The sequence below is a fragment of the Citrobacter sp. Cf125 genome (assembly GCF_030333935.1).
In the GTDB taxonomy this organism is placed as follows: Bacteria; Pseudomonadota; Gammaproteobacteria; order Enterobacterales; family Enterobacteriaceae; genus Citrobacter; species Citrobacter freundii.
In genome coordinates, this window is the sequence record NZ_JAOWEY010000022.1 from 287,814 (window position 1) to 403,156 (window position 115,343).

The 115,343-nt window shown below is 51.3% G+C and carries 106 protein-coding genes, 2 tRNA genes, 2 other RNA genes, 1 pseudogene and 1 other annotated feature (2 of these 112 cut by a window edge); of the genes and pseudogenes, 60 read left to right on the forward strand and 51 right to left on the reverse strand.

The features are described from left to right. The 5 genes from acnA to topA form a co-directional block, all read right to left on the reverse strand. Window positions 1–1,508, reverse strand: partial view of an aconitate hydratase AcnA gene (gene acnA, locus OGV89_RS05515; RefSeq protein ID WP_032935577.1) — the 5' portion only. Its footprint begins 1,168 nt before the window's first position; the window shows 1,508 of its 2,676 coding nt (coding positions 1–1,508); the start codon lies at window positions 1,506–1,508; the stop codon falls past the left edge of the window. Between the two features lie 308 nt (window positions 1,509–1,816). Next, window positions 1,817–1,987, reverse strand: coding sequence for a YciX family protein (locus OGV89_RS05520; RefSeq protein WP_286558271.1), 171 nt, complete (start codon window positions 1,985–1,987; stop codon window positions 1,817–1,819). A 2-nt stretch (window positions 1,988–1,989) separates the two neighbouring features. Beyond that, window positions 1,990–2,130, reverse strand: coding sequence for a YmiA family putative membrane protein (locus OGV89_RS05525; RefSeq protein WP_286558273.1), 141 nt, complete (start codon window positions 2,128–2,130; stop codon window positions 1,990–1,992). Between the two features lie 314 nt (window positions 2,131–2,444). Beyond that, the gene (cysB, locus tag OGV89_RS05530) at window positions 2,445–3,419 is read right to left on the reverse strand and encodes an HTH-type transcriptional regulator CysB (RefSeq protein WP_003020610.1); all 975 of its coding nucleotides are present in this window, start codon (window positions 3,417–3,419) and stop codon (window positions 2,445–2,447) included. Window positions 3,420–3,627: 208 nt separating this feature from the next. Then, window positions 3,628–6,225, reverse strand: a complete 2,598-nt coding sequence (gene topA, locus OGV89_RS05535) for a type I DNA topoisomerase (protein ID WP_003840713.1) — start codon at window positions 6,223–6,225, stop codon at window positions 3,628–3,630. 398 nt (window positions 6,226–6,623) lie between these two features. Here topA and OGV89_RS05540 point away from each other — a divergent pair, with 398 nt between their 5' ends. Beyond that, the gene (locus tag OGV89_RS05540; protein ID WP_003020616.1) at window positions 6,624–6,875 is read left to right on the forward strand and encodes a YciN family protein; all 252 of its coding nucleotides are present in this window, start codon (window positions 6,624–6,626) and stop codon (window positions 6,873–6,875) included. 110 nt (window positions 6,876–6,985) lie between these two features. On the opposite strand, the gene sohB is transcribed toward OGV89_RS05540, so the two are convergent. Next, window positions 6,986–8,032 (reverse strand): protease SohB, encoded by a 1,047-nt coding sequence (gene sohB, locus OGV89_RS05545; protein WP_003843986.1) that lies wholly within the window; start codon window positions 8,030–8,032, stop codon window positions 6,986–6,988. 221 nt (window positions 8,033–8,253) lie between these two features. Between sohB and OGV89_RS05550 the strand changes: the two genes are divergently transcribed. After that, window positions 8,254–9,015, forward strand: a complete 762-nt coding sequence (locus OGV89_RS05550) for a YciK family oxidoreductase (RefSeq protein ID WP_003843987.1) — start codon at window positions 8,254–8,256, stop codon at window positions 9,013–9,015. After that, window positions 9,012–9,602, forward strand: a complete 591-nt coding sequence (cobO, locus tag OGV89_RS05555; protein ID WP_003840707.1) for a cob(I)yrinic acid a,c-diamide adenosyltransferase — start codon at window positions 9,012–9,014, stop codon at window positions 9,600–9,602. The genes OGV89_RS05550 and cobO overlap by 4 nt, the downstream gene beginning before the upstream one ends. Window positions 9,603–9,685: 83 nt before the next feature. Here the strand turns inward: cobO and rluB are convergent, their stop codons facing one another. The 3 genes from rluB to rnm form a co-directional block, all read right to left on the reverse strand. Then, complete coding sequence (gene rluB, locus OGV89_RS05560; protein WP_003020625.1) at window positions 9,686–10,561, reverse strand: 23S rRNA pseudouridine(2605) synthase RluB; 876 nt, start codon at window positions 10,559–10,561, stop codon at window positions 9,686–9,688. 100 nt (window positions 10,562–10,661) lie between these two features. Next, window positions 10,662–11,282: an L-threonylcarbamoyladenylate synthase gene (locus tag OGV89_RS05565; protein WP_003020628.1), complete on the reverse strand. Its 621-nt coding sequence runs from the start codon at window positions 11,280–11,282 to the stop codon at window positions 10,662–10,664. Then, window positions 11,279–12,157, reverse strand: coding sequence for an RNase RNM (rnm, locus tag OGV89_RS05570; RefSeq protein ID WP_003843988.1), 879 nt, complete (start codon window positions 12,155–12,157; stop codon window positions 11,279–11,281). Before rnm ends, OGV89_RS05565 begins: the two co-directional genes overlap by 4 nt. 135 nt (window positions 12,158–12,292) lie before the next feature. On the opposite strand from rnm, the gene trpL reads away from it, so the two are divergent. The 6 genes from trpL to trpA all read left to right on the forward strand — a co-directional run bounded on the left by trpL (window position 12,293) and on the right by trpA (window position 18,961). Then, window positions 12,293–12,337 carry a trp operon leader peptide gene (gene trpL / locus OGV89_RS05575; RefSeq protein WP_191229385.1) on the forward strand — a complete coding sequence of 15 codons (45 nt, stop codon included), beginning with the start codon at window positions 12,293–12,295 and terminating at the stop codon, window positions 12,335–12,337. Continuing rightward, window positions 12,314–12,408: a sequence feature (Trp leader region), on the forward strand. It overlaps the preceding gene by 24 nt. A 23-nt stretch (window positions 12,409–12,431) precedes the next feature. After that, entirely contained in the window at window positions 12,432–13,994 is a 1,563-nt protein-coding gene (locus OGV89_RS05580; protein WP_003843990.1) for an anthranilate synthase component 1, read from the forward strand. Next, window positions 13,994–15,589, forward strand: a complete 1,596-nt coding sequence (trpD, locus tag OGV89_RS05585; protein ID WP_003020639.1) for a bifunctional anthranilate synthase glutamate amidotransferase component TrpG/anthranilate phosphoribosyltransferase TrpD — start codon at window positions 13,994–13,996, stop codon at window positions 15,587–15,589. The genes OGV89_RS05580 and trpD overlap by 1 nt, the downstream gene beginning before the upstream one ends. 3 nt (window positions 15,590–15,592) lie before the next feature. Next, complete coding sequence (gene trpCF, locus OGV89_RS05590; RefSeq protein ID WP_003843991.1) at window positions 15,593–16,951, forward strand: bifunctional indole-3-glycerol-phosphate synthase TrpC/phosphoribosylanthranilate isomerase TrpF; 1,359 nt, start codon at window positions 15,593–15,595, stop codon at window positions 16,949–16,951. 10 nt (window positions 16,952–16,961) lie between these two features. Beyond that, complete coding sequence (gene trpB / locus OGV89_RS05595; protein ID WP_003020645.1) at window positions 16,962–18,155, forward strand: tryptophan synthase subunit beta; 1,194 nt, start codon at window positions 16,962–16,964, stop codon at window positions 18,153–18,155. Further along, window positions 18,155–18,961, forward strand: coding sequence for a tryptophan synthase subunit alpha (gene trpA / locus OGV89_RS05600; RefSeq protein ID WP_003020647.1), 807 nt, complete (start codon window positions 18,155–18,157; stop codon window positions 18,959–18,961). The genes trpB and trpA overlap by 1 nt, the downstream gene beginning before the upstream one ends. Before the next feature lie 32 nt (window positions 18,962–18,993). On the opposite strand, the gene OGV89_RS05605 is transcribed toward trpA, so the two are convergent. Together OGV89_RS05605 and OGV89_RS05610 are read right to left on the reverse strand one after the other, a co-directional pair. Beyond that, window positions 18,994–20,466, reverse strand: coding sequence for a GGDEF domain-containing protein (locus OGV89_RS05605; protein ID WP_032935568.1), 1,473 nt, complete (start codon window positions 20,464–20,466; stop codon window positions 18,994–18,996). 186 nt (window positions 20,467–20,652) lie between these two features. Next, entirely contained in the window at window positions 20,653–20,928 is a 276-nt protein-coding gene (locus OGV89_RS05610) for a hypothetical protein (RefSeq protein ID WP_048232137.1), read from the reverse strand. A 260-nt stretch (window positions 20,929–21,188) separates the two neighbouring features. On the opposite strand from OGV89_RS05610, the gene OGV89_RS05615 reads away from it, so the two are divergent. Beyond that, window positions 21,189–21,626: a hypothetical protein gene (locus OGV89_RS05615; protein ID WP_231040640.1), complete on the forward strand. Its 438-nt coding sequence runs from the start codon at window positions 21,189–21,191 to the stop codon at window positions 21,624–21,626. Between the two features lie 72 nt (window positions 21,627–21,698). Here OGV89_RS05615 and OGV89_RS05620 read toward each other — a convergent pair whose 3' ends face one another. Beyond that, window positions 21,699–22,415 carry a YebC/PmpR family DNA-binding transcriptional regulator gene (locus OGV89_RS05620; protein ID WP_003020658.1) on the reverse strand — a complete coding sequence of 239 codons (717 nt, stop codon included), beginning with the start codon at window positions 22,413–22,415 and terminating at the stop codon, window positions 21,699–21,701. Between the two features lie 567 nt (window positions 22,416–22,982). Further along, window positions 22,983–23,621, reverse strand: coding sequence for an outer membrane protein OmpW (gene ompW / locus OGV89_RS05625; RefSeq protein ID WP_003833354.1), 639 nt, complete (start codon window positions 23,619–23,621; stop codon window positions 22,983–22,985). Between the two features lie 283 nt (window positions 23,622–23,904). On the opposite strand from ompW, the pseudogene OGV89_RS05630 reads away from it, so the two are divergent. The 4 genes and pseudogenes from OGV89_RS05630 to yciA form a co-directional block, all read left to right on the forward strand. Then, window positions 23,905–23,991 (forward strand): annotated as a pseudogene (locus OGV89_RS05630) (YkgJ family cysteine cluster protein); the annotation flags it as partial. A gap of 28 nt (window positions 23,992–24,019) precedes the next feature. After that, entirely contained in the window at window positions 24,020–24,763 is a 744-nt protein-coding gene (locus tag OGV89_RS05635) for a YciC family protein (RefSeq protein WP_003020663.1), read from the forward strand. Window positions 24,764–24,817: 54 nt separating this feature from the next. Continuing rightward, the gene (locus tag OGV89_RS05640) at window positions 24,818–25,357 is read left to right on the forward strand and encodes a septation protein A (RefSeq protein ID WP_003020667.1); all 540 of its coding nucleotides are present in this window, start codon (window positions 24,818–24,820) and stop codon (window positions 25,355–25,357) included. Between the two features lie 165 nt (window positions 25,358–25,522). Beyond that, window positions 25,523–25,924, forward strand: a complete 402-nt coding sequence (gene yciA / locus OGV89_RS05645; RefSeq protein WP_003020670.1) for an acyl-CoA thioester hydrolase YciA — start codon at window positions 25,523–25,525, stop codon at window positions 25,922–25,924. 64 nt (window positions 25,925–25,988) lie between these two features. Here yciA and tonB read toward each other — a convergent pair whose 3' ends face one another. Further along, a complete protein-coding gene (tonB, locus tag OGV89_RS05650) occupies window positions 25,989–26,717 on the reverse strand; it encodes a TonB system transport protein TonB (RefSeq protein ID WP_168150127.1) in 729 nt (242 codons plus the stop codon). A 215-nt stretch (window positions 26,718–26,932) separates the two neighbouring features. On the opposite strand from tonB, the gene OGV89_RS05655 reads away from it, so the two are divergent. Beyond that, window positions 26,933–27,229 carry a YciI family protein gene (locus OGV89_RS05655; RefSeq protein WP_003020675.1) on the forward strand — a complete coding sequence of 99 codons (297 nt, stop codon included), beginning with the start codon at window positions 26,933–26,935 and terminating at the stop codon, window positions 27,227–27,229. Window positions 27,230–27,279: 50 nt separating this feature from the next. Here OGV89_RS05655 and OGV89_RS05660 read toward each other — a convergent pair whose 3' ends face one another. After that, window positions 27,280–27,453, reverse strand: coding sequence for a YciY family protein (locus tag OGV89_RS05660; protein ID WP_003020684.1), 174 nt, complete (start codon window positions 27,451–27,453; stop codon window positions 27,280–27,282). A 142-nt stretch (window positions 27,454–27,595) separates the two neighbouring features. On the opposite strand from OGV89_RS05660, the gene cls reads away from it, so the two are divergent. Beyond that, complete coding sequence (cls, locus tag OGV89_RS05665) at window positions 27,596–29,056, forward strand: cardiolipin synthase (protein ID WP_003020687.1); 1,461 nt, start codon at window positions 27,596–27,598, stop codon at window positions 29,054–29,056. A 34-nt stretch (window positions 29,057–29,090) separates the two neighbouring features. Beyond that, window positions 29,091–29,420 (forward strand): HI1450 family dsDNA-mimic protein, encoded by a 330-nt coding sequence (locus tag OGV89_RS05670; protein ID WP_003020691.1) that lies wholly within the window; start codon window positions 29,091–29,093, stop codon window positions 29,418–29,420. Between the two features lie 37 nt (window positions 29,421–29,457). On the opposite strand, the gene OGV89_RS05675 is transcribed toward OGV89_RS05670, so the two are convergent. The 7 genes from OGV89_RS05675 to ychE all read right to left on the reverse strand — a co-directional run bounded on the left by OGV89_RS05675 (window position 29,458) and on the right by ychE (window position 37,382). Next, the gene (locus OGV89_RS05675) at window positions 29,458–30,294 is read right to left on the reverse strand and encodes an ion transporter (protein ID WP_003020693.1); all 837 of its coding nucleotides are present in this window, start codon (window positions 30,292–30,294) and stop codon (window positions 29,458–29,460) included. A 45-nt stretch (window positions 30,295–30,339) separates the two neighbouring features. Next, window positions 30,340–31,344 carry a murein tripeptide/oligopeptide ABC transporter ATP-binding protein OppF gene (gene oppF / locus OGV89_RS05680; protein ID WP_003020696.1) on the reverse strand — a complete coding sequence of 335 codons (1,005 nt, stop codon included), beginning with the start codon at window positions 31,342–31,344 and terminating at the stop codon, window positions 30,340–30,342. After that, window positions 31,341–32,354, reverse strand: coding sequence for a murein tripeptide/oligopeptide ABC transporter ATP-binding protein OppD (oppD, locus tag OGV89_RS05685; protein WP_003833364.1), 1,014 nt, complete (start codon window positions 32,352–32,354; stop codon window positions 31,341–31,343). Before oppD ends, oppF begins: the two co-directional genes overlap by 4 nt. An 11-nt stretch (window positions 32,355–32,365) precedes the next feature. Then, on the reverse strand, window positions 32,366–33,274 hold the full coding sequence (gene oppC, locus OGV89_RS05690) for an oligopeptide ABC transporter permease OppC (RefSeq protein ID WP_003020701.1): 909 nt from the start codon (window positions 33,272–33,274) through the stop codon (window positions 32,366–32,368). A 14-nt stretch (window positions 33,275–33,288) separates the two neighbouring features. Then, a complete protein-coding gene (gene oppB / locus OGV89_RS05695; protein WP_042308050.1) occupies window positions 33,289–34,209 on the reverse strand; it encodes an oligopeptide ABC transporter permease OppB in 921 nt (306 codons plus the stop codon). Window positions 34,210–34,331: 122 nt separating this feature from the next. Next, on the reverse strand, window positions 34,332–35,963 hold the full coding sequence (gene oppA / locus OGV89_RS05700; RefSeq protein ID WP_003844005.1) for an oligopeptide ABC transporter substrate-binding protein OppA: 1,632 nt from the start codon (window positions 35,961–35,963) through the stop codon (window positions 34,332–34,334). 771 nt (window positions 35,964–36,734) lie between these two features. Beyond that, the gene (gene ychE / locus OGV89_RS05705; protein ID WP_003020714.1) at window positions 36,735–37,382 is read right to left on the reverse strand and encodes an NAAT family transporter YchE; all 648 of its coding nucleotides are present in this window, start codon (window positions 37,380–37,382) and stop codon (window positions 36,735–36,737) included. A 487-nt stretch (window positions 37,383–37,869) separates the two neighbouring features. Here ychE and adhE point away from each other — a divergent pair, with 487 nt between their 5' ends. After that, a complete protein-coding gene (gene adhE, locus OGV89_RS05710) occupies window positions 37,870–40,548 on the forward strand; it encodes a bifunctional acetaldehyde-CoA/alcohol dehydrogenase (RefSeq protein ID WP_003020717.1) in 2,679 nt (892 codons plus the stop codon). Window positions 40,549–40,785: 237 nt separating this feature from the next. Here the strand turns inward: adhE and tdk are convergent, their stop codons facing one another. Then, on the reverse strand, window positions 40,786–41,403 hold the full coding sequence (gene tdk / locus OGV89_RS05715; protein WP_003020720.1) for a thymidine kinase: 618 nt from the start codon (window positions 41,401–41,403) through the stop codon (window positions 40,786–40,788). 610 nt (window positions 41,404–42,013) lie between these two features. Between tdk and hns the strand changes: the two genes are divergently transcribed. After that, a complete protein-coding gene (gene hns, locus OGV89_RS05720) occupies window positions 42,014–42,427 on the forward strand; it encodes a histone-like nucleoid-structuring protein H-NS (RefSeq protein ID WP_003020723.1) in 414 nt (137 codons plus the stop codon). Window positions 42,428–42,563: 136 nt separating this feature from the next. Here the strand turns inward: hns and galU are convergent, their stop codons facing one another. The 3 genes from galU to rssA all read right to left on the reverse strand — a co-directional run bounded on the left by galU (window position 42,564) and on the right by rssA (window position 45,692). Then, complete coding sequence (galU, locus tag OGV89_RS05725; protein ID WP_003020727.1) at window positions 42,564–43,472, reverse strand: UTP--glucose-1-phosphate uridylyltransferase GalU; 909 nt, start codon at window positions 43,470–43,472, stop codon at window positions 42,564–42,566. Window positions 43,473–43,676: 204 nt separating this feature from the next. After that, the gene (gene rssB, locus OGV89_RS05730) at window positions 43,677–44,690 is read right to left on the reverse strand and encodes a two-component system response regulator RssB (protein WP_003841305.1); all 1,014 of its coding nucleotides are present in this window, start codon (window positions 44,688–44,690) and stop codon (window positions 43,677–43,679) included. A 90-nt stretch (window positions 44,691–44,780) separates the two neighbouring features. Continuing rightward, window positions 44,781–45,692: a patatin-like phospholipase RssA gene (rssA, locus tag OGV89_RS05735; protein WP_003020732.1), complete on the reverse strand. Its 912-nt coding sequence runs from the start codon at window positions 45,690–45,692 to the stop codon at window positions 44,781–44,783. A gap of 111 nt (window positions 45,693–45,803) precedes the next feature. Here rssA and OGV89_RS05740 point away from each other — a divergent pair, with 111 nt between their 5' ends. The 6 genes from OGV89_RS05740 (at window position 45,804) to OGV89_RS05765 (ending at window position 47,867) form a co-directional block, all read left to right on the forward strand. After that, on the forward strand, window positions 45,804–46,259 hold the full coding sequence (locus OGV89_RS05740; protein WP_003020734.1) for a YchJ family protein: 456 nt from the start codon (window positions 45,804–45,806) through the stop codon (window positions 46,257–46,259). A gap of 55 nt (window positions 46,260–46,314) precedes the next feature. Continuing rightward, window positions 46,315–47,157, forward strand: a complete 843-nt coding sequence (purU, locus tag OGV89_RS05745; RefSeq protein ID WP_003020737.1) for a formyltetrahydrofolate deformylase — start codon at window positions 46,315–46,317, stop codon at window positions 47,155–47,157. Between the two features lie 156 nt (window positions 47,158–47,313). Beyond that, window positions 47,314–47,398 (forward strand) — tRNA-Tyr (locus OGV89_RS05750). 44 nt (window positions 47,399–47,442) lie between these two features. Then, window positions 47,443–47,574: non-coding RNA, RtT sRNA (locus tag OGV89_RS05755), on the forward strand. Window positions 47,575–47,606: 32 nt separating this feature from the next. Further along, a tRNA-Tyr gene (locus tag OGV89_RS05760) sits at window positions 47,607–47,691 on the forward strand. A gap of 44 nt (window positions 47,692–47,735) precedes the next feature. Beyond that, a non-coding RNA gene (locus OGV89_RS05765) (RtT sRNA) lies at window positions 47,736–47,867 on the forward strand. A 232-nt stretch (window positions 47,868–48,099) separates the two neighbouring features. On the opposite strand, the gene narI is transcribed toward OGV89_RS05765, so the two are convergent. The 5 genes from narI to OGV89_RS05790 all read right to left on the reverse strand — a co-directional run bounded on the left by narI (window position 48,100) and on the right by OGV89_RS05790 (window position 56,668). After that, window positions 48,100–48,777: a respiratory nitrate reductase subunit gamma gene (narI, locus tag OGV89_RS05770; RefSeq protein ID WP_003020743.1), complete on the reverse strand. Its 678-nt coding sequence runs from the start codon at window positions 48,775–48,777 to the stop codon at window positions 48,100–48,102. After that, a complete protein-coding gene (gene narJ / locus OGV89_RS05775; RefSeq protein ID WP_003020745.1) occupies window positions 48,777–49,487 on the reverse strand; it encodes a nitrate reductase molybdenum cofactor assembly chaperone in 711 nt (236 codons plus the stop codon). The genes narI and narJ overlap by 1 nt, the downstream gene beginning before the upstream one ends. Beyond that, complete coding sequence (gene narH / locus OGV89_RS05780; protein ID WP_044710948.1) at window positions 49,484–51,022, reverse strand: nitrate reductase subunit beta; 1,539 nt, start codon at window positions 51,020–51,022, stop codon at window positions 49,484–49,486. Before narH ends, narJ begins: the two co-directional genes overlap by 4 nt. Continuing rightward, on the reverse strand, window positions 51,019–54,762 hold the full coding sequence (locus tag OGV89_RS05785) for a nitrate reductase subunit alpha (RefSeq protein WP_003841311.1): 3,744 nt from the start codon (window positions 54,760–54,762) through the stop codon (window positions 51,019–51,021). The genes narH and OGV89_RS05785 overlap by 4 nt, the downstream gene beginning before the upstream one ends. Before the next feature lie 514 nt (window positions 54,763–55,276). Continuing rightward, window positions 55,277–56,668, reverse strand: coding sequence for a NarK family nitrate/nitrite MFS transporter (locus OGV89_RS05790; RefSeq protein ID WP_003020752.1), 1,392 nt, complete (start codon window positions 56,666–56,668; stop codon window positions 55,277–55,279). A gap of 340 nt (window positions 56,669–57,008) precedes the next feature. Here OGV89_RS05790 and narX point away from each other — a divergent pair, with 340 nt between their 5' ends. Together narX and narL are read left to right on the forward strand one after the other, a co-directional pair. After that, on the forward strand, window positions 57,009–58,805 hold the full coding sequence (narX, locus tag OGV89_RS05795) for a nitrate/nitrite two-component system sensor histidine kinase NarX (protein WP_003020754.1): 1,797 nt from the start codon (window positions 57,009–57,011) through the stop codon (window positions 58,803–58,805). After that, on the forward strand, window positions 58,798–59,448 hold the full coding sequence (gene narL, locus OGV89_RS05800) for a two-component system response regulator NarL (protein ID WP_003020756.1): 651 nt from the start codon (window positions 58,798–58,800) through the stop codon (window positions 59,446–59,448). The genes narX and narL overlap by 8 nt, the downstream gene beginning before the upstream one ends. Window positions 59,449–59,469: 21 nt before the next feature. On the opposite strand, the gene OGV89_RS05805 is transcribed toward narL, so the two are convergent. Beyond that, entirely contained in the window at window positions 59,470–60,855 is a 1,386-nt protein-coding gene (locus tag OGV89_RS05805) for a YchO/YchP family invasin (RefSeq protein ID WP_048998543.1), read from the reverse strand. Between the two features lie 175 nt (window positions 60,856–61,030). On the opposite strand from OGV89_RS05805, the gene OGV89_RS05810 reads away from it, so the two are divergent. Both OGV89_RS05810 and OGV89_RS05815 read left to right on the forward strand, forming a co-directional pair. Beyond that, a complete protein-coding gene (locus OGV89_RS05810; protein WP_003020761.1) occupies window positions 61,031–61,384 on the forward strand; it encodes a DsrE/DsrF/TusD sulfur relay family protein in 354 nt (117 codons plus the stop codon). 262 nt (window positions 61,385–61,646) lie between these two features. Further along, entirely contained in the window at window positions 61,647–61,892 is a 246-nt protein-coding gene (locus OGV89_RS05815) for a DUF1883 domain-containing protein (RefSeq protein WP_003020763.1), read from the forward strand. A gap of 54 nt (window positions 61,893–61,946) precedes the next feature. Here the strand turns inward: OGV89_RS05815 and OGV89_RS05820 are convergent, their stop codons facing one another. Next, the gene (locus OGV89_RS05820; RefSeq protein WP_032935458.1) at window positions 61,947–62,642 is read right to left on the reverse strand and encodes a gamma-glutamylcyclotransferase; all 696 of its coding nucleotides are present in this window, start codon (window positions 62,640–62,642) and stop codon (window positions 61,947–61,949) included. A 403-nt stretch (window positions 62,643–63,045) separates the two neighbouring features. Between OGV89_RS05820 and chaA the strand changes: the two genes are divergently transcribed. Beyond that, window positions 63,046–64,146 (forward strand): sodium-potassium/proton antiporter ChaA, encoded by a 1,101-nt coding sequence (chaA, locus tag OGV89_RS05825; RefSeq protein ID WP_003020769.1) that lies wholly within the window; start codon window positions 63,046–63,048, stop codon window positions 64,144–64,146. A 98-nt stretch (window positions 64,147–64,244) separates the two neighbouring features. On the opposite strand, the gene kdsA is transcribed toward chaA, so the two are convergent. The 6 genes from kdsA to hemA are packed head-to-tail and all read right to left on the reverse strand — an operon-like array spanning window position 64,245 to window position 69,549. Continuing rightward, the gene (gene kdsA, locus OGV89_RS05830) at window positions 64,245–65,099 is read right to left on the reverse strand and encodes a 3-deoxy-8-phosphooctulonate synthase (RefSeq protein ID WP_049016283.1); all 855 of its coding nucleotides are present in this window, start codon (window positions 65,097–65,099) and stop codon (window positions 64,245–64,247) included. 35 nt (window positions 65,100–65,134) lie between these two features. Beyond that, entirely contained in the window at window positions 65,135–65,944 is an 810-nt protein-coding gene (gene sirB1, locus OGV89_RS05835; protein ID WP_003020775.1) for an invasion regulator SirB1, read from the reverse strand. Between the two features lie 2 nt (window positions 65,945–65,946). Next, a complete protein-coding gene (sirB2, locus tag OGV89_RS05840) occupies window positions 65,947–66,339 on the reverse strand; it encodes an invasion regulator SirB2 (protein WP_181512428.1) in 393 nt (130 codons plus the stop codon). Beyond that, a complete protein-coding gene (prmC, locus tag OGV89_RS05845) occupies window positions 66,336–67,169 on the reverse strand; it encodes a peptide chain release factor N(5)-glutamine methyltransferase (protein WP_049016285.1) in 834 nt (277 codons plus the stop codon). The genes sirB2 and prmC overlap by 4 nt, the downstream gene beginning before the upstream one ends. Next, window positions 67,169–68,251, reverse strand: coding sequence for a peptide chain release factor 1 (gene prfA / locus OGV89_RS05850; protein WP_003020786.1), 1,083 nt, complete (start codon window positions 68,249–68,251; stop codon window positions 67,169–67,171). Before prfA ends, prmC begins: the two co-directional genes overlap by 1 nt. Before the next feature lie 41 nt (window positions 68,252–68,292). Then, a complete protein-coding gene (gene hemA, locus OGV89_RS05855; RefSeq protein ID WP_286558276.1) occupies window positions 68,293–69,549 on the reverse strand; it encodes a glutamyl-tRNA reductase in 1,257 nt (418 codons plus the stop codon). 211 nt (window positions 69,550–69,760) lie between these two features. On the opposite strand from hemA, the gene lolB reads away from it, so the two are divergent. The 4 genes from lolB to dauA all read left to right on the forward strand — a co-directional run bounded on the left by lolB (window position 69,761) and on the right by dauA (window position 74,253). After that, a complete protein-coding gene (lolB, locus tag OGV89_RS05860) occupies window positions 69,761–70,384 on the forward strand; it encodes a lipoprotein insertase outer membrane protein LolB (protein WP_286558279.1) in 624 nt (207 codons plus the stop codon). After that, the gene (gene ispE / locus OGV89_RS05865) at window positions 70,381–71,232 is read left to right on the forward strand and encodes a 4-(cytidine 5'-diphospho)-2-C-methyl-D-erythritol kinase (RefSeq protein WP_196088207.1); all 852 of its coding nucleotides are present in this window, start codon (window positions 70,381–70,383) and stop codon (window positions 71,230–71,232) included. Before lolB ends, ispE begins: the two co-directional genes overlap by 4 nt. A gap of 266 nt (window positions 71,233–71,498) precedes the next feature. After that, window positions 71,499–72,446: a ribose-phosphate diphosphokinase gene (gene prs / locus OGV89_RS05870; protein WP_001518537.1), complete on the forward strand. Its 948-nt coding sequence runs from the start codon at window positions 71,499–71,501 to the stop codon at window positions 72,444–72,446. Window positions 72,447–72,570: 124 nt separating this feature from the next. Further along, window positions 72,571–74,253 (forward strand): C4-dicarboxylic acid transporter DauA, encoded by a 1,683-nt coding sequence (gene dauA / locus OGV89_RS05875; protein WP_003020797.1) that lies wholly within the window; start codon window positions 72,571–72,573, stop codon window positions 74,251–74,253. A 120-nt stretch (window positions 74,254–74,373) separates the two neighbouring features. Here the strand turns inward: dauA and OGV89_RS05880 are convergent, their stop codons facing one another. Further along, on the reverse strand, window positions 74,374–75,837 hold the full coding sequence (locus tag OGV89_RS05880; protein ID WP_003841330.1) for a pyridoxal phosphate-dependent decarboxylase family protein: 1,464 nt from the start codon (window positions 75,835–75,837) through the stop codon (window positions 74,374–74,376). A 15-nt stretch (window positions 75,838–75,852) separates the two neighbouring features. Further along, window positions 75,853–77,238 (reverse strand): diaminobutyrate--2-oxoglutarate transaminase, encoded by a 1,386-nt coding sequence (locus tag OGV89_RS05885; RefSeq protein WP_032935444.1) that lies wholly within the window; start codon window positions 77,236–77,238, stop codon window positions 75,853–75,855. Window positions 77,239–77,846: 608 nt separating this feature from the next. On the opposite strand from OGV89_RS05885, the gene lysC reads away from it, so the two are divergent. After that, on the forward strand, window positions 77,847–79,208 hold the full coding sequence (lysC, locus tag OGV89_RS05890) for a lysine-sensitive aspartokinase 3 (protein WP_286558284.1): 1,362 nt from the start codon (window positions 77,847–77,849) through the stop codon (window positions 79,206–79,208). Window positions 79,209–79,322: 114 nt separating this feature from the next. Here the strand turns inward: lysC and ychH are convergent, their stop codons facing one another. After that, window positions 79,323–79,604 carry a stress-induced protein YchH gene (ychH, locus tag OGV89_RS05895; protein WP_003020810.1) on the reverse strand — a complete coding sequence of 94 codons (282 nt, stop codon included), beginning with the start codon at window positions 79,602–79,604 and terminating at the stop codon, window positions 79,323–79,325. A 274-nt stretch (window positions 79,605–79,878) separates the two neighbouring features. Between ychH and pth the strand changes: the two genes are divergently transcribed. Beyond that, on the forward strand, window positions 79,879–80,463 hold the full coding sequence (gene pth / locus OGV89_RS05900) for an aminoacyl-tRNA hydrolase (protein WP_003020814.1): 585 nt from the start codon (window positions 79,879–79,881) through the stop codon (window positions 80,461–80,463). Window positions 80,464–80,578: 115 nt separating this feature from the next. Further along, the gene (ychF, locus tag OGV89_RS05905; RefSeq protein ID WP_003020818.1) at window positions 80,579–81,673 is read left to right on the forward strand and encodes a redox-regulated ATPase YchF; all 1,095 of its coding nucleotides are present in this window, start codon (window positions 80,579–80,581) and stop codon (window positions 81,671–81,673) included. Between the two features lie 200 nt (window positions 81,674–81,873). Here ychF and OGV89_RS05910 read toward each other — a convergent pair whose 3' ends face one another. Then, the gene (locus OGV89_RS05910) at window positions 81,874–82,869 is read right to left on the reverse strand and encodes a LacI family DNA-binding transcriptional regulator (protein ID WP_003020837.1); all 996 of its coding nucleotides are present in this window, start codon (window positions 82,867–82,869) and stop codon (window positions 81,874–81,876) included. Window positions 82,870–83,042: 173 nt separating this feature from the next. Between OGV89_RS05910 and OGV89_RS05915 the strand changes: the two genes are divergently transcribed. The 3 genes from OGV89_RS05915 to OGV89_RS05925 all read left to right on the forward strand — a co-directional run bounded on the left by OGV89_RS05915 (window position 83,043) and on the right by OGV89_RS05925 (window position 86,782). Beyond that, the gene (locus OGV89_RS05915; protein WP_106108099.1) at window positions 83,043–84,479 is read left to right on the forward strand and encodes a glycoside hydrolase family 32 protein; all 1,437 of its coding nucleotides are present in this window, start codon (window positions 83,043–83,045) and stop codon (window positions 84,477–84,479) included. 30 nt (window positions 84,480–84,509) lie between these two features. Continuing rightward, window positions 84,510–85,457 carry a PfkB family carbohydrate kinase gene (locus tag OGV89_RS05920; protein ID WP_286558286.1) on the forward strand — a complete coding sequence of 316 codons (948 nt, stop codon included), beginning with the start codon at window positions 84,510–84,512 and terminating at the stop codon, window positions 85,455–85,457. A gap of 65 nt (window positions 85,458–85,522) precedes the next feature. After that, window positions 85,523–86,782 carry an MFS transporter gene (locus OGV89_RS05925; protein ID WP_096878370.1) on the forward strand — a complete coding sequence of 420 codons (1,260 nt, stop codon included), beginning with the start codon at window positions 85,523–85,525 and terminating at the stop codon, window positions 86,780–86,782. Window positions 86,783–86,860: 78 nt separating this feature from the next. Here the strand turns inward: OGV89_RS05925 and OGV89_RS05930 are convergent, their stop codons facing one another. From OGV89_RS05930 to ycgZ, 4 genes are all read right to left on the reverse strand, one after another. Beyond that, window positions 86,861–87,412 (reverse strand): LuxR C-terminal-related transcriptional regulator, encoded by a 552-nt coding sequence (locus OGV89_RS05930; protein ID WP_003841344.1) that lies wholly within the window; start codon window positions 87,410–87,412, stop codon window positions 86,861–86,863. A gap of 132 nt (window positions 87,413–87,544) precedes the next feature. Continuing rightward, a complete protein-coding gene (locus OGV89_RS05935) occupies window positions 87,545–87,811 on the reverse strand; it encodes a biofilm development regulator YmgB/AriR family protein (protein WP_003020849.1) in 267 nt (88 codons plus the stop codon). A 34-nt stretch (window positions 87,812–87,845) separates the two neighbouring features. Next, window positions 87,846–88,118 (reverse strand): hypothetical protein, encoded by a 273-nt coding sequence (locus tag OGV89_RS05940; RefSeq protein WP_003844030.1) that lies wholly within the window; start codon window positions 88,116–88,118, stop codon window positions 87,846–87,848. A 41-nt stretch (window positions 88,119–88,159) separates the two neighbouring features. Next, the gene (gene ycgZ, locus OGV89_RS05945; protein ID WP_003020856.1) at window positions 88,160–88,396 is read right to left on the reverse strand and encodes a regulatory protein YcgZ; all 237 of its coding nucleotides are present in this window, start codon (window positions 88,394–88,396) and stop codon (window positions 88,160–88,162) included. A 317-nt stretch (window positions 88,397–88,713) separates the two neighbouring features. Between ycgZ and OGV89_RS05950 the strand changes: the two genes are divergently transcribed. From OGV89_RS05950 to OGV89_RS06030, 17 genes are all read left to right on the forward strand, one after another. After that, complete coding sequence (locus OGV89_RS05950) at window positions 88,714–89,943, forward strand: diguanylate phosphodiesterase (RefSeq protein ID WP_003020858.1); 1,230 nt, start codon at window positions 88,714–88,716, stop codon at window positions 89,941–89,943. A 203-nt stretch (window positions 89,944–90,146) separates the two neighbouring features. Next, window positions 90,147–90,878, forward strand: coding sequence for a MerR family transcriptional regulator (locus OGV89_RS05955; protein ID WP_003020862.1), 732 nt, complete (start codon window positions 90,147–90,149; stop codon window positions 90,876–90,878). A gap of 309 nt (window positions 90,879–91,187) precedes the next feature. Further along, a complete protein-coding gene (locus tag OGV89_RS05960; RefSeq protein WP_003020867.1) occupies window positions 91,188–91,718 on the forward strand; it encodes a Csu type fimbrial protein in 531 nt (176 codons plus the stop codon). Window positions 91,719–91,732: 14 nt separating this feature from the next. Further along, a complete protein-coding gene (locus OGV89_RS05965) occupies window positions 91,733–92,455 on the forward strand; it encodes a fimbrial biogenesis chaperone (protein WP_003020869.1) in 723 nt (240 codons plus the stop codon). Window positions 92,456–92,510: 55 nt separating this feature from the next. Beyond that, a complete protein-coding gene (locus OGV89_RS05970; RefSeq protein ID WP_286558288.1) occupies window positions 92,511–94,796 on the forward strand; it encodes a fimbria/pilus outer membrane usher protein in 2,286 nt (761 codons plus the stop codon). A gap of 13 nt (window positions 94,797–94,809) precedes the next feature. Continuing rightward, entirely contained in the window at window positions 94,810–95,778 is a 969-nt protein-coding gene (locus OGV89_RS05975; protein ID WP_137348156.1) for a Csu type fimbrial protein, read from the forward strand. A gap of 321 nt (window positions 95,779–96,099) precedes the next feature. Beyond that, a complete protein-coding gene (locus tag OGV89_RS05980) occupies window positions 96,100–97,374 on the forward strand; it encodes a Glu/Leu/Phe/Val family dehydrogenase (protein WP_003020877.1) in 1,275 nt (424 codons plus the stop codon). Window positions 97,375–97,699: 325 nt separating this feature from the next. Further along, window positions 97,700–98,770 (forward strand): dihydroxyacetone kinase subunit DhaK, encoded by a 1,071-nt coding sequence (gene dhaK, locus OGV89_RS05985; RefSeq protein ID WP_003020880.1) that lies wholly within the window; start codon window positions 97,700–97,702, stop codon window positions 98,768–98,770. Window positions 98,771–98,781: 11 nt separating this feature from the next. Further along, a complete protein-coding gene (dhaL, locus tag OGV89_RS05990; protein WP_003020881.1) occupies window positions 98,782–99,414 on the forward strand; it encodes a dihydroxyacetone kinase subunit DhaL in 633 nt (210 codons plus the stop codon). A 10-nt stretch (window positions 99,415–99,424) separates the two neighbouring features. Further along, complete coding sequence (dhaM, locus tag OGV89_RS05995; protein ID WP_048217891.1) at window positions 99,425–100,855, forward strand: dihydroxyacetone kinase phosphoryl donor subunit DhaM; 1,431 nt, start codon at window positions 99,425–99,427, stop codon at window positions 100,853–100,855. Between the two features lie 170 nt (window positions 100,856–101,025). After that, window positions 101,026–102,738 carry an alpha,alpha-trehalase gene (locus tag OGV89_RS06000; protein ID WP_270612739.1) on the forward strand — a complete coding sequence of 571 codons (1,713 nt, stop codon included), beginning with the start codon at window positions 101,026–101,028 and terminating at the stop codon, window positions 102,736–102,738. Window positions 102,739–102,945: 207 nt separating this feature from the next. Next, complete coding sequence (locus OGV89_RS06005; protein WP_134215443.1) at window positions 102,946–103,968, forward strand: ABC transporter substrate-binding protein; 1,023 nt, start codon at window positions 102,946–102,948, stop codon at window positions 103,966–103,968. Between the two features lie 26 nt (window positions 103,969–103,994). Continuing rightward, on the forward strand, window positions 103,995–104,954 hold the full coding sequence (locus OGV89_RS06010) for a FecCD family ABC transporter permease (RefSeq protein WP_502874036.1): 960 nt from the start codon (window positions 103,995–103,997) through the stop codon (window positions 104,952–104,954). Further along, the gene (locus OGV89_RS06015) at window positions 104,951–105,712 is read left to right on the forward strand and encodes an ABC transporter ATP-binding protein (protein ID WP_060854779.1); all 762 of its coding nucleotides are present in this window, start codon (window positions 104,951–104,953) and stop codon (window positions 105,710–105,712) included. Before OGV89_RS06010 ends, OGV89_RS06015 begins: the two co-directional genes overlap by 4 nt. A gap of 9 nt (window positions 105,713–105,721) precedes the next feature. Next, on the forward strand, window positions 105,722–106,534 hold the full coding sequence (locus OGV89_RS06020) for a class I SAM-dependent methyltransferase (RefSeq protein ID WP_032949452.1): 813 nt from the start codon (window positions 105,722–105,724) through the stop codon (window positions 106,532–106,534). After that, window positions 106,531–107,388: a ModD protein gene (gene modD, locus OGV89_RS06025; RefSeq protein ID WP_115489456.1), complete on the forward strand. Its 858-nt coding sequence runs from the start codon at window positions 106,531–106,533 to the stop codon at window positions 107,386–107,388. Before OGV89_RS06020 ends, modD begins: the two co-directional genes overlap by 4 nt. A gap of 23 nt (window positions 107,389–107,411) precedes the next feature. Next, window positions 107,412–109,382 carry a TonB-dependent receptor plug domain-containing protein gene (locus OGV89_RS06030; protein ID WP_200003083.1) on the forward strand — a complete coding sequence of 657 codons (1,971 nt, stop codon included), beginning with the start codon at window positions 107,412–107,414 and terminating at the stop codon, window positions 109,380–109,382. A gap of 41 nt (window positions 109,383–109,423) precedes the next feature. Here the strand turns inward: OGV89_RS06030 and OGV89_RS06035 are convergent, their stop codons facing one another. Further along, on the reverse strand, window positions 109,424–109,678 hold the full coding sequence (locus tag OGV89_RS06035; protein WP_003020908.1) for a GlsB/YeaQ/YmgE family stress response membrane protein: 255 nt from the start codon (window positions 109,676–109,678) through the stop codon (window positions 109,424–109,426). Between the two features lie 201 nt (window positions 109,679–109,879). On the opposite strand from OGV89_RS06035, the gene ycgR reads away from it, so the two are divergent. After that, window positions 109,880–110,614: a flagellar brake protein YcgR gene (gene ycgR, locus OGV89_RS06040; RefSeq protein WP_003020911.1), complete on the forward strand. Its 735-nt coding sequence runs from the start codon at window positions 109,880–109,882 to the stop codon at window positions 110,612–110,614. Between the two features lie 11 nt (window positions 110,615–110,625). On the opposite strand, the gene emtA is transcribed toward ycgR, so the two are convergent. Beyond that, window positions 110,626–111,237: a membrane-bound lytic murein transglycosylase EmtA gene (gene emtA / locus OGV89_RS06045; RefSeq protein ID WP_003020914.1), complete on the reverse strand. Its 612-nt coding sequence runs from the start codon at window positions 111,235–111,237 to the stop codon at window positions 110,626–110,628. Between the two features lie 98 nt (window positions 111,238–111,335). On the opposite strand from emtA, the gene ldcA reads away from it, so the two are divergent. Together ldcA and OGV89_RS06055 are read left to right on the forward strand one after the other, a co-directional pair. After that, window positions 111,336–112,250 (forward strand): muramoyltetrapeptide carboxypeptidase, encoded by a 915-nt coding sequence (ldcA, locus tag OGV89_RS06050; RefSeq protein ID WP_286558301.1) that lies wholly within the window; start codon window positions 111,336–111,338, stop codon window positions 112,248–112,250. A gap of 97 nt (window positions 112,251–112,347) precedes the next feature. Next, on the forward strand, window positions 112,348–114,081 hold the full coding sequence (locus OGV89_RS06055; protein ID WP_049016299.1) for a potassium/proton antiporter: 1,734 nt from the start codon (window positions 112,348–112,350) through the stop codon (window positions 114,079–114,081). 51 nt (window positions 114,082–114,132) lie between these two features. On the opposite strand, the gene dadX is transcribed toward OGV89_RS06055, so the two are convergent. After that, complete coding sequence (dadX, locus tag OGV89_RS06060) at window positions 114,133–115,203, reverse strand: catabolic alanine racemase DadX (protein ID WP_003020922.1); 1,071 nt, start codon at window positions 115,201–115,203, stop codon at window positions 114,133–114,135. Between the two features lie 12 nt (window positions 115,204–115,215). Next, window positions 115,216–115,343: the 3' end of a D-amino acid dehydrogenase gene (locus tag OGV89_RS06065; RefSeq protein WP_003841565.1), read on the reverse strand. The gene runs 1,171 nt beyond the window's last position; the window shows 128 of its 1,299 coding nt (coding positions 1,172–1,299); its start codon lies off the right edge, out of view; the stop codon is at window positions 115,216–115,218.

Sequence of the window (115,343 nt, forward strand, 5' to 3'; positions counted from 1 at the left end):
GTGGTACAGCCATAACCTACAAGGTTAAATCCCAGCTCATCAAGGTACGGCGTGAACCCAGCCTGCGCCAGATAATCAGACACCACCTTCGAACCTGGCGCCAGCGAGGCTTTCACCCAAGGCTGACGTTTCAGACCAAGTGTCACTGCTTTTTTCGCCAGCAGTCCCGCCGCCATTAATACGCTTGGGTTAGAGGTGTTGGTACAGGAAGTTATAGCTGCTATCACCACCGCACCGTCCGGCAGCTTATACTGCTGGCCGCTCATGGTGTAGTCCACGGGCTGACGGTCTTTCAGCGAGCTATTTACTTCGAGTTCATTGCTCGCCGAAAACGCTTTCGGAACATCAGCCAGTGCCACCCGATCCTGCGGGCGCTTCGGTCCGGCAAGGCTAGCTTCCACACTGCCCATATCCAGCTCCAGTGAACTGGTAAATACGGGTTCATCCCCTGGATTACGCCACATTCCCTGCGCTTTGGCATAGGCGCTGACCAACTCAACCTGCTCCTCACTGCGTCCACTCAGACGCATATATTCAAGAGTGATGCCATCGATCGGGAAGAAACCGCAGGTTGCGCCGTATTCCGGTGACATGTTCGCAATGGTTGCCCGATCGGCCAGCGGTAAGGTGTCGAGGCCATCACCATAGAATTCAACAAATTTACCGACCACGCCGTGCTTACGCAGCATCTGGGTAACGGTTAAAACCAGGTCGGTAGCGGTGATACCTTCCCGCAGTTTGCCCACTAGTTTAAAGCCTACGACATCCGGGATAAGCATAGAGACCGGTTGACCCAGCATTGCTGCTTCAGCCTCAATGCCTCCAACGCCCCATCCCAGCACACCGAGACCATTAATCATTGTCGTATGGGAATCGGTACCGACCAGCGTATCGGGATAAGCCACCCACTCACCGTCCTGTAACTCGCTCCAGACGGCTTTGCCAAGGTATTCAAGGTTTACCTGGTGGCAAATCCCCGTTCCCGGCGGTACAACGCTGAAGCGACTAAATGCCTGCTGTCCCCATTTCAGGAACACATAACGTTCATGGTTACGTTCCATTTCCAGGCGAACGTTTTCTTCGAAAGCATCATCATCACCAAAACGGTCCACCGTTACCGAGTGGTCAATGACAAGGTCCACTGGCGAAAGCGGATTCACTTTTGCCGTATCTCCCCCCAGACGTTTCACCGCTTCGCGCATGGCGGCAAGATCGACCACCGCCGGAACGCCGGTAAAATCCTGCATCAGAACACGAGCGGGTCGATAGGCAATTTCACGATCGGCGTGGGCGGTCTTCAGCCAATGTGCGAGAGCATGAATATCATCTTCGGTAACGGAATTACCATCCTGCCAACGAAGCAGGTTTTCCAGCAACACTTTTAGCGATTTGGGTAGTCGGGTGATATCACCCAGTGATTTAGCAGCCAGAGGTAAACTGTAGTAGCGGTAGGTTTTATCTTTAACCTGCAATGTGTCCTTACTGGCTTCTCGTAGGGTCGACGACATAGCTCCTCCTTAAATGACAGGGTTGGATCCCCTGATTTTCCTCAGGGTTAGTATTAAAGATAACACAAACAAAATGTAACGCTTTGATAACAACTCAAAATGATAAAAGTAGCGGGCGATATAAAAGCGCGAACTGAGGTCGATGGTAAGGAGGAAGGTCTAGCCGTGTAGATTAATAGGATGAATATTCAGCAGGCAATAGAGCAATGGATAATACGTTGATTAGGTTGTTGATGACGATTACATGGATAAATGATTCGATATTCAAGGGCACAAGGTAATCGTTATTATTATAAAATACGTACGAATTATTGTTTCTGTTCATCATCATCAGTTAACAGATCAATAAACGCCCGTTGTTCAGGATAAAGGTTCCAGGATTCGGGTACCTTCTGCCCCTTCTCTGCGACGGTTTTGCTCTCTTGTTCATGGTCATGAGGCGATAGCGTTTCGGTAGAGTGCTGCTCTGGTGCGGACATACTTACCCCCACACATTCCAGACCACGAGTGCGACAATAATCCAGAATATCGCAGAACCAAGAAATACGGCGAACCAGGCTTTACGTTTCATCACCGGATCCCTGCGTGCTGGCTGGTTTCCTGAAGGCATCGCTAACCTCATACTATCGAAATCACTTATCATTTAGGCACCAAACAATCGGTACAATTAATCATCAGATAGGAGGAATCCTAATAAAAAAGGCGAAAAAAAGCCAGTTAATTTTCAGACTCGTCCTGATAAATAAATCGATTGTTTGATCGGTTATAAATATTTGAAAGGAATTTTTGGCAAGCTGACTAATTTGAAACTACTTTAGAGAACTTTTTCCACAAGCTATATATGGTTAATTTATCCACGGTAAATTATCAATTAATTCAGTGTTTCCCGTCGGTATCGCTTTATGCTTATGGATACCGACGAGGTTACAGTCGTTATTATTTCTCAGGCAATTTAATATCTTTAAACATGGCTTCAATATCATCGTTGGAACGCAGCGCCACCGCCGTATCCACCACATCACGCGTCAGATGCGGCGCGAAACGTTGAATGAAATCATACATGTAACTGCGTAAGAAGGTGCTGCGACGAAAACCAATTTTGGTGGTGCTATGGCTGAAGATATCGTGAGCATCCACGCGTACCAGGTCAGGATCGGAAACAGGATCAACCGCCATACTGGCAATCACACCCACGCCAAGGCCCAGACGGACATAGGTTTTAATGACATCAGCATCGGTCGCGGTAAAGACAATACGTGGCTCCAGACCCGCGCGGTTAAACGCGGTGTCCAGCTCCGAGCGTCCGGTAAAACCAAACGTGTAGGTCACCAGCGGATACTGTGCCAGTTCCTCAATAGAAACCGAAGATTTTCCCGCCAACGGATGATCCGGCGTGACGACGATCGAGCGGTTCCAGTGGTAGCAAGGTAACATCACCAGGTCGTCATACAGGTGCAAAGCTTCCGTCGCGATAGCAAAATCTGCATTTCCTTTCGAAACGGCTTCGGCGATTTGCGTCGGCGATCCCTGGTGCATATGCAATGAAACGCGAGGATAGCGCTCAATAAAACCTTTAATCACGTTCGGTAAAGCGTAACGCGCCTGAGTATGCGTAGTGGCGATATATAACGAGCCTTTGTCCGGCCAGGTATGTTCGCCAGCAACAGACTTAATGGCATCCACCTTCGACAGAACTTCTCGCGCAATACGAATAACTTCCTGCCCTGCTGGCGTAACCTGCGTCAGGTGCTTACCGCTACGGGCGAAAATCTGGATGCCAAGTTCATCTTCCAGCATACGAACTTGCTTACTGATACCGGGCTGCGAGGTATAAAGCCCTTCCGCTGTTGAGGAGACATTAAGGTTGTGGTTCACCACCTCAACAATGTAGCGAAGCTGCTGTAATTTCATGTTATGCCATCCCGATTCGCGCCATCAAATCATCGTTTCAGTGCAGGCTCGCGGGCGCTGCTAATACGATTTAATAATAAAAAGTCTGTTAACTATAACCACTATATCATTTCTATGTACGCTGTATAGGTATGACAAAAAATAATATGCGAGAAACAAAAAGGGCCGCTTACGCGACCCTTTGAGGAAAAATTCAGCCGAAACGCTGTTATTTCTTCCCTTCTACCCATTTGCCGTCAACGAAGAACGCGGACCAGCCAGTCGCCTTACCGTCTTTTTCAGCGGCAACGTATTGCTGCTTGGTTTTACGGCTGAAACGAACCATGGACTTGTTACCATCCGGATCAGTTTGCGGCGCATCTGCCAGATAACGCAGTTTTTCCGGCAGGCGATCGCGGAAGCGGTACAACTCTTCCACCAACGGCGCACGAGTCTCACGTGATTTCGGGAACGTATTTGCAGCCAGGAAGATACCTGCAGCACCATCACGTAACACGAAATACGCGTCAGATTTTTCACACGGCAGTTCCGGCAACGGAACTGGGTCTTCTTTCGGCGGAGCGACCTCACCGTTACGCAGGATCTTACGGGTGTTTTTGCACTCGTCGTTAGTACACGCCATGTACTTGCCGAAACGTCCCATTTTCAGGTGCATTTCAGAACCACATTTTTCGCACTCGACGATAGGACCGTCATATCCCTTGATACGGAACTCGCCCTCTTCGATCTCGTAGCCGTCGCAGGTTGGGTTATTACCACACACATGCAATTTACGCTTAGGATCGATAAGATAACTGTCCATTGCCGTACCGCACTTCTGGCAGCGGCGTTTGGCGCGCAATGCGTTCGTTTCCGCGTCGTCGCCTTCCAGCACGTTCAATACTTCGTTTTCCGGCACCAGGTTAATGGTGGTTTTGCAACGCTCTTTCGGGGAAAGTGCGTAGCCGGAGCAACCAAGGAAAACGCCGGTACTGGCGGTACGAATACCCATTTTGCGTCCGCAGGTCGGGCAATCAATGCTGGTCAGCACCATCTGGTTCGGACGCATACCGCCTTCTTCAGGATCTTTCTCGGCTTTATCCAGTTGCTGAGTAAAATCAGTGAAGAAGTTGTCGAGTACGCCCTTCCATTCGGCTTCTTTATTCGCCACCTGGTCGAGGCTATCTTCCATCTGCGCGGTAAAATCGTAGTTCATCAGTTCGCGGAAGTTTTCTTCCAGACGATCGGTGACGATTTCACCCATTTTTTCAGCGTAAAAGCGACGATTTTCAACGCGAACATAACCGCGATCCTGAATCGTAGAAATGATCGACGCATAGGTAGATGGGCGACCAATACCACGCTTTTCAAGCTCTTTAACCAGCGAAGCTTCACTGAAGCGCGCAGGCGGTTTAGTAAAGTGCTGTGCTGGCGTCAGTTCGATAAGCGTCAGCGTATCGCCTTTGTCCACCGCCGGTAAGATGCGATCTTCATCGCCTTTACGCAACGCTGGCATCACTTTCGTCCAGCCATCGAAGCGCAGAATACGACCGCGCGCCTTCAGGCGGAAATCACCCGCACCCACGGTGAGCGTGGTGGAATCATATTTAGCTGGGGTCATCTGACAGGCAACAAACTGGCGCCAGATCAGCTGATACAGTTTTTGCGCATCAGCTTCCATATCTTTCAGCGATTCCGCCTGTACGGCGACATCAGAAGGACGGATAGCTTCGTGCGCTTCCTGCGAGTTCTCTTTGCTGGCGTACTGGTTCGCGTTTTCCGGCAAATATTTTTTACCAAAATTATCGCTGATGTAATCGCGAACCATGGTCACTGCATCCTGGCTCAGGTTGGTTGAGTCAGTACGCATGTAAGTGATGTAACCCGCTTCATACAAACGCTGCGCCATCATCATGGTTTTCTTCACACCGAAGCCGAGACGCGTGCTCGCAGCCTGCTGTAGCGTGGAAGTAATGAACGGTGCGCCCGGCTTGCTGCTGGTCGGTTTATCTTCACGTTCCAATACGCTATAGCGCGCTTTTTCCAACAGGCTAACAGCGGCAAGCGTTTGTTCCCGATTTACGGGACGGAACGGCTTATCATTTTGATGCGTCACCTCAAGCGGCAACGCGTCGCCGCCCGGCGTGGTCGTATTAGCATCAATTTCCCAGAACTCTTCTGGAACAAATGCTTTGATTTCGCGTTCACGCTCAACCACCAGGCGCACAGCCACAGACTGTACACGACCAGCTGACAGACCGCGTGCAATTTTTTTCCACAGCAGTGGCGACACCATATAGCCCACAACACGGTCCATAAAGCGGCGCGCCTGTTGCGCATTAACACGATCGATGTTCAACTCGCCCGGTTTTTCAAACGCCTGGCGAATAGCATTTTTGGTAATTTCATTAAACACCACGCGGCTGTAGCGGGTGTCGTCGCCACCGATGACTTCCCGCAGGTGCCATGCAATGGCTTCCCCTTCGCGGTCAAGGTCAGTTGCGAGATAGATGTGGTCGGCTTTTTCAGCCAGTTGCTTCAGTTCAGAAACAACTTTCTCTTTACCAGGCAGCACTTCATAGCGCGCATCCCAGTTGTGCCACGGGTCAACACCCATACGGTTGACGAGAGCGCCACGTTCATCCTTTTTGGGCTTTTTAGCCGTTTTGGTGGAGGTTGAGTCGGCGCTCTTTTTAGTTGCTGAGCCACTGGTCGGCAAATCACGGATATGACCGACGCTGGATTTCACCACGTAGTCATTACCCAGATACTTGTTGATCGTTTTGGCTTTTGCCGGGGACTCAACGATGACAAGAGCTTTACCCATATTCACCTTTACCTAATTTGATTCTTCCAGAATGCGTCGCACGTTGATTCACCTTCCACTGGCGACGAGACATCGATATGGTCTCTGCGTCGGCGGATATCAACCCTTTAAACTGATTCGCGCTTGTAATGTAACTCTCATGTAACTGAGTTAACAGGCTTTTTTTCTCACAAACGCTCTAGCACGACGAAGTATTGGTCGAATGTCAAGCAAATCTGTTGCCAGATTGACGAAAGCGTCACACTGTACCTGATAAAATGCGTTACGCAACTTTATTAGCATGCAAAAACAAATCTCGCCAGTTGTAACACTGTCGTAAAACCTTCATTTATGTCAGGGAATATTTGCCCATAAGGCGGGCTCAGCGTAGACTAATGTCCTTGTTTAAGGAGTAAATCATGCATAAAGACACTCAACCCATCGATCGCGAAACACTGCTGATTGAAGCCAACAAAATCATTCGTGAGCATGAGGACACGCTGGCGGGGATTGTCGCCACCGGCGTTACGCAGCGAAACGGCGTGCTGGTTTTCAGCGGAGATTACTTTTTAGACGAGCAAGGGCTACCAACGCCCAAAAGTACGGCGGTGTTTAATATGTTTAAACACCTGGCGCACGTACTTTCCGAAAAGTATCACTTGATCGATTAACACGAGTAATAATTTGCCGGATGGCGGCATCGCCTTATCCAGCCTATATTGATGCATATTTGTAGGCCGGATAGGAGATATGTGAGCATCGCTATCCGGCAATGACAATTCTACATCAGTGGCTTCTGCCCCCGCTGCCACCAGCGCATCAGCAAACGATCGGCGCTCTCCGCCGCACTACCGGTAAAACGATCCATCAGCTTTTTACGCTGCAGATAGCGAACGTTCAACACTTCACGACCTTCCATCAGCCCGAGGATCACCTCATCGCTGGTATTGATCTCATCCACCAGCCCATTTGCCAGCGCCTGTTGACCAAACCAGTGTTCACCGGTGGCAACCTGCTCAATGTCCAGAGTCGGACGCATGCGCTGCACAAAATCTTTAAACAGATGATGCGTTTCGTTCAGATCTTCGCGAAATTTCTGCCGCCCTTCTTCCGTGTTTTCACCGAGTAAGGTCAACGTACGCTTATACTGTCCGGCGGTGTGCAGTTCGATATCAATATCTTTCCCTTTCAGGAAGCGGTTAAAGTTCGGGATCTGCGCCACCACGCCAATTGAGCCGACGATAGCAAACGGCGCCGAGACAATTTTATCCGCCACGCAGGCCATCATATATCCGCCACTCGCAGCGACTTTATCTACCGTAACGGTCAGCGGGATCTGCTTATCGCGCAGACGTTGTAACTGGGACGCAGCCAGGCCATAACCATGTACCACACCACCCGGACTTTCCAGACGAACCACCACTTGATCCTGAGGTTTAACAACCGCCAGCACAGCCGTCACCTCTTCGCGTAATGCGCTGACCTCATGGGCATCCATACTGCCTTTAAAATCAAGCACCCATACACGAGGTTTATCTGATGACGTACTGTCACCCAGTTTCGCTTTTGCCTTAGCCGCTTTCGCCTCCAGCTTTTGTTTCTTTTTCTGCGCCTTATGCCAGAATTTTTGCTGATGCCCATCCAATAAGGCTAGCGACAGGTCTTCCTTCATCTCTTTATATTGATCGCTGAGGTTAATAACCCGCAATTCCCCACGCTGACGTTTGCGTTGTGTCGCGTTTACGATCAGCATCACCACCACTGCAATAGCCACCACGACAGTGACAATTTTTGCCAAAAACAGCCCATATTCAGACAACAATTCCACGAGACCCACCTTGGTTAAACAACGCGACTTCCGCTCAGTGTACAACAGGCGTGTCACCTCGTCTTGCTTCATACATCCAGTGCTGAATCAGTAAAAAGCATGACAAAGCGTTCATTTTGCGGTGTTATTGCCTTTGGCTGATTGAAAAAGTACAGGGTTTAAGGCATAAAGCCCAAAAGTTATCGCGAACGAGATATCCAGGACGTCGCCGAGGAGTAGCCGTGCATTACCAACCTAAACAAGACCTTCTACAGGGCCGCATTATTCTTATCACCGGTGCCAGCGATGGTATCGGACGCGAAGCCGCGCAGACCTATGCACGCTATGGCGCGACCGTTATCCTGCTTGGGCGTAACGAAGAAAAACTGCGTCAGGTTGCCCGCACTATCGCCGATGAGAACGGAACACAACCACAGTGGTTTACACTGGATCTACTAACCTGTACCTCTGAAGAATGTCACCAGCTTGCGCAGCGCATTGCTGCACATTTCCCGCGTCTGGATGGCGTACTGCATAACGCCGGATTACTCGGCGATATTTGTCCAATGAGTGAACAAAACCCGCAGGTCTGGCAGGATGTGATGCAGGTAAATGTAAATGCCACTTTTATGCTGACTCAGGCATTGCTGCCGTTGTTACTCAAATCCGATGCCGGATCGCTGGTCTTTACCTCTTCCAGTGTCGGTCGCCAGGGACGCGCCAATTGGGGAGCATATGCCACCTCAAAATTTGCGACCGAAGGGATGATGCAGGTTCTGGCTGATGAGTATCAAAACCGTCATCTGCGCGTAAACTGTATCAATCCTGGCGGGACGCGAACTGGCATGCGAGCCAGCGCATTCCCAACGGAAGATCCGCAAAAATTGAAAACTCCCGCCGATATTATGCCGCTCTACCTGTGGCTGATGGGCGATGACAGCCGCCGTAAAACCGGTATGACTTTTGATGCCCAGCCGGGCCGTAAACCAGGAATTGCCCAATGAGTGAAGAACGCTATCAGCAACGTCAACAGCGCGTAAAAGATCGGGTTGACGCACGCGTTGCCGCAGCGAAAGATGAGCGCGGAATTATCATCGTGTTCACCGGAAATGGTAAGGGTAAAACCACCGCCGCATTCGGTACCGCCACGCGCGCGGTGGGCCATGGTAAAAAAGTCGGCGTCGTACAATTTATTAAAGGTACGTGGCCAAACGGAGAACGTAACTTACTTGAACCCCACGGCGTAGAGTTTCAGGTTATGGCGACAGGATTTACCTGGGAAACGCAGAACCGCGAGTCTGACACCGCAGCCTGTATGGCCGTGTGGGAACACGGCAAGCGGATGCTGGCCGACGATGAACTGGATATGGTGATACTGGATGAGCTGACCTACATGGTGGCATACGACTATCTGCCGCTTGAAGAGGTCATCAATGCACTGAACGCGCGCCCAGCCCATCAAACGGTCATTATCACCGGCCGTGGATGTCATCGCGATATTCTGGAGTTGGCTGACACGGTCAGCGAGCTGCGCCCGGTCAAGCATGCGTTTGAAGCGGGCGTGAAAGCCCAACCAGGGATCGATTATTGAGTGTAGGCCGGATAAGGCGTTTGCGCTGTATCCGGCTCCACGCTAACGCCTGATGGCGCTTTGCTTATCAGGCCTGGTTATGACTAACCGTTGTTGCTGCGACCACCCGGACGACGGCTGCTGCCAACCTGAGAGTGGCGCTTCACCGCGCGACGGATCTGATTCGCCTTCATGCGACGACGATCTTTCTCGACGGCCACTTTAGAGGTCGTTTCCGGCTTCAGCTCCACCAGTTCACGCAGATAGTTGGTCTGAGCAAGATCAAGCTCTGTCCAGCCACCACGCGGCAGGCCTTTCGGCAGCGGGATATCACCGTAACGGACACGAATCAGACGGCTTACCTGTACACCTACAGCTTCCCACAGGCGGCGGACTTCACGGTTACGCCCTTCGGTCAGCGTGACGTTATACCACTGGTTGATCCCTTCACCACCGCTGAACTTGATCGTTTTAAATGCCGCCGGACCATCTTCCAGCTGCACGCCACGACTCAGATCGCGCAGTTTTGCATCATCAACCTGACCAAACACACGTACCGCATATTCACGCTCAACTTCGCGGCTTGGGTGCATCAGACGGTTAGCCAGTTCACCATCGGTGGTAAACAGCAGTAAACCGCAGGTATTCACGTCCAGACGCCCTACGGCAATCCAGCGCGCATCACGCAGTTTTGGTAAACGATCAAACACGGTCGGACGACCTTCTGGGTCGTTTCGGGTACACAGTTCGCCTTCTGGCTTGTAATAGGCCAGAACACGGCAGATTTGCTCCGCAGACTCTTTAACCGAAATCAGATGACCGTCGATACGGATTTTCAGACCCGGAGTGACTTCAACGCGATCGCCGAGCGTGGCAATTTTGCCATCAACGCTCACGCGACCCGCGGCAATAATAGATTCGATTTCACGGCGAGAACCGTGGCCAGCACGCGCCAGCACTTTTTGTAACTTTTCGCTCATAGAGCTTCCTTTAGGTGTCGCCTTCACAGGCGTCGAACAGGAGAATCAACGGCGCCAATCAGCGCCATTTTAAGGCCGCGTAGTATAGCGGTTCGCGCCCTTATAAGAAAGGTTTAACGTCACCGACGCCTTCACGCAACACCACCGGAGAATCGTCGGTTAAATCAATGACCGTGGTCGGCTGCTGGCCGAGATATCCGCCGTGGATAATTAAATCCACCTGTTTCTCCAGGCGGTCTTTAATTTCTTCCGGATCTGACTCGGTAAATTCGCTACCCGGCAGCATCAGTGACGTGGAGAGCATCGGCTCGCCCAGCGCTTCAAGCAGCGCCAGTGCTATCGGGTTTGAGGGTACACGCAGGCCGATGGTCTTACGTTTTTCTTGCAACAAGCGGCGCGGAACCTCTTTCGTCCCCTTCAGGATGAAGGTGTAGTTGCCCGGCGTGTTGTTTTTAATTAAACGGAAGGCCACGTTGTCGACAAACGAATAGGTCGACAGTTCAGACAGGTCACGACACATCAGCGTAAAGTTGTGCCCGTCCGGCAGGTGACGGATGCGGCAAATGCGCTCCATTGCGCCTTTATCTTCAATTTTGCAGCCCAACGCATAGCCGGAGTCGGTTGGATAGACGATCACCCCACCTTTACGCACGATTTCAACGGCCTGATTGATCAGGCGCTGCTGCGGGTTTTCGGGATGAATATAAAAAAACTGGCTCATACTTTCCTCTCTGTGATCTCGGGCTGCTCCCAAAGTTGCCAGACGCCTTCTACGCCTGCGGGCAACCAAAGTTTACGACCCAACTCAATCCATGGGCAGGGTAGATGAAAATCAGACCCTTGCGATGCCCACAATTGATGCTGACGCGCAAGCGTCGCCAGATGGGTGCGTTCATTGGGAGACTGCTGACACTGCGCTACTTCCATCGCGTCGCCGCGATGTTCAGCAAAATGTGTAACCAGTCTTTTCAGCCACTTAGCGCTAAGATCGTACCGCCCAGGATGAGCCAGAACAGCCTTACCGCCAGAATGATGAATGACATCAATAGCTTGTTCTATTGTACACCACTGTGGCGGAACGTAACCGGTTTTCCCACGGGCAAGATATTTTTTAAAGACATCCGCCATGGTTGTGGCTTTGCCACATTCCACCAGGAAACGCGCAAAATGGCCCCGCGTAACCGCCCCGCCATCAGCCAGGCGCAACGCCCCTTCCCACGCGCCGGGGATATGCGCTTTGTCGAGTCGTTCGGCAATCAGGCGCGCACGCTGCTGACGACGTTCCGTTTGTTGCGCCAGAAAATCGCACATCATGGGATGGGCGATATCAATGTTCAGACCCACTATATGGATCTCATGGTTTTCCCAGACAGTTGATATCTCGACACCAGGTATCAAATTTAACGCTAATCCCGAACGTGAAATTTCTTCTCTTGCCGCTGCAATGCCCGCCGTGGTGTCATGATCGGTGATCGCCAGTGTACCGACTCGCATCTCTACCGCACGGTGTACTAAGGCTTCTGGGGTTAATCGCCCATCGGAGGCTGTAGTATGACTATGCAGGTCATAAATCACTGCGTAATTCGTGTCGCTCAAGGCGGCTCCCGTTTCAATAAATGTCGTAACACGCCCATCATAGCGGTTTCGGCAAATATACTGAAATCAGGTGTTGACTTTATCCCACCGAACTAGTTAACTAGTACGCAAGTTCACATGAAGAAGGTATCTGCAATGAAAGCAACATTTTTTCTGCACGGTTGGTGGCGCACTTCCTGATTTCGGGCAGTGTCTTACGTCTGCAATTTGCAACCAGATACCCGGCCCGCCTAATGAGCGGGCTTTTTTTTGAACAAAATTAATGAGAATAACGATGCAAACACAAAAACCGATACTCGAACTGCTTGCCTGCGATGCCGCCTACCGTGAAAATCCGACATCGCTGTTTCATCAGGTGTGTGGCGCACGTCCGGCAACGCTGCTGTTGGAATCTGCAGATATCGACAGCAAAGACGATCTGAAGAGCTTGCTGCTAGTAGACAGCGCATTGCGCATTACCGCTCTCGGTGACACTGTCACTATTCAGGCGTTATCCACAAACGGCGCGTCGCTGCTGCCCTTGCTGGATGCTGCCCTGCCCGCTGGCGTTGAGAATGAAAAACAGCCGAATGGTCGTCATCTGCGATTCCCTGCCGTCAGCCCGCTGTTGGATGAAGACGCCCGTTTATGTTCTCTTTCCGTATTTGATGCTTTTCGCTTACTGCAGGGGCTGGTGAATGTTCCTGTGCAAGAACGTGAAGCGATGTTCTTCGGCGGTCTGTTTTCCTACGACCTGGTTGCCGGTTTTGAAGATTTACCTCAGCTTGAAGCGGGCAACCGTTGTCCTGACTACTGCTTCTATCTGGCAGAAACGCTGATGGTTATCGACCACCAGAAAAAAAGCACCCGAATTCAGGCCAGTGTTTTTACCCCCAATGATGCGGAGAAACAGCGTCTTAACGCCCGTCTGGCGCAGCTGAGCCAACAGCTTACCGAGCCTGCGCCGCCGCTGCCCGTTACTGAAGTCCCGCAGATGCGCTGCGAATGCAATCAGAGCGATGAAGAGTTTGGCGCCGTGGTGCGTGGGATGCAAAAAGCGATTCGCGCGGGCGAAATTTTCCAGGTGGTTCCGTCCCGCCGTTTCTCGCTGCCCTGCCCGTCACCGCTGGCAGCCTACTATGTGCTGAAGAAAAGTAACCCCAGCCCATACATGTTTTTCATGCAGGACAACGATTTTACGCTGTTTGGCGCCTCCCCGGAAAGCTCGCTGAAATACGATGCCACCAGCCGCCAGATTGAGATCTACCCGATTGCCGGCACTCGTCCGCGCGGTCGTCGTGCGGACGGTTCGCTTGACCGCGACCTTGACAGCCGTATCGAGCTGGAAATGCGTACCGACCATAAAGAGCTTTCTGAGCACCTGATGCTGGTTGACCTTGCGCGTAACGACCTGGCGCGCATCTGTACGCCTGGCAGCCGCTATGTTGCTGACCTCACCAAAGTCGATCGTTACTCCTTCGTTATGCACCTGGTTTCGCGCGTGGTCGGCGAGCTGCGTAGCGATCTGGATGTGCTGCACGCTTACCGCGCCTGTATGAATATGGGCACGTTAAGCGGAGCGCCAAAAGTTCGCGCTATGCAGCTTATCGCCGAGGCAGAAGGTCGTCGCCGTGGTAGCTACGGCGGCGCAGTAGGTTACTTCACGGCTCATGGCGATCTGGATACTTGTATTGTCATTCGCTCCGCCCTCGTGGAAGACGGTATTGCCACCGTACAAGCCGGTGCCGGAATTGTTCTGGATTCTGTACCGCAGTCTGAAGCCGATGAAACCCGTAATAAAGCGCGCGCGGTTCTGCGTGCTATCGCCACCGCGCACCACGCACAGGAGACCTTCTAATGGCTGACATTCTGCTGCTCGATAATATCGACTCTTTTACCTATAACCTGGCGGATCAGCTGCGTACTAATGGTCACAACGTGGTGATTTACCGCAACCATATTCCGGCCCAGACGTTGATTGACCGCTTAGCAACGATGAAAAATCCTGTGCTGATGCTCTCTCCAGGCCCAGGTGCGCCAAGCGAAGCAGGTTGCATGCCGGAGCTGTTAACCCGTCTGCGAGGCAAGCTGCCAATCATCGGCATTTGTCTGGGACATCAGGCCATTGTTGAGGCCTATGGTGGATATGTGGGCCAGGCTGGAGAAATCCTGCACGGCAAAGCGTCCAGCATTGAACACGACGGTCAGGCAATGTTTGCTGGTCTGGCTAATCCGCTGCCGGTGGCACGCTATCATTCGCTGGTTGGCAGCAACGTTCCGGCAGGATTAACCATTAACGCCCACTTTAACGGCATGGTGATGGCGGTGCGTCACGATACCGATCGCGTCTGCGGCTTCCAGTTCCATCCGGAGTCCATTCTGACCACCCAGGGCGCGCGTTTGCTGGAACAAACGCTGGCCTGGGCGCAACAGAAGCTTGAACAAACCAATACGCTGCAACCAATTCTGGAGAAACTGTACCAGGCGCAGACGCTGTCTCAGCAGGAAAGCCACCAGCTGTTCTCCGCCGTGGTACGCGGTGAACTGAAGCCGGAACAACTGGCTGCGGCGCTGGTGAGCATGAAAATTCGTGGTGAACACCCGAATGAAATTGCCGGTGCGGCAACCGCGCTACTGGAAAACGCCGCTCCGTTCCCGCGTCCTGATTATCTGTTTGCCGATATTGTCGGTACCGGCGGCGACGGCAGCAACAGCATCAATATTTCTACCGCCAGCGCCTTTGTTGCAGCGGCTTGCGGACTGAAAGTTGCCAAACACGGCAACCGCAGCGTCTCCAGCAAGTCAGGCTCTTCGGATCTGTTAGCGGCATTTGGCATCAATCTGGATATGAACGCCGACAAATCACGTCAGGCGCTTGACGATCTCGGCGTGTGTTTTCTGTTTGCGCCGAAATACCACACCGGTTTTCGCCATGCCATGCCGGTACGCCAGCAGTTGAAAACCCGCACGCTGTTTAACGTGCTCGGCCCGTTGATTAACCCGGCACATCCGCCGCTGGCGCTGATCGGCGTTTACAGCCCGGAGCTGGTGCTGCCGATTGCCGAAACGCTGCGCGTGCTCGGATATCAGCGGGCAGCCGTAGTGCACAGTGGTGGCATGGACGAAGTTTCGCTGCATGCACCGACCATTGTGGCAGAGCTGCACGATGGGGAAATCAAGAGTTATCAACTGACGGCAGAAGACTTTGGCCTGACGCCTTACCACCAGGAACAGCTGGCTGGCGGCACGCCGGAAGAAAACCGTGACATTCTTAGTCGCTTGTTACAAGGTAAAGGTGAAGCCGCTCATGAAGCCGCTGTTGCCGCGAATGTCGCCATGTTAATGCGCTTGCACGGTGAAGAAGATTTAAAAGCCAATGCGCAAACCGTGATTAATGTACTGCGCAGCGGTGCGGCCTATGACCGTGTCACTGCACTGGCAGCAAGAGGGTAAATGATGCAAACCGTTTTAGCGAAAATTGTCGCAGACAAGGCGATTTGGGTAGAAGCCCGCAAACAGCAACAACCACTGGCAAGCTTTCAAAATGATGTTCAACCCAGCTCTCGTGATTTCTACGATGCGCTGCAAGGTGCGCGCACCGCCTTTATTCTGGAATGTAAAAAAGCATCTCCGTCAAAAGGCGTGATCCGTGATGACTTCGATCCGGCACAGATTGCGGGCGTATATAAACATTATGCTTCCGCGATTTCCGTACTGACCGATGAGAAATATTTCCAGGGCAGTTTTGATTTCCTGCCTATCGTCAGCCGCATCGCGCCGCAACCTGTTCTGTGTAAGGACTTTATTATCGATCCTTACCAGATTTACCTGGCGCGTTTCTACCAGGCGGACGCCTGTTTGTTGATGCTGTCGGTCCTCGATGATGAACAATATCGTCAACTCGCCGCCGTCGCCCACAGCCTGAAAATGGGCGTACTGACCGAAGTCAGCAACGAAGAAGAGCTGGAGCGTGCTATCGCACTGGGTGCCAAAGTCGTTGGTATCAACAACCGCGATTTACGCGACTTGTCGATTGATTTGAATCGCACCCGCCAGCTTGCGCCGCGACTGGGCCACGGTGTGACCGTCATCAGCGAGTCCGGGATCAACACCTATGGACAGGTGCGCGAACTCAGCCACTTCGCCAACGGTTTTCTGATTGGTTCCGCGCTGATGTCGCATGATGATCTGCACGCTGCCGTGCGTCGCGTACTGCTCGGCGAGAATAAAGTCTGCGGTTTAACCCGGGCTCAGGATGCCAACGCGGCGTATAAATCCGGCGCGATTTATGGCGGACTGATTTTTGTACCCACATCGCCACGCGCGGTTAGCGTTGAGCAAGCGCGAGAGGTCATGACCGGCGCGCCGCTGCAATATGTCGGGGTGTTTCGCAACACAGATATTATCGACGTACGTGAAACAGCGGCTGCTCTGGGACTCACTGCCGTGCAACTGCATGGTAGCGAAGATCAAGCCTACATAGACGCGCTACGCAATGCGCTACCCGCACAAGTACAAATCTGGAAGGCGCTCAGCGTCAGCGATAAGTTGCCAGCCCGGGATTATCAGCATGTCGATAAATACGTATTCGACAACGGTCAGGGCGGCAGCGGGCAACGCTTCGACTGGTCACTTTTAGGCGGACAATCGCTGGATAACGTATTACTGGCTGGCGGACTTGGCGCAGATAACTGCGTTGACGCGGCAAAAACCGGCTGTGCCGGTCTCGATTTCAATTCTGGCGTAGAGTCACAGCCGGGCATCAAAGATGCACGTCTTCTGGCTTCGGTCTTTCAGACGCTGCGCGCATATTAAGGAAAAGGACATGACAACATTACTCAATCCGTATTTTGGTGAATTTGGCGGTATGTATGTGCCACAGATTCTGATGCCTGCCCTGCGCCAGCTGGAAGAAGCTTTTGTCAGCGCGCAAAAAGATCCTGAATTTCAGGCGCAGTTTACAGACCTGCTGAAAAACTATGCGGGTCGCCCAACCGCACTGACCAAGTGCCAGAACATTACTCAAGGCACCAACACGACGCTGTATCTCAAGCGTGAAGATTTACTGCACGGCGGCGCGCACAAAACCAACCAGGTGCTGGGCCAGGCGTTGCTGGCGAAGCGCATGGGTAAAACGGAAATTATCGCCGAAACAGGCGCGGGGCAGCACGGTGTTGCATCTGCTCTCGCCAGCGCACTGCTGGGGTTGAAATGCCGTATTTACATGGGCGCGAAAGATGTTGAACGTCAGTCGCCGAACGTTTTCCGTATGCGTTTGATGGGTGCAGAAGTTATCCCCGTTCACAGCGGTTCCGCAACGCTGAAAGATGCCTGTAACGAAGCGCTGCGCGACTGGTCTGGCAGCTACGATACCGCGCACTATATGCTCGGTACAGCGGCAGGTCCGCACCCCTTCCCGACTATTGTGCGTGAGTTCCAGCGGATGATCGGTGAAGAAACCAAGGCGCAGATTCTGGAAAAAGAAGGTCGTCTGCCGGACGCCGTTATCGCCTGCGTGGGCGGCGGTTCTAACGCCATCGGTATGTTCGCCGATTTTATTAATGAAACCAGCGTCGGTTTGATTGGCGTAGAGCCAGGCGGTCACGGGATTGAGTCTGGAGAACACGGCGCGCCGTTGAAACATGGTCGTGTCGGGATTTACTTCGGCATGAAGTCCCCGATGATGCAGACCGAAGAAGGACAGATTGAAGAGTCTTACTCTATTTCCGCCGGACTCGATTTCCCGTCGGTCGGGCCACAGCATGCGTACCTGAACAGCATTGGTCGCGCCGATTATGTTTCAATAACCGATGATGAAGCACTGGAAGCCTTCAAAACGCTGTGTCTGCACGAGGGGATTATTCCGGCACTGGAGTCCTCCCATGCCCTGGCGCACGCGTTGAAAATGATGCGTGAAAATCCGGAAAAAGAGCAGTTACTGGTGGTTAATCTCTCCGGTCGCGGCGACAAAGACATTTTCACCGTACACGATATTCTGAAAGCGCGAGGGGAAATCTGATGGAACGTTACGAAAACCTGTTTGCACAGCTGAAGGACCGCAAAGAAGGTGCTTTTGTCCCCTTCGTAACCCTGGGCGATCCGTCTGTTGAACAGTCACTGAAAATCATTGATACGCTGATTGAAGCCGGTGCCGACGCGCTTGAGCTCGGCATTCCGTTCTCCGATCCGCTGGCCGATGGCCCAACCATTCAGGAAGCCACCCTGCGTGCGTTTGCCGCCGGCGTCACACCATCGCAATGCTTTGAAATGCTGGCGCTGATTCGCCAGAAGCATCCGACGATTCCCATTGGGTTGCTGATGTATGCCAACCTGGTCTTCAGCAAGGGCATTGACGAGTTTTACGCCCAGTGCGAAAAAGTGGGTGTGGATTCTGTGTTGGTAGCCGATGTCCCTGTTGAGGAGTCTGCGCCATTCAGAACTGCTGCACTGCGTCACAACATCGCACCGATTTTCATCTGCCCGCCGAATGCTGATGAAGAACTGCTACGCCAGATTGCCTCTTACGGTCGCGGCTACACTTATCTGCTTTCACGTGCAGGCGTGACCGGTGCCGAAAATCGTGCGGCATTACCGCTGCATCATTTGGTTGAAAAGCTGAAACAATATGATGCTCCGCCTTCTTTACAGGGCTTCGGTATCTCTGCGCCTGAACAGGTAGCCGGAGCTATTGAAGCCGGTGCTGCCGGTGCAATTTCCGGCTCGGCAATTGTGAAAATCATTGAGAAAAATGTTGCGGCACCGGAACAGATGCTGGCTGAGCTGAAAGCGTTTGTCAGCACGATGAAAGCCGCCACCCACCAGTAAGTTAAATCAACCGCCAGAGACGTCTGGCGGTTTCACCCTTCTTCCGTGTGCTTCATTCTATACATAGCGCTATCCGCATTCTGAATGGCCACATCCAGTTCACCGTTCACCTCTGCAATTCCCCACGATACTGACAATGGCACGGTATGCCCATCCACCACAAACACATGACTGGTCACCTGCCCGCTAATACGTTGCGCGATTGCTATGGCGTCAGTTGCCTGCGATCGAAACAGCAGGATCATAAATTCATCCCCGCCGGTACGAATCACAATATCGTGGCTGGTGCGGGTGTTTGACAGCATCCTGTTGGCGATAATTTGCAACGCGCGATCGCCTGCCGCGTGGCCCCAGGTATCATTGACGGCCTTAAATTTATTGCAGTCCAGTAGCACCACCGAACAGTGTGATAAATCCCGACGCTTGATAATGTCGAGTATTCGGCGGTTAAAACAGCCGGTCAGAGTATCGATATAAACCTTGAGGTCGCTTTCGTTTAGCCATGACTTTAACGAGAAGCTAATGATGATGAAAAAGAACGGCGCCAGCAGGATAACAATCCCGGCATGTGTATCGCGCGCCATAAAACGGCCTAATGAAAGCGAATAGTGCAGCGCATATTTCTCCGAAAAATTGCGCACCAAATAGCTGGATTGCCCCGCACATTTGCCGGATAAGCAGAGGCTCTCTTTGTTGGTCAGATTCACTAACTCCACGTTCAATCCGGGAAGGATTTGATTATCAAACGCCTCGGCTAACGCTTCCTGCAGCTCAGGCTTCGAATGATCATAGACCAGATAGGCAACGATTTGGTCTGATATCTCCTTACCCGACAGATCGTAGATATAGCTCACTACGCTGTAGGCTTTTTCACCGGTAATTTTATCGGTATAGAAGTTTGTTGAACTGAGAGCTTTATTTTTGACGTTTTTTTGCAACAACCGGGTATAGAAATCGGTGGGCGGATAGAAAAAATGCGTTATATCCATCGCCATTTCGGAGTCAGAAAAACTGAAATTGCGCGAGTCAGAAGCCATAAACCAATAAAAATAATCTGAATTGCTGGCGATAATGTAACGGTGCGCATCGAAGCTGCCTGGATTTAGCTCATTAACCATTCCGCGAATGAACTCCGCCGCAGTATACATACACAGCGCATTATGGCTGGGTTGCTGAGCAATAATCGTCCCCGTTGCAGAATGAACCCGCTTTGGGTCGGCGTTAATTCCCCATTCATCTTTGTTTCGCGGAACAAACTGCGCCATAACACCACACTGTTCGCCGGTTTTGATGTGGTAATAACGCTCGCCAATCGCATCGGCAATCAGTTCATTATCGTTAAAAATGTCCAACATGTGAGCTTGCAGGCGGCTAACGCCTTCACTGGCGGCCGCCATACGCTGTTCATAAATGATAAACAGAAACAACGAGGTAAAAATCAACGTAATGAGCCCGGATACCAGCAGAGCCTGCCTGTTTCTGAGCTTATCCTGCACAATCTTCACGAGTCCACCCTGATAGTTAACAGTATTGCCAAATCGGTTACCCGTTTATGTTGTTGCATAACAGCGTTGTACGTTGATAGAGAATGTTTGCCACTCCGAAGCAGGTACGTTGATGTAGCCCGCAATCGCGCGCTTAGGTTACAGATTTATACAATAAAAGCGCATATTTGTTAACATAAACGCAAACTAATCATCACCTTCGATAGGATACCCTGCCCGCCGGATGGCCTCGCGGCAGTCGTTTACGCCTGCGGCATAGCCCGCCTCAATCTCACAAACCGGACTTGCGCTGCAATAAGGTAGTGTAACCGGAGTCGCAATAAGTTTCTCCAGCGCCTCAATTTTATCCATGTAAAGCAATAATTCACGTGCAACACTCACGGCAAACGCTGCCGTTTGATCCTCGTAGAACGGTTCCAGAAGTGTGATTTTTTGCTGTAGCAGATGGCGGGTCAACATCATCAGCAATACCCTCAAAGTTGGTTTGCTTAAAGAGTAGCACTACATCAAAGGGGAGAAAGGCAGGATGTTTTACCCAGAATTTTTTAAATGAAGAACGAGGGGAATTTTTCCTGGCTGCTAACCACGGGCAGCTATGCCCGGAATCTATACAGTTCAGTCGTTTTGGTTGTGCAACCATTAATGAAGTTGACTTCAAAAAGTCCCTTGCGAGACACTGAAGGAAAGCATGCCAAATATGGGTGAACTTGTTGAGACATCTGTTGATTAAATTAGTTATGTTAAGCGTTGGATTTTTAAGCGCTGGGGACATACTGGCAAATACTCCGGAACAGGTAATCACCGCTTTCCAGAGGGATTATAAATATTGGAATGACCAGTCATTTCAGAGAAATCAGAACTACGGAAAGCAAGAAGTTATGCTCCTGGCCCAGAAGGGTTGGAATGAGCTTTTGAATAAATATACAAAACCTGGTTTTCAGGGCGAGCCTATAGCTTTTGGTTCTGAGTCTAGTCATGATCCTGAGCAAGAGAACATCATATCGGTTCAGATTACTGAAAAAGTAGCGACCGTGACGACCAGATTATCGAGGCAGTATTATTCACCTGTTTATGAATATCAATTGTCCAAAGAGAATGATACCTGGTACCTATCTCAGATATTTTTAGTTGATGATGATGGAAAATATCCGAGTTTGTAATAAATAGTGCACTCATAACAACTTTATGAGTTAAAAAAATCTGCCATGATGACAGATTTCTTTAATCTATCATTAGAGATTTGCAACGTTATGATATACTTTTTGAACATCATCGTCATCTTCAAGAGCATCAACAAGCCCTGCAAAGACTTCTAAATCTTCTGGTGAAAGTTCAATTTCTGATTGAGCAATCATCTCTAATTCTGTAGTTGAGAACTCAGTAATTCCTGCTGCTTTTAGAGCTGCAATGCCTTTATGAAGATCTGTAGATTCAGTATAAATAACGATGTTTCCTTCTTCCTCGGTTACATCACGAACATCTACTTCAGCATTAAGCAGAATTTCAAAAATATGGTCAGGGTCTGTCCCTTCAAATACAATTACTCCGGTATTGTCAAACATATAGCTGACAGAACCCGCCGCTCCGATATTCCCGCCTTTTTTATTAAAAATTGAGCGGACATTAGCAATCGTACGGTTAACGTTTGAAGTCAATGTTTCAGCGATAATCAGTGAACCACTGGGACCAAAGCCTTCATAACGCCCTTGCACGAACGTTTCATCGCTGCCGCCTTTGGCTTTATCAATGGCTTTATCAATAACGTGTTTTGGAACCTGCGCTTGTTTCGCACGTTCAATAACGAATTTTAAAGATGTATTTAATTCTGGGTCTGGTTCGCCTTGTTTAGCAGCAGCATAAATTTCTACACCGAATTTTGCATATACATTAGACGTTGCACCGTCTTTAGCTGTTTTTTTAGCAACAATATTTGCCCACTTACGTCCCACTGGAATGATCTCCTCGAAAATTCATTTACATTATTGAATGGTAAATAATCTGCCATTACATTATATCATGATGTATAAACCTTAGTCCATGAAAAATAAAATATCCAAATTTTACGATATGTTACTTTAATTTTATTAATAGTTAACATTTTGGATAAGTTATCCCCTGATTATCTGCAGGTTCTTTTTTGTACGTAATAAATGAGCCGCAGTAATAATGCATAAGAGAATAGAAACAAAAGCGATATTCCAGATAAACACACTGACTATTAAAGTTACCGCGGTACTGCTTAAAGAGAGCGCTACAAGTCATCTTGCACTGCGCCTTATTTGATAGTGTGTTCGTTTAGTACCGGGACAAGATACTTAGCCTATATTTACTCCACCACTCCAACAAAGGGAAATGCTAAATGGGTGGAGCGGTACAACCAGCATCTCTGACTGATGTGTTCAGAAGCACACGTGACTCAGTTGACTACGGCTGGTCAAAATAACGATACGCGTGGAAAAGAATGGAAAAACTGGTCATTTGATGACCAGTTTTGCAGAGGAGTTTTGCAGAAGAACTTAAAAACGATAACCCGCAGAGAACATAAACACCCACGGATCGAGGCGTACACTGTCGCGCTGCTGGACGCCACCCATTTTATAGCTTGCGGTGGTGTCGATATCCATGTACCAGACCGACATGTTAATCAGCCAGTCGCGGTTAATCAGATAGTCCATACCGACTTGCCCTGCTGCACCCCAGGAATCTTTCAGACTCAGGTCCGATAATCCTGTTTCTTTACCGTTATCGTTAAAGCCTTCATCGAAGAAGGTCGTGTAGTTCACACCAACACCTACGTACGGACGCAGTTTACTGCTGGAGTCACCGAAGTACCACTGTGCCATTAACGTCGGCGGCAAATGATGTACGGTGGCAATATCACCCGTTGCTGCAGTACCAATTTTATGGCGGAACGGTGTCGCCGCCAGTAATTCAACACCGATATTGTCGGTTGCCATGTAGGTAAATGTCAGACCCAACTGCGTGTTATTGCTGACATCAAAGCCACCCAAGCTGCCCAGCGTACCACCTGCTCCTTCCGTCGGTCTGACGGTGGCAGAACCTGCACGAATAAAGAACTCTCCAGCTTCATGCGCAAATGCGTTACCAGAGAGAAGAGTTGTTAAAGCCAATGCTGCAACTGTTAATTTTTTCATGTCCGCTCCATCGTTATGGTTATAAAAGCGGAATGAATATACCTACTTTGGAGTAATAAATGATCTAACATGGATCACATTGACTTTGATAATTTAACATTTATTGATCCAGATTAAGTTAGAACTTGCATTCAAAATCCTGGTTAAATTAATTCAGATCAATTTTGATATATTTTCAATGTGCAAGTACCTCCAGCTCATTGCTGATGGGTGATGGTTATCTGCACGCGATGCGCACATAACAAACAGCGTTCATGCACGACGCTGAAGTCATAGCCAAAAATTACCGCAGCTTTACAAAGATATGCTTTTCCATACATCGCGCGATGCTGCCACTGTAGAGTTATCCAGGGTACAATTGCCCGCAAATGAACACCTGCAAAACTCAAGGAGAGTGCATGTCTATCACGGCGAAATCCGTTTACCGTGACACGGGAAACTTTTTCCGTAATCAATTCATTACCATCTTGCTGGTATCGTTGTTGTGCGCGTTTATCACAGTGGTGTTAGGGCATGCCTTTTCCCCCACTGACGCACAAATTGCGCAACTCAGTGAAGGCGATCAGTTAACCAGCAGCGTGGGGTTGTTCGATCTGGTGCAAAACATGACCCCGGAGCAACAGCAAATTTTGCTACGCGCTTCCGCGGCGTCTACGTTTTCTGGTCTGATTGGTAATGCCATCCTTGCCGGTGGGGTCATCCTGATGATTCAGCTGATTTCAGCAGGTCATCGGGTCAGCGCATTACGTGCCATCGGCGCCAGTGCGCCAGTGTTGCCAAAGCTGTTTATTCTGATTTTTTTGACTACTCTGCTGGTGCAAATCGGTATTATGCTGGTTGTTGTTCCCGGTATTCTGCTGGCCATCCTGCTGGCACTCGCACCTGTGATGTTGGTACAGGACAAAATGGGTGTCTTTGCCGCGATGCGCAACAGTATGCGTCTGGCGTGGTCGAATATGCGACTGGTTGCGCCGGCAGTAATCGGTTGGTTGCTGGCAAAAACGCTGCTGTTGCTTTTTGCGCCAAGTTTTGCAGTACTTACGCCGAATGTAGGCGCGGTATTGGCGAATACGCTGAGCAATATGATCTCCGCGGTGTTGCTGATCTATTTGTTCCGCCTGTACATGCTGATTCGCCAATAAACCCTGAACGCATTCCGGGCTTGTACCCGGTGCTTTTGATGACGGAATCGAAGAATGAAGCAGTTTCTTGATTTTTTACCGCTGGTTGTCTTTTTTGCTTTTTATAAGCTTTACGACATCTATGCGGCGACCTCGGCGCTGATTGTCGCAACGGCTGTAGTGTTGATTTACAGCTGGGTTCGCTATCGCAAGGTCGAGAAGATGGCGTTAATCACCTTTGTCCTGGTGGCCGTATTTGGTGGCCTGACTATTTTTTTCCACAACGATGAATTCATTAAGTGGAAAGTAACGGTGATTTACGGGCTGTTTGCTGGAGCATTGCTGGTAAGCCAGTGGGTGATGAAAAAACCGCTGATCCAGCGCATGTTAGGTAAAGAACTGACCCTGCCGCAACCAGTGTGGTCGAAACTAAATTTAGCCTGGGCAGTCTTTTTCATCCTGTGTGGTCTGGCGAATATCTATATTGCATTTTGGCTACCGCAGAACATTTGGGTCAACTTCAAAGTGTTCGGCCTGACCGCCCTGACTTTATTCTTTACGCTGCTGAGTGGGGTCTATATTTACCGTCATCTGCCGCAAGAAGATAAATCGTAATACATGCTCGCCAGATCTGCGGATCTGGCGAATTTTTATCCCCTCGCGTTCCATAGAGCTGACAACCTGACTTACATCTGCTCTGCATGCCGCATCCCCTCTGTTCTCGACGCACAAATTCTAGTAGCATCGCGCCTGTAATCTTTCTCTATAGTCGGTTCTACAATGACAACAACGAATAACACTCCCCAGGGTGAACTGGTTTTACGCACTCTGGCCATGCCTGCCGATACCAACGCGAACGGTGATATTTTTGGCGGCTGGCTGATGTCACAAATGGATATAGGTGGCGCGATTCAGGCCAAAGAGATCGCACATGGTCGTGTGGTAACTGTGCGGGTTGAAGGAATGAGCTTTTTGCGCCCGGTCGCCGTAGGTGATGTAGTGTGTTGCTATGCTCGCTGTGTGAAACGCGGGACAACCTCAATCAGCATCAATATTGAAGTTTGGGTGAAGAAAGTCGCTTCTGAACCTATTGGCCAGCGTTATAAGGCCACCGAAGCTCTGTTTATCTACGTTGCCGTTGATAAAGACGGGAAACCGCGTCCAATCCCCACGTTGGCCTGATAGCACACGCCAGTAATGCTATCCGGCAATGATCAAGAGTGATCATTGCCGGACGGCCTGATGCTTACTCGATCTGCGTTGTGCCGTTTAATTTGAAAACAATATTCACCACGAGTCCGGATCCGGGTTTACCTGCTTCATAACGCCATCTACGCATCGCGTTTTTCACTTCACGCTCAAACATATTGGCAGGCTGCGCAGACAGGATCTCCACATTTTCAACCCGACCATCCGGTGTTACATTAAATTTGACCTTTACCCGCCCTTCAATGCGCAGCGCCTGTGCTCGCGCCGGATACTGAGGCTGATTACGGCTTAAAGCACGTGGACCCGATGGCGCACTGACCACCGGTTTGCTGGTAGTTGCCGGCGCGGTATTGGTCATTGTGCGCGTAGGTGCCGTATTTTCCAGCGGGGAGGCCGGGCGCGGTTCTGCTGGTTTAACATCGCGTTTCGGCTGCTCTTCCACCTTTTTCACCGGTTTTGGCTTCGGTTTAGGCTTGGGCTTCGGTTTTTCAATCACCACCGGCGCCTCTTTTGGTGGCTCTGGAATCGGCTCTGGTTCCGGTTCAGGCTCGACAACGGGTTCCGGCGGCGGCTGAACGGCCTGAGGTGGTTCGAGATCGGCAGGCGCGACCATCGTGACAGAGATCGGCTGCGCTGGCGCAGGCAGTTCAATAACCTGATGTACCGAGGTATACAGCAAACCAGCCACCACGGCACCATGAATGCCGACAGACAGTAACGTTGGCCAGGGAAAGCGACGAGGTAAATCAAGGGTCATTGAAGTCATAATCGTTTCAGTAAAAAAACCAGGCCCCGATTTTAAATGCAAATAGCAATCATATTCAATAAGCCCGTGGCGGTAACTGACATTTAGAACGCGATTTTATGATAAAAAACCACTTTCAGAGTATGGCCTTAACATATCAGTTATCTTTCCGTTGCAGTTGTTAGACCTTTCCAATAACGTTATTAACGACTTTTACCGTTCAAGGAGTTCTACCCGTGCTGTATGTTATTTACGCCCAAGATATCGCAGACTCTCTCGAAAAACGTCTTTCCGTGCGCCCTGCTCATCTGGCTCGCCTGCAACTCCTTCATGACGAAGGTCGTTTGCTCACGGCGGGCCCCATGCCAGCGGTCGATAGTAACGATCCCGGTGCAGCGGGTTTTACCGGCTCAACGGTGATTGCCGAATTTGAATCTTTGGAGGCGGCACAGGCGTGGGCGGAAGCCGATCCGTATGTTGCAGCGGGCGTTTATGCTCAGGTTTCAGTAAAACCTTACAAAAAAGTATTTTAAAAACAGAACAAAAGCAGACATTGGGCACCGCCAGCGGTGCCCTTTTGGGATCAGATGCTGTGGATCGCAAACAGCAACGAGTTGCGTTGATGGTTGAGAATGCACTTTCTGATAGTGTGGATACGCATATTACGACGCGATTGTCCTTCAAGCCAACGTGCTTTACGGCGGCTAGCCTGACGCAGCATCCGCCAGCGTCCCACTTCCGTTCTACTACGCTTCATGTTTACTACTCTTTCAGTCACTGAGTGGCCATTATAACGCCACACCGAATGCAGACCAGCGGTTTTCCCGTGTTTTTATTTGCCAGATTAATCCTGATGCGTAAACTCTTAACAATACGCTTTCAAAAGGATTTTTAAATTTATGACAACCTTCTACACCGTGGTGAGTTGGCTGGTCATTCTGGGTTACTGGGTACTCATTGCTGGCGTAACATTACGCATTCTAATGAAACGACGCGCAGTGCCCTCCGCAATGGCCTGGCTTTTGATCATCTATATTCTGCCATTGGTAGGGATCATTGCTTATCTGTCCTTCGGTGAGCTCCACCTGGGTAAACGCCGCGCCGAACGCGCCCGGGCAATGTGGCCGTCAACGGCCAAGTGGCTGAACGATCTTAAAGCCTGTAAGCATATTTTTGCGCAGGAAAACAGCAGCGTCGCCTCCTCCTTATTTAAACTGTGCGAGCGTCGTCAAGGAATCGCCGGCGTTAAGGGAAATCAGCTGCAGCTGCTCACCAGTTCAGATGACGTGATGCAGGCATTAATCCGTGATATTCAGCTGGCGCGCCACAACATAGAGATGGTGTTCTACATCTGGCAGCCGGGTGGTATGGCCGATCAGGTAGCCGAGTCGTTAATGGCTGCCGCGAGGCGTGGCATTCACTGTCGCCTGATGCTGGACTCCGCCGGCAGCGTGGCATTCTTCCGCAGCCCTTGGGCGGCGATGATGCGTAACGCAGGCATCGAAGTTGTAGAGGCGCTGAAGGTGAACCTGATGCGTGTATTTTTACGCCGTATGGACCTGCGTCAGCACCGCAAAATGATCATGATCGACAACTACATTGCGTATACCGGCAGCATGAACATGGTCGATCCGCGCTTCTTCAAACAAGATGCAGGCGTTGGGCAATGGGTTGATTTAATGGCAAGAATGGAAGGCCCGGTAGCCACCGCTATGGGCATCGTCTATTCTTGCGACTGGGAAATTGAGACCGGAAAGCGCATTTTGCCCCCGCCACCGGACGTCAATATCATGCCGTTTGAGCAGGCCAGCGGGCACACCATTCACACAATTGCCTCGGGTCCTGGTTTCCCAGAAGACTTGATTCATCAGGCGCTGTTAACCGCAGCTTATTCAGCGCGCGAATATTTAATTATGACCACGCCTTACTTTGTTCCCAGCGACGATTTGCTGCATGCAATTTGTACGGCAGCACAGCGTGGGGTCGACGTCAGTATCATTCTTCCGCGTAAGAATGATTCCCTGCTGGTTGGCTGGGCAAGCCGGGCCTTTTTCACTGAGTTGCTGGCAGCTGGCGTTAAAATTTATCAGTTCGAAGGCGGCCTGCTGCATACCAAGAGCGTACTGGTCGATGGCGAGCTGAGCCTGGTCGGTACCGTTAACCTGGATATGCGCAGTCTGTGGCTCAATTTTGAAATCACGCTGGTCATTGACGATGCTGGATTCGGCGGCGATCTCGCCGCCGTGCAGGATGATTATATTTCGCGTTCCCGCCTACTTGATGCCCGTTTGTGGGTAAAACGACCACTCTGGCAGCGGATAGCAGAGCGACTGTTTTACTTCTTTAGTCCGTTGCTGTAAAACGTGCCCATCAGACAGTAAACAGGTAGTCATTATGGATATGGATTTGAACAATCGCCTGACCGAAGACGAAACGCTTGAGCAGGCTTACGACATTTTTCTCGAACTGGCTGCGGATAACCTCGATCCGGCAGATATCATTCTGTTCAATTTGCAGTTTGAAGAACGCGGCGGTGCCGAGTTATTCGATCCGGCAGAAGACTGGCAGGAGCATGTTGATTTTGACCTGAACCCTGATTTCTTTGCCGAAGTGGTGATTGGTCTGGCAGATACAGAAGACGGCGAGATTAACGATATTTTTGCGCGCGTTTTATTATGTCGCGAAAAAGATCATAAGCTCTGCCATATTCTCTGGCGCGAATAATCAAACAAAAAAGCTGCTCTCGCAGCTTTTTTCATTTTTAGCCCGGTAGTTTGCTTCCGCAACGGTTACAAAACTGCGCGCTATGTTCGTGCTGCGCCTGCTGACACTGGGGACATTTTCGTTGGTGCCCGCGATGCTGGAACGCACTGCTCATGTGCGTGGTAATCAATCCCGTCGGTATCGCAATCACCGAGTAACCAATCAGGATAAGCACGGACGCCACCATTCGCCCCAACGGGGTGTGCGGGGTGATATCGCCATAGCCGACGGTGGTTACAGTAACAATCGCCCAATACACCGACGCATTCAGCGTAGTAAATCCATATTTTGGCCCTTCAATCAGATACATCATCGCACCAAAAACCACCATCAGAATGGCGATAAAGGAATAGAACAACATCAGCTGATGTCGGGCACTTTTTAACGCATTCCAGAACACCCGTAGAGAAGGCATAAAGCGCAACAGCTTGAGAATACGCAGGACGCGCAGGACACGCATCGCCCGCCAGGCGAAAACATAACTCAGACTGATTTCCGGCCATAGCCACATCACATACAGCGGCAGAATGGTGGCAAGGTCAACTATCCCCCAGAAACTAAACACATATTTGGCGGGATTGGCCCAACAGCATAAGCGCAGAAGATATTCGAGAGTAAAGACCAGAGTAATAAAGATCTCCAGCCAGACAAAAACGCGCCATTCCTCAAAGGTTAAATGGTATTGCGTCCCTACTCCGGACTCAATGAAGATAACAATAACGCTGAGCAAGGCGAATAGCGCGCACATACCTTCAAAGCGACGCCCTGAACGGGTGTTTAAATCGAATAATTTGCGAAAGAGCGCGCGGCGGACAGAAGAGACTAAACCTGGCACAGATACCTCACCAAAAAAAGGGCTGACTTTTGTCAGCCCTCGGAATTATAGCGGGTCTACTTTCAGGCAGGAAACTGCGTGTCGGAAACTTCCTTCGAGAACCGGGCGCGTTTTTGCGCATTCCGGCCCTGCAATCGGGCAGCGCGTACGGAACACGCAACCGGAAGGAGGGTTAATCGGGGACGGTAACTCGCCTTCCAGCAACTGGATAACCTTGTTCCTTTCCTGATCCGGATCGGGGATCGGCACCGCAGACATCAGCGCTTTGGTATAAGGATGCAGCGGGTTATGGTACACCTCGTCATAGGTCCCTAATTCCACCGCATGTCCGAGATACATAACCAGCACACGGTCGGAGATATGTTTAACCACCGCGAGGTCGTGGGCAATGAAGATTAACGATAATCCCATTTCTCGCTGAAGTTGTTGCAGCAGGTTAACCACCTGGGCCTGGATTGACACGTCCAGCGCCGAAACGGGTTCATCGCAGATAATCAACTTCGGTTCGAGGATCAGCGCGCGGGCAATACCAATACGCTGACACTGGCCACCTGAAAACTCATGTGGGTAGCGGTTAATCAGGTTGGGCAGTAATCCTACCTTCATCATCATCGCTTTCACACGATCGCGGACTTCCTGACCAGGAAGATTCGGATGATAAGTACGCAGCGGTTCGGCAATGATTTCACCAATGGTCATGCGCGGGTTTAACGATGCCAGCGGATCCTGGAAAATCATCTGGATATCACTGCGTACTTCCCGCCACTCATCGGGTTTCATGCCGAGTAAATCTTTACCCAGCCAGGCAACCTTTCCATCGGTGGCCTTCACCAAGCCGATAATCGCACGGGCAAAGGTCGATTTCCCGCAGCCTGATTCACCGACCACGCCCAGGGTTTCGCCCTCATACAGTCGCAGGGTTACGCCATCAACTGCCTTAAGGGTTTTAGATGGTTGCCAGAACCACTGTTTGCCATCTTTAATATCGAAATGGACTTTAAGGTCAGCAATCTCAAGGAGCACTTTACGTTGTTCGGTTACCGCATTCATACCAGTTCCTCCACCGGCTTAAAGCAGGCGCGCAAACGGCCTGGACTAAATTCCTCCAGTGGTGGAGCACTGCTACAGATTTCCATCGCATGCGGGCAACGCGGCTGGAATGGACAGCCTTTTGGCAGACGCAGCAGGTTCGGTGGGTTGCCCGGGATCGTGAGCATCTCTTCCCCTTCTGCATCCAGACGAGGTACGGCATTCAGCAAACCAATCGAATACGGATGAACGGGCTTATAAAAGACATCCCGCGCACTGCCGTATTCCATCGTACGACCGGCGTACATCACCAGAACTTTATCGCAAATACCGGCAACAACCCCCAGATCGTGGGTGATCATGATAATCGCGGTGTTGAATTCGCTTTTCAGTTCATTCAGCAGCGTCATGATTTGCGCCTGTACCGTCACATCGAGCGCAGTGGTCGGTTCATCGGCTATCAGTAATTTGGGCCTGCACAGCAACGCCATAGCGATCATAACGCGCTGACGCATACCACCGGAGAATTCATGCGGATACATTTTCATGCGCTTACGCGCTTCCGGCATTTTCACCGCATCCAGCATTCTGACCGACTCTTCAAAAGCTTCCGCTTTGCTCATGCCTTTATGCAGCATCAGAACTTCCATCAACTGCTCCCCGACCCGCATGTACGGATTGAGAGACGTCATCGGGTCCTGGAAAATCATCGAGATCTGCTCGGCGCGCAGTTTGTTCAGTTCACGTTCCGGTAAGTTCAGAATTTCACGTCCGTTGAACGTAGCGGAGCCCCCGATACGACCATTAGCCGCCAGCAGGCCCATCAGGGCAAAGGCCGTTTGCGATTTACCTGAGCCGGATTCTCCGACAATACCCAGCGTTTCTCCAGCTCGCAGAGAAAAGTTTAAATCGTTGACCGCAGTTACATCGCCGTCGGGGGTAGCGAACGTCACACGCAAATCTTTTACGTTCAGCAGTGCGTTAGCCTGTTGTTGCGCGAGCGGCGCGGTTGAGGTTTCAATTACGCTCATGGCTGCACTCCTTAACGGTCTTTCGGGTCGAGGGCATCACGCAAGCCATCGCCAATAAAGTTAAAACAGAACAAAGTGACCACCAGGAAACCTGCCGGAAACAGCAGCAGCCATGGTGAGACTTCCATTGAGTTGGCACCATCACTAAGCAGAGCGCCCCAGCTACTTAACGGCTCCTGCGTACCTAATCCCAAAAAGCTCAGGAAGGACTCAAACAGGATCATGCTCGGCACCAGCAATGAAGCGTATACCACCACCACACCCAGCACGTTCGGCACAATATGGCGGATAACGATACGCACGGTAGACACCCCACCCACTTGCGCCGCTTCAATAAACTCTTTGCGCTTGAGGCTCAGCGTTTGTCCACGCACGATACGCGCCATATCCAGCCAGGAGACCATCCCGATAGCGACAAAAATCAGCAGGATATTTTGACCAAAGAAGGTGACCAGCAGGATCACGAAGAACATGAACGGGAAGGAGTTGAGAATTTCCAGCAGACGCATCATCACCGAGTCGATTTTTCCGCCGAGGTAGCCCGACAGAGAACCGTACAGCGTACCGACAACCACCGCGACCAACGCCGCCGCAATGCCGACCATTAGCGAGATGCGCCCGCCAATCGCCACGCGCACCAACAGGTCGCGTCCCGACGAGTCAGTACCGAAATAGTGGCCTGATTCCGTATCCGGCGCGCTGGACATCATGCCCCAGTCAGTATCGAAGTAGGTAAACTGCGACAGCATCGGCGCGAGCGTCACGAACAGCGCAATAATTACCAGCACCACCAGGCTTGCTACCGCAGCTCGGTTATGCATAAAGCGTCGACGCGCGTCCTGCCACAGGCTGCGGCCTTCGACCTCCAGCTTTTCACTGAAATTCTCCAGCGCTTCGCTGTTTTTCTTACTTAACATCATAGCGAGCTCCAGTATCAGTAACGAATTTTCGGGTCGATAACGGCATACAGCACATCGACAATCGCGTTAAACACGATGGTCAGCGTACCCACCAGTATGGTCAGACTCAGAACCAGCGAATAGTCGCGGTTTAACGCGCCGTTGACGAACAACTGACCAATGCCAGGCAAACCATAGATGGTTTCAATAACCATCGAACCAGTGATAATGCCGACAAATGCCGGTCCCATATAGGACAGCACTGGCAACAGCGCAGGTTTTAACGCATGGCGGAAAATAATCCGCCGCATCGGCAGCCCTTTGGCGCGCGCGGTACGAATAAAGTTAGAGTGCAGCACTTCAATCATCGAACCGCGAGTAATACGAGCGATACTGGCGATGTAGGCCAGTGACAAGGCCACCATTGGCAGGATCATAAATTTCAACGCCCCACCGTTCCAGCCCCCGCCGGGCAGCCATTTCAAAGTTATGGCAAATATCATGACCAATAAGGGAGCGACCACGAAACTGGGGATAACTACCCCAGTCATTGCCACCCCCATCACCGTGTAATCCCAACGTGTATTTTGCTTCAGCGCGGCTATCACCCCGGCGCTAACGCCGACGATTACCGCCAGAATAAAGGCTGCCGCACCCAGCTTCGCAGAAACCGGAAAACTCGAAGCAACGAGGTCGTTAACCGTGTAGTCTTTATATTTAAAGGATGGTCCAAAATCGCCATGCGCCAGCTGTTTCAGATAGCTGAAATACTGCGTCGAGATAGGATCGTTAAGATGATATTTCGCTTCAATATTCGCCAGCACCTCTGGCGGTAACGCGCGTTCCCCGGTGAATGGGCTTCCGGGCGCAAGGCGCATCATAAAGAATGAAATCGTAATAAGAATAAACAGCGTCGGAATCGCTTCCAGACAGCGACGTAATATGAATTTTAACATTGCCCGTACCTTCTGGCGTGTGCCTTTATACCTCTTTAACCCCGACGTTCAGGTAAAGCGGTATTAATAGTTCGAAGAAAAAAGACACTGTGGGGCAAAAATGATTGCCCCACGTCTTGCCATTAATGCTTGATAATATACAAGTCTTTAACGTGGATATTATCCATCGGGTCTTTACCGGAGTATCCGCCAACCCATGGTTTCACCAGGCGGGCATTGACATAGTAATAAACCGGTACAATCGCAGAATCTTTATCCAGCTGCTGTTCCGCTTTCGAATACAGTTCGCTGCGCTGCGCTTCATCAGTCACTTTCAGCGTATCCGCAATCAGCTTATCAAATGCCGGGCTCTTATAGTGGACGGTATTATTGGAGCTGTCGGACAGCACCATATTCAGGAAGGACGTCGGTTCGTTATAGTCCGCACACCAGCCCGCACGTGAAACATCATAGTTGCCCTGATGGCGCGTATCGAGGAACGTTTTCCATTCCTGGTTTTCCAGCTTCACATTAGCACCCAGATTTTTCTTCCAGATAGATGCCGCGGCAATAGCCAGCTTCTTATGCAGGTCTGAAGTGTTATACAGCAGGTCAAAGGTCAGCGGTTTCTCAGCTGTATATCCGGCCTCAGCCAGCAGTTTCTTCGCTTCTTCATTACGTTTTTCCTGAGACCACTTGAACCACTCTGGCTCAACCAGTTTCGCGCCATCGGTGTATGGAGGAGTAAAGCTATACGCCGGCAGGTCACCCTGGTTTTTCACTTTATTGACGATAATGTCACGATCCAACGCCAGCTTCAGGGCGGTACGAACACGAACATCGTTGAACGGTGCTTTCTGGTTATTGATTTCGTAATAATAGGTGCACAGATACGGGTCAACGTGGACTTCGTTCGGGATCTCTTTTTTCAGCTTCTGGAATAACTCAATCGGCATGTTGTTATAGGTCATGTCGATTTCACCGCTGCGATAGCGGTTAACGTCAGTCACTTCAGAAGAAATAGGCAGGTAGGTTACCTGGTTAATAACCGTTTTGGCGTTGTCCCAATAGTTGGTATTACGCTCAAGCACAATGCGCTCGTTCACAACCCAGTCTTTCAGTTTATACGCACCGTTAGTAATGATGTTAGCGGGCTGGGTCCACTTCTCGCCGAATTTTTCAACAGCAGCTCTAGGAACCGGTGAAACGGAAGAGTGCACAAGCAGTTTATAGAAATAAGGAACAGGTTCGCTGAGGGTGACTTCAAAAGTATGATCGTCGAGAGCTTTTACACCGAGATCGGTGATCGGTTTTTTACCGGCGATAATATCATCAATATTGACGATATGACCGTACTGCAAATAACTGGCGTACGGTGATGCAGTATTTGGATTAGCCAAACGTTGCCAGCTATACACGAAATCTTGCGCGGTAACAGGCGTGCCGTCAGACCACTTAGCATCTTTACGCAGATGGAATGTCCAGACTTTAAAATCTTTATTTTCCCATTTTTCAGCCACGCCAGGCGATGGTTTGCCATCGACATCACTGATTAATAAACCTTCAAACAGGTCACGGTTAATGTTGGATTCAGGTACACCTTCGATTTTGTGGGGATCGAGTGACTGCACTTCCGAACCGTTATTACGCACCAGAGTCTGCTTTTCAGCAAGCTGCACACCCGCTGGCACTACTGCCGCCGTGGCAACATTTCCAGCGACTAGCGCAGTTAAGATCCCCGCAGCTACTAAACTTTTTTTAGTGATGTTAGTCATTGTGTTGTACTCCCTCATTATTATGGCTGGTTTTTTAACCAGACTGTTAATCCTGTCAGGATCACTGTACGGCACCGGAGATTTTCTGCCGTCAGGTCGTTTTTTGTTTTACTGCTTGCTATCACCGACTTTATTTATTCTGGCGGTTCGTATGACTGCCTTACGTCGATTATCTACGTGCCTCCCCTGCCGGAAACACGCTATTACCCTGTTGAGAGAAACTAACTGCAAATGATTCTCATCAACGTGAATTCTTCTGCATAATACCTGGCCGGAAAGTATCAAATGCGTTTCTTAACCGCCAATACATTTTACAAATTTGTTAACCAATTCTCTTTTATTGGAAATAAATCTCACAAAGAAAGTCTTACGAATGAAGGTTTTCTATAATAAACCCATGAAAAACAATAAATTACATCAAGACAGGTGTTAACTACCTTGTCAGGTGTCAACACCACGTCAAAATGCACATAAATTTAACAATTGGTTATTAATTAGCACATTCAACTGAAAAAAACGCTGAAATAACTAATAACATTTCGATAATCCTACAGCAAGCCCCAGAGTATGATGTTAATTAAATAACAGCGATATCAGGCTCTCTCTGGCAGATGGATGAGTGTTACATTCATAAAATCAATGAATAAACAAATGAATAACCATCAGCATTTTTTATTATCACTATGCTGATTTTCAACTTTAGTGAGAAGTTTTACTGATAATGAAAGGAAACGGAGCCGGGACCGACTCCGTTTGTACAGAAGAGAGATATCAGGCCAGCAAACCTGGGAAAATGGATTTGATACCTGTAACAATGAATTCGATACCCAAGGCCATTAACAGTAGCCCCATAATACGCGTAATGACGTTGATGCCAGTTTGTCCCAACAGTCGTACCAGCCATGGCGCCATGCGAAACAGCCCCCAGCAGCACAGGGCAAACAGCGCAATCGCGACAAAAAAGCCAAACAGGTTAATCGCACTGTGATATCGCGTACCCCAAACAATAGTTGAGCTTATCGCCCCCGGTCCCGCCATCAACGGCAATGCCAACGGTACAACGCCGATACTCTCACGGATTGCGGTTTCTGATTTTTCCTGTTTGTTTTGTTTATCTTCCCCTAGTTTTCCGCTAATCATTGACATCGCGATAGTCACAACCAGAATGCCGCCGGCAATCCTGAACGAATCTATTGAGATACCGAAAAGTTGCAGAATACCATCACCAAGAAACAGCGAAGTCCACAGAATGATAGCGACTGACAGGTTTGCCGTAAGGTTGGTTTTGTTTCGCGCTGCAGCAGTTTGATAACTGGTCATACTGATAAAGACAGGGATGATCCCTACCGGGTTGACCAACGCAAATAACCCAATGAAAAATTTAAAATAGACAGGAAAATCAAATAGCGTTTGGATCACGGTTAGCTCCGAAGCGTTAGCCGGATAAAATGAGTCATAAAAATTGATAAAATCCGCGCTGAAGATACGCCTTTTGTCAGCATACTTCACCTTCTATCTTCGTATATCTACGTAAATACGCTACCAATACTCAGTGTTATTAATATGTATTAATTATGCTAACGTTATTAGCATTCATTACGTCAATTTATTAACACTTGACGAGAAACGCTAAAAGGGCCTGCTGAAAGGTGTCAGCTTTGCGAATTTTTGATCCAGATCACGCAATTACTACTCAGAAGTGAGTAATCTTGCTTACGCCACCTGGAGGTAACGCGTTAGAGTTAACTGGCACTAGCGTATAAGCTCTTTTAGTAAATCAAAGTAAAGTGGACGTTAATTAACCGTTTGATTTTCAAACCGTTACACAAATTTTCGTCGGTCTGTCTATACTCTCGTATCGAGCAGATGATTTACTAAAAAAGTTTAACATTATCAGGAGAGCATCATGGCTGTTACTAATGTCGCTGAACTTAACGCACTTGTAGAGCGCGTAAAAAAAGCCCAGCGTGAATATGCCAGTTTCACTCAAGAACAGGTTGACAAAATCTTCCGTGCCGCCGCTCTGGCTGCCGCAGACGCTCGAATCCCTCTCGCGAAAATGGCCGTTGCCGAATCCGGCATGGGTATTGTCGAAGATAAAGTGATCAAAAACCACTTTGCTTCTGAATACATTTACAACGCTTACAAAGATGAAAAAACCTGTGGTGTGCTGTCTGAAGACGACACTTTCGGTACCATTACCATTGCGGAACCAATTGGTATCATCTGTGGTATCGTTCCAACCACTAACCCAACTTCTACTGCGATCTTCAAATCACTGATCAGCCTGAAGACCCGTAACGCCATCATCTTCTCTCCGCATCCGCGTGCAAAAGATGCAACTAACAAAGCAGCAGACATCGTTCTGCAAGCAGCAATCGCTGCTGGCGCACCGAAAGATCTGATCGGCTGGATCGATCAACCTTCCGTTGAACTGTCTAATGCGCTGATGCACCACCCGGACATCAACCTGATCCTTGCGACCGGTGGGCCAGGCATGGTTAAAGCGGCATACAGCTCCGGTAAACCGGCTATCGGCGTAGGCGCAGGTAACACCCCTGTTGTTATCGACGAAACCGCTGATATCAAACGTGCTGTTGCATCTGTTCTGATGTCTAAAACCTTCGATAACGGCGTAATCTGTGCTTCTGAGCAGTCTGTCGTCGTGGTTGACTCTGTATATGATGCAGTACGTGAGCGTTTTGCGACTCACGGCGGCTACATGCTGCAGGGCAAAGAGTTGAAAGCAGTCCAGGACGTTATCCTGAAAAATGGCGCGCTGAACGCAGCTATCGTTGGTCAGCCGGCATACAAGATTGCTGAACTGGCAGGCTTCTCCGTACCAGAAACCACTAAGATTCTGATCGGTGAAGTGACGGTTGTCGATGAAAGCGAACCGTTTGCTCATGAAAAACTGTCTCCGACGCTGGCAATGTACCGTGCGAAGGACTTCGAAGACGCAGTCATTAAAGCTGAAAAACTGGTTGCGATGGGCGGTATCGGTCATACCTCTTGCCTGTACACTGACCAGGACAACCAGCCAGAACGTGTTGCTTACTTCGGCCAGATGATGAAAACCGCACGTATCCTGATTAACACCCCAGCTTCTCAGGGTGGTATCGGTGACCTGTACAACTTCAAACTCGCACCTTCCCTGACTCTGGGTTGTGGTTCCTGGGGTGGTAACTCCATCTCTGAAAACGTTGGTCCTAAGCACCTGATCAACAAGAAAACCGTTGCTAAGCGAGCTGAAAACATGTTGTGGCACAAACTTCCGAAATCTATCTACTTCCGTCGTGGCTCTCTGCCAATCGCACTGGATGAAGTGATTACCGATGGTCACAAACGTGCGCTGATCGTGACCGACCGCTTCCTGTTCAACAACGGTTATGCAGACCAGATCACCTCCGTTCTGAAAGCTGCTGGTGTTGAAACCGAAGTGTTCTTTGAAGTTGAAGCTGACCCGACTCTGACCGTTGTTCGCAAAGGTGCTGAGCTGGCTAACTCCTTCAAACCAGACGTAATCATCGCGCTGGGCGGCGGTTCCCCGATGGACGCCGCGAAAATCATGTGGGTTATGTACGAGCACCCGGAAACTCACTTCGAAGAACTGGCGCTGCGCTTTATGGACATCCGTAAACGTATCTACAAGTTCCCGAAAATGGGTGTGAAAGCGAAGATGGTCGCCGTCACCACCACTTCCGGTACCGGCTCTGAAGTGACTCCGTTTGCGGTTGTTACTGACGATGCAACTGGGCAGAAATACCCGCTGGCAGACTATGCGCTGACTCCGGATATGGCGATTGTTGACGCCAACCTGGTGATGGATATGCCGAAGTCCCTGTGTGCGTTCGGTGGTCTCGATGCCGTAACTCACGCTCTGGAAGCTTACGTTTCCGTACTGGCTTCTGAGTTCTCCGACGGTCAGGCTCTGCAAGCGCTGAAACTGCTGAAAGAAAACCTGCCGGCGTCCTACCATGAAGGTTCTAAGAACCCGGTAGCACGTGAGCGTGTACACAGTGCAGCAACCATCGCCGGTATCGCGTTTGCTAACGCCTTCCTGGGTGTATGTCACTCAATGGCGCACAAACTGGGTTCTCAGTTCCACATTCCTCACGGTCTGGCGAACGCCCTGCTGATCAGCAACGTTATTCGCTATAACGCGAACGACAACCCGACTAAACAGACTGCATTCAGCCAGTACGACCGTCCGCAGGCACGCCGTCGCTACGCTGAAATCGCAGACCATCTGGGTCTGAGCGCACCGGGCGACCGTACTGCCGCGAAAATCCAGAAACTGCTGGGCTGGCTGGAAGAAATCAAAGCTGAGCTGGGTATTCCTAAGTCTATCCGTGAAGCTGGCGTTCAGGAAGCTGACTTCCTGGCACACGTGGACAAACTGTCTGAAGATGCGTTTGATGACCAGTGTACTGGTGCAAACCCACGTTACCCGCTGATTGCTGAACTGAAACAGATCCTGCTGGATACATACTACGGTCGTGAGTACAGCGAAGGCCAGACCACCGCTAAGACTGAAGCAGTAGCTGCACCGAAAGCAGAAAAGAAAGCGAAGAAATCCGCTTAATTTTCTCAGATAAGTTTTAGTTTCATCATAAACGGTCCCAGTTGGGACCGTTTTTTTTCGTCTTGTGCTATGAAAATTGAGTGATCCCCAATTTAACCATGTGAATAGAATGGCACGGTAAGAGATGTATTCAGGAAGATGTGAGAATAGCCGTCAGAAGAGAGTCTGACAGGGTAGAGAATATTGACGAATGTCCCGGCCTACCCTGTGTTTATAAGCGCTCAGAAGCCTGCAGGGTTAATCGTGGCTGTGTCGTTCTTGTATCGCCGTCAGAGAGCCCTCAGACTGCGCCTGTTTGTAGTGTTTACGACATACCGACACATAGCGTTCATTCCCGCCAATAACCACCTGCTCGCCCTCGTTATAGGGCCTTCCAGACTGATCAAGACGTAAAACCATGCTGGCCTTACGCCCACAGAAACAAATGGTTTTTAATTCAACGAGCTTATCAGACCACGCAAGCAGGTATTCGCTGCCGCCAAATAATTCACCACGGAAATCTGTGCGTAAGCCATAGCACAACACGGGAATATCCAACCGATCGACAACTTCAGATAATTCATAAACCTGTTGTCGAGTCAGAAACTGTGACTCATCAACCAGTACACAGTGAATTCTTTGCTGCTCATTTTCAGCACGAATCTCTTCGTACAATGATGAATTTTGGTTAAACAATTTTGCAGGCGACGACAGACCTATACGTGAACTTACTTTTCCAGCACCAAAACGGTCATCAATTTCCGCTGTATATACAACAGCACGCATCCCACGTTCCTGATAATTGTACGAAGATTGCAGCAATGCAGTCGACTTACCGGCATTCATTGCAGAATAGTAAAAATATAGCTGTGCCATTGACCAAAGGCCCTCACATGGGGAAATAAATATGCGCGGGATTGTATCATATTTCACGAAAGTGTCGGTGTAGCGTTGCGCCCAAAGGCGTATAAATGCGCGGGCAAGCCCGCTCAGTGCCGCCTGAATTTAAGTAACAGGTAGTGAGAGAGCATACAACCATCGACCATACAGCCCGAGCTCGGACGCGTATATACACTCTCTTTCACAAATAGTGCTCATGAAATTTATCAATGTCACTTATCATCATACGGCAATAAAGAAACCCTTCCCATATTGTTATTGAATCTACCCACTCTCACCATGTATTAGCGAATTCACGTAAGCAAAACTAATACAAAAGGTTGAAATCACTGCAAAGAGATACTATTTGTACACCATAAAATGTGACCTGAATCTTGAATTTCTACTCTCAACCGCTGAGAAGCCCCCTCGCCAATAAGCCTTTTTTATGCCCAACATCATGGGGAATTTAAGACAGGAGAATTAATTCTGTTACTAAATAAAGCGCAATTTTGAATTCCTTACATTCCTGGCTATTGCACAACTGAATTTATCGCTCTATTATTAGCTCAACAAACCACCCCAATATAAGTTTGAGATTACTACAATGAGCGAAGCACTTAAAATTCTGAACAACATCCGTACTCTTCGTGCGCAGGCAAGAGAATGCACTCTGGAAACGCTTGAGGAAATGCTGGAAAAATTAGAAGTTGTAGTTAGCGAGCGTCGCGAAGAAGAAAGCGCTGCTGCCGCTGAAGTTGAAGAACGCACTCGTAAACTGCAACAATATCGTGAAATGCTGATCGCTGACGGCATTGATCCGAACGAACTGCTGAATAGCATGGCTGCTGTTAAATCTGGCACCAAAGCTAAACGCGCTGCACGTCCGGCTAAATATAGCTATGTTGACGAAAACGGTGAAACTAAAACCTGGACTGGTCAGGGTCGTACACCGGCAGTGATCAAAAAAGCGATGGAAGAGCAAGGTAAACAACTGGACGATTTCCTGATCAAGGAATAATTCAGAAATACTTTGCTTAAAATCCCGCCATTGGCGGGATTTTTTTTACTGGTACTTCGCTCAGCCCTACCCGCATTAGGTATAAAAAAACGGCGCTGTTAATACAGCGCCGTTCTGACCAGATAATACCAGAAGGTCACTTCTTAATACCCATCTCGTCTTCCAGCCAGGCTTTAAATTCAGCGCCGAGAGTATTATGGCGGATACCATATTCGACGAACGCCTGCATATAGCCCAGTTTATTACCACAGTCATGGCTTTTGCCCTTCATGTGATAAGCTTCAACCGTCTCTTTTTCAATCAGCATATCGATTGCATCTGTCAGCTGAATTTCATCACCCGCTCCCGGAGGCGTTTTAGCCAGCAGAGGCCAGATATCGGCACTAAGAACGTAACGACCCACAACGGCCAGATTAGAAGGCGCTACGTCAGCTTTTGGTTTTTCAACCACGCCAACCATCGGGACACTTTCGCCCGGGGATAATTCAACGCCTTTACAATCAACAACACCATAAGCCGTAACATCTTCTACCGGCTCAACCATAATCTGGCTGCTACCTGTTTCATCAAAGCGATGAATCATTTCGGCAAGGTTGTCGCGGGATAAATCAGATTCGTATTCGTCAAGAATTACGTCCGGCAGGATTACAGCAACCGGTTCATCGCCAACCACAGGGTGCGCGCACAATACTGCGTGGCCCAGACCTTTTGCCAGACCCTGACGCACCTGCATAATAGTCACATGCGGCGGGCAAATAGATTGCACTTCTTCCAGCAGCTGACGTTTTACACGTTTTTCCAGCATCGCTTCAAGTTCAAAGCTGGTATCGAAGTGGTTTTCAATAGAATTTTTAGACGAGTGAGTCACAAGTACAATTTCAGTGATGCCCGCAGCAATACATTCGTTTACGACGTACTGAATTAATGGCTTATCAACCAACGGTAGCATCTCTTTCGGGATTGCTTTCGTAGCCGGTAACATCCTGGTTCCTAATCCCGCAACTGGGATAACGGCTTTTTTGACTTTTGAATTAAGGGCAGCCATTTAAAACTCTCCTGGACTGTTCATGTATTGAACGTGTTCATCATTCTGTATCGCATCCGAGTATATCAGTACAGCGACAAACTTCTGGTCTGAAAAGGACGCGCGTCGGTATAATTAAGATAAATACGAATAAATCTGGCGCTGATAGTAGCACTCACAGCACGGGGAGGGTGAACCAATTTCATTTACACGCCTCTCAATTGTTCATTCCGCAGACAACATCAAGCGCAGGCGCCCTCCCGCCCCCCATATTTGGCATTGCCATGACTCACAATGTTGGCTCAACTGATTAAGATACGTATTACCTAAGGTACCCAGCGGAACGCCATTGCTGATTTGCACTTGGTGGGAACCTGTATTTAATGTCGCATTCAGCCCTGCAGATACCAGAATCAGATTTTTTAATCCGCTGTGGTAATACCCCACCAGCAAGGGAAATTGCCCTGGTAAATTGGCTTGCCGCAACAAATGATTTACCTGTTTCAATAACGTACCTAACTCCGGCAACCGCTGATTTTGTTGTGTCAGTTGCTCCTGCAGTAAACCATTAAATAGCGCCCGCAATAATAATGCAGCCAAGACACCATTATCCCCTGCCCGCGTCACATCAAGGCAATAGAATGCAAGGTCATGATCCGACAGCGGCGCAATATCCAGCACCAGCCCCGGTTGGTCGGCTACTACCAATTGTCGATAGTTAATGCGACAGTGCGAAATCACTTGCGACACTGGAGGCTGTAATTCTTTTAGCAGCTTCGCGGCGGCGGCAGGATCGTCCACCATCGCATCCCAGTCGCGAAACAGCCGCTCTTCTTCTTCTACGCGTGAATTAAACATGTTGGGATAAAGACATGCAAAGACGGTTTCTCTCAAGCGATTAAGGTCTTTCACCGGCTTCAATAGGACATCATCCACCCCGAGTCGTAGCGCTTTGGCTATGTCGGACATGTTTTCCGTCGCAGAAATCACCAGTATCGGGGTCTGATCGCCACGATTGCGTAGATACTCAACCAGTTTGAGGCCGTTCATTCTTGGCATAGCCAGATCGCAAATCATCAGGTCTGGTGTGAAGTGTCCAAGTAGTTCAAGTGCTTCAAGCCCGTCGCCAGCCACCGCCGTTGTCGCTCCCAAAGAGGAAAACCATGAGTCCATGAGTGAGCGAAATACCGGCTCATCCTCAACGATAAGAATCTGTTTTCCGACCAATGGCTGCGTCATATTCTCCCCCCTGACTGGCTTTAATAAATAGTGGCATGCTATTGCCACTCACGCCTGTCAGAATTAGCTTAAGTGTTGATAAAAAATGCGTTAGACGTTGGTTTTCACCAGGGGTAGAAGTTCATCCATTTTCTTCTCGACCGCCAACTGCCCGGCAGCAATTGCTGCACTGGCGCGGTGAAAATCCAGCGTGGATATTTGTGGACAAAACGGCTGAATCAGTATGTCTGGAGGGTCACCGGCCATGCGGTTACGTTTCAGACGATTTTCCAGAACCTGAATAGACGTCGTCATGATCTCCATCGCCGTCGGTGCCGTGACCGCACGCCTGGCCGTAATGTTGCTCAATCGCTCTTTCAGGCGGGCATGCCATGAAAGCTCGTCAGCATCATTACCCGATTCGGCATCGCTATTGACGTTGAAGGAGAGTAAATCTTGTTGCATGAGATGAGCATCGTGTTGCAGGTCGACCGCGATAACAATATCGGCCCCCAACGCACGAGTCAGGGATACAGGGACGGGATTCACCACCGCGCCATCGACCAGCCAGTAACCATTATGCGCCACGGGAGACATCAGACCAGGAATACTACAGGAGGCTCGGACAGCCAGATGCAAATCACCTTCGGTAAACCACAGCTCCCGTCCCGTACTCAGATTAGTGGCAACAGTTGCGAAACGGCGTGTGCATTGCTCAATTGCTTCTACCGGCATAACATTACGGTACTGATTGAATACCCGTTCACCGCGCAGTAAACCTCCCCTGCGCCACGAGAGATCCATCAGCCGTAAAACATCCCAATAGCTGAAAGAACATACCCACTTTTCAAGAGCAGGCAACTTATTGCAGGCGTAGGCAGCGCCAACCAGCGAACCGATGGAGCACCCTGCCACGATATCAACATCGATGCCCATATGCTTAAGGGCTTTAATAACCCCAATATGCGACCAACCTCGCGCCGCGCCGGAACCTAGCGCCAGCCCAATTTTTATTTTTCTCATTATACGTACAAACTTCCCCTGGCTTGCAGACGTAGCAACATCGCTACCGCTCAGTTAACATAGTGCCACTCTGGCGTTTTTACGCCGTTTTTATATTCCAGGGAGTACTTTGTGTCTCAGCTTTGTCCCTGTGGTAGCGCTGTCGAGTATAGCCTATGTTGCTACCGTTATGTGTCCGGCGCGCAAGTAGCACCTACGCCGTCACACCTCATGCGTTCTCGTTACTGTGCTTTTGTGATGAAAGACGCAGATTATCTTATCAGGACCTGGCATCCAGATTGTCATGCGGCCTCGTTTCGCGACGACATTATCGCAGGATTTAGTCATACAGAATGGCTCGGACTGACCGTTTTTGAACAAGAGACGGCAGACACAGAAAATACCGGCTATGTCAGTTTTGTCGCGCGGTTTTCTGAACAAGGTAAAACAGGTGCAATTATCGAGCGCTCTCGTTTTTTAAAAGAAAACGGTCAGTGGTACTATATAGACGGTACACGCCCTCAAATTGGACGAAACGATACCTGCCCTTGTGGCTCCGGTAAAAAATTTAAAAAGTGCTGCGGCTAATCAACGCCCGACAGTATCAATTTTGCAAACATTCTCAACAGGATCACCGCTGCAAATGCATTCATTACAAAGAAAAGTGCTGCGTACTATTTGCCCGGACCAAAAAGGTCTGATCGCGCGCATTACGAATATCTGTTACAAGCATGAACTGAACATCGTGCAAAACAATGAGTTTGTGGACCACCGCACCGGACGCTTTTTTATGCGCACCGAACTTGAGGGCATTTTTAACGACGTCACGCTGCTTGCCGATCTGGACAGCGCCTTACCTGAAGGCTCAATTCGTGAATTAACCCCAGCAGGCCGCCGCCGCATCGTCATTTTGGTCACTAAGGAAGCGCATTGCCTGGGCGATCTGTTAATGAAGGCCAATTATGGCGGGCTGGATGTTGAAATCGCCGCGGTGATCGGCAATCACGAGACGTTGCGTCCTCTGGTTGAACGGTTTGATATTCCGTTTGAGCTGGTCAGCCATGAAGGTTTAACACGTGACGAACATGATCAGAAAATGGCTGACGCTATCGACGCCCATCAGCCGGACTATGTCGTGCTGGCTAAATACATGCGCGTTCTGACCCCGACATTTGTTTCACGCTTCCCAAATAAAATTATCAATATTCACCATTCATTCCTGCCAGCATTCATTGGTGCTCGCCCGTACCATCAAGCTTATGAGCGCGGCGTAAAAATCATCGGCGCGACGGCCCACTACGTGAATGATAACCTCGATGAAGGCCCAATCATTATGCAGGACGTGATCCATGTTGATCACACCTACACTGCCGAAGATATGATGCGCGCGGGTCGCGACGTTGAAAAAAATGTTTTAAGCCGCGCGCTGTATCAGGTTCTGGCTCAGCGCGTCTTTGTTTACGGTAATCGAACGATTATTCTGTAATCGATTGATAAGTTAATTGGTTACCTTTACATCTTTACGTGTAAAAATCAGGCAACCAGTTCTTTTTTATCAACGGAATGCTTTACAGGGGCGCATCATTTGATATGATGCGCCCCGCTTCCAACGGAAGCAGGCCAGTAATTAGCATTACCCCGTGGTGGGGTTCCCGAGCGGCCAAAGGGAGCAGACTGTAAATCTGCCGTCATCGACTTCGAAGGTTCGAATCCTTCCCCCACCACCATTATTTACTACAGCGATGTAGTTATCCCGGTGAGCAATACAGAAGTTTGCACTTGTCGGGGAAGGGTGAGAAACTTCGATTAAGGTTCGACTCGAGCGAAAGCGAGAGAACGTTGCCAACGGCAACGGCCCGAAGGGTGAGGAGCGAAGCGACGAATAATCCTTCCCCCACCACCATTCTTTTAGATTCACAAAATTAGTATACCCCTGGTGGGGTTCCCGAGCGGCCAAAGGGAGCAGACTGTAAATCTGCCGTCATCGACTTCGAAGGTTCGAATCCTTCCCCCACCACCATCACTTCATAAAGCACCAACACAAAATCAATCTGCAATGCCCCAAATTCTTCCTATTCGGGAAGGATGAGAAGCTTTGACCAAGGTTCGATTCGAGCGTTAGCGAGAAAGCGTTGCCGCAGGCAACGACCCGAAGGGCGAAGCGCGCAGCGCTGAGTAATCCTTCCCCCACCATCACTTCATAAAGCACCAACACAAAATCAATCTGCATTGCCCTTTATTTGCCTGATGCGCTGTGCTTATCAGACCTACAAACTCGACACATGCCCACAAATTGCCTGATGCACTACGCAGGCCTACGGCGCTCGCTTAAACCTGCGTAGGCTGGATAAGGCGCTTGCGCCGCCATCCGGCAAACAGGCATAAAAAAACCCCGCCGAAGCAGGGTTTATCTTTCACAGAAATACGATTAGTGACGTGCACGAACAATCTGGTATTTGCGTGTCAGATATTCGACCGGGACGCTCCAGATGTGTACCAGACGCGAGAATGGGAACAACAGGAACAGCGTCATACCCAGCACAAGGTGCACACGGAAAATAAATGCGACGCCATCCAGATACTGAGACGCTCCGCCATGGAAGGTCACCACTGTCTGCGCCCAGTTCACCAGCTTCATCATCTCGCTGCCGTCCATATGCTGGGCGGAGAACGGAATGGTCAGCAGACCCAGCGCACACTGGATAACCAACAGAGAGAGGATCAGAATATCCGCTCCGGTGGTGGTGGCCCGCACTCGTGGGCTGAACAAACGACGTTTCAGCAGCAGTACACCGCCAATCAGACACATTACGCCGCTGGCGCCACCTGCGAACATCGCCATCTTTTGTTTCACTTCAAGCGGCAGCCACGCTTCATACATCCAGTGCGGCGTTAACATACCCAAGAAGTGCCCGGCAAAAATCCCCAGGATCCCGATGTGAAACAGGTTTGACGCCAGGTTCATCCCTTTGCGATCCAACATCTGACTGGAGGCCGCACGCCACGTATACTGCCCGTAGTCATAACGCAGCCAACTGCCGATCAGAAAGACAGAACCCGCGATGTACGGATAGATGTCAAAGAAGAACGTATTCAGGAAGTGCATTAGTGCTGTCCTCCGGTGGTGATATTCAGATACTGCGGCGCAACGGCCCCGGCAAAACGACGCTGGTGAGCGGAGATTTCCGACTCGCCACACCCCTGATCGGCGAAGAATTTTACCTGCTCTTCTTCCCAGACCGCATCCAGCGCTTGTGGGGTATCATCACGGGCTTCATCCGCAATTTTTTCAGCCACTTTATCGCTGTCGATGACGGTATTCGCCAGTTTTAACAGCAAATCGAACAGTACTGCATAACGGCTTCCACGCTGCTGCAAACGAGCGCTGAGCAAAGCCAGAATCGGCGCGATATCCTGCAAGCCACCTAGCGCTTCGCTTTTCGGCAGTTGCGCAAGATATTCCAGATACAACGGCAGATGATCGGGAAGTTCGCGGCTGTCGAGCTGCAAACCGTGCTGTTCATACTGTGCCATCAGGTCAACCATCGCCTGACCGCGATCGCGGGATTCACCGTGTACATGTTCAAACAGCAGCAGCGAGGTGGCACGGCCACGATCAAACAGTTCGCTGTAACTTGCCTGCACATCCAGCACGTCTTGCGCGATTAGATCGCGCAGGAAAACGCCCAGAGTCTGGGCATCCTCTTTATCCAGGTTCTCAGATGACGCGAGTGCATCGAAAAGCTCCTGCTGATGCTGCCACAGGGCAGCATCCGGGTACTCGAGCAAACGCGAAACAATGACGAGTTCAATCATTGGTGCGGCTCCGTTTTGCTGGTCACATCGACAGCGTCGATGCGGCGGCTGTTGAACAGATTGAATTTAGTATCAGAACCGTGGCAACCGTCACCGAAGGTAAAGCCACAACCGCTTTTCTCCGGGAACGCTTCACGCGCCAGTTCACGATGGCTGCTCGGTACCACGAAACGATCTTCGTAGTTCGCGATCGCCAGATAACGATACATTTCCTGTGCCTGCGCTTCGCTCAAGCCCACCTCTTCCAGCGCACGGGTATCGACTTTACCGTCAACGGTTTCCGTACGTTTGTAGTGACGCATTGCCAGCATACGTTTCAGCGCCAACAGCACCGGCTGAGTATCGCCTGCGGTCAGCAGATTCGCCAGGTACTGAACCGGGATACGCAGACTGTCAACGTCCGGCAGAATACCGTTGCTGCCCAGCTCGCCCGCATCGGCGGCAGACTGAATCGGTGACAATGGCGGCACGTACCAAACCATCGGCAATGTGCGGTATTCCGGATGCAGCGGCAGCGCCAACTTCCAGTCCATCGCCATTTTATAAACCGGAGACTGCTGGGCGGCATCGATAACGCTCAGCGGAATACCATCTTTCAGCGCCTGTTCAATAACAGCCGGATCGTTCGGATCGAGGAACACGTCCAGTTGACGCTGGTACAGATCTTTCTCATGCTCGGTGCTTGCCGCGCTTTCAATCGCATCCGCGTCATACAGCAGTACGCCGAGGTAACGGATACGACCGACGCAGGTTTCGGAGCACACGGTCGGCTGACCGGCTTCAATACGTGGATAGCAGAAAATGCACTTCTCTGACTTACCGCTCTTCCAGTTGAAGTAGATTTTTTTATACGGGCAACCGGTGATGCACATACGCCAGCCGCGGCATTTGTCCTGATCGATCAGCACGATGCCATCTTCTTCACGCTTGTAGATGGCACCGCTCGGGCAAGTTGCCACGCACGCCGGGTTAAGGCAGTGCTCGCACAGACGCGGCAAATACATCATGAAGGTATTTTCGAACTGACCGTACATCGCCTTCTGCATGTTCTCGAAATTTTTGTCTTTCGCCAGCTTCTCGAACTCACCGCCGAGGTCATCTTCCCAGTTCGGACCTTTGGTGATTTTATCCATACGCTGACCGGTGATCAGCGAGCGCGGACGGGCAATCGGCTGCGCTTTGCTGTCTGCCGGGGTGTTGTGCAGAGTCTGGTAATCGAAGTCAAACGGTTCGTAGTAGTCATCAATACCTGGCAAATGCGGGTTAGCAAAAATTTTACCCAGCAGCAGCGCTTTGTTACCCATGCGCGGCACCAGTTTACCGTTGATCTTACGGATCCAACCGCCCTTCCATTTTTCCTGGTTTTCCCAATCAGTTGGGAAGCCAGTACCCGGTTTGGTTTCAACGTTGTTAAACCAGGCATACTCCGCACCTTCACGGCTGGTCCAGACGTTTTTACAGGTTACTGAACAGGTGTGGCAACCGATGCACTTATCGAGATTCAGCACCATGCCGACTTGTGAACGAATTTTCATTTTACGCTCTCCTGTACCTGGTCATTGCCTTCGCCATCCAACCAGTCAATGTTCTTCATCTTACGAACCACCACGAACTCATCACGGTTCGAACCTACGGTGCCGTAGTAGTTAAAGCCGTAGGCCAGGTGGGCATAACCACCAATCATGTGCGTCGGTTTCGGTGTGATACGGGTCACCGAGTTATGGATCCCGCCGCGCTGCTCGGTAATCTCCGACCCCGGAATATTCACAATACGTTCCTGGGCGTGGTACATCATGGTCATCCCGGCCGGGACACGTTGACTCACAACCGCACGGGCGGTGAGTGCCCCGTTACTGTTAAAGACTTCGATCCAGTCGTTATCCTCGATACCCAGATCTTTCGCATCCGCTTCGCTCATCCACACGATCGGACCGCCGCGGCCTAACGTCAGCATCAGCAGGTTATCGCTGTAGGTGGAGTGGATACCCCACTTCTGGTGTGGCGTCAGGAAGTTGAGCGCTTTTTCAGGGTTACCATTTGATTTCTCGCCCATCACCTCTTTCACCGAACGGGTATCAATTGGTGGGCGGTATACCAGCAGGCTTTCACCGAAGTCTCGCATCCACTGATGATCCTGATACAGCTGCTGGCGACCAGTCAGCGTACGCCATGGGATCAGCTCGTGAACGTTGGTGTAACCGGCGTTGTAAGAAACATGTTCATCTTCCAGTCCTGACCAGGTCGGGCTGGAGATAATTTTGCGCGGCTGCGCCTGAATATCGCGGAAGCGGATTTTCTCGTCTTCTTTATTCAGCGCCAGATGCGTATGGTCACGGCCGGTAAATTCACTCAGCGCAGCCCAGGCTTTCACCGCCACCTGACCGTTGGTTTCCGGTGCCAGGGTGAGGATCATCTCAGCGGCATCAATCGCCGTATTCAGCATCGGCTGGCCTTTTGCCGGGCCTTCAGCCTTGGTGTAGTTGAGCTTACGCAGCAGGTCCATTTCGCTCTGGGTGTTCCAGGCAATCCCTTTCCCGCCGTTCCCGACTTTATCCATCAGTGGGCCGATGGACGTGAAGCGTTCGTAGGTTGCCGGGTAATCACGCTCAACTGTCATGATGTGTGGCGCGGTAACGCCTGGAATCAGATCGCATTCGCCTTTCTTCCAGTCTTTAACATCCAACGGCTGCGCCAGTTCGGCGGCCGAGTCGTGCTGGATAGGCAGCGTCACTACGTCAGTTTCTTTGCCAAGGTGGCCCACGCAAACTTCAGAGAATTTCTTGGCGATAGCCTTGTAGATTTCCCAGTCGCTCTTCGATTCCCAGGCTGGATCAACGGCGGCAGACAACGGGTGAATAAACGGATGCATATCCGAGGTATTCATATCGTCTTTTTCATACCAGGTAGCGGTCGGCAGCACGATGTCGGAGTACAGACAGGTGCTCGACAGACGGAAGTCCAGGGTAACGACCAGATCCAGCTTGCCGTCCAGTCCGTTATCCTGCCATTCCACTTCTTCTGGCTTCACGCCCCCCTGTTTACCCAGATCCAGCCCCTGAATACCATGTTCAGTACCCAGCAGATACTTCAGCATGTATTCGTGGCCTTTACCGGAAGAGCCGAGCAGGTTAGAACGCCAGATAAACAGATTACGCGGATGGTTTTTACCGTTCTCTGGTTGTTCAGCCGCAAAGCGAATAGAACCTTCCTTCAGAGATTTAACGGTGTAATCCACCGGTGTCATCCCGACTTTTTCCGCCTCACGCGCAATGTACAGCGGGTTAGTACCCAATTGCGGCGCAGATGGCAACCAGCCCATACGTTCAGCGCGAACGTTAAAGTCAATCAAATGGCCACTATAGCGGGATTTGTCTGCCATCGGGGACAGCAGTTCCTGTGCTGTAACCGTCTCATAGCGCCATTGGCTGGAGTGGTTATAGAAGTAGGACGTACTGTTCATGTGACGCGCCGGACGCTGCCAGTCAAGGGCAAACGCCAGCGGCTGCCAGCCGGTCTGCGGACGCAGTTTTTCCTGGCCCACGTAGTGCGCCCAGCCGCCGCCGCTCTGGCCGACGCAGCCGCAGAACACCAGCATGTTAATCAGACCACGATAGTTCATATCGAGGTGGTACCAGTGGTTCAGACCCGCGCCGACAATAATCATTGAGCGGCCGTGCGTTTTATCTGCGTTATCGGCAAATTCACGGGCAATACGCACGATCTGAGCGCGCGATACGCCAGTGATTTTCTCTGCCCATGCCGGGGTATACGCTTTGATATCGTCGTAGCTGGAGGCGCAGTTTTCATCGTTCAGACCGCGTTCCAGACCGTAGTTGGCCATGGTCAGATCGTAAACGGTGGTCACCAGCGCGGTGCTGCCATCTGCCAGTTGCAGGCGTTTTACCGGCAGTTTGTGCAGCAGAACATTTTCCAGTTCAACTTTGCTAAAGTGCTCGGTGCCTTCGCCGCCAAAATACGGGAAGCCGACTTCAGCGATGTCGTCCTGGCTGCCCAACAGGCTGAGCTGCAGTTCGGTTTCGTTACCGGACGTGCCGTCGCGCTGTTCAAGGTTCCATTTACCTTTTTCACCCCAGCGGAAACCAATTGAACCGTTTGGCGCAACCATTTCGCCGTCGGTATTGATGGCAACGGTTTTCCACTCTGGATTATTTTCCTGACCCAGGGAGTCAACCAGATCGGCGGCACGCAGCATACGACCCGCCGCATAATACCCGTCACGCTCTTCGAGCATCACCAGCATCGGGAAGTCGGTGTAACGACGCACGTAGTCGGTGAAGTATTGGCTCGGGTTATCAAGGTGGAACTCGCGCAGCATGACGTGGCCCATTGCCAGCGCCATTGCGGCATCGGTGCCCTGCTTCGGAGCCAGCCACAGATCGCAGAGTTTGGCGATTTCGGCGTAATCCGGGGTGATGGCGACCGTTTTAGTCCCTTTGTAGCGAACTTCCGTGAAGAAGTGCGCATCTGGGGTACGGGTCTGCGGAACGTTTGAACCCCAGGCGATAATGTAACTGGAGTTATACCAGTCGGCAGATTCCGGAACGTCAGTCTGCTCACCCCAGGTCTGCGGAGACGCAGGCGGCAAGTCACAGTACCAATCGTAGAAGCTCAGGCAGGTGCCGCCAATCAGCGACAGATATCGTGCACCGGAGGCGTAGGAAACCATCGACATCGCAGGGATCGGCGAGAAGCCCGCCACGCGGTCAGGACCGTAGGTTTTAACGGTGTAAACGTTAGAAGCGGCAATCAGCTCATTCACTTCCTGCCAGGAAGAACGCACAAAACCACCACGACCACGCGCTTGTTTGAAGCTTTTTGCTTTATCGGCGTCTTCGATGATGGAGGCCCATGCGTCTACCGGATCGCTGTGCAGTCTTTTCGCTTCACGCCACATTTTCATCAGGCGTTTGCGCATCAGCGGGTATTTCAGACGGTTAGCGCTGTAGAGATACCAGGAATAGCTTGCACCACGAGGGCAACCACGAGGCTCGTGGTTTGGCAGGTCCGGACGGGTACGCGGATAATCGGTTTGCTGGGTTTCCCAGGTCACCAGACCATTTTTCACATAGATTTTCCAGCTGCATGAGCCAGTGCAGTTTACCCCGTGGGTTGAACGCACGATTTTGTCATGCTGCCAACGCTGGCGGTATCCGTCCTCCCAGTCCCTGTTGGTATTGAGAAGCTGGCCATGCCCATCGGCAAAGGTTTCGCCCTTCTGCTTGAAGTAGCGAAACCGGTCCAGGAATTTACTCATCGGTTTTCTCCTGTAGGAGCCTGACGGCTCTCTGATAAATCGACATTGCTTGATTGAGAGCGAAGGTAACGCTCTGAAAGGGCGTGAGAATTGATAACGATCAAGGCAGGCAGGGATGAAAAATGAGGGTTGGTTTTTACATACCCCCAAAGTGGGATATTGACAATTAATGTAATAAATTGAATTTAAAGGATTTTTAATAATTCAATTATCATGCAAATGTTAAATTCTTTATAAGTGGGTATTAAGGGGTATCCCCCCTGCTTAGCATGTTGCGTTCGCCGTTCTCACAGGCTGTTGTCATGCCACAATACAAAAGTATGTTGTAACTAATTACAGATAAAAAAAAGCGCGGTCTAACACCGCGCAATGGATAATCAACTTACACTTCATCCTTCAAACTGCTTCGCGTTGGCTGCGCTCGTTCTCCCCAGTCACTTACTTCTGTTAGCTCCTGGGGATTTCTCACTTGCCGCCTTGATGCAGTTAGAATGATTTTGTGTATACCACTTTTTTACTTTTTAGAATGACGTCCGTATACCGCCCAGGTGATAACCACACAAGCGACATAGAAGATCAGAAATACTTTCATCGCACCGACCGGAGAACCGGTTAATGCCAGGGACGTGCCAAATGCTTTCGGGATAAAGAAGCCGCCGATCGCACCAATAGCAGAGATAAAGCCCAATGCTGCCGCCGTATCGGTTGCCGCCTCGCGCATCGCTTTCTCTTCTGAACCACCTTCAGCTTTCACTCTGTCCATCGTCAGTTTGCGAAAGATTACAGAGATCATCTGGAAGGTTGAACCACTCCCCAGACCAGCCGTCAGGAACAACGCCAGGAACACAGCGAAGAAGGCAATGAAGTTGCCACCGACACCGTTTGATGGCAGCGTCAGGAACAGTAAGGCACTGAAAATAGCCATCAGAATGAAGTTCACCAGCGTGACGCGGGTCCCGCCCAGACGGTCAGAGATTGCGCCGCCCGCAGAACGCGCCAGCGCACCAATGAACGGGCCAAAGAAGGCGTAATGCAGGATCTGCACCTCTGGGAACTGCGTTTTTGACAGCATCGCGAAACCGGCAGAGAAACCGATAAAGGAACCGAAGGTCGCCAGATACAGCAGGCTCATAATCCACAAATGCCCGCGTTTCAGCACCGGCAATTGCTCTTTCAGCGAGGCTTTGGAGGTTGCCAGTTCGTTCATACCGAACCATGCTGCCAGCGTGAAAATAGCGAGGAACGGCACCCAAATCCATGCAGCGTTTGCCAGATACAGCTGCGTGCCATCCGGTTGTTCAACCCCGTGGCTACCAAATGCGGCAAAGATTGACAATGAAACCACCAGCGGCGCGACCAACTGCATCACGCTGACGCCCATGTTGCCCAGGCCACCGTTCAGACCCAGCGCGCCGCCCTGTTTCTGTTTTGGAAAGAAGAAGCTGATGTTTGCCATACTGGACGCAAAGTTCGCACCAGCGAAGCCGCACAGCAGGGAGATAATAATAAAGGTACTAAACGGCGTGGAGGTATCCTGCACCGCAAAACCTAACCATACGCAAGGAATGATCAGGATGCCGGTGCTAAATGCCGTCCAGCGACGTCCACCAAACAGGGGGACCATAAAGGAGTACGGAACACGCAGCAGCGCGCCGGACACCGAAGGTAATGCCGTCAGCATGAACAGTTGTTCAGTGGTGAAATCAAATCCGACTTTCGGTAAGTTCACCGCCACGGCGCTAAATAACATCCACACGCAAAACGCCAGCAGCAAGCAAGGGACGGAAATCCACAGGTTACGGCTGGCGATTCGTTGACCACGCTGCTGCCAGAAGGCGGGATCTTCCGGTCGCCATTCGGTAATTACAGCTCCAGATGCCCTTTCCGGGGCAGATGAGTGACTCATAGACACCTCTGATACTTGTTTCGATGCCTGCAACATTAGGGTTTACAGCTGGAGGTAAGTTGATATAAATCAAAGGAAAAGGTGTCATTATTCATGCCTAAAATTTATTATTACCCTTAATGAGTACATAACTTCGGTAAAAAAGATGTGGTTTTTCACGCTTCTGTCGCCCCCTACTCCCCCTCGCCCAGGATCTCTCCCTCCACTGGCAATTAAGGGGTAGCCCGTTTGAGGTATGGGTATACTCCAGTGTATCGCCGAGAATAACGCCACTGCCTGCAGCAGAATCGTCATTCAATAAGGTTTTCTGTTCGACGAAAACCCGAAGGAACAAGTCACCATGTTTAAACGTTGTCTCTCCCCGCTTACGCTGGTCAACCAGGTGGCGCTGATTGTTTTATTGTCCACAGCCATCGGCGTGGCGGGTATGGCTGTCTCCGGCTGGCTGGTTCAGGGCGTTCAGGGTAGCGCCCATGCAATCAACAAAGCGGGATCGCTGCGCATGCAGAGTTATCGCCTGCTGGCAGCCGTACCGCTGGACGCTAGCGATCAACCGCTGCTGGATGAAATGGAGCAAACGGCGTTTAGCCCGGAGTTGACGCGTGCCGCAAAGCGAGATGGACAACAGGCGCAGTTAAAAGCATTACAGGATTACTGGCACACTGAACTTGCGCCGGGACTTGCGCATGCGCAAACGCCTGATGCGGTAGCGCAGGATGTGACGCGCTTTGTGGGCGGACTGGATAAATTGGTCACCGCCTTTGACCATACCACCGAATTACGCATTGAACGCGTCGTCCTGCTGCATCGCCTGATGGCCGTATTTATGGCATTGCTGCTGGTTTTCACCATTATCTGGCTGCGCGTGCGCCTGTTAGAACCGTGGAAACAGCTGCTGTCGATGGCGCGAGCCGTCAGCCAGCGTGATTTTACCCAACGCGCGCATATCAGCGGTCGTAATGAGATGGCGGCTCTGGGCTCGGCGCTAAATAATATGTCGGAAGAACTGGCCGAAAGTTACGCTGTGCTGGAACAGCGAGTACAGGAGAAAACGGCGGGGCTGGAGCACAAAAATCAGATTCTTTCTTTTCTGTGGCAAGCTAACCGCCGCCTGCACTCTCAGGTGCCGTTGTGCGAACGCCTCTCTCCGGTACTGAATGGTCTGCAAAATTTGACCTTGCTGCATGATATTGAGCTCCGGGTTTACGACCTAGAAGATGAAGACAATCATCAGGAATTTACCTGTCAGTCAAATGCCAGCTGTGATGAGAAAGGTTGCCATCTGTGTCCTCGCGGAACGCTGCCCGCGATTGACGGCGGGATTACATTGAAATGGCGGCTGACCGATGCGCATACCCAGTATGGTATTCTACTCGCCACCTTGCCGAACGGACGCCATCTCAGCCACGATCAGCAGCAGCTGGTTGATACTCTGGTTGAGCAACTGACCGCAACGCTTGCGCTCGACAGGCATCAGGAGCGTCAACAGCAGTTGATTGTGATGGAAGAGCGTGCCACCATTGCGCGCGAACTTCATGATTCTATTGCACAATCGCTCTCTTGTATGAAGATGCAGGTTAGCTGTTTACAGATGCAGGGCGATGCGCTTTCAGATAACTGTCGCGAGTTGCTCAGCCAGATTCGTAACGAGCTAAATGCTTCATGGGCACAACTGCGAGAACTGTTAACCACCTTCCGTTTACAGCTCACGGAACCTGGATTACGACCGGCGCTGGAAGCCAGCTGTCAGGAGTACAGCGCCCGTTTTGGATTTACGGTTAAGCTGGATTATCAGCTACCGCCACGCCTGGTCCCTTCGCATCAGGCGATTCACCTGCTACAAATTGCGCGCGAAGCCCTGAGCAACGCACTTAAACACTCTCAGGCCAATGAAGTGGTCGTGACGGTGGTGCAAAATGGCAAGCAGGTCAAACTGACAGTGCAAGATAACGGCTGCGGCGTACCGGAAAACGCCGAACGCAGTAACCACTACGGCATGATAATAATGCGCGACCGCGCGCAGAGCTTGCGCGGCGATTGCCGCGTACGCCGTCGCGAGACGGGCGGTACTGAAGTTGCTGTCACTTTTATTCCCGAAACAAACTTCACAGAAGTCCAAGGAGATACCCATGAGTAATCTGGAACCGGCAACTATCCTGTTGATCGACGATCATCCGATGCTGAGAACCGGTGTAAAACAGCTTGTCAGCATGGCGCCCGATATTACCGTTGTCGGCGAAGCCAGCAATGGTGAGCAGGGTATCGAGCTGGCTGAATCCCTTGATCCCGATCTGATCCTGCTTGATCTCAACATGCCCGGCATGAACGGTCTGGAAACCCTCGATAAGCTGCGTGAAAAATCACTGTCGGGCCGTATCGTTGTGTTTAGCGTATCCAATCATGAAGAAGATGTGGTTACCGCACTGAAGCGTGGTGCCGACGGTTACCTGCTGAAAGATATGGAGCCAGAAGATTTACTGAAAGCATTGCAGCAGGCTGCCGCTGGTGAAATGGTGCTGAGCGAAGCCTTAACCCCGGTTCTGGCCGCCAGCCTGCGCGCCAATCGCGCAACGTCCGACCGTGATGTTACTCAACTGACGCCGCGCGAACGCGATATTCTTAAACTCATCGCCCAGGGTCTGCCTAATAAGATGATCGCCCGCCGCCTCGACATCACCGAAAGCACAGTAAAAGTTCACGTGAAGCATATGCTGAAGAAAATGAAGCTCAAATCACGCGTTGAAGCCGCGGTATGGGTGCACCAGGAACGCATTTTCTGATAACGCGCTCATGCGTCATTGTTAACGAGGATCATTTTCCGAAACGGTAATAAACGGTTCGGTCAGTGATAGCGTGATCTCATTGGAAGAGACACGCTGGCCCTGCTCATCTTCTACCACCACAGACAACCGCCAGCGGTTTGTCGCACCTTCTCTATTGTCCCACTTCGGCATAATAATCGTCCAACCCTGCGCGCTTCGGCTATTGCTGCCAGCCGTTAAGCTCAATGCCTGAGTATCACCCTGCCATGCCAGACGACGGATCCCATGCAAACTACGCACCTGCAGCTTCAACGCCACTGTCTCACCAGGCTTGAGATCCCAGGGCGGCGTGACCAAAAATACCGACAGTGTTTTACGCTGGCGATACTCCAGCGTCGGCAGATTGTTACGTTGTGGATCGTCATAACGACTGCCGCGCAGCGATCGGCTGTTTGCCACCTCGCTTACCATCAGCTGTTTTTTTAGCGGCACGCCAAAACGGTAATTTAACGTTAATCCGAGGTTATTCTGACTGACGCCATTTTCACCCTGCTTATGCTGTGCTGTCACGGTGATCAGCGGCACCGGCGTATAGCTCAATCCCAGATTCACCGCCACAGGATTGTGGTACCCGGTTCCGGAATGAAACAGATCCACCTGGTCGCCAAAATACTGCTCCACGCTGACGCTGGTATTGAGATGTTGATAGAACGGCATGCGCATTTGCGCGGTCAGGTCGTATCCCCGGGCCATCCGTTGTTCTTGAGTTGCAAAACGATCCTGCCAGGAGGACAACGGTTGATAGTAATTAGCAGATAAACGGAGGTATTCACCCCACGCCTCTGCCCCCACGCCTCCCCGAGGCAGATTCTCATCCAGCAGGTTGTCATAAAAGGTGTTGTAACCCAGTAACCAACCGTCACGAACCCAGCGCTGCCCAATCCCCGCATTACTGACCAGGCCTCCGTCCTGTTGCGTCAGCCCCAACTGGCTCCATGTGAGATAACGTTGATTGTCCTGCCACGGGATAAACCAACTTCCCCGACTCCCGGTAAAGCTGCCTTCGTTATCCACCTGCAACCCGACGCTGGCGTTTCCCCAGGGAGAGAGCCAGGATTCCAGTTGCTGATTCACCTGTTCGCTGACCCTGTCGCGCACCTGGCCAAACGCAAACTGCTTCGCCTGTTCACCTGTATCAAGCCCGTTATCGGTCATGCTGGCTTCACCAAACGCTTTGACCATTTCGGCAAAGTGCTTTTCGCCTGCCCGCGACTCCGGCGCCATACCAAGATCGGGCAAGCCATCACTATTGTTATCGAAAGGGTTTTCCGCCTGGTGAATAAATGACGATTGCGCGCTGGCAGTACCGCCTGCCAACGGCAAGAGTGCAAATACAGCGAGAGATAAATAAATATTACGGCTCAAATCGTTAGTGGTTTCTTATATCTATTAGCCACAGCGGCATACTTATCTTAAACCATAACGTCTTCAGTATTGATTTTCAGCCCTTCCTTCCTTTTTCGGCATTATCCTGGCATCTAGAAATAGGTGTAACATACGTGTCAGTTTTTAACGCTCACATGCAGCAAAAGGAGTAAAAATGCAAAAGATAGTGATCGTCGCGAACGGTGCAGCCTATGGAAGCGAATCGTTATTTAACAGCCTACGTCTGGCTATCGCCTTGCGCGAGCAGGAAGGGGATCTCGATCTGCGTTTGTTTTTAATGTCGGACGCGGTAACCGCAGGATTGCGTGGTCAAAAACCCGCGGAAGGATACAATATTCAGCAAATGCTGGAGATTCTGACGGCGCAAAATGTGCCGGTCAAACTGTGCAAAACCTGCACCGATGGCCGTGGAATCACCACGCTGCCGTTAATTGACGGAGTAGCCGTCGGCACGCTGGTTGAACTGGCTCAATGGACGCTGGCTGCAGATAAAGTGCTGACCTTCTGATACACCGCTTTCAGGCAAGCACACTGAAAGTGTCGATAATTTCCGGATTTAATCGTAGATGGGCGCGGTTTCGTTGAACGTTAGCACGCCCTTTCAATCCTTTTGAGGGATTTTGTCACTTTTGTTTAATCGTTATGCCATTTTTTGATCAAAATCAGCATCCCGTTGCTCCCCCTTTGGTGTTATGCAATGAGTGAAATGTGAACAACATCACGCAGCACTTTCGACAGAAAGTACGTTGTTTTCAAGAACGGGGTGAAAAATGGCATTAGTGAAGGCAAGTTTAAAGTTATTTGGTGGCGATACGGTGGTTGTGCGCTGTTCCGAGCGCTGTCACATCCATCTGATGAGCGAGAAAAATCACGTCAAAGACACGCAGTCCGACATCTTAAGCGTGCAGGATCGTGACAACGCATGGTTGACCGTGCCCTATACCGGCATCTGGAATGTGCTGATCGACAGCCACAGCCAGTCGCTAGAGCATTCAATAAGTTATATTGCAGCCTAAGCGTTAATTGCCCGAAAAGCGCCTGGCTTTCGGGCATTCAGTTCCCGGCTGGATTCAGGCAAACCCTGGCCGCATAACGCCTTCCGGCAGATTCTCTCCCAACAATCGTTTGACCGTGATCACCAGATCGTTAAGACAGTCATCCTGCATCCCCAACTTGACCAGCTCTTGTTCCAGCGAGAACAAATACTGGGCGTTGGTGCCTAAAGGTCCGCTCGCCGCAGCGATAAGCGGCGCAATCACCTGCGCGCGCGTGTCTGACTCAAACAGCGGGTGGCGAGGATCCATAATAAAGACCAGCGCGTTCACCTTCCGACCATCATCCAGCGCCAACTGGCACCAGGTGGGCAGATAGCATCCGGTGATCATTTCACGCTTCCACAGTAAAGAAAGCTCTTGTTCGAGCGATGCGTTAGGTAAGCGGTAGGCTACACCGGTGGTGCGTCCGCCCTCTTTCAAGGCCAACATGCGTCCTGGCTGACCAGCCGTTCCTCGCCCCGCCGTCAGGCGCAGGCAAAAAGCACGGTGCCAGCCAACTAACGTCCCGGTACAGGACTCATCAAACTCTAAGGCCGGATTCCACATCAACGATCCATAACCGAAGATCCACACCGGTCCATCATCGGGTCGGCAAGCAAGCGTAGCCGCCAGTGAGGCTGCCCGTTGTTCCGCTGACCAGAGTAGTGATTCTTCAATAGCACCAAATGCCGTCTTACAGTCGGCATTCAATAAAAAATCACGCGTTAACACCTTACACCTCCGCCACTGCTGCTTCCCTGCGACAACTTTTTTGACGCCTTCCGGGCTTTTTTACTGCTCATTTTGAAACCAATAGCTGGACAATAGGCAATTCGCCGCTAGCTTGCAAGGCAACAAAACGTCAACGGCACTTTATATCCTCTCGCGTTGCTAAGCTCTGCACTATCATTTGTATCAGTAGTATCAGCAATTTTTGTTGACGTTAAAATCTAATGCTTTGTTATTTAAATACTCTATAAACAAGATATGCAATTTTATCCGCTTGGATGCAAAAATTGGTCCATGCCGTAAAATTACGTAAAACTAGATCGGAAATACCGAAAGATCTGTTATTTTTTACATTCTTTAATACTTTTATAATTATAAATACCTGCAGAGATGGAGAATTAGTTCAATGACACAAGTACATGAGGCGGTAAAAACCCGCCACAAGGAGACCTCTCTCGTCTTCCCGATTTTGGCGCTGGTAGTCCTGTTCTTCTGGGGGAGCAGTCAGTCACTACCAGTGGTCATCGGTATTAATGCGCTGGCCCTTATTGGTATATTAAGCAGCGCATTCAGCGTTGTCCGTCATGCGGATGTATTAGCACATCGACTTGGCGAACCCTACGGGTCACTGATCCTCAGCCTGTCCGTCGTTATTCTCGAAGTCAGCTTAATCTCCGCATTAATGGCGACCGGTGATGCTGCACCTACGCTCATGCGCGACACGTTGTACTCAATCATTATGATCGTCACCGGCGGTCTGGTCGGTTTTTCGTTACTATTGGGTGGCCGTAAATTTGCTACTCAGTATATGAATCTGTTTGGTATTAAACAGTATTTAATTGCCCTGTTCCCACTGGCCATTATTGTACTGGTGTTCCCAATGGCGTTACCGGGAGCGAATTTCACTACCGCCCAGGCGCTGCTGGTAGCATTAATTTCTGCAGCGATGTACGGCGTATTTTTACTGATTCAAACCAAAACGCACCAAAGCCTGTTCATTTACGAGCATGAAGATGAAGGCGACGATGACGACCCGCATCACGGCAAGCCATCAGCACACAGCAATATGTGGCACGCCGCCTGGCTTATCATTCATCTGATCGCCGTTATTGCCGTAACCAAGATGAACGCCAGCCCACTGGAGACCTTGCTGACTGAACTGAATGCCCCAGTGGCCTTTACCGGTTTCCTGGTTGCGTTACTCATCCTCTCTCCTGAAGGGCTGGGCGCGCTGAAAGCGGTTCTGAGCAATCAGGTACAGCGGGCGATGAATTTGTTCTTCGGTTCAGTATTAGCCACTATTTCACTAACCGTACCAGTGGTGACGCTGATCGCATGGGCAACCGGGAATGATTTGGTGTTTGCGCTGGGCGCGCCAGAGATGATTGTGATGGTTTCTTCACTGGTACTGTGCCATATCTCTTTTTCCACCGGACGCACCAATGTGCTTAACGGTGCGGCACATCTGGCGCTGTTTATCGCCTATCTGATGACGATATTTGCCTGATGAAAAAAGCCGGACACCGACATAACTTGTCGGGTCCGGCTTCTTATTTCCTTTCGTATACCTGATAAGCGCAAGCTCTATCAGGCACACAAAATGAATTAGTTCTCAGTATCCAGCTCGTCGAAGCTTTTCACCAGGTCATCAATCGCTTTAATCTGCGTCAGGAACTGTTCCAGTTTTGCCAGCGGCAGCGCGGATGGGCCATCGCATTTCGCATTGGCTGGATCCGGATGCGCTTCAATAAACAGACCCGCCAGACCTACCGCCATACCGGCGCGAGCCAGTTCGGTAACCTGCGCACGACGACCGCCGCTTGCTGCGCCAAACGGATCACGGCATTGCAGCGCATGGGTAACGTCAAAAATCACCGGTGAGTTGCCGGAGACTTTCTTCATCACGCTGAAGCCCAGCATGTCTACAACCAGGTTGTCATAACCAAAGTTCGCGCCACGGTCGCACAGAATAACCTTATCGTTACCACCTTCATGGAATTTATCCACGATATTGCCCATCTGGCCAGGGCTTACGAACTGCGGTTTCTTCACGTTGATAACGGAACCGGTTTTCGCCATCGCTTCCACCAGATCGGTCTGACGCGCGAGAAATGCCGGCAGTTGAATCACATCCACCACGTCAGCAACAGGCTGCGCCTGGCTGGCTTCGTGAACGTCGGTGATCACTTTTACGCCAAAAGTCTGCTTCAGTTCCTGGAAGATTTTCATCCCTTCTTCAAGGCCCGGTCCACGGTAAGAGTGGATGGAAGAACGGTTGGCTTTATCAAAGGAGGCTTTGAACACGTAAGGGATACCCAGCTTTTGAGTAACGGTTACGTAGTGCTCACAAATGCGCATCGCCAGATCGCGGGATTCCAGCACGTTCATTCCGCCAAACAGCACGAACGGCAGGTCATTTGCCACGTTGATGTCGCCAATGCTAACCACTTTTTGTTTCATAGGATCGCCTTAAACGGTAGGTAAAGTGTCATTAATCAATGCAATACAATTTGCTTGTGCGAAATAGTATTAATCTGCGCACGAATCATTTCGCTGATCGGGTCTTCCGGACACTGCTCAACGAAATAACTTAAATCGGTCAGCGCAACATGTTCACACTCAAGCTGCGCGTAGATTAATCCACGATCGCGTATTTCATACGGATCTTCAGGATTAAACTGTAATAGTGCTTCGCTGGCACGCAGCGCCAGCTCCATTTGCCGCTCTTCCATCAGCGATGATTTCAGCGTGTCGAGCAGCTTGCGGATTACTTCTGCATTATCCGCCTCATCCAGGTCTTCGTTAAACAGCTCCGCGACCGGGCTGATATTCCCCTTCAGCCACACTTCCAGCGTGTGCTCATTTAACGTTTCGCCATTGAACGGATTGATTAGCCACATTTCGCCATCGAGCGATTCAATACGCAGGATGAGTTGTGTCGGGAAAATCACCGGCACCAGCGGTAGCTCCAGTCGGTTGGCAATCCACAACAAGATAGCGCCCAGAGATACGGCGCTGCCCTGACGATTTTTCAGTACCTGGTCAAGCCATAATGCATCAGAAAGACGATAGACGCCGTGGGTATCCGTAAACCCCCATTCGCCGTAAAAAAGTGCCAGCAGTTTTTCCAGTTGCTCATCCTGAGACAGGAGCTGGCTAATTTCTTCTTGCGCCAGACTAACCAGACGTTCCAGTTCGTCATACACAGTTTGTGTTGGAAAATCCAGACGGATAGACTCCGACGCCAGGATCATCCCATCACACAATGGCGCTTTATTAAATTCGAAATCAGCTAACGACCTCATGCTTACCCCAGTAACGGTATTTTTGTGGTGGCGAGTTTAATGATGATGTACAGCACCACCAGCGCCAGCGGAAATGCGACTAATCGCGCCTGCTGACTGCGCGCCCGACGATAATCGAGCGCAATAAAACCCAAAACGATGTAAATGATAACCCCAAACAGCTTTTCAGTCAGCCATGTCCCGTGCTCAGTGAATGGCAGGATGTGCGCTTTAACCATTAACGCTATGCCGCTGAGTAATAAAACGGTATCGACAACCGGCGGCAAGATGCGCGTCCAGCGCGCGCAGGCAAGGCGCGAGTCGGTGTAACGCCACCAAAAACGCAGCGTTAACAGACCAACAGAAAGCGCAATGCTGATGAGATGGACGTTGAGTAACACGCTGAAGGTACTCATGATGGGATGCGTCCAAGCGTAATTCGCTCGTTGCCGCCATAGTCGCGGCAGGTTTCAACCGCCTGGTAACCAGCATGAGTATAGGCGTCGCGGACTGCCTGTCCCTGCTGCCAGCCGTGCTCCAGCAACAGATAGCCGCCGGGCGTTAGCATTTGTCGAGACTGGTCAATGATATGCACGATATCCGCCATACCCTGCTCGCCCGCCACCAGTGCCGATAGCGGCTCAAAACGTACATCGCCAAGCGCCAGGTGCGGGTCCTGTTCGTCGATATACGGCGGATTGCTGACAATCATGTCAAACTGCTGCCCCTGCAAAGCGCTGAACCAGTCGCTTTGCAGCACGCAAACATTGTCGATGGCCAGATGCTGTTTGTTGCGAGTTGCCAGCGCCACGGCATCGGGCATGCGGTCAACCGCGGTCACCGCGCAATCCGGACGCTCAGTTGCCAGCGCCAGCGCGATGGCGCCCGTGCCGGTTCCCAAATCGAGAATACGACACGCAGAGGCAGGCAGACGAGCCAGCGCCTGCTCAACAAGACACTCAGTATCCGGACGTGGAATAAGCGTAGCCGGAGAGACAAACAGCGGCAGCGACCAGAACTCGCGCACGCCGGTCAGATGTGCCACCGGCTCACCCCGCTGACGGCGTTCCAGTAATGTATCGAGCCGTTGACGCTGCGCCTCGGTTAACACCGTTTCGCCGAACGCCAGAATAAAGGTGCGCCCCTTACCGGTGACAAACTCGAGTAAAATCTCGGCGTCACGTCGCGGGCTTTCGCTTGCCTGTAATTGGCTTATCGCTTCACGCAGCCAGTGCTGATAATCCATTAATCCTGCTCGGACAACGCCGCCAGTTGGTCGGCCTGGTATTCCTGGACAATCGGCTCAATCAGCATATCCAGTTTGCCTTCCATCGCTTCATCCAGACGGTAGAGTGTCAGGTTAATGCGGTGATCGGTCACACGACCCTGCGGGAAGTTATAGGTGCGGTTACGATCGCTGCGATCGCCGCTGCCCAACAGGTTACGACGTTCAGAGGCTTCTGCCTGTTGACGTCTTGCCACTTCGGCGGCACGAATTCGCGCCCCCAGCACCGACATCGCTTTGGCTTTGTTTTTATGCTGTGAACGTTCGTCCTGGCATTCCACCACGATACCGGTCGGTAAGTGGGTAATACGGATTGCGGAGTCGGTGGTGTTAACGTGCTGACCGCCCGCGCCTGATGAACGGAAGGTATCAATACGCAGATCGGCCGGGTTGATATCCGGCAGTTCGGCATCCGGCAGTTCCGGCATGACAGCGACCGTACAGGCAGAAGTATGAATACGCCCCTGCGATTCCGTCGCAGGTACGCGCTGCACGCGATGGCCGCCGGACTCAAACTTCAGTCGCCCGTAAACGCCTTCGCCGCTAATCTTGGCAATGACTTCTTTAAACCCGCCATGTTCGCCTTCGCTGGCGCTCATGATCTCTACCCGCCAGCGACGCGATTCAGCGTAACGGCTGTACATGCGGAACAGATCGCCGGCAAACAGCGCCGCTTCATCACCACCGGTTCCCGCACGCACTTCGAGGAAAGCGTTACGTTCGTCATCGGGGTCTTTAGGTAACAGCAGGACCTGCAGATGCTGTTCCAGCTGCTCGCATTTCTCTTTTGCTTCGCGCAGTTCATCCTGCGCCATTTCACGCATTTCAGGATCGTCGAGCATCATCTGAGCCGTCTCGATATCTTCCTGAACCTGTTGCCAGTCCGTAAAACAGCGAGAGACATCGCTTAATTGCGCATATTCGCGCGACAGCGCACGAAAGCGATCCTGGTCTGCGATAGTACCCGCATCACCGAGCAGCGCCTGAACTTCTTCATGGCGTTCATGCAGGGCTTCCAGTTTGGCAACGATAGAAGGCTTCATAGGCGTAAATGCACCCTGTAAAAAATAAGATTGGTGTGCTGCTACTCCAGCCCGAGGCTGTCGCGCAGAATATTCAGGCGTTCACTATCCCCGTCACGGGCGGCCTGTTGAAGTGATTTGGTTGGTGCATGGATCAGGCGGTTGGTCAGTTTCCAGGCCAAATCCTGCATAATGGTTTGCGCATCACCGCCCTGCTGAAGAGCGGCCAACGCTTTAGCGGTCAGTTCATCACGGATCTGTTCTGACTGACTGCGATACTCGCGGATAGTGTCGCTTGCGCCCTGGGCGCGTAGCCAGGCCATAAACTCGCTGGCTTCCTGCTCCACAATCGTTTCGGCTTCCACCGCCGCCGCTTTGCGCTGGGCCAGGTTATGCGAAATGATGCTTTGCAGGTCATCAACGCTGTACAGATAGGCGTTAGACAATTTACCCACTTCCGGCTCGACATCGCGCGGTACGGCGATATCCACCAGTAGCATAGGCTGATTGCGACGGTTTTTAAGCGCGCGTTCCACCATTCCTTTACCGATAATCGGCAGCGGACTGGCAGTAGAGCTGATAATGATATCGGCATCCTGCAAACGCGCGTCGATATCACTCAGTGAAATCACCTCGGCGCCGACTTCATCCGCCAGCACCTGCGCACGCTCGCGCGTACGGTTGGCGATGATCATCTTCTTCACTTTATGCTCGCGCAAGTGTCGCGCTACCAGTTCGATGGTTTCGCCCGCACCGACTAACAGCACGGTTACCGTTGAGAGCGATTCAAATATCTGCCGCGCCAGAGTACAGGCGGCAAACGCCACCGACACGGCGCTGGCACCGATGTCAGTTTCTGTACGTACACGTTTAGCAACAGAGAATGATTTCTGGAACATGCGCTCCAGCGCACTGGCGTTCTGGTGGCCTTTTTGCGAATCCGCAAATGCTTTTTTCACCTGCCCCAAAATTTGCGGTTCACCGAGCACCAGTGAATCCAGACCACTGGCAACGCGCATCAAATGACTGACGGCGTCGTTGTCCTGGTGCCAGTACAGGCTATTACGTAGGTCTTCTTCATTGAGGTTATGGTATTCGCACAGCCAGCGAATCAGCGCTTCTCGCAGGTTATCCTGCTCTTCCACGCTGAGGTAAATCTCTGTGCGGTTACACGTCGACAGCACTACCCCGCCCTGCACCATTGGCAGCGCTTGCAGGCTGTCCAGCGCCTGATCGAGCGTATCCGGCGAAAACGTTACGCGTTCTCGCAGCGATACAGGTGCCGTTTTATGGTTAATACCAAGCGCTAAAAGGGTCATGTGTGCGGGAATAGTACCAGCGTTGATAAGGTTAGACTGGGTGCATCATACAGGATGCGTGCGGTCAATAAAAGAGACTGACCCCTTTTGGAGTAATAGCTTAGTGCACAAATTTAAGCGATTTAAGATAACTTGAACGTAGACGATGTCAGATGGTGGCGCTAGCATTGAGAGTTATAACTGCAACGTATCTCAAGGATTTGTCATCATTATGACCCTGCCTGATTTTCGCCTGATTCGCCTGCTGCCCCTTGCGGCCCTGGTTCTTAGTGCCTGTACCCTCAACGCGCCGAAAGGTCCCGGCAAAAGCCCCGATTCCCCGCAGTGGCGCCAGCACCAGCAGGAAGTACGCGCCCTGAACCAATATCAGACGCGCGGTGCGTTTGCCTATATTTCCGATCAACAGAAAGTGTATGCCCGCTTTTTCTGGCAGCAAACCGGTCAGGATCGCTATCGTCTGCTGCTGACCAACCCACTGGGCAGCACGGAACTGGAACTCAACGCGCAGCCGGGCAACGTTGAACTTGTCGATAACAAAGGTAAGCACTACACCGCCGACGACGCTGAAGAGATGATCGGCAAACTGACCGGCATGCCTATCCCATTGAATAGCCTGCGCCAGTGGATCCTGGGTCTGCCGGGAGATGCCACCGATTACAAACTCGATGATCAATATCGTCTAAGTGAAGTGAACTACAGCAAAGACGGTAAAAGCTGGAAAGTGGTCTATAGCGGCTACGACAGCAAAACGCAGCCAGCGATGCCGGCAAACATGGAGCTGTCGGACGGCTCCCAGCGTATTAAGCTAAAAATGGATAACTGGATTGTGAAATGATGACTCATTGGCCCTCTCCGGCAAAACTGAATCTGTTTTTATACATCACCGGGCAACGTGCGGACGGTTACCACTCGCTGCAAACGCTATTTCAGTTTCTTGATTATGGCGACACGATAGATATTGCGCTGCGTGGCGACGGCGAAATTCGCCTGTTAACCCCGGTGGAAGGCGTTGCGCACGAAGACAACCTGATCGTCCGTGCGGCACGTTTGCTGATGAAGGTAGCATCTGAAAGCAATCGACTTCCCAACGGGAGCGGTGCGGACATCAGTATCGACAAACGCCTGCCGATGGGCGGCGGTCTTGGCGGTGGTTCATCAAATGCGGCAACCGTTCTGGTGGCGCTGAACCATCTCTGGCAGTGTGGACTTTCGATTGATGAACTGGCGGCACTCGGTTTAACCCTGGGGGCGGATGTTCCCGTGTTCGTGCGCGGCCATGCGGCCTTTGCCGAAGGTGTTGGAGAAATTCTGACGCCGGTCGAGCCTGAAGAAAAGTGGTATCTGGTTGCTCACCCGAGAGTCAGCATTCCGACACCGGTGATTTTTAACGATCCCGACCTCCCGCGCAACACGCCAAAAAGGTCAATAAAAACGTTACTAAAATGTGAATTCGGCAATGATTGCGAGGTTATCGCAAGAAAACGTTTTCGCGAGGTTGATGCGGCGCTTTCCTGGCTGTTAGAATACGCGCCGTCGCGCCTGACTGGTACAGGGGCTTGTGTCTTTGCTGAATTTGACACTGAGTCTCGTGCTCGCCAGGTGCTTGAGCAAGCCCCGGAATGGCTCAAAGGCTTTGTGGCGAAAGGCGTCAACCTCTCCCCATTGCACAGAGCGTTACTCTAAATCCTTCTGGTTTCAGGAAGATGGCGAAATGACAAACCGCCAGGAGCATACAAAAGTATGTGACTGGTGTGAGGAATTGATGCCAGCGAACATGAAACACGAAGGATAAGGAGTAAGCCGGGCAAGCTGAGTTGCGGTGACAACGTCACCCTGTTCCAGACGTTGCATCGCGCTCTTTAATACACCGCATGGAGAGGATACTGCCTGGCCCGCACAGTTTTCGGCAGATTCTTTCCACCAATGGACGCATGCCTGAGGTTCTTCTCGTGCCTGATATGAAGCTTTTTGCTGGTAACGCCACCCCGGAACTAGCACAACGTATTGCCAACCGCCTGTACACTTCACTCGGCGACGCCGCTGTAGGTCGCTTTAGCGACGGCGAAGTCAGCGTACAAATTAATGAAAATGTACGCGGTGGTGATATTTTCATCATCCAGTCCACTTGTGCCCCTACTAACGACAACCTGATGGAATTGGTCGTTATGGTTGATGCGCTGCGCCGTGCTTCCGCAGGCCGTATCACCGCCGTTATTCCTTACTTCGGCTATGCACGTCAGGATCGTCGCGTACGTTCCGCTCGTGTACCGATTACCGCTAAAGTCGTCGCTGATTTCCTGTCCAGCGTTGGCGTTGACCGCGTCCTCACAGTTGACCTGCATGCTGAACAGATCCAGGGCTTCTTCGATGTACCGGTTGATAACGTATTCGGTAGCCCGATCCTGTTAGAAGACATGCTGCAGCTGAACCTGGACAACCCAATTGTGGTTTCTCCAGATATCGGTGGCGTCGTGCGTGCCCGCGCTATCGCTAAACTGCTGAACGATACCGATATGGCTATCATCGACAAACGTCGCCCGCGTGCGAACGTTTCTCAGGTGATGCACATTATTGGTGACGTTGCAGGTCGTGACTGCGTGCTGGTTGATGACATGATCGATACCGGTGGTACGCTGTGCAAAGCAGCAGAAGCACTGAAAGAACGTGGCGCAAAACGCGTATTTGCTTACGCAACCCACCCGATCTTCTCAGGTAATGCGGCAAACAACCTGCGCAACTCTGTTATTGATGAAGTCGTTGTCTGTGACACTATTCCACTGACTGACGAAATCAAAGCACTGCCAAACGTGCGTACATTGACCCTGTCGGGTATGCTGGCCGAAGCGATTCGTCGTATCAGCAACGAAGAATCCATCTCTGCTATGTTCGAGCATTAATCGAGCCCGGCTCAAAAACCCGCTGCGGCGGGTTTTTTTATCTGTAATATTTATTTGTATGACTTTTGCCTCCTTCACCTGCCATTCAGTTGACAGATGATGCGCCCATGGATGAAACATTATTGTGAACAGATTATTTTCCTCACATGTGATGCCTTTCCGCGCCCTCATCGACGCTTGTTGGAAAGAAAAATATACTGCTTCCCGCTTCACCCGCGACCTGATCGCCGGGATAACGGTTGGGATCATTGCCATTCCACTGGCGATGGCGCTGGCAATAGGCAGTGGCGTTGCTCCGCAGTACGGTCTGTATACCTCAGCCGTTGCTGGGATTGTTATCGCCCTTACCGGGGGCTCGCGCTTTAGCGTATCTGGCCCAACCGCCGCCTTCGTGGTGATTCTGTATCCGGTGTCGCAACAGTTTGGGCTGGCAGGCCTGCTGGTTGCCACGCTCATGTCCGGGATATTCCTGATCCTTTTCGGCCTCGCCCGCTTTGGTCGTTTGATCGAATATATTCCGGTCTCCGTGACGTTAGGTTTTACCTCAGGTATCGGTATCACCATCGGTACCATGCAGATTAAAGATTTTCTCGGCTTGCAAATGACCCACGTGCCAGAGCACTATTTGCAGAAGGTGGGCGCGCTATTTATGGCTTTGCCAACCATCAACGTGGGTGATGCCGCGATTGGCGTGGTGACACTGGGGATCCTGATTTTCTGGCCGCGTCTGGGTATCCGATTACCGGGCCACCTTCCCGCACTCCTGGCAGGCTGTGCGGTAATGGGTATCGTGAACCTGACCGGCGGCCATGTCGCCACCATCGGATCTCAGTTCCACTATATTCTGGCTGACGGCTCGCAGGGCAATGGTATCCCACAGTTGCTGCCGCAACTGGTATTACCGTGGAATATGCCAGAGTCAAACTTTACTCTGAGCTGGAGCTCGTTACAGGCGCTGTTACCGGCAGCCTTCTCGATGGCAATGCTCGGGGCGATCGAATCTCTGCTGTGCGCCGTCGTACTCGATGGGATGACCGGCACCAAACACAAAGCTAACAGTGAGCTGATTGGTCAGGGACTGGGCAACATCGTCGCACCGTTCTTTGGCGGTATCACCGCCACGGCGGCAATTGCCCGTTCTGCGGCAAACGTCCGCGCGGGTGCAACATCGCCAATCTCAGCGGTTATCCATGCGATTCTGGTGATCCTAGCCCTGTTGGTGCTTGCACCGCTGCTTTCCTGGTTACCGCTTTCCGCCATGGCCGCCCTGCTGCTAATGGTGGCATGGAACATGAGTGAAGCGCATAAAGTGGTGGATTTGCTGCGTCATGCGCCGAAAGACGACATCATCGTTATGCTGATGTGTATGTCGCTGACGGTGCTGTTCGATATGGTTATCGCCATCAGCGTCGGTATCGTTCTTGCATCTCTACTGTTTATGCGTCGTATTGCGCGCATGACGCGTCTGGCGCCGGTCAACGTAGACGTGCCGGACGATGTGCTGGTGTTGCGCGTCATTGGCCCGCTATTCTTTGCCGCGGCGGAAGGATTATTTACCGATCTCGAGTCGCGTATTGAAGGTAAACGCATCGTAGTCTTGAAGTGGGACGCGGTCCCGGTACTGGATGCCGGTGGTCTGGACGCTTTCCAGCGTTTTGTGAAAAAACTGCCTGAAGGCTGCGAGCTGCGGGTATCTAACCTGGAATTTCAGCCGCTGCGCACCATGGCGCGCGCGGGTATTCAGCCGATCCCCGGTCGTCTGGCATTTTTCCCGAATAAAGACGCCGCTTTAGCGGATATTAAATAGCAAAAAGGCTCCCGTGAACGGGAGCCTTTTTATTGCCGGATGCGGTTCGCTTATCCGGCCCACAAAACCCAAACATTGCACCGAACCCATAGGCCCGGTAAACGCAGTGCCACCGGGCAATTACGCGTTTAAAATGCTCAATGCCGTTGCCTTAACGCTGGCCAGCAGGACTTTCACATCCTCCAGGCACACCGTCGGGTTCAGCAGCGTCAGCTTCAGGCAGGTGATGCCATCCGCTTCGGTCACGCCGACGTTGGCGCTACCGGAAGCCAGCAGCACGTCGCCAATACGCTGGTTCAGCAGCGCAACGAACGCCATATCATCGCTTTCAGGACGGAAGCGGAACAGCACGCTTGCCAGCTGTGGTTCCATCACCAGTTCAAGATGCGACTGGGTTTTGACAAACTCAGCAACATCACGCGCCAGCGTTACGCCATTATCAATGATTTCGGCATACTGCTTTTTGCCCAGCGCTTCGAGGCCCATCCACAGCTTCAGCGCATCGAAACGACGCGTGGTCTGCAGCGACTTCGATACCAGGTTTGGTACGCCAGCCTCTTCATCGAAATCAGAGTTCAGGTACGCCGCCTGGTAACGCATCAGCTCGTAGTGGCGCGCATCTTTTAACAGGAACGCACCGCAGCTGATGGTCTGGAAGAACTGCTTGTGGAAATCCAGCGTCACGGAATCTGCCAGCTCAAGGCCGTTGAGGAAGTGACGATACTGCTCAGAAAGCAGTAACGCCCCGCCCCATGCCGCATCCACGTGCATCCAGATCTGATGTTCTGCCGCCAGCGTCGCAATATCCGCTAACGGATCGATGGCGCCCGCATCTGTCGTGCCAGCCGTCGCGACAATGGCCATCACCTGCTCGCCGTTGGCTTTCGCCTGGGCCAGCTTGTCTTTCAGGTCAGCCAGATCCATGCGTGAAAACGCATCGGTCTTCACCTGGGTGACGGAGCGGTAACCCAGCCCCATTAACGCCATGTTCTTCTGCACGGAAAAGTGCGCGCTTTCAGAGCAGAACACTTTAATTTTGCTCAGATCACCGGTCAGACCATCTTGCTGAATGGAATGTCCCTTGCGAGCGAAGAAGGCATCGCGCGCCAGCATCAGGCCCATCAGGTTACTCTGGGTGCCGCCGCTGGTGAATACGCCCGCATCGCCTGCCGCATAACCCACCTGCTCACGAAGCCATTCGATCAGTTTGATCTCAATGATCGTGGCCGACGGGCTTTGGTCCCAGGAGTCCATACTCTGGTTAGTGGCGTTGATCAGCACTTCCGCCGCCTGGCTAATCACCAGACTTGGGCAGTGCAGGTGCGCCACGCACTGAGCATGGTGAACCAACAAGCTGTCTTTGAGAAAGTATTCAACCGCACGCTCAATAGCGGCCTGGTTGCCCAGGCCCTGAGACGTAAAATTCAGGTTGATACGTTCACGCAGTTGCTCAACGGTTTTGCCTTGATACATCTCAGGCTGCTTCAACCATTCAACGACCGCTTGCGTACTCTGCTCGATAGCGTCCTGATAGGCGGCGATGCTTTGCGCCGAGCCGGACAGAATCGGGTTTACGTCTGACATTCGATCCAACTCCGTTTAAACCGGCTTCACGCCAGCGCCCAGCAGGGCGTTTTCGAATTTATCGAGGAAAATTTCCAGCTCAGCGTTGGTGATCAGCAGAGACGGCAGCAGACGCAGCACGCAGCCGTTGCGGCCACCACGCTCCAGAATCAGCCCGTTTTCGAAGCATTTCTTCTGCAGCAACGCAGACAGCTCGCCATCAGCCGGGTAGCAACCCATATGATCCTGCGCTTCGTTCGGCTTCACGATTTCCAGGCCGATCATCAGGCCCAGACCACGCACCTGACCGATAACCGGGTAGCGTTTCTGCAGGTCAGTCAGTTTGCCTTTCAGCCATTCGCCCTGGGCGGCAACTTTATCGGCAATCTTGTCGTCTTTGAGGATCTTCAGCGTTGTCAGACCGGTCGCCATCGCCAGTTGGTTGCCGCGGAAGGTGCCAGTGTGGTGGCCCGGAGCCCACGCATCGAATTGCTTTTTAATGCCCAGTACCGCCAGTGGCAGACCGCCGCCAACCGCTTTGGACATCACGATGATATCAGGTTCAATACCGGCGTGTTCGAAGGCGAACAGTTTACCGGTACGTGCAAATCCAGCCTGAACTTCATCGATGATCAGCAGAATGCCGTGTTCCTGAGTCACTTTACGAATGCGTTGCAGCCATTCGACCGGAGCCGGATTCACGCCACCTTCGCCCTGCACCGCTTCGAGGATTACGGCAGCCGGTTTACGCACGCCGCTTTCAACGTCGTTGATCAGGTTTTCGAAGTAGTAGGTTAATGCTTTGACGCCAGCGTCGCCGCCGATACCCAGCGGGCAACGGTACTGATGTGGATACGGCATAAACTGCACTTCCGCCATCATATTGCTGACCGCTTCTTTCGGCGACAGGTTACCGGTCACGGACAGCGCGCCGTGTGTCATCCCGTGGTAGCCACCGGAGAAACTGATGATGCTGGAACGACCAGTAACTTTCTTCGCCAGCTTCAGCGCCGCTTCAACGGCATCTGCGCCGGACGGACCGGTGAACTGCAGGCAATATTCTTTGCCCTGGCCCGGTAATAAGGACAGTAAATAAGATGAAAATTCATCTTTTAATGGGGTAGTAAGATCAAGCGTATGTAACGGTAAGCCGCTTGTGATGACACTTTGAATGCTCTGCAGCACTTCAGGATGGTTATGACCAAGCGCCAGAGTTCCGGCACCTGCCAGGCAATCAAGATATTGATTATTTTCTACATCAGTAATCCAGACGCCCTGCGCTTTAGCGATCGCTAATGGCAGTTTACGTGGATAGCTGCGGACATTAGATTCAAACTCAGCCTGTCTTGCTAAAAAGGTATCATTGCTCTGTGGTAATGAATTAGCACTTAAAGTATCAATACGGACTTTATCCGTCATCATATCACTCCTACAACCAGGTGTAGATTAACGCCTGATTGAATAAATGGTTATAAGGATTACCTGTAAAAAAGCGCGGCTAATATATGTTGTTTTAGCTTGGGACTCAATCATTTATTTTTAGACGTCTCAAATAAGCATTTTTTCCTTAAATTTCAGCGTATAACCTTCTTCAATCATTACTAAATCCTAAACAAATATAGCTATTAAATTAACAATACTGTAGCCAATTGCAACGCAGACAATGTAATAAAAACCATGAGATTTTCATGTTTTTATTATTTTTTTACACGTTTTTACCATTAATAATGTAGGCACTTTCTTGTTACGACATGATTTTTCACTTATTTGCCTATAAATCGAATAAAAAAGTCGATCCCTTAATATAAATCACTTAGTATGGCGCGCTTATTTGCAGGCTTTGTAAATAAAATTAATGCGCAGCACCCGGTAACGCGTACAGGCGACACTCGTTATCGACAACAGGTATACCCTGGGTTGTCAGCAGAAATGTTCGCGGGCGGACATTTCGTAAGGCGAACTTTGTTCCCTTATGCCGAGAATGAAAATTTTCTAGCCATACTTTTATGGCGCCCTGATATGAGATTGTTATGACTCGCATTTATCCACCATCCGTCGTTGCCAAATTTGGCGGCACCAGCGTCGCTGATTTTGATGCGATGAACCGAAGCGCCAGCATTGTCCTTGCTGATCAAGATGTCCGTTTAGTCGTTTTGTCTGCTTCAGCAGGCGTGACAAACTTACTGGTCGAGCTTTCTGAAGGTCTGGAAACGCATCAACAATTAGATAAGCTTGAGACTTTACGCGCCATCCAATACAACATTATTTCCCGCCTGAAGCAGCCTTCCGTTATCAGCACGGAAATCGATAATCTTCTCAACAACATACAGCGTCTTGCACAAACGGCGATGGTTTCACCGTCTGATGCGTTAAGCGATGAATTAGTCAGCCATGGCGAGCTGATGTCGTCACTACTGTTTACTGAAGTCTTACGTGAACGGCAGGCCGAGGCCGGGTGGTTTGACGCCCGCTGCGTGATGCGTACTAACGCGAACTTCGGCTGCGCCGAACCCGAGCTTGGCACACTGCACCACCAGGTGGAGACTCACCTGCGCCCTCGTCTTGAGCAAGCGATTATGGTGACTCAGGGATTTATCGGGCGAGATGCCGCAGGACACACCACAACGCTTGGACGCGGCGGTAGTGATTACACGGCTACGCTTCTCGGTGAGGCACTTCACGCCACACGCGTTGACATCTGGACCGACGTCGCAGGGATCTACACCACCGACCCACGCATTGCGCCGCGGGCCAAACGAATCGACCATATCTCATTTTCCGAGGCCAGCGATATGGCCGCCTACGGTGCGAAGGTCCTCCACCCGGCTACGCTACTCCCGGCAATGCGTAAAAGCATTCCGGTCTTTGTTGGCTCAAGTAAGGATACTGCCGCCGGAGGTACGTTGGTGCACAACACCACCGATAATCCACCTCGCTATCGTGCGCTCGCCGTGCGTCGTAAACAGACGCTGTTGCGGTTACACAGTCTGGAGAAGCAACCTTCCTGCTCTTTTCTGGCGCAGTCCTTCGCCATTTTAGCTCGCCACGCTGTCACGGTGGATTTGGTTACAACCTCAGAAAATAGTATTACGCTGGCGCTGGACGCCACTCATGCAACCTCAGGTGAAGACCATGTGCTGACCACCGCATTGTTTACCGCATTATCCTCCCACTGTCGTGTAGAAGTGGAAACCGGGCTGGCGTTGGTCACTTTGGTGGGGAATCAACTCACACAGGCTGCGGGAGTTTGCAAAGACGTTTTTGCCTGGCTTGAAGAGCATACGGTACGAATGATTTGCCATGGAGCATCGAACGACAACCTGTGCATCCTGTTACCGGCTGACGATGCAGACAGCGCGGTTAGAGCATTACATTACCGATTATTCGAATAATTCTTCTCTTATTCTGTCGCATCCAGTTTAAGCAATGATCATGAACAAGCAGAGCCCTGGTTTTATAACCAAGGCTCTTCATTCTGACCACCGCCCTCTCAACAGAGGGAGGATTTAGTTATGACGGTGATTGGTGTCACCACGACGACAGCGTTTGTCATAATGACGTACCCACCAGTAACGGTCACTGATTTGTTCGTGTCCACCCACTCTGGCACCTGCTAACCAGAGAATACCGCCAACAAAAATACTGAGCACCGCACCATGTGCGAAAAACTGCGGCAGATTAAATTGCGGCAACTGGTTTAAAATTGAATAACCCACACCCACAACCATTACCACCAACCCTAAAGCCATGAGCACGTTACCGAGTAGCGAAGCGTTTTTGCGTTTCATGTGTCACCTCCGGAACTTTGGGTTGTTACAGGGAATACCCCTAATCCTTATGTGTAAAGTATAGACAACACTGCCGTTCGCAAGTGCGGGAGCGATCACAATTACAAACACTCATGCAACAAAACTTTACAAATAAGCCACTGAACATACTCATTTTCTAATAGTCCATTTGTGCAATTATTCAGCTTTTGGCGATAAGCACGCAGTTTTTTGTCAAGCGCACCGTCAGACAGTAAACTACACGTCGTTTATCGAAACACTCAGGACAAAACAAGTGGCGATTAAATTGATTGTCGGCCTGGCGAACCCCGGCGCAGAGTATGCGGCAACGCGACACAACGCAGGCGCATGGTATGTCGATCTACTGGCAGAGAGATTACGCGCCCCCCTGCGCGATGAGCCGAAATTCTTCGGTTACACCTCCCGAGTAACGCTTGAAGGTGAAGATGTCCGTCTGCTGGTACCGACCACATTTATGAATCTTAGCGGCAAGGCCGTCGGTGCGATGGCCAGTTTTTATCGTATCAACCCCGATGAAATTTTGGTCGCGCACGATGAATTAGACCTGCCTCCTGGCGTGGCCAAATTTAAGCTTGGCGGCGGTCATGGCGGACATAATGGCCTGAAAGACATCATTAGCAAGTTAGGTAATAACCCCAACTTTCATCGTTTACGCGTTGGAATTGGCCATCCGGGCGATAAAAACAAAGTTGTCGGATTTGTTTTAGGCAAACCGCCTGTTTCAGAACAGAAGTTAATTGATGAAGCGATTGACGAAGCGGCACGTTGTACCGAGATTTTGTTCAAAGATGGCCTGACCAAAGCTACGAGCCGGTTACACACCTTTAAAGCGCAATAAGCAGTGATGTGCGGCATTTTTCTCGCGTGCTGTGTATAATAGGCAAAGTTATTTACATTTCTACAATCTGTTTTCCATAACAGGTTGAATATCAAAAGATTAAGGTGATTTAAACATGGGATTCAAATGCGGTATCGTCGGTTTGCCAAACGTAGGCAAATCCACCCTGTTCAACGCGCTCACAAAAGCGGGTATTGAAGCGGCAAACTTCCCGTTCTGTACTATCGAGCCGAACACGGGTGTTGTCCCGATGCCCGATCCGCGTCTGGATCAGCTGGCCGAAATCGTCAAACCACAGCGTATCCTGCCTACAACGATGGAATTCGTCGACATTGCCGGTCTGGTAAAAGGTGCGTCCAAAGGTGAAGGTCTGGGTAACCAGTTTCTGACGAACATCCGTGAAACCGAAGCTATCGGCCACGTGGTGCGTTGCTTTGAAAACGACAACATCATCCACGTTAATAACAAAGTGGATCCCGCTGACGACATCGAGGTTATCAATACCGAGCTGGCGTTGTCCGACCTCGACACCTGTGAGCGCGCTATCCATCGTGTGCAGAAGAAGGCAAAAGGCGGCGACAAAGACGCTAAAGCGGAACTGGCTGCGCTGGAAAAATGCCTGCCACAGCTGGAAAACGCCGGCATGCTGCGCGCGCTGAAAACGCTGACTGACGAAGACAAAGCGGCCATCAAATACCTGAGCTTCCTGACCCTGAAGCCAACCATGTATATCGCTAACGTCAACGAAGACGGTTTTGAGAACAACCCGTACCTCGACAAAGTGCGCGAAATCGCGGCTGCCGAAGGTTCTGTTGTGGTTGCCGTTTGTGCTGCCGTTGAAGCTGATATTGCAGAACTCGATGATGCTGACCGTGAAGAATTCATGGCTGAAATGGGTCTGGAAGAGCCGGGCCTGAACCGCGTTATCCGTGCTGGTTACGAATTGCTGAACCTGCAGACCTACTTCACCGCTGGCGTGAAAGAAGTCCGTGCATGGACCATTCCTGTCGGTGCCACGGCTCCGCAGGCAGCCGGTAAAATCCATACCGACTTCGAGAAAGGCTTTATCCGCGCACAAACCATCGCGTTTGAAGATTTCATCACCTATAAAGGTGAGCAGGGTGCGAAAGAAGCTGGGAAAATGCGTGCCGAAGGTAAGGACTATATCGTCAAAGATGGCGATATCATGAACTTCCTGTTCAACGTCTAAGCCGTTTCTATTGTCTCATGCGATCTCAGTGAATCGCATGAAAAATGGAAAACCCCATAAAATCCACGCAATTGCGTGGATTTTTTATTTCATAGCATCTCAGAGGTTCCCGCTGTTGCGCATCTGAAAGTTGGCACCAAACACGATGACCAAAAAGGCTGAGCTATTTTGGCAAAGCAGCAGTTGCCACGTGAACGTACTCATATTGAGGCGCGCGGAAGCCAGGGGCTGTCTACCCGCACGGTATCGCGGTGATCGAGCCCCTGGATAAGATGCAGTGCACTGAGACGGCCAATTTCATAATGCGGCAGCTGTACTGTGGATAGCGGCGGCAAAAACAGCTCGCCGGTGCCTACCATGTTGTCATAGCCCAGTACGGCAACATCCTGCGGAATGCGCAGCCCTCGCCCCAGCAAGACCTGGTAGATAACAAAAGCCACGCGGTCGTTACCGCATACCACCGCATCAAACATCGGACGCGTGCCACTCAGGTAATGCCCGGCAATCTCCGCCGCATCAATATGGTGACTCTCGCCCGCCGGAAGATAGTGGTGGAACATGGCATCAGGGTCGACGCCCGCTTCACGACAGGCGCGCTCCATTCCCGCCCGGCGGCGATCGGTGGCCACAATCCCTTTTGGCAGGTGGATGCACAGCAGCCGACGGTAGCCTGCGGCCAACAGCGCTTTCACGCCAAGGTATTGCCCTTGCTCATCATCAGGAATATAGGTGGGAAAAGGGCCACTGATGCTTTCGCAGTTCGCCAGCACGCAGCGATACTTATGCAGCTTTTCCGGCACCGGAACCTGACGTAGCCCCATCGCGGTGTAGATAATGCCGTCAGGGCGATGCGCCAACAGCAGATCAACCATTTTCTCTGGCTGGTCATTGCTGAACATATTCACCACAAAGCTATTCCAACCGTGCGCCCGCGCGGTCTCTTCGATAGAGAGCGTTATCTCCACAGAAAATGGCGTGGTCATGGTGTCCAGCGCTAACACTCCAATAGTGTTAGCCGTGGTTTTAGCGCCACGAATTTTTTTCGCGGAGAGATCGGAGACATACCCCAGTGCATCTACCGCTTCCATCACCTTTTTATAGGTTTCTGGCCGCAGTCGTTCGGGCTCGTTAATCGCTCGCGATACGGTCATTAACGAGACGTTAGCCCGTTGCGCCACATCTTTTAAAGATGCCATACCCTCTCCTTTGACGGCGTTCATCATGCCGGGTCTGAAAATGCGATCTTGATAACACTCGCAAAATGTTAACGTTAACTTTTGTGATTAACATCGATATTACCATCAAATTCGCGAGAAAACCGAGAATGTTAACGTTATCTTTTGCTCAATTCACTTACAGGGACCAGCAAATGACGTCACTACTTTCCAAAGCCAACGAAGCCTTAAGCCAGCAGAAAGACCTTGTAAACCCGCGCTGGTATCCACGCTATCACCTCGCCCCTCCGGCGGGCTGGATGAATGACCCTAACGGCCTGTCCTGGTTTGATGGTTACTACCATGCGTTCTATCAGCACTATCCGTGGCAGCCGGTCTGGGGACCAATGCACTGGGGCCATGCGCGCAGCCGCGATATGGTGAACTGGGAGCACTTACCCATCGCACTGGCACCAGAAGGGCCGGAAGATAAAGACGGCTGTTTTTCCGGTTCAGCGGTGGTTGAAGGCAATAAGCTGGCCCTTATCTACACCGGACACAAGTTTGACGGCGAGGCGAAAGAGGAAAACCTGTATCAGGTACAGTGCCTGGCCACCAGCACCGACGGGATTCACTTTGAACGCCAGGGCATGATTCTGGATACCCCGCGAGGCGTACACCATTTTCGCGATCCGAAAGTCTGGCAAGAGGGAGACAGCTGGTACATGGTGGTGGGTGCCCGGGTCGATGACGTGGGCGAAGTGCAGCTCTATCGCTCGCAGGATCTACAGCACTGGCAGCTTGCCTGCACGCTCGGCAGGGCCGATGACGGCATGGGCTACATGTGGGAGTGCCCGGACCTCTTCCCACTGAACGATAAGCTCGTCTTCATGTTCTCGCCGCAGGGCATCGCCGCGGACGGATACGATTACCGTAACCTGTTCCAGAGCGGCTATATGGTCGGCGAATGGCAGGATAACCATCAGTTCCACGTTACCCAACCCTTCCAGGAGATGGATCACGGGCATGATTTTTACGCCCCTCAGTCATTTATCACTCCGGACGGTCGCCGCGTGGTGATCGGCTGGCTGTCGATGTGGGAATCGCCAATGCCAGAACAAGCTGACGGCTGGGCGGGCATGCTTACTCTTCCCCGGGAAGTGACGCTCGATGCAGATCTGCGGCTGCGCATGAACCCGGTCAAAGAGCTGGAGGCATTACGCGGTCAGCTTCATGTCTGGCCGGTCAGTGACCTGAACAATCGCACCCTGATGGTAGAAGAACAGGCGCACGCTCTCGAAGTCGAACTGAGCTTCGATATCGCCCGCAGCCATGCTGAACAGTATGGCATCGCGCTGGGTGACGGGCTACGCGTCTTCGTCGATACCCAGGCACAGCGTCTGGTGCTGGAACGCCGCTATCCGCAACACGGCCTGTCGGGCTGCCGTAGCGTACCGCTGCCCGCCAATGATGTGCTGGACCTACGTCTATTTATCGATAGTTCGTCGGTAGAAGTCTTTGTTAATCACGGCGAGTACACCCTTAGCAGTCGTATTTATCCTGAACCGGACGATCGCCAACTGACCTTATTTAGCCAGAACGGACACGCCATTTTTAATAACGGGCATGCCTGGCCGCTCGCCGCCAATTAACCACCCGTCTCACTGCTTTGGGGAAAAATAATGACAATCTGGACGCTCGGAGATGCCGTGGTGGATTTGCTACCGCGCGACAATATGCAGTTTGAAGCCTGTGCGGGAGGCGCGCCCTTCAATGTGGTCATCGGCGTAGCCCGCCTCGGCCATGACAGCGGCTTTATCGGCCGTGTGGGCAATGACACTTTTGGCCGCTTTCTGCATCAGACGCTGGTAACAGCGCAGGTGGATACAGGAAGTCTGGAGTTTGATGCACAACAGCACACCAGTACCGTACTGGTTTCACTGGCTCCCAACGGTGAGCGGCAGTTTGAGTTTTTAGTTAATCCGTCTGCCGATCAATTTCTCAGCCCGGCGAGTCTGCCCGACTTTGGTGCCGATATTCTGCACTTCTGCTCGCTGGCGCTGGTTGCCCCTGAGTGCCGCGCCACCCTCACCCAGGCAATGGCCGCATTGCGACAGGCCAGCGGTACGCTGAGCTTTGACATCAATCTGCGTCCGCAGATGTGGAGCAACGAGACGCAGATGTTTGACCTTGTCAGCGAGTTTGCCCGGCAGAGCGACATTCTGAAGATGTCGGAAGAAGAGCTGCTGTGGCTAACACAAACTAACTGTCTTAGTAGCGCCTGCGAACGCCTGGCTGATTTTCCCGCACGCCTGAAAATCATCACCCGCGGCGCCGATGGCGCAATCGCTTTCTGGCAAAACCATAGGCTGACTTTAAGCGGCTATCACGTCGACAGCATCGATACCACCGGCGCCGGTGATGCCTTTATGGCCGGGCTGCTGGCGGCACTCGCCGGAGAAGGCTGGCCCACATCGACGTCAACGCTACTTCCGCTTATCGAGCAGGCCAGCGCTTGTGGTGCTCTGGCGACCACCCGGCGTGGCGCGCTAAGCGCGTTTCCCGACAGCCAACACCTGAGCAGCTTTATTCAGTCGCAACCGTCGCTACGGAGAACGATTACCTCGTAATAAAGCGCACTCGTTACGTCGTATCAGAAAGACCTTACAATGACCTGATCTGGATTGGAAAAATCATGAAGATAAATATGCCGTTCAGTAATGATAAATATCGATACTCATCCGGGTATCTGCTCTTTTTCTTTGCCGCCTGGTCGTTGTGGTGGTCTTTTTATGCAATATGGCTAAAAAATAAACTTGGCCTGTCCGGAACGGAGCTGGGAATGCTGTATGCCGTAAACCAGTTTTTCAGCATGCTGTTTATGCTGGGCTACGGTTTTCTGCAGGATAAGCTCGGTACCCGCAAACCCCTTATCTGGATGATGGGGACTGTCATCACGCTCAGCGGTCCGTTCCTGATTTATGTTTATGAACCGCTGCTGGTCTCCAACTTCAAGCTTGGCATGGTGCTAGGCGCCATTTTCTTTGGCCTTGGCTATCTCGCCGGTTGCGGTCTGGTGGAAAGCTTCGTCGAGAAAGTGAGCCGTAAATTCAACTTTGAATTCGGCACTGCTCGTTTCTGGGGATCGCTTGGCTACGCCGCAGGGACTTTTGTTGGCGGTATCTTCTTCAGCATCAACCCACACATTAACTTCTGGTGCGTGTCGGTCATGGGGGTGTTATTCCTGGTGATTAACGTGGTGTTCAAAACCGACGCACCGGCCCCGGCATCCACGGATACACGTTCGCCCGAGCCAGACGCGCTGACCCGAAAGGATTTTCTCACCATCTTTAAAGATTCGCAGTTCTGGTTTTTCGTTATCTTTGTCGTCGGCACCTGGTCGTTCTATAGCATCTACGATCAGCAGATGTTCCCGGTGTTTTACGCCAGCTTATTTGACGATCCCGAACTGGCACCACGCGTATACGGCTACCTCAACTCGGTACAAGTCTTTATGGAGGCCGTCGGTATGGCGCTGGTTCCGTTCCTGATTAACCGCATCGGGCCTAAATCCGCATTGCTGCTGGGTGGAACAATCATGACCTGTCGAATCCTGGGTTCAGCACTGTTCACCGATATATATATTATCTCCTTGATTAAAATGCTCCATGCGCTGGAGGTCCCACTGTTTGTTATTTCAGTGTTTAAATTCAGCGTAGCGAATTTTGATAAGCGCCTGTCGTCAACGATATATCTTATTGGCTTCAATATCGCCAGTTCCATTGGCATCATCGTGCTGTCACTGCCTGTCGGTAAGTTGTTTGATAAAGTGGGCTATCAGGAAATCTTCCTGATTATGGCGAGCATCGTGGTAATAACACTAATATTTGGCTACTTCTCGCTGAGTAAAAAGCATCATCAGCAGAAGGGTATCAATGAACTGGTGATTGAGTAGCGAAGTTTTATTAATATCGCGATAGGGCCATTAGCCCTGTCGTACCACCTCAACAGTAAGTTCGAACTGTCGATTTACTCAGGCATGTTCCAGCCAGTTGCGGAATATTTGCGCTCGCAGTATTCCCTGAAAATCAATCAGCCCAGAACAACCAAGCTTCTTGATCAGATTCTGCCGGGCCTGGTAAATCGTTTTTAAGTGTAGATTTAACAATGCGGATATCTCAAAAATAGTTCGACCTTCTCCTAACTGCGTTAAAATATATTTATCTCTCGCGGTTAATGAGATATTTGAATCAGATTGATTCTCGTGATTACCACCAGCACGAGTAATATCAATAATAAATTGTTTGATTGAGGCAACTCCGATATCTACTGGTAGTCTGTAAAGCGAAACATCATTAAGATACTGATACAAATGACCATCAATCAGCAATACCAGACGATGCGTTTTCAGATTGTAATTTTGCTTTTTTACCGCCTCAAAGTGATTCGCGGTAAAGAATACAAGTCGCGCCTTGTCATCTTCAAAAACGATATCTGCAAGAATATTCTTTAACCCTTGCCTGATAAAAATATCATCAATCCATAACTCTGCGTTTAGAGTATGTTCCTGAACGATGTTCATCATTATGGCCTCAATGAAAAATCATAATTGATTTAGAGGGGTGCTATGTATAGTCTTAATCCAAAAAATGCTTAGCATAAGGGCTTTCAGCATATAACAAGGGTACTGTACATATTTTGTTAATATGAAGACTTATTAAACATCGTCAGCTGTGTAGCGCAATACTATTTCCAGGGTTTTTCTGATAACATCTGCCTGAACAACGTCAACCGTTGACTCCAGAGAACCAATCAGGCTTAAAATGATGTTTTTATTATTAACATTATCACCTGCAAGAATTACATTTGTTACCGCCTGCCCCAATACCACAGACTCATCTGCTAATAGCTCACCTGCATTATGGAAGTAACTTGATAAAGCTTTATCCGTCATTACGTTGTGGACATTAATTTCATGGAGCATGGTAACCTCGCTTGTATAGTCTGGAAGATTATCTTTAATGTAATTTAGGGTTTTTGCTGGCACTGAATGCACTCTCATCTCTGGTTTTATCCGGTTTTCTGCTTATTTTCTCCGGATTAATGTTTGTAAAATCATTGATAACGCTGTCAATTAATTGCTTGCGTGTGCCATCTATTTCACTGGCCTGCATAAGTCGCAATTGCTTAATCACTGCAGCTAACGAAACGTCTCTATGCATTCGCAGAATTTCTAGCACAGCCAAACCTGTAATTTCATGTTTCAAGCGTTCACTATCAGTTTTCTTCATAACGCCTTCACTACTTACCCCTATCATATAAGGGGTTTATTTTATTCAAAGAGCAGACCAATTAACGCATTGTAATGTTTTTGTTCTTTCTCCCCTGATGCTTTTTCAAGACGACACAAAAGCTTAGTGCAAAGTGATTTGCGGTTCAGATTACGTCCATCTTTGAGTATCTCAGTGACGATTTCTCCCAATGTTTCCTGTTGAGTTGGCAGATGCGCCTTTGCAAAGTAACGAGAAATCGCGCTTGCAGTATCAGTGCGAACGTTATGCTGCTGCATGTCATGCTCCTGTATCAAAATGCTGGTGAATATTAAGTTTTATAACAGTAGCAAAGTTGTACCAAAAATGTGTACAACAAGATTAATTTGTTTTTACCAAAATGTGCTAAATGATATAAATCAATTAGTTATAATTGTATCGATTGATATAAACATTAGGATCACTGTACAAACCACGTCGTAACATGGCTAAATTTCATCTTAATCAGACCGTTCAATTGTGAAATTAAAGTTAGAATAATGTATTAAAATCAGGACATAACCTGGGTTGTCTGATACTGTCATATATCTTCCTCTCCCTTATTCCCGGACTGTCCATGCTCACGACCATTATTTACCGCAGCCATCTACGTGATGACGCCCCCCTCAAAGCGCTTGAGGATATGGTGACAGCCGCAAATATCAAAAACAGGCGATCTGATGTTACGGGAATCTTACTCTTTAACGGTCACCACTTTTTCCAACTGCTTGAAGGCCCTGAGGAGCAGGTAAAAGAGATTTATTGTTGTATTTGTAACGATCCACGGCACCACAATATCGTTGAGCTGATGTGTGATTACGCTCCTGCGAGAAGATTCGGAAAAGTGGGAATGGAGTTATTTGATCTACAAAAACATGAACGCAATGACGTTCTGCAAGCTGTGCTGAATAAGGGAACATCAAAATTTCAGCTCACCTATGATGACAGGGCGTTACAGTTTTTCCGCACATTTGTCCTTGCGACGGAAAAATCGAGCTATTTTGAAATACCAGCGCCAGATTGCTGGAGTTTTATTGCCGACAACTCTTGTACTCTCCTGGATGAAAACACACTCCCATCCGATATCGATTTCAGCTTTGCTTTTCAACCAATTATCGATCCTATGTCGCAACGCGTCATTGCTCTGGAAGCACTTATTCGTGGTAGAGACGGTGAAACGCCCGCAACTTATTTTGACAACTTAAATCCTGAGGAACTGTATACCGCGGATCTGCAGAGCAAAAAGACTGCTTTTGCAATGGCAAGCGCGCTGGGACTTAACGACAAAATGCTGTCAGTCAATCTGCTCCCCATGACCCTGGTAAACAAACCCAATGCAGTCAGCTTTCTTATAAACGAAATCGCTGCGCACGGGCTGGTACCTGAACAAATCATTGTAGAGTTTACCGAAAGTGAAGTTATTTCTCGCTTTGATACGTTCGCTCAGGCCGTGAAGTCACTCAAGGCTGCGGGGATCTGTGTGGCGATAGATCATTTTGGGGCAGGTTTTGCCGGGCTTCAGCTTCTGTCTCGTTTTCAACCCGACCGAATTAAGATAAGCCGCGAGCTGATCACGGATGTGCATAAAAGTGGACCGCGGCAGGCTATCATTCAGGCAATTATCAAATGCTGCGCGTCACTGGAAATTATGATTTCCGCAGTCGGCGTTGAAAAACCCGAAGAGTGGATGTGGCTTGAATCCGCGGGCATTGAAATCTTCCAGGGTAACCTTTTTGCACAAGCCTGCCTGAATGGTATTCCATCTGTTGCATGGCCAGAGAAAAATGATTTCTCAGCGTCAAAATAACTAATGCATTGTTATAAATCAACAATCACCACAACCGCCCTCATGCTGAACATAAAAAATCAGCATTTACTCCTTGCATGATAGTAAAGTAAATCTTAATTTTGCTAGAATCTTATATATGTTTTGTACAATTTGATGAATGTTGTACAAAGTAGCAGGAACCGCATATCGGTGACGGAGAATCAGGAGTGTCCGGGGGAACTATGGCTTATTACAGCATTGGGGATGTCGCAGAACGTTGCGGGATAAATCCTGTCACCCTTCGGGCATGGCAACGACGTTACGGTTTACTCAAACCTCAACGCAGTGAAGGTGGCCACCGACTCTTTGATGAAGAAGATATTCAGCGTATTGAAGAAATAAAACGTTGGATTAGCAATGGCATACCTGTTGGCAAAGTTAAGGCGTTGCTGGAAACCAGTACCCGTCAAGCTGACGACGACTGGAATCAATTACAAGAAGAGATGATGAGCATTCTTCGCATGGCGCATCCACCGAAGCTGCGAGCCAAAATTACCGCACTCGGTCGCGTTCACCCCGTAGATGCGCTGATTGATCACGTTTATCTTCCCGTACGTCAACGGCTGATACTTGACCATAATACATCCCGCATAATGAACAGCATGCTTGATGGCGCATTGATTGAATATGTTGCAACACTGCTGTCTGAAACGCGGCGCAAGTCAGGAAAGGATGCTCTCCTGATGGCCTGGGATGTTGAAGACAGAACCCGTCTGTGGCTCGAAGCCTGGCGTTTATCGCAATCTGGTTGGCATATTGCCGTTCTGGCTGAACCCATTGAATCGCCAAGACCTGAACTTTTCCCTGGGCAAACGCTTTTTGTCTGGACCGGTATCGCGCCAACCCGCAGACAAAATGAACTGCTACAACACTGGAATGAGCAAGGTTATAAGGTCATTTTCCACAGCCCGTAGCCATTACGTAATACGTGTAAGATAAATCATACAACTCTCATTTTTTGGGTGGTTATTTTGAGTACCATCCAAGGAATATGTTGCCCCCTATTCTCCTGACTTAACACCCGCTATAGCATAAAAATAAAACAACATACTCACCCGTTGGTATTATTTTTTTGTCGACGACATCACCTTTTTCCTAAGTAAAATTCATTAGATCAACTGGCGTACACCTAATACTTATTCTAGGGTTAAATTATGTCTTCTTGTGCCACATTATTGTTTTTCTAAAGTAATAAATGTGGTTATTTGAAAAAGGTAAAGGATATGGCTCTAGTCTTAGACAAACGCTTAATTCTTTGTTGCTGCGCCTTTTCCATTATCTCTGTGGCAAATGCAGCAACCGTTAACGGAACATTTCAGGTGCTGATGACGATTCAAAAGGCCTGTACCGTGACTGCGGGTTCGGCTTCAAATATCACACTTGGTCCGGTGAATACCACGGCGACAAACACCAGTGCAAGCAACACTATTTCAATTAATTGCTCAAAAACCACGCCCTATTTTATCGGCCTGGCGCCGTCGGCTGCCAATGGAGGGACGACGACGGGCTCGGGCGCTATGTCCTCTGTGGCTAACGCTGCCACCAATACCGATAAAGTGCCCTATCAGCTAAATCGCACGTCAGCAACAGGTCCGGTATGGGGAAATACCGCCACCGACACCGCACCTGGGAATGGCGTAGCAGCGACAGGGACCGGTCTGGTGCAAACTTTTACTGTTTATGCCACCGCACCGAGCGCCAACTTCACTCCTGACGACTATGCCGACACGGTAACGGTTAACGTTAACTACTAACTTCAGGAAGCTAAATGAGAGTAAAACTGCCTGTTAAGCAGTGTGCCTGCGCATGCCTGCTAGGGATGGTTGCGAGCGCCAACCTTGCCACTGCCAGTGGGCTGCAAATAGCCCCGGTCACGTTAACGTTGCAAGCGACGCAAAATGCCGATGGTATCTGGCTGAGTAACGCAGGTGAAAATGTGCTCAATGCCCAGGTTCGGGTTTTTCGCTGGAGTCAAAGTGCTTATGACAACAAACTTTCCCCCTCTCAGGGGCTGGTGATAAGCCCGCCGATGTTGGCATTAGCCCCTGGAGAACGTCAGTTGATTCGAGTTATTCGCACAAGCCCTCCCTCGGCACATGCCGAAGACGCTTATCGTTTGTCGATAGATGAGTTACCGCCTGCAAAAGTTGAAAAAAATAAGCTTCAGTTTGTGCTGCATTATTCCGTTCCCGTTTTCATTCAACCAACATCAGCGGCACAAACGCAGGCAAAACTGCAATGGAAATTACAACAACTGGATGGCAAAAAATTTATTGAAGTCAGTAATCAGGGAAATGGGCATGCACAGTTATCTGCTGCAACATTTATAAGCCCTGACGGTACTAAAAAAGTCATTACACCCGGACTATTAGGCTACGTTTTACCAGGCTCAACAATGCGCTGGATAGTCTCCCCGTCGGCCAGTAATAACCATTATGGCGGGAAAATTGAAGTCACAATCAATGGCCAAAAAACAGTACAAGATCTGTAACAGACTCTGGCTTCTGGTGAAATATTGCTTTCTCAATGGAGTATTAATATCGGGAATGGTTTGCGCACAAACGCTGAATAATAACCAGAGTGAGAATGGTGTTATTAATAGCACCTCACAAATTACGGGAGTCGATTTGTATCTCGATGTCACCTTGAATGGGAATCCCGTTGGGCTGGTACATTTTGGCTACGATAATGGAAAGCTTTATGCGGGAGCTGATACCCTGAGTAAAATGGGCTTTCGCTTTGCTCCAGACGCCACTAACGCCGTCTGCCTGAACGATATCCCCCAGCTAACCATTGACTACAACGTTCAGTTGCAAACGCTCTCGCTTACTGCGCCACTTAGTTCACTCGATCTTGCAACCACGCAGCTTAACTCGCCTACCGAAACCGCGCCAACGGCAACAACATCACGCGGAGCGCTGCTCAATTATGATATCTATACCCAGCAGGGGGATGAGAGCGCAATAAATACCTTCAGTGAACTTCGCGCCTTCAATGCTGCCGGCGTGCTCAGCACCACCCAGTTGACGCAGTACTCCACTGAGGAATACGCCGATAACAGCTTTGAGCGCCTTGATACCAGCTGGCGTACCTCATTTCCTGATACGATGTTGGCGTTAACCGTTGGCGATACCCTGACAAGCTCACTCATCTGGTCCCGACCTACGCGTATTGGCGGCATTCAGATAGGCACCGATTTTGGTTTACAGCCCTATATGCCAACCACCCCACTCCCTGCATATCTGGGATCCGCGACGTTGCCATCAAACGTTGAGCTGTACGTGGACGGTGTCAGGTACTACAACGGAGAAGTCCCCGCAGGTAGTTTTCAGATCAACACCATGCCTAACATAAGCGGCGCGGGAACGGGTCAGGTGATGATGACAGACGCGCTGGGCAGAACGAGCGTACAAAATTTCTCGTTCTACAACGATCAGCAACTCCTGCGGGAAGGATTAACCGCCTGGTCGGCAGAATTGGGCACGGTACGCGAAAATTATGGTTATTCCTCTTTTGACTATGCCAGCGCACCGGTATTGAGCGCTACATGGCGTCGCGGGTTTAGCAATACGTTGACCGCCGGGGCTCACGCGGAAACCAGCGATGGACTGATTAACGCAGGCTTCAGTAACGACTGGATCCCGGGAACCCGCAGCGGCACATTTTCGACATCACTTGCCGCAAGTAGCGATTCAGGGCAGAACGGATTTCTGTACAGTTTTGGTTATCGTTGGTCCGGCGAACGGTTTAATTTCAGTACCAGTACCACGGCAACTTCTGGCGATTACCGCGATGTCGCCACCCATTATGGTGAGCCGCCCCCAACGCTTAACAGCAACACGGTCATTGGTTATTCGCTGGAATCTGTCGGAAATGTCAGCCTGAGTTACCTGCAGTTTCGTTATCCACACGAAAATGCGGTGCGATACGCTAACGCCAGCTGGTTCAAATCCGTTACAGACAACATCTCACTGAATGCCGGATTCAACCAGAACATTGACGATAACCGCGATCGCAGTCTCTATCTGATGGTAACGATTACCACTGATAACAATCTGAGCGCCAGCAGCACGCTACAACGCACCAACGATGAAACCGGCTATCAGCTCAACGCCAGCAAGACGCCGCCTGCCGACGGCGGTTGGGGCTGGAATCTGGCCGCCAGTCAGCAGGCTTCCCGACAAAGTGGCCAGGGAGAAGTAGGATATCTGGGGCGTTATGGTAAAGCGTACGCGGGATTCAGCCGTTTACCAGATAACCATTACGGCTACGCAGGCGCAACCGGATCGCTGGTGACCATGGGAGGCGGCTTGTTTGCAGCAAGGGAAATCAACAATGGTTTTGCCGTCGTCTCAACTGACGGCGTGCCTGATGTTCCAGTCAAATTGCAAAATAACCTGATTGGTCGCAGCGATGACCAGGGACTACTGCTGGTCACGCCGCTCAACAGTTATCAAAAAAACCTGATCAGTATTGACCCGATGGATCTCCCCACCAATATGCGGATCGCACGCGTTGAGACGAATGCCACGCCTGCAGATCGTTCCGGTACTTTGGTTAGTTTTGGCATCACCACCGTACGTGCTGCGCAGGTTATCCTCGTCGACAATCAGGGTAAGCCAATTCCTGAAGGCAGCATGGCTTACGCCATCAACGGAAAAGGACAGTCGTCTGTCGTTGGCTTTGATGGGATGACCTGGTTCGACACCCTGGAGCAGCACAACACGCTGCGCGTTGATACGGACACCGGTAGTTGTCGCGTACAATTTGACTATCCCGTGTCAGCAAAGGGGATTATGCAAATAGGCCCACTGGTTTGTCGCCCACACTAACAGGAGTACGTTCATGAGGTTAAGACATCTGCTACTCATCGCTGCCGTACTTTTTTGTCCCGCAATTAGCCATGCGGTAACCTGTTCGGTGAGCAATGTTCAACCCATAAATTTAGGTTCGGTCAATCCACTGTCTGCAACAGGCGCAACGTCATCAATGACGTTCAGTTACACCTGCGCCAAAGAGCTTGGTGACGCGCTGGCAGGGATCAATCTCTGTTTTAATATTGGCGCCTCGGCCGTCAGCGGCCAGGTGACACCGCGAAATATGTCAATAAGCGGAACGCCTGCCAGTACACTGGCATACCAGCTTTACCAGGATAGCGGGCGCACCAAAGTTTGGGGCAGCCAGTATCAGTCGGGAACCACTTTTCCCATGGTACAGCTTAACCTGCTGAATCTGACGCCAGTGACGGGTTCACTCACGGTATCGGCGCAGATCGTCACGCCACAAACCGCAGCCGTCCCCGGAAATTATCAGGATAGCTATACGACGGCAACAGCCCTTGTCACTCTCAATCCCGGATTGCTTTTCCCGCCAACAACCTGTGGCGATACGGTTGCCGCCAGGCTGCCTTTCACCGTATCGGCGACCGTAAGCAAACAGTGCAATATCACCTCTGCAACCGATATTAGCTTTGCGCCAGCCAGGGCGACCGGGCGTAACCTTACGGCTTCAAATACCGTGGGCGTAGCATGTTCCAATAACACGCCTTACACCATCGGGCTTCAGCCCTCCAACGGTAATACGGCAGGCAGCGGCGTGATGGCGGGCACGGGGTCAAATACGGATAAAGTCCCCTACCAGCTTAGTTCGACGCCAGGTCCTTCCGGTACGGTCTGGGGCAATACATCACTCAATACCGTCGCGGGCAACGGTACGGGAACAACAACTACCTACCCGGTTTACGCCACCGTCCCCAGCGCGAACTACACGCCAGACAACTATGCCGATACCGTTACCATCGCCGTAACCTACTGACCTCATCTTAACCGCAATAAAGCAAATACATTTTGTTATCAAATTATTTACTTTTAGAGGTGCGTCATAAATCTAACAAATTACGATTTTTATATATTATGCATATTAAATTACGCACCCTGCAAAACAACCCAAATACAAGCAAAGACAAAGAATAACTATTCAATCGCAAGTTAAAGCCCATACTAATCATGGCGATAATTCGTGCTGGTCGGGCAGGCCCTTCTATGAAAAAAATGTTAAATTTAGGTTTATATGGTGAGATTCACTGTATACCACGGCCAAATTAAGAACATATTACTTTTATAACTAAGGTTTATCATGGATAAGTTATCTTACGCTTCAGATAGCAGCACATCTGCCTGGAATACCTACCTGCAACAAATCGAGCGTGTGGCCCCTTACCTGGGCGAACTTTCCCATTGGGTGGATACCCTGCGCCACCCAAAACGCGCGCTGATTGTCGATATCCCGGTGCAAATGGATGACGGCACTATCCGTCATTTTGAAGGGTATCGCGTGCAACATAACCTCTCCCGCGGGCCGGGCAAAGGCGGTGTGCGTTATCATCCTGATGTTGATCTTAATGAAGTGATGGCCCTGTCCGCATGGATGACCATCAAATGCGCAGCGTTGAACCTGCCGTACGGCGGTGCCAAAGGTGGAGTGCGCGTCGATCCGTTCTCGCTGTCTGAAGGCGAACTGGAGCGTTTAACTCGTCGTTATACCAGCGAAATCGGCATTATCATTGGGCCGCAGAAAGACATTCCTGCGCCGGATGTAGGTACTAACGGAAAAGTCATGGCCTGGATGATGGATACCTACTCCATGAACCACGGCACCACCGTGACCAGCGTGGTCACCGGTAAACCTATTCACCTTGGCGGTTCATTAGGTCGTGATAAAGCCACCGGTCGCGGCGTTTTCGTCAGCGGTCTGGAAGTCGCGCGCCGTGCCAACATCGAAGTTGAAGGTGCTCGCGTTGCAGTGCAAGGTTTTGGTAACGTCGGCAGCGAAGCCGCCCGACTGTTCGCGGCAGCTGGTGCACGCGTGGTCGCGATTCAGGATCACACCGCTACGCTGTTTAACCCCACAGGTATCGACATGACCGCGTTGTCTGCCTGGCAGTTAGAGCACAAACAGATTGCCGGTTTCCCGGGCGCTGAAACCATCGCCAGCGAGGCCTTCTGGAGCCTGGATATGGATATTCTTATTCCGGCCGCGCTTGAGGGTCAGATCACCCGTCACCGTGCGGAAACCTTGACCTGTAAACTGGTACTTGAAGGCGCTAACGGCCCAACCTATCCGGATGCCGATGATGTGCTGGCAAGCCGTGGTATCGTGGTTGTGCCTGACGTGGTCTGTAACGCCGGCGGCGTAACCGTCAGCTACTTCGAATGGGTTCAGGATATGGCAAGCTTCTTCTGGAGTGAAGAAGAGATCAACAATCGCATGGACAAAATCATGACTGATGCGATGGTGCATGTTTGGGAAAAAGCAGCTGAGAAATCCTGCTCCCTGCGTACCGCAGCCTACATCGTTGCCTGCGAACGCATTCTGCTGGCACGAAAAGATCGCGGAATTTATCCGGGCTAACGCCGAAATCGACCATGCCTACAAACCACCTGTTCTGCAGGTGGTTTGTTTTCCATAAAAAATCGTTCAAAAACTTTCCGCACAAATACCGCCCGACCTCTCACTTTCGCTGTTTTATGCACCATGACGTTCCAATACGGAACATTATTATGCTGCTATGTTTCGTATTGAAACGCTCTTCACAGCAATTTTCTTTTGCAAACCCGTGTGCAAAATTACCTTATCGGCAGCGAGCGGTCGCCGTGGCGTTGTACAAACCGATACCCTACATCAGATGCCTGCCCGAATTTGGCAGCCATCCAGGACTGTCTGCGGAGCATAAATAATGAAAAAATTGATCAACCGTGTTGAAGACGTACTGAATGAACAACTCGCCGGACTGGCGAAAGCGTATCCTTCCCTGGCACTGCATCAGGACCCAGTGTATGTCACCCGCGCAGATGCACCGGTGATGGGCAAAGTGGCGCTGCTTTCCGGCGGCGGCAGCGGGCACGAGCCTATGCATTGCGGCTACATTGGTCAGGGCATGCTCTCCGGCGCCTGCCCGGGTGAGATTTTTACCTCCCCCACGCCGGATAAAATGTTCGAATGCGCCATGCAAATTGATGGCGGCGAAGGCGTGCTGCTGATAATCAAAAATTATACCGGCGACATTCTTAATTTCGAAACCGCTACCGAGCTGCTGCACGAAAGCGGCGTCAAAGTCACCACCATGGTGGTGGATGACGATGTGGCGGTGAAAGACAGTTTGTATACCGCCGGACGTCGTGGTGTGGCTAATACCGTATTGATCGAAAAACTGGTCGGCGCGGCCGCCGAACGCGGTGACTCGCTGGAAGCCTGTGCGGCGCTGGGTCGTAAGCTGAATAACCAGGGCCACTCCATTGGCATAGCCATTGGCGCCTGTACCGTTCCGGCAGCCGGACAACCGTCGTTCACGTTACAGGATAACGAGATGGAGTTTGGCGTAGGTATCCACGGGGAACCGGGCATTGACCGCCGCACCTTCACCTCTCTCGATCAGACCGTTGATGAAATGTTCGACACCCTGCTGGAAAACGGTAACTACAGCCGTACGCTCCGCCACTGGGACAACGTCCAGGGCGCGTGGCATGAAGGTAAAGAAAGCAAGCGTGCGTTACAAAGTGGCGATCGGGTTATTGCGCTGGTCAATAATCTCGGTGCGACGCCGTTGTCTGAACTCTTCGGCGTGTATAACCGCCTCGAAAGCCGTTGCCAGGATGCAGGCATCGTCATTGAGCGCAACCTGATCGGTTCTTACTGTACCTCTCTGGATATGACCGGCTTCTCCATCACCCTGTTACAGGTGGATGACGAAACGCTGAACTTATGGGATGCACCGGTTCACACCCCTGCCCTCAACTGGGGTAAATAAGGAGATTAATGATGTCCCTCAACAGAACACAGATTGTTAACTGGCTCTATCGCTGCGGTGAAATATTCACCACTGAAAGTGATTTTCTCACCGGACTTGACCGGGAGATCGGCGATGCCGACCACGGTCTGAACATGCATCGTGGTTTCAGCAAAGTCGTTGAAAAGCTGCCTTCCATCGCGGACAAAGACATCGGCTTTATTTTGAAAAACACCGGTATGGTGCTGCTCTCAAGCGTCGGCGGGGCCAGTGGACCGCTGTTTGGCACGTTTTTTATCCGCGCCGCCCAGGTGACTCAGGCTCATCAAAGCCTGACGCTTGAAGAGCTGTATCAAATGATTCGTGATGGCGCAGAAGGTGTGATTAGCCGCGGTAAGGCTGAACCTGGCGATAAAACCATGTGCGACGTCTGGCTGCCGGTAGTGGAGTCTTTACGCCAGTCATGTGAACAGAAGCTGAGCGTCCAGGCGGCACTGGAAGCGGCAAGCCAACAAGCGGAAGTCGCAGCGCAAAGCACCATCACCATGCAGGCTCGCAAAGGCCGCGCCAGCTATCTAGGTGAGCGCAGCATTGGGCATCAGGATCCCGGCGCAACGTCGGTCATGTTTATGATGCAAATGCTGGCTCAGGCGTCCAGAGAGTAAGGATAAAGCGATGGTAAACCTGGTTATTGTTTCTCACAGCGCCCAACTGGGCGAAGGCGTCGGCGTGCTGGCCCGGCAGATGTTAATGGGTGATGGTTGCAAAATCGCCATTGCCGCAGGCATTGACGATCCTGAGAATCCGATTGGCACCGATCCGATTAAGGTGATGGAAGCCATCGAGTCCGTGGCCGATACGGACCACGTGCTGGTGATGATGGATATCGGTAGTGCATTACTGAGTGCGGAAACCGCGCTGGAACTGCTCGACCCTAACATTGCCGCCAAAGTGCGTTTGTGCGCAGCACCACTGGTTGAAGGCACACTGGCCGCGACGGTTAGCGCCGCCGCAGGTGCTGATATCGATCGGGTCATCCGTGATGCCATGAACGCCCTCGACGCCAAATGTGAACAACTGGGTTTACCTTCGCCATCCGCAGCGAAACCCGCATCCGCTGAACTGTCTCCCGACGCTGATGCCCGTTCTGTTGCCATTGTGGTGAAAAACCCTAACGGCATCCACGTCCGCCCGGCTTCGCGGCTGGTTTCTGCGTTGTCTGGTTTTAACGCCGACATGTGGCTGGAGAAAAACGGCAAGTGTGTGGTCCCTGATAGCCTGAATCAAATAGCCCTGCTGCAGGTACGCTGTAATGACACGCTACGCCTGATTGCTAAGGGCGAACAGGCAGAGGATGCGCTGGCCGCATTTAAACAGTTGGCGGCAGAGAATTTTGGTGAATCGCTCGAGCCCGCGCATACTGATAACAAGGCAACTCTGGCTCCCTCAAAAGTCACGGGGACGGCATTTTGTCACACGCCGTTCTCGCCAAAGGTAAACCCGCAGTCCGCCGCATCACTGCAGGCTGAGCAGCAGCGATTACAGACCGCCATCCAAAGTACGCTGAACGATCTGAGCGAACTCACCGCTCTTGCTGAAGAACGATATTCCGCAGATATCGCCGCCATCTTCTCCGGTCACCACACGCTGTTGGACGATCCTGAACTGTTTGAAATGGCCTGCGATGTAATGCGTGAAAAACAATGCAGCGCCGCCTGGGCCTGGCATCAGGTGCTGAGCGATCTCAGCCAGCAGTATTTACAGCTCGATGACCCTTATCTGCAGGCGCGATACATTGATATTGAAGATTTGCTGTCTCGTTCACTGCAACATTTGACGGGAGAGAGCGCACAAATTCCCGCGTTCTTGCGCCCCACTATCCTGGTCGCTGATGTCATTTATCCGTCTACGGTACTGCAACTCGATCCGAAGACCATCAAAGGTATCTGCCTGCGGGACGGCAGCGAAGCCTCTCATCCGGCGATTATCGCTCGTGAAATGGGTCTGTGCTGGATGTGTCAGCAAGGCGCTGCTCTCGATAGCATAAAGATGGGCGATACTCTGACCATTGACTGTGTCACACAGCGGATAACCCGCGCAAACTGATACCGAAGCACACCCTTTTCGACAAAGGGTGTGCTTCTTCCCTATTCGCGTCGGGAAATGTCTGTTTGTTCGCAAAATGGGGTGTCGATCACGCGCAACGGTCGATCCTGAACTAAGGTTTTCTCATGGTAAATGCCGCTACTTCGGCACACCGCTAAGGAGATTAACCGATGATAACGCCTGCAACTCGCCATCCAGGCCTGCTTTCTGTTGCAATAAAACTGACTCTCGCCAGTACCTTTTTTGCCCTTTCCTCTTTTGCCGTCAATGCAGAAGACGCGCCAGCCGCTACAACGCAGCCGCCAGATATCCTGCTTGGACCTCTGTTTAACGATGTACAAACGGCTAAACTGTTTCCAGACCAGAAAACCTTTGCTGACGCGGTGCCTAACAGCGATCCTCTCATGATCCTTGCCGATTACCGGATGCAGAAAAATCAGTCCGGATTCGACTTACGCCATTTTGTGGAGGTGAATTTCACCTTACCGAAAGAAGGCGAGAAATACGTTCCCCCGGCCGGGCAATCATTACGCGAACATATTGACGGACTGTGGCCGGTCCTCACCCGCTCGACAACTGACGCTGAAAAATGGGACTCGCTACTGCCACTTCCAGAGCCGTATGTGGTGCCTGGCGGGCGTTTTCGCGAAATATATTATTGGGACAGCTATTTCACCATGCTGGGGCTTGCCGAAAGCAATCACTGGGATAAGGTCTCGGACATGGTGGCAAACTTCGCTTACGAGATTGATTCCTGGGGACACATTCCTAACGGCAACCGCACCTACTACCTGAGCCGTTCGCAACCGCCGTTCTTTGCCTTTATGGTTGAACTGCTGGCGCAGCACGACGGGAATGACGCGCTGAAAAAATACCTCCCGCAGATGCTCAAAGAGTACAGTTACTGGATGGAAGGCGTCGAAACACTCCAGCCCGGTCAGCAAAATAAGCGCGTGGTTAAACTGGATGACGGTACCATTTTGAACCGCTACTGGGATGACCGCGATACGCCGAGGCCAGAGTCCTGGGTCGAGGATATCGCCACCGCTAAAAGCAACCCCAATCGCCCTGCCACAGAAATCTACCGCGACCTGCGTTCAGCGGCTGCGTCCGGCTGGGATTTTAGCTCCCGCTGGATGGACAATCCTAATCAGCTGGGCACTCTGCGCACCACCAGCATCGTTCCGGTCGATCTCAATGCGTTGATGTACAAAATGGAAAAAATGATCGCCCTCGCCAGCAAGGCTGCCGGTGATGATGCCAAAGCGGCGCAGTACGATGGCTTCGCTAATGCCCGACAAAAAGGGATCGAAAAGTATCTGTGGAACGACAAAGAAGGCTGGTATGCCGACTACGATCTGAAAAGCCATAAAGTACGCAATCAGCTCACGGCCGCCGCCCTGTTCCCGCTGTATGTCAATGCGGCGGCAAAAGATCGCGCCAGTAAAGTCGCCACAGCCACCCAGGCACATCTGCTGCAACCGGGCGGCCTTGCTACCACGTCGGTGAAAAGCGGCCAGCAGTGGGATGCCCCCAACGGCTGGGCCCCGCTCCAGTGGGTCGCAGCATCCGGGTTACAGAATTACGGTCAGGATAACGTTGCGATGGATGTGACCTGGCGATTCCTTACCAATGTGCAGCACACCTACGATCGAGAGAAAAAGCTGGTTGAAAAATATGACGTGAGCACCACCGGCACCGGCGGTGGTGGCGGGGAATATCCATTGCAGGATGGTTTTGGCTGGACCAACGGCGTCACGCTAAAAATGCTTGACCTGATCTGCGCCAAAGAGAAGCCCTGTGACAGCGTACCCGCATCGCGGCCAACACCGACAAGTACACCACCAGCCGAGCCTAAAAAACAGACTCAACCGACGCCATAACGTCATTACCTGAGCCGTTTTACTCCCCGAATCCGCGCTTCGTCGCGGATTTTTCTGTCATATTTTTCGCTATTTAAGCTGCCTCTATCCCCTCTAGCCCTTATGGGGTATCCGGTGTTTTCATCCGTGAGAATTTGATTCTGAACATGTTTTTATTCGCTGTATATGTAAATATATAGCGAATTTGTAACCTTCAGGATACTGATAATGGCACTGACAAGACGGATGTTTGCCCAACTCGTGGCATCTGCACTGCTGCTACGCCATCTTCCCGCATTGGCGCAAACGCCGCTAACCGTTGCCGTTGGAGGCTCGCCAGGGCCGAATATAACCCTACGCGTGGTCAGTGCTGGCGCGCCCGCTGACATGCTACTGCTGGCTGTCGCGCCAGAAAAAGTGGTGGGTTTTTCCTCCTTTGATTTCTCTCGCCAGACCGCCATCCCGTTTCACGATGATATTCGGACTTTACCGAAACTGGGCAGGCTGGCGGGCCGCGCCAGCACGCTCTCGCTTGAAGCACTCCTGGCGCTTAAACCCGACCTGGTTGTTGACTGCGGCAATGCCGATGAAACCTGGCTTTCTCAGGCCAGACAAGTGAGCGCACAAACTCACATTCCCTGGCTGCTGATTAACGGCGAACTGCGCCATACCCCAGAACAGTTGCGCGCAGCCGGTGAAGCATTGGGCGTCGTCTCGCGTACTGCAATGCAGGCCGCGCTGGCCCGTCGATTTATCGATAATGCAATAGCTTTCTCGCATACAGCTGCAGCGAATCTGCGTTTTTATGCCGCGCGCGGTGCCAGAGGACTGGAGACAGGTTTACAAGGTTCTTTGCATACCGAAGCGGCAGAACTGCTGGGGCTACAGAATGTGGCGCACATCCCCGGAAGACAGGGGCTCACACAGGTTTCAATGGAAAATCTGCTCAGCTGGCAGCCCGATATTATTTTGGTGCAGGATGCGATGACAGCGCAGCACCTACGAGAAGATCCGATCTGGCAAGGGGTCAAAGCGGTTGCTGACCGGCGCATTCTGTTTCTCAGCGGTCTGCCGTTTGGCTGGTTGGATGCACCTCCTGGCATCAACCGTTTACTGGGGTTACGCCGCCTGCACGCCTGGCTTGAACCGCAGGTTAACAAGAGCTTTAAAGCCGATATGCAGCGCTACAGCGAACTGTTCTGGCATACCACGCTAAGCGATGCACAGTATCAACGTCTGGTGGCAGTCTGATGAAAACATCTACCCTCGGTTTTCTGATGATTGCTGCGGTGGTGCTTTGCGCGAGCGTCGCTGCGGTATCGGGCGCGTACCGCCTGGATGCGCAACAGGTTGTGAATCTTATTACAGGTACTGATGACGTCCCGATGCAGGACAAAATCGTCTTCTGGCAAATCCGCCTGCCGCGCATTCTGGCTGCATTGCTGCTCGGCGCGGCGCTGGCAGGCGCAGGAACCACCTATCAGGGCATGTTCCGCAACCCGCTAGTCTCGCCGGATATCCTCGGCGTGGCGGCGGGTGCCGGTTTAGGTGCCTGTACGGCAATCCTGTTTGGATTACCGATCCTGTTCATTCAGCTGTATGCGTTCACCGGCGGTTTATTCGTGGTCGCCGGTGTCTGGTTGATTACCCGGCGAGTCAAGCGCCACGACCCGGTGTTAACGCTGGTTCTGGTCGGGATTGCGCTGGGTACGGTATGTGGCGCGGGGATTTCACTCATCAAAACGCTGGCCGACCCGTATACCCAACTCCCGTCTATCACCTTCTGGATGCTGGGCGGTTTATCAACGATTACGCTGCACGATCTGTGGTTCTCAGCACCGCTGATCTTCACTGGACTGGTCCCGCTATTGCTGCTGCGCTGGCGCATGAACCTGCTCACCCTGTCGGATGATGAAGCACGATCGCTTGGCATCAACGTCGCCCGACTGCGTCTGGGACTGATCGTCTGCGCAACGTTAATCACCGCCTGTACCGTCGCCATCGCGGGCATCATCGGCTGGATTGGGCTGGTTGTGCCGCATATCGGCCGACTCCTCAGTGGCAATAACCACCAGCAGTTGCTGCCGGTTTCCATGGGAGTCGGCGCCATTTTGCTGCTGCTCACCGATACCCTCGCCCGTACGCTTAGCAGCACGGAAATTCCTCTGGGGATCTTGACTGCATTTATTGGCGCACCGTTCTTTTTGCTGCTTTTGCTACGGGGAAATCGCCCATGACGCTACTGACCGTCCGCCATGCGTCGTTGGGATACCACAGTAACCAGCCCGTGCTACGCGATGTCTCATTTCAGGTTTCGCCCGGCTCAGTCTGTTGTCTGCTTGGTGCCAACGGTAGCGGAAAAACCACCCTGATGCGCACCATTCTCGGCGTTCTTTCGCCGCTTCACGGTGACATTTTGCTTGATGGCATCGCCATAAATCATCTCAACGATCGGCAACGCGCCGCCACTATTGCCTGGGTCCCTCAGGCGCATGACGGCGCATTTGCCTTTAGCGCACTGGACATGGTGATGATGGGATTGGCCCCGCAACTGGCGGCATTTGCGGTTCCCGGGGCTAAAGAACACGAAATTGCTCATCAACAACTGGCGATGCTGGGGATCTCTCACCTGGCGCCCCGGCGCTGGAACACTCTGAGCGGCGGAGAGCGCCAACTGGTATTGATTGCCCGCGCGCTGGCGCAACGTCCGCGCCTTTTGTTGCTGGATGAACCCGCTTCCAGCCTGGATTTTGGGCATCAGATCCGTCTGCTCGACACGCTGGTGACGCTGAAAAATTCGGGTATGGCCCTGCTGATGTCGACGCATCATCCGTTGCACGCCCGGGCAATCGCCGACAGCGTGGTACGCGTTGAACCGAACGGTGAGGTTTCGCAGGGGCTTCCTGAACACCAGCTCGCCACCGATCGCCTGGCTGCGCTGTATCACGTTACACCGTCACAAATTGCCCACCACCTCTTTGGCTCTCACAATTAAGGAATAAGAATGCTCATTGACGACATTGATTTTGCCGATCTTTACCGTAAACAGTTACAACTGGCGAACAGAACCGAGAAAAAGCCGGAGCACTGGGATAAACGTGCGGAAAAAATGGCAGAGAATTGCGCCTCATTAACCGACAGCTATTTGCTACAGCTATTGGGGAAAATCGACCTGCAAGGAGCGGAGTCGCTGTTTGATATGGGCTGCGGTCCCGGTACGGTCTCGCTGGCGCTGGCTAAAAAGATACCAATAATTTACGGCGTAGATTACAGCCAGGGAATGCTGAGCGTTGCTGCCCGCCGCGCTGTGCAAATGAACGCCCGTCACGTACAGTGGGTGCAGCGGGCCTGGGAAGAACACTGGGATGATTTACCCCAGTGCGATATCGCCGTCGCCTCGCGCTCTACGCTGGTTGCCGATATGCGCCAAGCGATGACCAAACTGAATAATCAGGCCCGGCTGCGGGTTTACACCACCCATCTCGTCAGTTCATCTTTCGTTTCCCCCACCATTCAACGTGCGCTGGGCCGCGAGGTGATTGAACTTCCCAACTATATCTATGCGCTTAATGTCCTGTATCAGATGGGGATCCACGCGCACGTTGATTTTATCCGCGGGCCCAACTGTCAGCAGGACAATAGTACCTGGATGCGCTTTCTGGAAAACGTGCGCTGGAGTATGGGCGAACTAAGCGCCGACGAGGTCGAACGTCTGGAAACCTGGTATCAGCAGCAGGATCCACGCGCGATTGCCCCCGCCAGCCGTGACTGGGCGCTTATCTGGTGGGACAGTGTGCCGCGGGAGGCGCTGCGATGATCTACTTTTCGCAGGCGCAAACCGACGCGCTGCTGCTGGAAGATATTCAGGGCGGCGATCTGACTACCCGCGCGTTGGGAATTGGCGCACAGCCCGGCGTTATGGAGTTTTACCATCGCCAGGGCGGGTGTGTTAGCGGCACCGCCGTTGCCAGACAAATGCTGACGTCATTGGGCATAACCGTCAGCGATATTATGGCCGATGGCGAACGAGCGAGCGCGGGACAGAGAATAATTTGTGCGCACGGAAATGCGGCGGCGCTACACCAGGGCTGGAAAGCGGTACAAAACGTTCTGGAGTGGAGCTGCGGAGTTTCGGGCTATCTTGAGAGCATGTTGAGCCAACTGCGCCAACGCTATCCTGATGGGCAGATTGCCTGCACCCGCAAAGCCATTCCCGGCACGCGTTCGTTGGCGACTCAGGCAATACTCGCTGCCGGGGGCATTATTCATCGCGGAGGATGCGCCGAAACGGTGCTGCTGTTCGCTAATCACCGCCGTTTTCTTACCAACCCAAACGACTGGACAAACGCGGTTGCGCGCTTACGCAGCCATGCGCCAGAAAAAAAGATCGTCGTCGAGGCGGATACGCCAGATGAAGCATTAGCCGCGCTACGCGCCGCGCCCGATGTTCTGCAACTCGACAAATTCACCCCTGAGCAGGCGACAGACATTGCCCGCCTGGCACCTTCACTGGCCCCTCATTGCACGCTGGCGCTGACTGGCGGCATTACCCTCGCCTCGCTGGCGAGTTATCTCGACTGTGGCATCAGGCTCTTTATCACTTCCGCACCTTATTACGCTCCACCTGCGGATATCAAAGTTAGCCTGAGCCCGGACGCACGTGGCATATAACATTAAAAAATGGACTAACAATAATGAATTTCAACAAAAGTTGTCTTTACACAGCCCTGTCGTTTGCTTTCGCGCACAGTGCTTTTGCTGGGCAAGAAAGCGAAACCATGACCGTCTGGTCAAGCCCGGCCTCCGCGGCAACAACTACGGTTCTCGGTCAGGAAACGATGCAGCAACTGGATAAGCAAAACGTGGCGCAGGCGCTAAGCGTCGTCCCCGGCGTGGTGCTGCAAAAGTCGGGCAACCGCAATGAGCAGCAGGTGAAAGTACGCGGTTTTGACAGCCGTCAGGTTCCCGTCTTTTTTGACGGTGTGCCGGTGTACATCCCCTATGACGGCAACCTCGATTTAGGCCGTTTTCTGACATCCGATATCGCTTCAGTTGAAGTTTCCAAAGGCTACTCATCTCTGCTACAAGGGCCTAACCAGATGGGCGGTGCCATTAATATCACCACCAAAAAGCCCAACAAACCAATTGAAGGCAGCATCGGCTATCGCCAGGGCTGGAGTCGTAGCAAAGACAACGCTCACGATATGCACGCTTCATTTGGTGCCAGTAACGATCTGGGTTATATCCAGCTCAGCGGCAGCCAGTTGAAGCAGGATTTCCTTGGCTTACCGCACGGCGTGGACAATCCGGTTGCGGGCAGTCACGGCAAGATTGCCAACTCGTCCGCCGATGATAAACGCGGCATCGTGAAGCTGGGCTTTACCCCTCGCGGCGATGATGAATATGTCCTGACCTATATTAATCAGGACGGTGAAAAAGATAACCCACCATATGCCGGAACCAGCAGTCAGAAATCACGCTACTGGCAATGGCCACAGTACGATAAAGAGAGCTATTACTATCAGGGCACCACCCATCTGGGCGATCGTTTCACTCTGAAAAGCCGTCTGTATCGCGATACCTTTGAAAATACGTTGATGATGTACAACTCGCTTGCCGATCTGAAAAACAAAAAAGGCAACTACAGTCATTATTCAGACTATAGCGATGGAGCTGGCCTGCAGCTCGCTGCGGATATGCGTGAAAACGACCTGCTCTCTTTCGCCGTAAACTGGAAGGATGATGTTCACCGCGAGAAAGGCGCACCGAATGCGGCTTACGACCGTTACGAAGACCGCACCTGGTCTGTTGCCAGTGAATATCAGTGGGCGGCGGCGGATAATGTCGATGTAGTGGCGGGAATAAGCTATGACTGGCGCGACAGTCTGGAAGGCATGAAGCACGAAAAAAATGGTAGCGTCACCCACTATGATGACAACAATCAGTCGGCCTTCAACTGGCAGATGATGACCAAATATCACTTCGAAAATGCAGACACATTAGCGCTGTCCTATTCTGACAGAACGCGTTTCCCTACGTTGAAAGAACGCTACACGACCTCAAAACCGGCCTATAACCAGGTGGCGCTGGTCAATCCGCAGCTTAAACCTGAACGCGCCCGCAGCGTGGATCTGACCTGGAATGGGTCACTTAGTCAGAACTGGGGATTCGAAGCCAGCGTGTATTACAACCGCATCAGCGACGCCATCCTTTCACACAATATTGATGCCGACACCATTCAGAATCAGAACAGCGGCCGGGTGGATTACACCGGTCTGGATGCAGGCGTTAAAGGTAAAGTCTTTGATATACTGGATGTCGGTCTGAGCTACGGCCTTATTCATGCAGACGTCAAACGCAGCGACATCGGCAAGATTACCGACCTGCCAACGCAAACCCTGACTGCCTGGATGACGCTGAAGCCATGGGATCCGCTCAGTATTACGCTGTCAGAAGAGGCCCGTTCGTCGAGCTATAGCAATAGCGACGGCTCACAGAAAGCCGCTGGTTTCGCCATTACCCATTTACGCGCTGACTACGCCATCGGTCACGGATTCAGCGTTAACGCGTCGGTCAATAACCTGTTCGATACGCAGTACGTTTATAGTGAAGGATTTATTGAAGAAGGCCGTAATTACTGGGCGGGGATTGAGTATCAGTTCTGACTTAGCAATACAGAGAAACGGCCCCCGCGGGGGCCGTTCGATTAATCTCGCCGCACCAGTCGGAAGACACCCAGCACAACAATCGCGCCGACCACGGCCACCAGGAAGCTGTGGAGATTAAACCCGCTGACATCGCCGCCGATACCAAACATCGTTGCCAGCCATCCACCGACCACAGCACCGACAACACCGAGAATACAGGTCAGGATAAATCCACCGCCATCGCGCCCCGGCATAATCAGTTTGGCGATAACCCCCGCAATCAGACCAAAAATAATCCAGGCAATAATTCCCATTTTCAGGCCCTCTTTCCAGTGAACGCACGCGCAAGACATTCTTGCGCCAGCCTTTAAAGTATAGGCAAACCATCGCTATATGCTGTTTTCACGCAGACTTAATTCATTGGCGTTGGTAAAAAATTTCATCCATTTGTATTAAGTTCCGTTGATTGATGCCGATAATCCAACGACAAACCAGGCATCCGGGAGTCATTAGGTGTGAGTAACTACAATGAGCAGTTCCTGAAGCAAAATCCGTTAGCGGTGTTAGGTGTACTTCGGGACTTAAAATCGCAGCAGGTTCCACTGCGTATCTCCTGGTCGGGCGGCCAGTTCATCAGTAAAGTTCTGGCCGTCAGCCCGGACGAGCTGGTCATGGATTTTGGTAGCCAGGAATATGAAAACCAGGCCGTACAGCGGGCCAGTCAGATCTCGATTATCGCCGAAACGCAGGGAGCCAAAGTAGAATTCACCCTGCCACAGTTAAAAAAAGGTGAGTATCAGCAACTGCCAGCGTTTATTTCATCCTTGCCGCCTTCCCTGTGGTTTGTTCAGCGTCGGGAATATTTCCGCATCGGCGCTCCGCTGCATCCTCCCTATCGCTGCACGGCAAAAATGCCGGACAACAGCACGCTGTGCTTTCGCTTATTCGATTTGTCGCTTGGCGGTATGGGCGGGCTGTTAGAAACGGCAAAACCAGAAGGACTGGTAGAAGGTATACGCTTCGCGCAGGTTGAACTGAACATGGAACAATGGGGGGTGTATCACGTTGACGCCCAGCTTATTTCCATTAGCGAACGCAAAGTTATCGACAGTAAAAACGAAACCATTACCACTCCCCGCCTGAGCTTTCGTTTTCTCAACGTCGGCCCGGCGGTGGAGCGGAACTTACAGCGGATTATTTTTTCCCTTGAGCGAGAGGCCCGGGAAAAGTCGAACAAAGTACGCGATTAACATCACCTGAATTACATTACATCCAGCGCTTGCTGAAGCTTCCAGATATAGCGCGGAGCCTGCGGCGCCGGATGATTGTCCGCAACATGTTCAATAAATTCATCCGGGCTGAGATCGTTGATCTTATTGATGGCTTTCTTCCTGTCGGAAGAGAACGTTCGCAGCAATGCTCCCGCTCCGTTAGCGTACGATACTACCAGCGCATACTGCATCACCTGCGGATCCTCGATCCCTGCCAGCGGCCCGGTCTCCAGAATACTCAGGTATGCGGCCCCCATGGAGATATTGCGTTCGGGGTTTTTCAACTCGCTGGTCGACGGCTCTCCGCTCCATCCCATGCGACGATAAACATCGCGGCCTGAAGTCGAGGCTTTTAACTGCATCAGACCAATCGCATTAGACTTACTGACCGCATTCGGATTACCGCCTGATTCAATGGCAATAATAGCGGTAATCAATTGTGGACTGACACCCCAGGCCGCACCGGCTTTTTCACTGATCGGCATCCATTGCATTGCGCGTTTAACCGGAACTTCAGCATTCCACGGCGGGTTTTTGTAATCATGTTTTGAACTACAGCCCGCAAGTAATACAACCAAAAAAGCAAACCATCTCAATTTCACGTCATCTATCCTTATAGCCGGAACCTGTCGCTGAGGTGACAACGACATACCTACGCGGCATGATATACATTTGGTTTTAGTTGTAGCAAGGAAATGCCATGTCCCGGTTTCACTTAATTGCCCCATCGGGCTACTGTATCAATCAGCAGGCTGCGTTACGTGGGCTTGCACGTCTTACTGAGGCCGGTCATCAGGTCGACAATTCAGCGGTCATTGCGCGCCGCTGCCAGCGTTTTGCGGGTACAGAGGCAGAAAGGCTTGCTGATGTGAACTCGCTCGTTAATCTGAAAACCCCCAATACCATTGTGATGGCGGTACGTGGCGGCTATGGCGCGAGCCGTTTACTGGAAGATATTGACTGGCAAGGGCTGGCAGCCCGCCAGCAACAAGATCCGCTGCTGCTGTGCGGACACAGCGATTTTACGGCGATCCAGTGTGGTCTACTGGCTCAAGGGAATGTGATTAGCTTCAGCGGCCCGATGCTGGCGGCCAACTTCGGTGCCGAGGAGATGAACACATTCACCAAGCACCATTTCTGGCAAGCATTGCGTAATGCCCAATTCACCCTCGAATGGCAGGGTGACGGTCCGCAGTGCGCGACTGAAGGTACACTGTGGGGCGGAAATCTGGCGATGATCATTTCGCTGATGGGTACACCGTGGATGCCGGCCATCAAAAACGGCATTTTGGTGCTGGAAGACATTAACGAGCATCCATTCCGTGTCGAGCGCATGCTGCTGCAACTGTACCACGCGGGAATACTGGCCCAGCAAAACGCCATTATCCTCGGCAGTTTTAGCGGCAGCGCGCCGAATGATTACGACGCTGGTTACAATCTTGATTCAGTTTGTGATTTTCTGCGCACCAGGCTGTCCGTTCCGTTGATCGGCGGCCTCGATTTTGGCCATGAACAACGCACCGTCACCCTGCCGCTGGGAGCCAGAGCGGCGCTGAAAAACGATAAAAACAGCACTCAGCTCACCTTAAGTGGGCATCCGGTACTAAAATCGTAAAAAAAGCAGCTAATGGGGCTAAGTAAAACGCTGTTTCTGTCGTTATTATGGTAGGGTTTATTAATACGAAACAGCGTAATTCAGGAGTAACCGAACGTTGGATGCCGCAGCAATTATTAGCCTTTTTATTTTGGGTTCCGTTCTCGTCACCTGCAGTATCTTACTCAGTTCATTCTCATCACGTCTCGGTATCCCAATTCTGGTGATATTTCTCGCTATCGGTATGTTAGCGGGTGTGGATGGTATTGGCGGCATACCTTTCGATAACTATCCTTTCGCCTACATGGTGAGCAACCTGGCACTGGCGGTTATCCTACTCGACGGTGGCATGCGCACTCAGGCCAGCTCTTTTCGCGTTGCGTTAGGCCCGGCGCTATCGTTGGCGACGGTCGGTGTGCTGATTACTTCCGGACTCACTGGCATGATGGCCGCGTGGCTGTTTCATCTGGATCTTATCGAAGGGCTGCTGATTGGCGCGATTGTTGGTTCAACTGACGCCGCGGCGGTCTTTTCCCTGCTTGGCGGTAAGGGGCTTAACGAACGCGTTGGCTCTACGCTGGAAATTGAATCCGGTAGTAATGACCCGATGGCCGTGTTTTTGACCATCACACTCATCGCCATGATCCAAAATCACGAGACCGGTTTAAGCTGGATGTTCGCGGTGCACATTATCCAGCAGTTTGGCTTAGGAATCGTTATCGGTCTTGGCGGTGGATATATGCTCCAGCAGATGATTAACCGCATTTCTCTGCCTGCCGGACTGTATCCACTCTTGGCGTTAAGCGGTGGGATCCTGATTTTTGCCCTGACCACTGCGCTGGAAGGCAGCGGTATTCTGGCGGTTTATCTGTGTGGTTTCCTGCTGGGGAATCGCCCCATCCGCAACCGATTTGGTATCCTGCAAAACTTCGACGGTCTGGCCTGGCTGGCGCAAATCGCCATGTTCCTGGTGCTTGGACTGCTGGTTACGCCGTCCGACCTGCTGCCTATCGCAATCCCTGCGCTGATTTTGTCTGCGTGGATGATATTCATTGCCCGCCCGCTTTCGGTCTTCGCCGGACTGCTGCCGTTTCGTGGCTTTAATCTGCGCGAGCGTATTTTCATCAGTTGGGTGGGTTTGCGCGGCGCGGTGCCGATCATCCTCGCCGTCTTCCCAATGATGGCGGGCCTGGAGAACGCGCGCCTGTTCTTTAACGTCGCCTTCTTCGTGGTACTGATCTCGTTGCTGTTTCAGGGAACGTCACTTTCATGGGCCGCGAAAAAAGCCAAGGTGGTGGTCCCTCCTGTCGGCTGGCCCGTTTCGCGCATTGGTCTCGATATTCACCCAGATAACCCGTGGGAGCAGTTTGTTTATCAGCTCAGCGCAGATAAGTGGTGTGTGGGTGCCGCGCTGCGCGACCTGCATATGCCGGAAGAAACGCGAATAGCCGCCCTGTTTCGTGACAACGTGCTGTTTCACCCCTCCGGCAGCACGCGTCTGCGCGAAGGCGACGTATTGTGTGTTATTGGTCGCGAGCGCGATCTCCCCGCTCTCGGCAAGCTATTCAGCCAGTCGCCACCGGTGTCGTTAGACCAGCGCTTCTTCGGTGATTTTATTCTGGAAGCCAGCGCGAAATATGCCGATGTGGCGCTGATTTATGGCCTGGATGATGGCACAGAGTATCGTGATAAGCAGCAAACGCTGGGTGAAATTGTCCAGCATCTGCTTGGTGCCGCGCCGGTCGTCGGTGACCAGGTGGAATTCGCTGGCATGATCTGGACGGTGGCCGAGAAGGAAGATAATGCAGTGCTGAAGGTCGGTGTTCGCGTTGCTGAAGACGAGGATGAGTAAAGAGGATGTTGTTTGCCGGGTGGCGGCAGCGCCTTACCCGGCAAACAAAAGTTACACCGTCACAACCGGTACGCGCAGCGCCAAAGAACACATCAACTCGTAGCCCACCGTTCCTGCTGAGGTAGCTACATCGTCAATTTTAATCTCTTTGCCCCACAGCTCTACCGGTGTCCCGATCCCTGCCTGCGGGCACGGTGTCAGATCTACCGCCAGCATATCCATTGAGACTGTCCCCACCGTCCCGGTACGTACACCGTCCACCAGCACAGGCGTTCCGCTTGGCGCATGGCGCGGATAACCGTCTGCATAGCCGGTCGCCACTATTCCAATGCGCTGCTCGCCGCTGGCGGTGTAACGGCCACCGTAACCCACCCGATCGCCAGCTTTCAGCGTTTGTATGCCGATTATCTCGCTGCTCAGAGTCATCACTGGCTTCAGGCCGGTGTTGGCGATGTCCCGCCATTGTCCCGAAGGCGACGCGCCATACAAAATAATACCCGGACGAACCCAGTCATAGTGCGCTTCAGGGTGCCACAGCGTGGCGGCCGAATTCGACAGTGACCGTCTGCACTCCAGTCCTTCTGTTGCCAGCGCAATACGCGCCATTGCTTCCTGGATACCTTCCGGGTGCTCTGCATCTGCAAAATGCGACATCAGCGTCATTTCGCCGACGTTGGGCATCGCCCGCAGCTGTTGCCAGACCGTTGGAACTCTTTCCGGTAAAAACCCAAGCCGGTTCATACCGCTGTTCACCTTCAGGTAAACATCGAGCGGTGCTTTGAGGCGGGCATTCTGCAATGCTTTTAGCTGCCAGTTACTGTGTACACAGGTGGTCAGTCGATAATTGTCATATACCGTCAGGTCTTCAGCGTGGAAAAAACCCTCCAGCATGAGTATCGGGCCTTTCCATCCGCGCTCGCGCAGGGTTATCGCCTCTTCAAGATTGAGCATGGCAAAACCATCGGTTGTGCCCAGCGCATTCCAGACGCGTTCAATGCCGTGTCCATATGCATTGGCTTTCACCACCGACCAGACGCGAGCGTCCGGCGCTGCCTGGCGGGTAATGGTCAGATTTTGTTTCAATGCCTGCAGGTCAATGCTGGCCAGTATCGGGCGGGTCATCTCACGTCCTTATCAGTTATGTGCGCCATGTAAATGTCGTGGACGAGAGGGGGTAAACCCCGGACTGTAACGCGCCACGCTCAGATCGTCATAAGGTATGGCTGGCGTACGGCCAGAAAGGATATCGCTCAGCAACTGAC

Excerpts from the sequence above, each read along its gene's own strand:
- OGV89_RS05910 (WP_003020837.1), bottom strand. The coding sequence starts at position 82,869 with ATGGCATCTTTAAAAGATGTGGCGCAACGGGCTAACGTCTCGTTAATG.
- lysC (WP_286558284.1), top strand. The coding sequence starts at position 77,847 with ATGACTCGCATTTATCCACCATCCGTCGTTGCCAAATTTGGCGGCACC.
- chaA (WP_003020769.1), top strand. The coding sequence starts at position 63,046 with ATGACACAAGTACATGAGGCGGTAAAAACCCGCCACAAGGAGACCTCT.
- OGV89_RS05965 (WP_003020869.1), top strand. The coding sequence starts at position 91,733 with ATGAGAGTAAAACTGCCTGTTAAGCAGTGTGCCTGCGCATGCCTGCTA.
- cysB (WP_003020610.1), bottom strand. The coding sequence starts at position 3,419 with ATGAAATTACAGCAGCTTCGCTACATTGTTGAGGTGGTGAACCACAAC.
- OGV89_RS05790 (WP_003020752.1), bottom strand. The coding sequence starts at position 56,668 with ATGAGTCACTCATCTGCCCCGGAAAGGGCATCTGGAGCTGTAATTACC.
- ycgZ (WP_003020856.1), bottom strand. The coding sequence starts at position 88,396 with ATGCAGCAGCATAACGTTCGCACTGATACTGCAAGCGCGATTTCTCGT.
- OGV89_RS05930 (WP_003841344.1), bottom strand. The coding sequence starts at position 87,412 with ATGATGAACATCGTTCAGGAACATACTCTAAACGCAGAGTTATGGATT.
- prfA (WP_003020786.1), bottom strand. The coding sequence starts at position 68,251 with ATGAAGCCTTCTATCGTTGCCAAACTGGAAGCCCTGCATGAACGCCAT.
- yciA (WP_003020670.1), top strand. The coding sequence starts at position 25,523 with ATGACAACAACGAATAACACTCCCCAGGGTGAACTGGTTTTACGCACT.
- oppF (WP_003020696.1), bottom strand. The coding sequence starts at position 31,344 with ATGAATGCGGTAACCGAACAACGTAAAGTGCTCCTTGAGATTGCTGAC.
- OGV89_RS05635 (WP_003020663.1), top strand. The coding sequence starts at position 24,020 with ATGTCTATCACGGCGAAATCCGTTTACCGTGACACGGGAAACTTTTTC.
- dhaM (WP_048217891.1), top strand. The coding sequence starts at position 99,425 with ATGGTAAACCTGGTTATTGTTTCTCACAGCGCCCAACTGGGCGAAGGC.
- modD (WP_115489456.1), top strand. The coding sequence starts at position 106,531 with ATGATCTACTTTTCGCAGGCGCAAACCGACGCGCTGCTGCTGGAAGAT.
- OGV89_RS05785 (WP_003841311.1), bottom strand. The coding sequence starts at position 54,762 with ATGAGTAAATTCCTGGACCGGTTTCGCTACTTCAAGCAGAAGGGCGAA.
- prmC (WP_049016285.1), bottom strand. The coding sequence starts at position 67,169 with ATGGATTATCAGCACTGGCTGCGTGAAGCGATAAGCCAATTACAGGCA.
- OGV89_RS05940 (WP_003844030.1), bottom strand. The coding sequence starts at position 88,118 with ATGAAGAAAACTGATAGTGAACGCTTGAAACATGAAATTACAGGTTTG.
- adhE (WP_003020717.1), top strand. The coding sequence starts at position 37,870 with ATGGCTGTTACTAATGTCGCTGAACTTAACGCACTTGTAGAGCGCGTA.
- OGV89_RS05925 (WP_096878370.1), top strand. The coding sequence starts at position 85,523 with ATGAAGATAAATATGCCGTTCAGTAATGATAAATATCGATACTCATCC.
- lolB (WP_286558279.1), top strand. The coding sequence starts at position 69,761 with ATGACCCTGCCTGATTTTCGCCTGATTCGCCTGCTGCCCCTTGCGGCC.
- rssA (WP_003020732.1), bottom strand. The coding sequence starts at position 45,692 with ATGAGAAAAATAAAAATTGGGCTGGCGCTAGGTTCCGGCGCGGCGCGA.
- cobO (WP_003840707.1), top strand. The coding sequence starts at position 9,012 with ATGAGTGAAGAACGCTATCAGCAACGTCAACAGCGCGTAAAAGATCGG.
- OGV89_RS06035 (WP_003020908.1), bottom strand. The coding sequence starts at position 109,678 with ATGGGAATTATTGCCTGGATTATTTTTGGTCTGATTGCGGGGGTTATC.
- sirB2 (WP_181512428.1), bottom strand. The coding sequence starts at position 66,339 with ATGAGTACCTTCAGCGTGTTACTCAACGTCCATCTCATCAGCATTGCG.
- ldcA (WP_286558301.1), top strand. The coding sequence starts at position 111,336 with ATGTCCCGGTTTCACTTAATTGCCCCATCGGGCTACTGTATCAATCAG.
- OGV89_RS05525 (WP_286558273.1), bottom strand. The coding sequence starts at position 2,130 with ATGAGGTTAGCGATGCCTTCAGGAAACCAGCCAGCACGCAGGGATCCG.
- hns (WP_003020723.1), top strand. The coding sequence starts at position 42,014 with ATGAGCGAAGCACTTAAAATTCTGAACAACATCCGTACTCTTCGTGCG.
- dhaK (WP_003020880.1), top strand. The coding sequence starts at position 97,700 with ATGAAAAAATTGATCAACCGTGTTGAAGACGTACTGAATGAACAACTC.
- OGV89_RS05935 (WP_003020849.1), bottom strand. The coding sequence starts at position 87,811 with ATGCTCCATGAAATTAATGTCCACAACGTAATGACGGATAAAGCTTTA.
- OGV89_RS05540 (WP_003020616.1), top strand. The coding sequence starts at position 6,624 with ATGCATAAAGACACTCAACCCATCGATCGCGAAACACTGCTGATTGAA.
- OGV89_RS05915 (WP_106108099.1), top strand. The coding sequence starts at position 83,043 with ATGACGTCACTACTTTCCAAAGCCAACGAAGCCTTAAGCCAGCAGAAA.
- OGV89_RS05660 (WP_003020684.1), bottom strand. The coding sequence starts at position 27,453 with ATGAAGCGTAGTAGAACGGAAGTGGGACGCTGGCGGATGCTGCGTCAG.
- narX (WP_003020754.1), top strand. The coding sequence starts at position 57,009 with ATGTTTAAACGTTGTCTCTCCCCGCTTACGCTGGTCAACCAGGTGGCG.
- OGV89_RS06015 (WP_060854779.1), top strand. The coding sequence starts at position 104,951 with ATGACGCTACTGACCGTCCGCCATGCGTCGTTGGGATACCACAGTAAC.
- ychF (WP_003020818.1), top strand. The coding sequence starts at position 80,579 with ATGGGATTCAAATGCGGTATCGTCGGTTTGCCAAACGTAGGCAAATCC.
- narH (WP_044710948.1), bottom strand. The coding sequence starts at position 51,022 with ATGAAAATTCGTTCACAAGTCGGCATGGTGCTGAATCTCGATAAGTGC.
- trpCF (WP_003843991.1), top strand. The coding sequence starts at position 15,593 with ATGCAAACCGTTTTAGCGAAAATTGTCGCAGACAAGGCGATTTGGGTA.
- purU (WP_003020737.1), top strand. The coding sequence starts at position 46,315 with ATGCATTCATTACAAAGAAAAGTGCTGCGTACTATTTGCCCGGACCAA.
- dadX (WP_003020922.1), bottom strand. The coding sequence starts at position 115,203 with ATGACCCGCCCGATACTGGCCAGCATTGACCTGCAGGCATTGAAACAA.
- OGV89_RS05565 (WP_003020628.1), bottom strand. The coding sequence starts at position 11,282 with ATGAGCCAGTTTTTTTATATTCATCCCGAAAACCCGCAGCAGCGCCTG.
- dhaL (WP_003020881.1), top strand. The coding sequence starts at position 98,782 with ATGTCCCTCAACAGAACACAGATTGTTAACTGGCTCTATCGCTGCGGT.
- OGV89_RS06005 (WP_134215443.1), top strand. The coding sequence starts at position 102,946 with ATGGCACTGACAAGACGGATGTTTGCCCAACTCGTGGCATCTGCACTG.
- OGV89_RS05810 (WP_003020761.1), top strand. The coding sequence starts at position 61,031 with ATGCAAAAGATAGTGATCGTCGCGAACGGTGCAGCCTATGGAAGCGAA.
- OGV89_RS05610 (WP_048232137.1), bottom strand. The coding sequence starts at position 20,928 with ATGATGTTGACCCGCCATCTGCTACAGCAAAAAATCACACTTCTGGAA.
- OGV89_RS05885 (WP_032935444.1), bottom strand. The coding sequence starts at position 77,238 with ATGATGACGGATAAAGTCCGTATTGATACTTTAAGTGCTAATTCATTA.
- OGV89_RS05960 (WP_003020867.1), top strand. The coding sequence starts at position 91,188 with ATGGCTCTAGTCTTAGACAAACGCTTAATTCTTTGTTGCTGCGCCTTT.
- oppA (WP_003844005.1), bottom strand. The coding sequence starts at position 35,963 with ATGACTAACATCACTAAAAAAAGTTTAGTAGCTGCGGGGATCTTAACT.
- narL (WP_003020756.1), top strand. The coding sequence starts at position 58,798 with ATGAGTAATCTGGAACCGGCAACTATCCTGTTGATCGACGATCATCCG.
- OGV89_RS05975 (WP_137348156.1), top strand. The coding sequence starts at position 94,810 with ATGAGGTTAAGACATCTGCTACTCATCGCTGCCGTACTTTTTTGTCCC.
- narI (WP_003020743.1), bottom strand. The coding sequence starts at position 48,777 with ATGCACTTCCTGAATACGTTCTTCTTTGACATCTATCCGTACATCGCG.
- OGV89_RS05980 (WP_003020877.1), top strand. The coding sequence starts at position 96,100 with ATGGATAAGTTATCTTACGCTTCAGATAGCAGCACATCTGCCTGGAAT.
- OGV89_RS06000 (WP_270612739.1), top strand. The coding sequence starts at position 101,026 with ATGATAACGCCTGCAACTCGCCATCCAGGCCTGCTTTCTGTTGCAATA.
- cls (WP_003020687.1), top strand. The coding sequence starts at position 27,596 with ATGACAACCTTCTACACCGTGGTGAGTTGGCTGGTCATTCTGGGTTAC.
- OGV89_RS06010 (WP_502874036.1), top strand. The coding sequence starts at position 103,995 with ATGATTGCTGCGGTGGTGCTTTGCGCGAGCGTCGCTGCGGTATCGGGC.
- sirB1 (WP_003020775.1), bottom strand. The coding sequence starts at position 65,944 with ATGAGGTCGTTAGCTGATTTCGAATTTAATAAAGCGCCATTGTGTGAT.
- oppD (WP_003833364.1), bottom strand. The coding sequence starts at position 32,354 with ATGAGCGTAATTGAAACCTCAACCGCGCCGCTCGCGCAACAACAGGCT.
- OGV89_RS05815 (WP_003020763.1), top strand. The coding sequence starts at position 61,647 with ATGGCATTAGTGAAGGCAAGTTTAAAGTTATTTGGTGGCGATACGGTG.
- tonB (WP_168150127.1), bottom strand. The coding sequence starts at position 26,717 with ATGACTTCAATGACCCTTGATTTACCTCGTCGCTTTCCCTGGCCAACG.
- OGV89_RS05955 (WP_003020862.1), top strand. The coding sequence starts at position 90,147 with ATGGCTTATTACAGCATTGGGGATGTCGCAGAACGTTGCGGGATAAAT.
- galU (WP_003020727.1), bottom strand. The coding sequence starts at position 43,472 with ATGGCTGCCCTTAATTCAAAAGTCAAAAAAGCCGTTATCCCAGTTGCG.
- OGV89_RS06020 (WP_032949452.1), top strand. The coding sequence starts at position 105,722 with ATGCTCATTGACGACATTGATTTTGCCGATCTTTACCGTAAACAGTTA.
- hemA (WP_286558276.1), bottom strand. The coding sequence starts at position 69,549 with ATGACCCTTTTAGCGCTTGGTATTAACCATAAAACGGCACCTGTATCG.
- trpD (WP_003020639.1), top strand. The coding sequence starts at position 13,994 with ATGGCTGACATTCTGCTGCTCGATAATATCGACTCTTTTACCTATAAC.
- OGV89_RS05970 (WP_286558288.1), top strand. The coding sequence starts at position 92,511 with ATGGTTTGCGCACAAACGCTGAATAATAACCAGAGTGAGAATGGTGTT.
- tdk (WP_003020720.1), bottom strand. The coding sequence starts at position 41,403 with ATGGCACAGCTATATTTTTACTATTCTGCAATGAATGCCGGTAAGTCG.
- OGV89_RS05670 (WP_003020691.1), top strand. The coding sequence starts at position 29,091 with ATGGATATGGATTTGAACAATCGCCTGACCGAAGACGAAACGCTTGAG.
- OGV89_RS05880 (WP_003841330.1), bottom strand. The coding sequence starts at position 75,837 with ATGTCAGACGTAAACCCGATTCTGTCCGGCTCGGCGCAAAGCATCGCC.
- OGV89_RS05640 (WP_003020667.1), top strand. The coding sequence starts at position 24,818 with ATGAAGCAGTTTCTTGATTTTTTACCGCTGGTTGTCTTTTTTGCTTTT.
- topA (WP_003840713.1), bottom strand. The coding sequence starts at position 6,225 with ATGGGTAAAGCTCTTGTCATCGTTGAGTCCCCGGCAAAAGCCAAAACG.
- OGV89_RS05920 (WP_286558286.1), top strand. The coding sequence starts at position 84,510 with ATGACAATCTGGACGCTCGGAGATGCCGTGGTGGATTTGCTACCGCGC.
- ychH (WP_003020810.1), bottom strand. The coding sequence starts at position 79,604 with ATGAAACGCAAAAACGCTTCGCTACTCGGTAACGTGCTCATGGCTTTA.
- OGV89_RS05950 (WP_003020858.1), top strand. The coding sequence starts at position 88,714 with ATGCTCACGACCATTATTTACCGCAGCCATCTACGTGATGACGCCCCC.
- rssB (WP_003841305.1), bottom strand. The coding sequence starts at position 44,690 with ATGACGCAGCCATTGGTCGGAAAACAGATTCTTATCGTTGAGGATGAG.
- ompW (WP_003833354.1), bottom strand. The coding sequence starts at position 23,621 with ATGAAAAAATTAACAGTTGCAGCATTGGCTTTAACAACTCTTCTCTCT.
- OGV89_RS05580 (WP_003843990.1), top strand. The coding sequence starts at position 12,432 with ATGCAAACACAAAAACCGATACTCGAACTGCTTGCCTGCGATGCCGCC.
- narJ (WP_003020745.1), bottom strand. The coding sequence starts at position 49,487 with ATGATTGAACTCGTCATTGTTTCGCGTTTGCTCGAGTACCCGGATGCT.
- kdsA (WP_049016283.1), bottom strand. The coding sequence starts at position 65,099 with ATGAAACAAAAAGTGGTTAGCATTGGCGACATCAACGTGGCAAATGAC.
- OGV89_RS06030 (WP_200003083.1), top strand. The coding sequence starts at position 107,412 with ATGAATTTCAACAAAAGTTGTCTTTACACAGCCCTGTCGTTTGCTTTC.
- trpB (WP_003020645.1), top strand. The coding sequence starts at position 16,962 with ATGACAACATTACTCAATCCGTATTTTGGTGAATTTGGCGGTATGTAT.
- oppC (WP_003020701.1), bottom strand. The coding sequence starts at position 33,274 with ATGATGTTAAGTAAGAAAAACAGCGAAGCGCTGGAGAATTTCAGTGAA.
- OGV89_RS05520 (WP_286558271.1), bottom strand. The coding sequence starts at position 1,987 with ATGTCCGCACCAGAGCAGCACTCTACCGAAACGCTATCGCCTCATGAC.
- ispE (WP_196088207.1), top strand. The coding sequence starts at position 70,381 with ATGATGACTCATTGGCCCTCTCCGGCAAAACTGAATCTGTTTTTATAC.
- oppB (WP_042308050.1), bottom strand. The coding sequence starts at position 34,209 with ATGTTAAAATTCATATTACGTCGCTGTCTGGAAGCGATTCCGACGCTG.
- trpA (WP_003020647.1), top strand. The coding sequence starts at position 18,155 with ATGGAACGTTACGAAAACCTGTTTGCACAGCTGAAGGACCGCAAAGAA.
- rluB (WP_003020625.1), bottom strand. The coding sequence starts at position 10,561 with ATGAGCGAAAAGTTACAAAAAGTGCTGGCGCGTGCTGGCCACGGTTCT.